Here is a 90,291-nt window from a genome sequence, read left to right as displayed (position 1 = left end):
AGCTGTAAATCCCCAACAGTAAACAAATATCGTACATCTCCGATAAAAATCTATGACCTACTTGGTAGTGGGGATACGATTTTTACAAATTTCATAACTTTAATAATATTGATTTTAGAAGGAGGTTGTTATTTCTGGCAAATAAACCATAACTAACTGATTTCAAACTATAATTACCAGTACAATATAAGCAAGCGTAAGGCAGAATACACTTTATCCATCATATAAAAAATCTATACATATCCCTTTTTAGACATTTATAAATCTATACTTTTAAAAATTATTGTATAGTTTTATAATTTGTAATAAGTAGTAAATCAAACAGAAATGAAATTCAGAATTTGTTTTATAATAATTATATACATTTCAACAATTAGCACAAGCTACATCCATGCTATACAAAAACAAGAAGACACTTATCGTTTATACAACAAAGCTAACAAGCTAATTTCTGAACAACCTGATTCGGCCTTAATCATGCTAAAATCTATTCTAGATAACGCTCAAGACATTGATGACTCGTTATTATTAAATACTTATTACCATTTAGGGAAACTATCTACACAACTACAAAATTTTTCAGAGGCGTTTGACTATTTTGAACAAGCCTTGCATACTTCGGAAGTTGTTAAAGATTTCATTATGAAGGCCCGTTGTGCTCAAGAATTAGGAAACTTATATACACAATTTGGTAAGGAGGCAATTTCTCACAATTTTCATATACTTTCATTAAATCTGAATAAGTTACTTTATAAAAACGCCATTGTAACATCTAATTCCGTGACTGGCTCTCATTATCACCTAGCCATGCATTACCGCAAGTTTAACAAACTGCAGCTCGCTCTAGCTCATTTAGATACATGCGAAATTATTGGAATTAAAGACAAGCATATAAAAATATACATGAATTACCACAGAGGTGAGCAGGCTTGTATTTATAATGATTTAGGCAGAACTGACTCTTCGAAGGTAATTCTGCACAGAATTAGTGAAGAAATTGAAGATAATTTGAATAACCCCCAAATACAAGATCACGTTAAGGGATATTTAAGTATGATATACTATTACCTTGGTAATGCTTATAAGATTGAGAACAATTATTTATCAGCTATAAAATTTTATACACAGTCGCTACAATTAAATCAAGAATATGGATTATATAACAATATACGTAGCGATGTGCTGGAAAACCTTGCTTATGCTGAGTTTAACGTAAATCGTTTCAGGCAATCCTATATTGATTTAAAACAATCTAAGGCCCTAAGTGACACTAGCTTTAACATAAGTAGTCTGCGTAACAATACCTTAATTGAAATTAAATCGAAATATAAAGATCAATTAGAACAACAAGAGCTAGAGCTACTTGCAAAAGATAAAGTGGTAGCAGAGCAAAGAAGGAGTTTATTACTCATTAGGTCTTTACTTCTTGGTCTCCTGTTAATCATCTTCATTAGCATGTTATTTTACCGGAATCATGTGCAACGCAGACGTTTTAAGCTTGAGAAAGCGGATATGCAACTTAAGCGAAAAGAAGCCAACGAAGCCTTGGAAATAAAAAACAAAGAACTCACAGCCTTTACCCTAAAATTAATTGATAAGGAAGAAACGATTGACGAACTCCTGAAAAGATTAAAAGAAGGAAAAACAGAAGCATCTTCGGTAGAATCCATCGAAAAAAGCATTAAGGCTTCTTCTACAGCCTTATGGGACGAATTTAATACTCGCTTTGTAGAAGTAAACTCAGGTTTTTATGAACGTCTTCAGCAGCAATATCCGGACTTGAGCAAAACAGAACGAAAACATTGCGCACTAATTAGATTAAACTTCTCAGGAAAAGAAATGGCGCATTTATTGGGCATTTCAGTTACCAGTGTTCACGTTTCCAGATATAGGCTACGAAAGCGTTTTGAATTAGAAAAAAGTCAGAATCTAACTAATTTTATTTCCATAATTTGATGCAAGTCCCCTGCAAACCTAAGGCAAGGTTGCATCAGCGATGCAAGTCCCCTGCAAACCTGCGACAGGGTTACATCAGGTACCATATAGCATTTCCTCCTTTATCCTATTTTTACCGATGTCATGGACAGTGCGCCTCCTATCGGTTTATCGTTAAAAATAGATAAACCCTCATTTTTCTCTTGTAAAGCAAGAATGTATAATAATGGTAAATAATGATCGGGGGTTGGTATAGATAACTCAAAAGCTTTACCAAGTCTGGTATAGTTAATTAACTCTTCATGGTTTCCATCTAAAATAAACTGATTCATTTTAAACATGGCTTCCTGGGCCCATTCATGCGCATAAGGCTCATTTATTTTCCTCCAATCCACCAATCTCAGGTTATGAACCAAATTACCACTTCCAACTACCAATACTCCTTTTTTTCTTAATAATGCCAGCTCCTTCCCTATTTCGTAATGCTGCTGTGGCGATTTGGAATAATCTAAACTTAATTGAATAACCGGAACATTGGCTTTGGGGTACATATGTTTGATAACAGACCAGGCCCCATGATCAAGCCCCCATTTATCATCCAATTGCACATTGGTATTGGTAATTAATGCTTGGGTTTCTTTAGCTAACTCAGGGTGCCCAGATGCGGGATATTGTATTTCGTATAATTCACGAGGGAAACCACTGAAATCGTGAATTGTTTTAGGGTTCTTCATAGCAGTTACCTGAGTGCCTCTGGTTTCCCAATGTGCCGAGATACATAAAATTGCCTTTGGCATTTCTATTTCTTTGGTAACTTTTCTAAAACCTTGAACGAACTCATTTTCTTCGATGGCATTCATTGGGCTACCATGGCCCAGAAATAGAACAGGCATTTTAGGTGTTAGTTCCAGACCGTTAATCAATTTATTTAAATCATTTAGTTTCATAGGTAACAATGTTGCAGGTGCTGCGGCCAAAATATTAGTTAAAAACTGTCTTCGTTTCATACCAAACAAATTAAGTACACCCCAAATGTATGCTATGACCTTGTTTAAAACACTTGACCTATGTTAAGAAATAAAGTGGGAATCTTATTTATTTGCTCTGCTTTCTAATCCTACTTAGGCTTTCTGGTGTTATACCGAGATAGGAGGCTATGTAAACCAATGGTACGCGCTTTAACAGTTCAGGAAGTTCTTTAAGCATTTGTTTATATCGATCTTCTGCGGTTTCCCACATGGTATCGTTCAATCGTTTTAAAGCTTTAAGGTAGGCTTTTTGAAAAAGAATACGGAAATACCTTTCTAAGGTAGGAACTTCGGTATATAATTGCTCAAGGCGATCTGCTGAAATACGAAGAAGCTGGGTGTCTTCAAGAGTCTCGATGTAGTATTTTGATGGTTGTTTTGAGAAGAAACTTTCCAAATCACTGATCCAGCTATTATCCATACGGATTTGATAGATATGTTCTACTCCTTTGTTATCGACATAATATGAACGTACACAACCCTTAACAATAAAGTATATGTAATCGCATTTTTCACCGGGAGCTAGTAGATTTCTTTTCTTTTTAAAAAACAACTCCTCAAACGAAGAAAGAATGATAGGCTCATCTGTTACAGATATTTCTGTCCATTTTTTTAGATAGTATAAAAGTTTGCTTTCCTCCTTCTTGGTCATAAATTTTCAGTTTGAGACTTCCAAAATAAATGGATAATACCAACAAACAAAAATTTATTCATTTACAAACTGCATCAGTCCAAAACTCTTAGGGTTGTGCACATTTTTATCATTACCCTTAAGCGGAAAAATAGTAGACGCGGTTACCCTCTGCCCTTCAACTTCATTCCTATCCTGACGAATGGCCATAAATGTCCAAATGGCTCCTTCTTCGACAGGCGTAACTGGACCCACCGTATAAAAGGCTTCTATCGGAATGGCCATCTCCATGGTCCATCCATTGTCAATATCCGAATTGTCATTGATGGTTCCGTCAATAGTTACCTCAACCTTATATTCAGGATTATAGGCCTTCACCACAAAATTCCCATCTTTATGCACATCGTTGATAAAAACAAAGTCGTTGGCTGTTTTATACAGGTTCAATTCAAAACCGAAATGCATATCTATTTTATCATTGGAAGGAATCAGAAATATTTCGGCACAGTCATCTACAAAGGTCCAACCGTCCCTGTCTTTCATACGGGCAGTGATATATTTGTCCTTACATTCATAAAACAGGTATATGTGATCATCGTCCCAAAGCATTTTTAAAGTTGTGTTTTGCTTGTCGCTGGGTTTCTGAATGTTTTTAAAATAGTTGAATGGGTGAGCTTGTGCTCTTTGCCAGGAAGATTCGTCGGCTCTACCATCAATGATTATTGGCGAAGTTGCTTTGAGGACTTTGATAGGATTCTTTTTATTGCCAGAAGGATTCTGGCAATAAGAGTAACATAGGTTGAAAACTAATATCAAACCTATCGTAGAATATCTTTGTAACTTTAAATTCATAATCTTCCAACTTTCGACACAAAGCTACTTAGTAAATTCATTACTTCAGTAATGCGTCGACTTTTTTTATACAGAAACCCGAGGTTTCAACTCCGGACTATTAATATTTAACCCCTTCGTGGTTTATTTCTTACTCTAACAACAACTCCTTTTTACCATAAAATATAGGGTCTTTAAATTTCTTCGCCTGCATTAAAAGCTCGGTCTGTAATTTCTTAACGACTTCTTTATATTCCGGATTTTTATAAAAGTTAACCTCCTCATTGGCATCTTTCTTTAAATCAATCAGCCATGGTTTTTCAGATGGCGATAAAACCAATTTATACCTATACGTTAATGCTGCTATCCAATTTTGCGACGAACTGGTCATATAAGTAACCCTATCATCTGTAATGACTTTCTTTTTAGAAGTAAAATCAACAGAAGCATCAATTCCATGTTGTTTTTTAAGTGCAGGCATTCCCATCATCCCTAAAATAGTAGGCGTAAAGTCCGCCGTTGTAAATGCCTTGTTAATTACTTTACCAGGCCTTATTTTACTAGGATAACGAAGTACAAACGGAACCTTGGCTGAAGCTTCGTAAGGGTTACCTTTATTGTGCTTTCGGTGTTCTCCCATTAAATCACCATGATCAGAAGTAAACAATACAATGGTATTATCTGTAAGCTTGTTTTTATCCAAAAAACCAAGAATACGACCTACATTATCGTCGATACATTTAACCATACCAAAATAACGCTGCATTTTACCCTGATCCAACTCTTTAGCTTCGTTCTTGTCGCCAATCGCCGCCCATTTAGGCATCTTATCCTTTGGTGTCTGCATAGTTTTAGGCTCTTTAAAAAACAAATCCTCATACATGGTATCGTATGGAGGTCGCACGGTATTTGGCGTATGTGGATCAGGTATGGAAATCATCATACAGAAAGGCTTGTCTTTGTCCCTCTCTAAAATCTCTAATGCTTTGCTAGCAAGATAATCGGTTGTAAAATTTTCCTTGGTAATTTTTTTAAGGTTTACAGATTGCCTTTGTGTTTGCGCGTCATACTTTCCATACAACACGGGTTTGCCATCTTTTTCATCCAATCCTTTCCAGTGTCCTCGATTGAACATATAACGATTATCTGTAAAACCAAATTTACGATCTGGTTCGAAACCGGGCTTGGCATCTCCATCTAAATGCCATTTTCCCAGGTACGAAGTTGAATAGCCTTCATTTCGCAAAACTTCTGCAAATGTTATTACATCATCATACAAGGGTATATCGTTACGGTACGAACGTGTGGCAATGGGGTATTTCCCTGACACAAAGGAAGCCCTGGAAGGGGTACAAACCGGCGAAGAAGAGTAGAAATTATTACAAACAGCCCCTTCGTGTGCAATACGGTCGATATGAGGTGTTTTTACCTCTACTCCTTTTCCCCAAACAAATGCCTGGTCTTCGTCTAACTGCTCACGGTAACAGCCCAGGGTTCTGAAGTTATGCTCATCGGTAAAGATGATAACAAGATTGGGTTTATCGTTTTGGCTTTCCACCTGTTGAGAAAACAAAAGGATTTCCAATAGCACAAAAGCAAATAATTTTAAGGTTTTCATTGCCAATTTAATTTTTACAACTTCCGACGCAAAGTCATTATAATAGTGTTTGAACTTATTGATGCATCGGTTTTATTAATCGATAATTTAAGGCAGTCCAAAAACTAAATTTAATGCTAAGGCTGTTAAGATCACAAAATTGGTTATTTTACGGTTCTACACTTTGTTCCATGTTACGGCCTGCTTTGATTACAGCTAACTGAGAACTGCCTGCCAAACACTACTTCAACCTCAGCGGCTCAACCTCACCTATACCGCCGATGGGTGCATCATGGGCTGTTTTATGCAAGTTAAATTGAGGAAGAATGTTTTGTAACTTCTTGTGCTCATTAATATGTTTTTCAGAAACAGCACTCCAATCGTTAATGACAGGAAAACTGATTAAATCATCCGGATATTTAGACACATCATAAATTTTACCTTTGCCATCTTTCATCACATTCTTTCCTCGTATAAGCTGCATTTCTTTATGATAAGAATATATCCACTTCCTGTGCTCTTTTTTGTTGGTAGTCAGGAACGGCATTAAACTTTCACCGTTTATCTCGTAGCTATCAGGTATTTTCACTCCCCCCAAATCTGCAATCGTCGGTAGAATATCTGCAATATTTGCAAGTACATCTTGCTCACCGCTTTTAGTCATGCTTAGGCATGGTGCATAAATAATCAGAGGTACATGAACCCCTTTTTGGCTTATAGGACTATTTTTTCCATAACCGCTTGTACCATTATCGGCACAAAAAATCAGAACCGTATTGTCTTCTACCCCTAATTCTTTGAATTTCTCAAGATATTGCCATATCTGGTAATCAATATAATTGATATGGGTATGTATACCTCCTTCGGTTACGGTACCATGTGTATTATACTTTCCATTGTCGCCAGTAATTTTAGGTTCTGTTCGGTAGTACTTACCATTTATCCATTCTATTTTAGGCGTTCCAGGCCACTTTTGACGGGTATTTTTATTGATATCTGGACTAAAGAAGTCCCAGCCATCGTGCCCCAAGTGGGTAGTATGGTATACAAAGAACGGTTTTCCCTCCTGATGCTTACGCTCCATAAAGTCAAAAACAAAATCCAACTCTATATCTGGTCCGTAAGTATGTAAACCATAAGAAGCTTTGGATTCTGGCGTATTGGGCCAAATTTCGAATTGAGATTTACTGCCCGGATGGTTCATTAGTTCTACATGAGGTTGCCAATACCAACCAAACTGTTGATAATAATCTACTTCAACACCCGTATCTGTATTGATTAAAATACTTTTGCCGTTCTTCTTTTTCTGCAAAATCTTAAAGTCGGAATAGGCATTATTTTCTTCGTGAACACCGGGTGTAAACACACCCTCATCAAACCCAAATTTATCAACACCACTCATTTGGGTTTTTCCTGCCCAAAGTGTTGCATAACCACCTGCTTTAGCTACAAAAGCATTGGTGTGTGGTGAGCCTTCATAAATAGGCCAGGCTTCTTTTTTACCATCTTCATTAATCCAGGTACCTTTATCTTTGTTGTTCCACCATTTATGTACATGGCCAAACCTACCTGTCATCATCATAGCGCGGCTAGGCATACATACGGTTGATGCCCATGCTGTTTTTATCCAAACTCCCTCATTGGCTATCTTGTCTAGAACAGGAGTTTTCGCCCTGTATATTGGATCAGATGTATCTCCCCCTTGTGGTGGTTTACTCCAAACCGATGAACCGTAGATCGGTATTTCGCGAGCACTAATATCATCGGCAAACACTACAACAATATTTGGCTTACCTGACTTTGATTTTTTCTTTTGTGAGTAAATTGAAAGACTCACACCTATCATCAATAACAATAAAATCGATCGAAACATCCCTTAGAAGTTTTATGAGTATTATTCTATCGGAAAAATAAGATGAAATTTATAATTGTTCCGTCCATTTTTATGCTTTTATACAGGGGTGTTTTGAGTACTTCTGTTGATTTAGTATGAAATAGATGGAATTAAAAACAGAATGATATTGAAGTATTGGATAACATATGGATTTTATTTCGAATCAGGATATGATTGATGTGATAATTAAAATTACTATACGCAAATCCGAAGACAATCAATCAGTCTTTTCGGTAGCATTAGCTTCCATATATGGTAGAACCAATTTTATTCGTGTAAATAAACGAATATTAATAATTCATCCAACCATATAAGATTATATATGGTTGGACGAAAATATCTGAAGCTATTCTTAATAAACTATTAAATACAACCTTTTAAACCTTGATCATTTAAAATAGCTTCTTGGGAAATATATTATTTAACAATAATTTTTTCGGTTATATTACCAACCTGTACAATGTAAAGTCCGGATAGAGGAGTTTGGTACTCAAAATGATTTTGAGCATAAGTTTTAACTAAAACGCCACTGGCATTATAAATATTAATTGGCACTACTTCTTCCGATTGGCTTTTGAAACAAATTTTTCCGTTACCAGCATAGAGTATATATTTCTTTTCATCCGCTTTTTTAATTATATCGGTTGTTAGTGATCGGGGAGTATCGTCATCGTTAACAATAATTTCATCTACTAAACCAAACTTATCTGTGTTATTAAGAATCTGACCTGAGGAATATCTGGAATCACCAATATCAGCACCAATTCTTATTTGTGTAACCTCCAAATCGGAACCCCCTGCAGTTAAAGGAACCACTAAATCCTGCCATTTACTTACATCAGTATAATCATTTGATCTTCTATGGGTCGCTCCATCCGTATTGTAACGAATTCCGAAATCAGGTTGCTCTGCATATAAAACCATGATGTGAATATATTTAGTTGTATTGGCGGGAACAGTAAAACCAATAGGCACATCCACCAATTCCCACCAGACTGTACTTGTTCTTCCGATTTGGAGACACTTATTAGAAGTATTCACACCCGTTTTATCAGGATTATCAATCCAGATAGCTGTAGCTCCAAAATTGGGAGTAACTGATGTTTCTGTTTCAAAATTAACTTCTTGTCCAATTACACTAGCTAAAGGAAGCATAAAGATTGCCAATACTAAACGTAAATTTTTCATATTCATAATATTTTTCAGTTAAAATGTTAATTATGTAGATAAACTTGTTTCTTTATCTAAAGAAATTAATTCGATTAAGAGTAACTAAAACACGATTAGCTTTTCAGTGTGGTTGCCAATTTGTACAATATATAATCCTGCTGCAGGAACCTCAAACTCCAAGTGAGCATCTTCAGCTGATTCAACCAAAACCCCCATGTTGTTATATACGTTTATTTGGGTGTGAAGACCATATAATATCTCCACATAAATTTTTCCATTGCTTGAATAAACTTCATAATCCTGATCTTTAATTCCCTTACCTACAGCAGTATCATAAGATCTTGGAATAGAATTTTCATTTAAGAAGATTTCATCTATCCATCCAAATGTACTTGCCTCAAGAACAAAACCTGCCGGATCATTTTCAAAACCGCAATCTCCCATTAAGCGTAGATTATTTACATCAATTCCGTTGGTACCTCCATTGAGTTCAAAAACCAGGTCCTGCCACTTTCCTAAATCTGTATATGTATTTAAGGGTCTAATATTTCCTTCGTTGCCGGCTTGGTTTAATCGTAAAATAAAATCAGGCTGTTTATCATACAAGACCATCATATGCAGGTAGCGTGTATCTCCGGCAGGTATCGAAAACGAAGTTTCAATGTCAACGAGTTCATACCAATTAGAAGATGTTCTTCCAATCTGCCCACAAGTTGAAGTACCGTTCAATGACCTATTATCGGGATTATCAACAATATTAAAGATGGCCCCATAATCTTCTGTAACCGATACTGGCGACTCAAAGTCAATTAAATTGATACTAGTTTCCTCCAGCGGAGAACCACTTAGCTCAATCTTAAAAATTTCATATTGTCCATTTTTATTAATTTCGAAACTTATTTCATTAGAAGATAATAGTGTTGCGCTTCCTGCTTCTGTTTTATATGGAGCTGCTTTATCTGTTGAGAAGTAATCTTCCGAACGTAACTTTTTTACCGATTTGATATGATCAATGGAAAAACCGCTGACTGTAACGATGACATCGGTTTTTTCGAAATCCTTGCCCATCACAAATAAAACAAGATTATTAGGATCCTGAAGTGCCCCGGTAATCGTTATTCGGTCAGAAACTGTACGAACAACATCACCCTTAAACGAGGCTGCCATTTCACCCAAAATCTGACCGCAAGGAAAAACCACAGACCCGTTCCAGTTTACAATACCTAATCCGGGAACGGAATTATTCACCGGAGGCCAATAGGCAGCTGCATCCACTCCTTCTCTTGCATAGATATGGATAATATCAGGGATAATATTTGCGGCTTCCATATATAGACGTCTCTCATTATAATCCCTGGAAGGCATCCATTCTGACAGATACACAAGCATATCTTTTTGTGAATTGAAATTTTTGGCGCAAGCTTCTATCCGTTCACCTAATTCGCTAATATTATGCGTGTCTGTTGTATAACCCGTATAGGTATGTAGAGCCACACCGTCAACTGCATTATAAGATACAATTTCTGAAAAGTGAGTCTTCATGGCAGTAAATTCCTCGGGAACCGTATAATCACCATTGACAAAAATTTTAAAACTACGAGTCGGAAATTGAGCATGAATATACCCTGTGATCTCCATAGCAATTTTTGAGTACTTCAACAGCTTATTTGCTCTGCTGCTACCTCCTGCAGCCTGTAACCACCACTCATTACCAATTTCAACATATTTTACTTTATCAGGATCAGCTCTTGTAATGGCATCTTTTGCGACTAATTTCAAATTATTAATCGCTGCATCCCATTGCGCTGAACCATATGTTTTTTCCATGGCTGTAACCGTGGGAACAACAATAGAGTAATTCTGTACTTCAGCTTTTAATGATGTAACTGAGGCTCCAGGTTCACTGGGTGTTTTATCCCAACCCGGCGTTGAATTAGAACTCCAGCTATAAAATTCAGACTCCCACCCTCCTGGAAAACGAAACACGCCATAATTGATACTTTCAAAGGAAGTTACAAAATCCGGGAAAGCTGTATTAGAAATCTGTCTCCAGTCATTGTTAATACCAAATAGATCTGAACTTATGGCGACTCTATCATTGGCGTACACTTTTAAGTTGGCAATAGCCTGACCGTTAGTATTTATCAAAATTGTAAAACAGATCAGCAATACTCCTGCAATCCTATGCTTTAAATTAACCATATGATGTATCCTATTTGTATTTATAATAAGGATTTTTTTTAGGCATTTTAGCTCCAACTTCCAATCGCCAATTTCTTAAATCCTGTAATAACTCATCTTTCAAGGCTGGTTGTTCCGGCGACAAATCACGAGATTCGGATATGTCTTTTCTTACATTATAAAGTTCTGCTTTGCCGGTTTCGAAAAGCTCAATTAACTTGTAATCCCCTTTCCTGATAGCTCCTGCTGGCGCATCTCCCTTTCCTCCATAATGCGGATAATGCCAATACAAGGCGTTGCGGTTAAGATTTTTACCTTCTAATAAAGGTAAAAGACTCACACCATCGATTTCTTCAGGATTGGGTATATCAAATCCACAAGCATCTAATAATGTTGGATAAACATCAACTGCATGAACAGGCTCTTTGCAAACACTACCTGGTTTGGTTTTACCTGGAATCTTAACGATGAATGGCTCTCTAATTCCACCCTCGTATAACCAGCCCTTACCGCCACGTAAAGGAGCATTACAAGTAGGAGATGTTTCTGCTGTTGACAAACCACCATTATCAGAAGTAAAAACAACAATGGTATTGTCATCCAGACCGGCACTTTTAAGATAATCCAAGACCCTTCCGATGTTTTCATCCATACTCTCAATTAGTGCTGCATATTCGGCATTATTTTGTACCAGGCGTTCCTTCCAGTGCCACTTTTTTTGTGGCCAGTCATGATACCATTGCACATCCTTTGTAAAGGTGTTCATGGTGTCTAACCCCATTTTTTTGGCTTTTTCATTGTAGTAAGGTATCTTCTCCGGTTTAGGATGGATTGGGGTATGTACCGTGTAAAAAGACAAATACAATAAGAAAGGATCTTTCCTATTATTTTCCATCCAATCAATACTCTCGTTAACCAATCTGTCTGTTAAAAATTCATTTTCCGGACCATCTTCTAAATGTGGGTTATTATAGGGCGTATAATATGAACGATTCCCTTTTCTATTTCCATTAGGCCCACCCTTTAACCAACCTGCTATATTTTTATCAAAACCCTGATATTGTGGGTAGAACAAAGAATCTTCAGCAAGATGCCATTTTCCGACAAAACACGTACTGTAATTTTTAGCTTTAAAAGCATCTCCAAAAGTAGTTTCTTCCAGTGGCAAATTATATACATTTTGAGGGCCTATCATGGCATAATCCGATAACTCTTCCGGTGTTTTCTCCGCTTGATATCCCATGATCCAATCTGTGATCCCTGAACGAGGGGTATATCGCCCGGTTAATAAACTAGCCCTACTCGGCGAACAAACACCGCAAGAGGCATAAGCATCGGTAAACATCATACCTTCGCTAGCAAGTCGATCAAGGTTTGGTGTTTCATAAAATTCACTTCCCTGAAAGCCGGTATCTCTCCAACCGAAGTCATCGGCCATGATGACAACAACGTTAGGCTTGCGTTGAACTTGCTTATTCTTAGTACAGCCTATAAATGTAGTAGTTGCTACAAGCAACAAAACCAAACTCCTGTATATCATATTTATATATTTAAATATTATTTGTTTTCATTTTCAGTGAAAAATCTAAAAATGGTGAATCTAAGAGGAACAACAAGTGTCAGCCAGATTTCTTTTACTTAAAAATTAAGTTTAAAAATTATGATTGATAGGGCACAAAAGAGCCATACGATCCCAATCACTAGATAATAGTTAGAAAGAAAAGTCTTTATGGTTTTCATTCCATTTATATTTTTAATTAGTTCAGTATGCTATTTGTTTGATTCAGTGTTCCAAGCAGGAGTCTTCTCTCCTTTTAAATGTTTTATAAAGAAATCGCGACGTTTACGTTCTCCGTAATTTCCTCCTAAGGTGTGGTTTACTCCCGGCAAAACAACTAGCTCAAAATTCTTGTTTGCTTTTATTAATGCGTCTGCCACTTGCATGGTAGATGCTGGGTCGACGTTATCGTCCACCTCACCCAGAATCAGCATTAAATTTCCCTGTAATTTATGTGCGTTAACCACGTTTGAACATTCTTCGTACTGTTTTTCAATGGGGTAGCCCATCCATTGTTCGTTCCACCATATTTTATCCATTCGGTTATCATGACAGCCGCAAGATGAAACCGCAACATCGTAAAACTCCGGGTGAAACAAAACGGCACCGGTTGAACTTTGTCCACCTGCCGAGCCTCCAAAAATCCCCACATGCTCAATGTCCATATACGGGTATTTTTCAGCTGCCGCCTGCATCCATTTGATCCTGTCGGGGAAACCGGCATCTTTTAAGTTTTTCCAACACACATCATGAAAAGCTTTAGAACGGTTCGATGTACCCATTCCATCAATTTGAACCAGGATAAAACCTAGTTCAGCCAAGCCTGCAAAGCGGCGATTAATTCCGAGAAATGATTTTGGAACAAATGAATTATGCGGTCCGGCATAAATATATTCTATCACCGGATATTTTTTTGCGGGGTCGAAATTAGAGGGGCGGTAGATCAGTCCCCAAATATCGGTTTCACCATCTCTCCCTTTGGCAGAAAAGACCTCTGGCATATTCCAATCGGTTTCTTTTAACGTAACAATATCCGTTTCTTCTAAAGTCCTAATGACTTTCCCATTCTGAGCATTACACAGTACTGTTTTTCCGGGTAAATCGGCTCGTGAATAATAGTCAACAAAGTATTTAAAATCGTGGGAGAAAGTAACTTCATGATTGGCGTTTTCTGTTGTTAATGCTTTTAAACCTTTCCCATCAAATCCAATTCGATAGTAATGTAAATGATACGGGTCTTCATTCTTATTTTTCCCGCTGGCACAAAAAATAATTTCACGTTTTTCTTCATCAACATGAACTACTTTGCGCACCACCCAATTACCTTGCGTAATTTTATTTTTCACTTTGCCGGAATTATCGTACAAATACAAATGGTTCCAGCCATCACGCTCCGACATCCAAATCATCTCTGCCCCGTCATTTATATCATACCGATATCTTTTTCCAGTATAGAAAAAAAATGTTTCAGGGTTTTCTTCTGCAAGTACGGATAGATTACCCGTATTCGCATTCACTTCAAGAACCGTATATTTTTGATGGCCACGTTGGTTGTACTCAACAGTAAACGCCCTGCTATCTTTTCGCCAGTCTGGGTCTGACACGCCATATTGATTCATGTAACTACTAATGTCTACAGGAATCCGGCTCATCGACTCAATACTAAATAAACAGGGTTGTTTAATGGGTAAAGCATCGCCGGGTTTAAAATACTCCACCTGCTTTAATTTGGGTTGTAACTGCCCTTTTGGAGAAGACTCCACAAACTTAATAAATCGTTTTTCCGACGGTCGGAATTTATTTAAAGCGATGCATTTTGAGTTGGGCGACCATCTTAAATATGAACTATAAAACTCACCTGGCGAACCATCAAAGGTTAACTGTGTAGCTTTCCCTGTACTATCTTTTACAAACAAATTATTCTCATGAATGTAAGCTGTATATTTTTTATCTGGTGAAAGAATTGGCTCCTGACCCAGTTCATCTCTGGCTATTGCCCAATGCTTTTTAGTTGCTGGTGTTTTTACTCTGTCTTTTTGAATTAATTGATTTTTACTGGTTAGATAAAGCCAATTATATCCCTGGCTTTTGAATAGAAAAGTATCCGCATTTGCTGAAACCTTCTCATCGGTTAAAGTCAGTTTCTTCCAATCTTGCTCTTTTTCCTGAATATCCGATAATTGTTTGAGCAATTCGTTCTGATCAAACACTTCCTGCTTTTTCTCGCTTTCTGCATCTACAAACCAATATTGATTCCCTTCTGCCGTATGGGTTTTATACCACATGTTCGAGGAATTGTTAATCGGATGAACACTCTTCACCTGGTTATAAATCAGTTTCGACATCTGGTTAACAAGAGAATCCGCCTCTGAGTATATTTTACCCGAATACTGTGCTGATGAATAAACCGATGCACCTAATAAGAGCACTATGAAAAATAATCTTAATTGCATAACAAGCATAATTAATTTCAAAATAAGATGGTACTTTCTTTTCCCTTCAAATTAAAAAGGAGTCAAACTAATAATTTCATCTGCCTGAACCTCCGTCTGCGGTTTAAAGTTATCACCGCTCATATATTTTTTTAAGCTGAACAATAGCTGACGAGCTTCAGGACGGGTTTCCAAATCCGATTGCAAATCAACACCAGTCATAATTAGCTTTCCAATGCCAACCTTTGCCTCAAATATTAATGCCAGATTTCGGTTGGTTACCCAATCGTCTATAATACGAACTATCGGATCTGGTTTATTAGCAAAATCTTCAAGCGAAATGGCATTTGAATGGCTCATGGCATCCCACCATTGCCAGTTGCTGTGGTATTCGCTGGGGAATTCAGAAAGTGCTGGATGGTCGGGATTACATAAAATACCCAGCGTATGTGGTTTCTGTCCGTTGGTCCATGCAGTATTCCAAAACATACTTGAAAAGCCAACAGCCACTTCCCCGCCCTTGCCTTCTTTTATACTGCCTTTTTTAACCGTCAAAAGCACTTTGCCTCCTTCTTCCAGAGTTTCCAATGCCGTTTTATTCAGGGTTGAAACCACCAGAATATCATTCCCAACTTCGGGTAATTTATCTGGATACACCCAAAAATCCCATGAATTAACAAAACCAGCTACGTCAACTTGCAATTGGAATTTTGAAGCCGATTCTACTTCAAAAGTTTCACTTATTGAACCCAATTTCTGGTTATGCCCCCAATGCAAATCCTGTTTATTAAACGCTCCCTTACGAACAAGCTGACCTTTCTCATCCACTACTTTCCATGTAGGAACTTCCGAAGTCATTTCATGTTCACCGTAATGAGCGACCTCAATATCCGCTTCTATTTTCTCGTCACTGGTAAAAATCATTTTTGTGAATCGTGCAAGGGGCACTGTTTCGTTACTAAACTGACGGAATTCTTCGGGAGAAATATATCCTTTCTCATCCCAAAATGGGTCGAGCACTCCAACCAAAGCCGTTCCCTGCCCAGGAAAATCATGTAAGTCGAGTAGTTGAAATCCGCCAAAGCCTTTGGTACGCAATGCCGCTTCAATATCCGCTTTATAACAAAGTGCTTGTAATTTACCTGATGCCTTTACAAAATCGTCGGCCAGATGCAGCATACCATGTGCCTCAAGGCTTTTCTGGAAGATTTCGAAGTTTGTAGCTTTAAGCACGCCATCGTATTTAGGAATCTCTTTAAAGTTGGGATAAACACACCATTGCCCAATCTCATGACTTACCATAGGAGCAGTTAACTCAGCTACAGTTTTCTCCCAATCGTAATCGCTTCGAGGCGCTTCTTTATTTATAATACTGTTCAGATTTTGATTCCATCCCTGTATGCGTGTTCCTCTATGCACATTATGAAAATCATTCTCGGGAATAATTGGCCATCCTGCACCCGTAGTATAAACCCGACGTGAATCTCTAGCCTTCCAATACTTCACAAATTCAGTTAAATAGGCTTTATGATTTTTGCCATGAGGTTCGTTTCCATAGGGCATGAGGCAAAACGAAGGATGATTACCATACGCTGCTACCATACGCTCACTCTCTTCGTATAACCATTGATCTACACCGTTGCCAGCCCCCAGATTCGTTGCCCAGGAAGAAGCTTCAACCTGGTAATAAAAACCCAATTTATCAGCTGCCCGGAAAGCGGCTTTGGGTGGACACCATGAATGAAAACGGATGTGATTTAAACCGTGCGCCTTACAAACATTTATAATTCGTTCCCAAGCTTCAACATCAGTCGAAGGGTAACCTGTTTTTGGAAAAATGGCACACTCCAATGTTCCCCTAAGAAATACCGGACGACCGTTAATCGAAAAGCCTCTATCTTGTGCGCGGAACTCACGCATACCAAAGTTCCCGGTCCATAAGTCGCTGTTATCACCCGACTGCAGCTCCACACGTAGTTCATACAAATTAGGATGAAATTCGTCCCATAGAAGAACCTCATCACCCAATGGTAAGTTGACTATAACAGAGGAAGAATCAGTCCCACTATCAAAAGCGACTTCTATACTTTTTACATCTTGTACCTTTTCATTATTGAAGACAGATGCAGCTATTTTTAATTGACCTGATTGCTTCTGCTGGCTGCTATTCTTAAGCTCAATTTCTAAACGTGCTGAATTTTTCGCTATATCCGGGAAAATTCTCACATTAGAAATAGCTATGACATCCTTTCTTATTAATTGAATATCGCCAACAATCCCATTCCAGTTACTTTGTGTATTGTCGCTAATGCTATGCGCATCTATTCCTACATTAATATCATTTACACGGTTATCTATGCAAATGGTAATGATATTTGAACCCACTTTCAGGAACTTACTTAAATCGTAGGTATGAGGAACACCCAAGGCATTCTTTAAACCTACATAGGCATTATTCACCCAAAGCTGGGTCTCCCAATGAGGTCGTTCTAAATACAACTCAATACTTTTGTCCTTCCAACCTTCAGGTAAGGTAATCTCTTTTTGATACCAGGCTCTGCCAACATAATGATAATCGGAAATTAACCAAAATGGGTATCTAAACTTATCATCGCTTAAATATGGCTTATAATTTTCATCGTCAAACCAGGACTTACCCGCTGGATATTCTTTCCATGTATTACCGGTAAATTTGGTATGGTAGCCTACAGGTAAGCCTTTTTGTTGTTCTGGCATTGAGCCTGGAAGTATAATTGAATCAGAAAATTCCCTGGCATACCATCTTTCTCTAATTCCTTGATCCAAACTATCAATTTGGAATTTCCATTGTCCGGATAAAATAATTTTATCTACCTCTTGGGTTGAGCAACTATACAATAATGACACACAACACACAAAAAAGCATAAACTAATGATATTTAAAAACTTATTCATAGTTATATAATATTTCTAAGGACCTATCAATAATTTCTGGTATCCTATATTTTAACGATTCTTTTAACAGCTTTTGTTTTATGCCCAAGCAATTCTATTAAATATCCGCCTGGTTGCATATTACGCGTAGTGATTCTTAACTTCTGATTTTCAGTTATTATGTCCTTGTTTATTAGGGTTCCATCAATCGAATAAATACGGTAGTGATTAAAATCTGCCCTATTATTCCATTCTACATTTATCTGATTCTGAAATGGATTTGGAAAAACCTTAATATCTACGTACACTAGATTATCCCTTATGCCTACGTTACGATATTGACCTTTTATATACAGCTCGGCAACATTGGTATAAGGAGTACTGTTGACATCAGACAACGCAACAAATTTAATGTACTTACAATTCACCGTCTGACCCAAATCAATAGTTTTCAAGGTGTTATCACCATTAAATTTACCCATTGATAAAGCCTCACCCCAATTATTAAAATCATTAGTTCCATAGAATTCATAGTCTATCACATTTCCATTGGTTTTTCCATCCTGGCGTGGTAGATACTTAAAACCGCTTATATCTGCTGTTTCACCTAAATCTATTTGTACCTCATGGGGATGTGTAGGCTGACTACCTGACCATTGTGTAAACCAAAAAGTATAAGGGTTGTTATCAAAAGCATCAACAGCCAGATGGGGATTTTCTTCATCCTGACTATCTGCACTAAGCAAGCTCCATGTATCTTGCTTAAGCAATGTAGGATCTATTTCTGTTTCACTCAATGATTTCCAAACACGAATATAGTCCACCTGTGTTTCGGTCAAATAACCAAGCGGTAAATCAATAAAATACTGATCGCCACTTAACCCAAAACTTGCCCCATTGGAAAGCCAAAGAAACTCGGGACTTTTCACTACCCATTTAGGATCTGAATATCTTACTTTAAAAACACCATCATAATAGATATCCATAAATTGTTCAGTCCAATGAAATCCCCAGGTATGAAATCCCGAATGTATGCCTGGTGTATCATATTTTTTGGTATTCGCTTTATGATCTGCTCCATATCCATCAATATGAACAACGGACTTTGTATAGTCCTCTGTCCAGGCTGTTTCAAAGATATCAATCTCAGCCCCATCATTGGCGGTTCCATCTACATTACCCATATTTGGACCTTGCAACCAAAAGGCCGTATGTGTACCCTTTGCAGCATCACCCACCTTTATTCGTGCTTCGAAATAGCCATATTGGGTTGAATACTTATTATGACTTTGTATTGATCCGTTGGTCATGGCATTGTTTCCGGTTTTATGAACCTTTAAAATCAAATTGCCGTTCAGAACAGAAACATTCTCAGGTTTCCATCTCCAATCATAAATTCCAATATTAGGTCGTGCATTTCTCGATTTGGTGCTGTTATCAATATTCCATTTAACCGTATTTACTTCTGTTCCATTAAATTCATCACTGAAATCCAGTTTCCATTCCTTACTAATTATATCGTTTGCTGGTTTTGCATTTTCAGGTGTTTCAGCATCGATAAACTGAGAATAAACATTGCCTACCAATAGCAACAATATTATAGTTGAAAAAGAAAATTTCATATACTTAATAAATAAGAGATTATTAGACAAAATATAATAGACTACGAACACAAGCTGTTCTGTCAAAGCGATACAGCTTGTGCAAGTTTCATCTATTTATTTTTTAATTACAGTTTTAGATATACTTCCCTTCTCTCCTGATAACCTTACAATATAAACGCCTGGTATTATATCTTGAACCCTAATGCTAACTTGATTCTGATATTCTGAGACATCGCCTTTTTTAATCATCCTTCCAGACATATCTAATAGTTCCCACTCAGAAAATAAATTGCTTATTTCATAACTAATATGTAATTCATTTATAAATGGATTTGGATAAATCTTTATATCCTCTTCATCAATCAAATCATAGATGCCCACATTAGAAAATTCTTTTGAGCCAATTGTTATGGTATCTGAATACGCTGAGTTTCCTATATCGTTAAAAGCATAAACCCTAAACCAATAAGTTTCATCCTTATTTGTATTTTGGAGATTATAAGTAGTCGCATCCTTACCTGAAGTATAAATAGGTGTGAATGCATTGTCTACAAATTGTTCAACGACAAACCCTTTTTCATCCTTAGACAAATCCATCCATACCAGCTCTATTTGCGTATCAGATAACCTTCCACCTTGAACAAACTGAGGAGCATTCGGTAACGTTGGTTCTAACCTTTTAGTAAGGATTGACAATTCTGCACAACTCGCAAAGTTAGTTCCATTAACACCCGATAAACCAACTAGTTTAATATACCTGGCATTTTTACTTCCCGAAAAATACACCTCTTTTAAATCTGAAGAACCTTCCCAGGTTCCGCTACCAGCCTTAGTCCACGTTGCATTATCATTAGAAATATAAAACTCATAATCTTTAATGCTTCCATTTGTTTTTCCATCCTGTCGTGGCATATAGCTAAAACCGATAAAGCTATGCGTTTCATTCATATCGATAACAATTTCATGAGGATAAGGAGGTTGTCCGCCAGACCATTGCGTAAACCAGAATGTTCCGGGATTATCATCAAAAGCATAAGTTGCTAATTGTGGATTTACATAATCTTCACTATCAACGCTTACTAACGTCCAAGTTTTTTTAGAAACAGTGCCTTCCGATATAGCCTTAATAACAACATAGTTAGAATAATAAGATTCATCATTTGAATGAAACGCTTTTACTCTATATTGATAACTTCCTTCTTCAAGAACATCAGGTTCGATATACGAAACGGTGTTGGCGCTTACACTGGCTACTTGCTGAAAAACACCATTTCTTGCTCGTTCAATAATAAAACCTTCTTCATTATCCGAATTATCTTCCCACTGAAGGCTAATTGTGCCTTCACTTCCTACTTCGGCAACTAAATTATCAGGGTATATAATATTCTGGAAATTCTCATCGATTTTAAAGGTTAATATACCACTCCCATAAGTTGCAAACTTAACTGCATTTTGTTTTGTTATAAACTCAACATCAGTATACTCTACGTAAGGAATTGATGCGTCATTCATCTCATACCACCTATCATCATCTACAGAGTAAACCCATATACCTCCAGAACCACATGCCGCATAAATAAATTTCTCATCAGCGGATAAATCAAAATCTCGTATCCTATATACATCCAAACCATTATTATGGTTGGTAAAGGTTTTACCGCCATCTTGACTAATCAAAAAAACTTTTCCAACACCGGCATAATAAACTACTTCTTCATTCATATTCGAGGCCCTTATAATATGCTGATTTCTATGGTAATTATATGATTGGTCATTTGCTTTAGGCACTGAACCCGAATAAGTAGTTTTCTCAAATGTTTGTCCGCCATCCAAGGAATACAGGAAAACGCCATTTTTAACAGAAACATACCATCGCTTTGTGTTAATGGGTGAGTATCCAAAGCCGGTAATTTCACTACCCGTTTCTTTTTCAAAATCGAAATAATGCTTTGTTTGAATAATCGATTGCTGCTCAGGGTTAAATGTTAATTTAGATAAATTATTTCCATAAGCTAAATATACAGCATCCTCATTTTTGTTAGGAGAAGGAATCATTGGTGCAGCCCACCAATTACCTGTCGGGTAATTAATTGAGATAAGACCCGAGTTTTCTGCCAAAAAATTTGATTTATGGTAAATCGTTCCAAAATACATCCAAGTCCAAACAGAAGCATCATTATTTGCTAATGTCACTCTTAATCCGTCAGTTGTTCGCACATCCTCTGTGACTGCCTCATTTGAAGAAGTCAAAAAGCCAACAGTTCCTCTATCCTGGGTGCTGGTGAACGAACTGTAATAATTTTGTCCATGATCTGCATCGTAACACATTTGGGCTGGCGCTCCATAGTTCAACGATACATAACTTGACCAAAGCTCAGGCGTATCGGATATATAACATCCGAAATCTTTACCTAAAAAGAAAAAACAACTATTATCTTTTCTCTTATAAAATTTCATATGGTGTACATCCCAACCTAAGCGGTGACCGAAATTACTAAAAGATGTACCATAATTTATTGATACATTAGCATCTAAGTATCCTCTTACTATTACATTGGGTTTATTTGGGTGTACATCTCTGGCATTTGTATCTCCACTTTCATTGCTTATATCTATCTGCTTATGTGTCCAGCTTGCTCCTTTATCTGTTGAATAGTAAATATTTGAATATTTTGTTGCAACGTAAAAATGGTAGTTCCCATTATAATAAGTCCCAAAAATCCTATCCAAACTAACAAAGGTATTTGATGATGTATTTATTAATGTAAAATCCTGAGCATCTACAGCATGCTCATAAATGCTGACTTTGGAATCGGCATAATTATACACGGCTAGAAACACTGATTCAGAATTATGGACTCTAAACATTTTTACATAATAGCTGCTGGGGTTAAATTTTGTTGAGAGTGGCAAGTATGTTGTTCCATCATCACTGGATACATAAACCTGTTGGTTATTTGAACTTGTTTTAACCAGTACAAATACTTTATTGCCGTTTTCTGTTTTTACAATGGCTCCTTCGTATGTGTTAGCAGTAAACTGCACGCCGCTTGCATTAATCCATTCCTTTCCTTCATTGTCGCTATATTGCATCCTGCTGGCAGCGCTGCGAATCATCCTGAAAGATTGATCTGCTTTATTTAAACCGTCAATATAAGAGGTACTGAAGTTTCCTGTGTGATTCATCACTTCCCAATCGGTTTTCGAATCATCTCCGGACTCTCTGTTAATTTTCCAAATATGTCCGGCATAGCTTATAGCATAAATAACATCATTGGCTTGGTCGTATACAGACCCTACTGTTCTAAATCCATATGGACTCCCATCGTATGTTAAAAACCTAAACTGCTCCCACGTCCCAGTGATTTGCCCATCCGCATAAGATGATGTGTTGGAAACACTCTTTAAGGCATTCTCCGCTTTTAATGATCTTTCCTGACGTCTTTTGTTTACGGCTTTTTCTTCGGCTGAAAGAGTAAGTTTAGGACGTTCTTCATGTTCTTTATCTGTTTTAAGTTCTGCTTGCTCTGTATAGCCTAATTTTTGAATTGGTCTTGATTTATGAAAAATCAATCCAACAATAACACCAACAGTCACTAACAAAAATATTACTACATTCTTTTTCATATTAAAGCGATTAATCATTTGTAACTGCACTACCCCACCAATCATTGTCAGGATTAAAATCCTTTGAGAGAAAATTCAACCTTTGTTTTTCCAGGTTAGGTAATAAGGTCTCCTCTCTATATTTTTTGCTCTCTTTGGCTTTATTCTCATTATAATTTGGATCCTTTTCAGGAAACTTTGCATTTACAGAATGTAAGTAGTTAAAAAGCTGTTCATGAAGTTCTTTCACCTGAAATGGATGTTGTACCGCCAGATCATTTTGTTCACCTAGGTCTGTCTTTAAGTTATATAATTCTTCTAATCCTGTTTCGTAATAATGTATCAATTTCCAGTGACCCAAACGAATTATAGAAACGGGATCTCCCCCTTGATTCCCATAGTGTGGATAATGCCATATCAAAGGCCTATCAGGAATTGTTTCTCCTTTTAAAAGAGGCAATAAACTTACTCCATCCGAATGCTCCTCGGGGCGTAAATTAACTTTCGCCAAATCCAAAATTGTAGGATATAAATCGACGGCAGAAACCGGACTATGGCAGGTCAATCCTCCATCAGTTAATCCCGGAACTTTAATAAAATAAGGTTCACGAATTCCACCTTCGTACTGGTAGCCTTTACCTCCACGAAGTGGTAGATTCGAGGTTGAAAAATTGTCACCCGAAGCAACTCCACCATTGTCGGCTGTGAAAATCACAATGGTATTTTCATCTAATCCAAGCTCTTTTAATGTGTTTAACACAAGTCCCACAGCATCGTCCATTGTTTCAATTAAACCAGCATATATAGGATTATCTTGTACATTTCGAATAGGTAAGCGTGCTTCCATTTCAAAGCCTGAATCAGCAATACCTTGTTCTTCAGCTTTATCTCTGTATTTTGACCATTTCTCGTGAGTCGTTTGAATGGGAGCATGTACTGCATAAAAAGACAGATAGGCCAAAAAGGACGTGTCCTTATGTGCTTTAATAAAATCTGCTGTTTCCTGAGCAAGTCGCATGGTTAAACTTTCTCCATCGGGACCACTAGGCAAGTTAGGGTTATTCCATGGCGCATAAAAGCCACCTTTAGGGCTTCCAACATCCCATCCTCCAATATTAATATCGAAGCCATGATCCTCAGGCCATGATCCTTTATCGCCAACATGCCATTTTCCTGCAAAAAACGTTTTATAACCAGCCTCTTTTAGTGCTTCCGGCAAAGTGATATATTCATTTGATAAACGATGATTGTATTCAGGAGGCATTAATTTTGTGTTATAACCAGCATCACTCCATGTTTTACCTGTAGCGGCACCAATCCAGTCGGTAATACCATGCCGAGCCGGAAATTTTCCTGATATTAAACTGGCTCGAGAGGGGCTACATACCTGACAAGCTGCATAGCCGTCAGTAAAAACCATACCTTCACCTGCTATCTGGTCAATATTCGGTGTTTCATAATAAGTACTTCCCATGCAGCTCAAATCATGATAACCCAGATCATCTGCAACTATAAAAAGCACATTGGGTTTAGTTTGAGGTCCATTTTTAGTACAGGAAAACAGTAAAATACTTAAGACACAAAATAGTATGCTGTTGAATCTATACATCTTCTTAAATTCTTATTTGTTAATAATATTTTCGATTTACTCTGCTTGCCAAAACACATAATTACCATGATCATCATTCATTTTCTCAAGCCAATGATCAAATTTAGCTTGTAGTTCTTTGGCTTTTTCAGACTCAATTTCTATCAGATTATTTCTTTCTCCGATATCCTCCTTTAAATTATACAATGCTAACTTTCCACTATTTGAACCTAACATAATCTGAGAAGTAATGGGGCGCCATTTCGGACAATAATCCTCTGCAAAAACAAGTTTCCAACCATTATCAATAATAGCCCATTGCTTATCAAACTTAAAGCACAATGGTTGCTTTGATATTAGTGTAGGTTCGTTCTTAACAACTGGTTGTAACAAGCTACCACCATCAAACGTTATAGATTTATCTGCTTTTATTCCTGCAGCTTCCAGACAGGTTGGTACAATATCCATAGTGGATACCCGATGATTATATAATTTCCCGGATGGTAACTCTTTTGGCCATGACATAATAAAAGGCACGCGAATTCCACCTTCGTGCATTGTGTATTTCGATCCGCTCAGCGGCAAGTTATTCGCACCAGTTAGTGGCTCTCCTCCATTATCCGAAACCAACATGATCAAAGTATTATCAAGTAAGTTATGTTCATTTAAACGATCTAACAGGCGACCAATATTATCATCCAGACAATTTAAGTTGGCCAGATAAAGTTTTCTTTTTCCTTCATCTGTTATTTCTCCCACTTTGGTATATTTATAATAGTAATCGTTATATGTTCCCATGGAGGGATCATAATTCGGTATTTTGGGAGCATCCCATTTTTCACGGTATTTCTCGGGTACCTGATGAATTAATTCATGTACTGCATTATAAGCTAAATCCAGAAAAAAAGTTTTATCCTTATTTTTATCAATAAATTGTAAGGCCTCATCTGTATAAAGGTTTGTGCTATAGGTGTCTTTAAATCCTACTTTAACTTTATCTCTAAATATTCTGCCAAGAGAAGCACTTTCTCCATACGGATCAGGTGTAGCTTTTTCAATATCTTCATCCAGCAAAAAGAAATCGTGGGCATGGGCACTAAATCCAATAAAGCTTTCATAACCATGGTTGTTAGGAAAATCCCTTGCTTCCGGATTGTGGTAATTTCTTCCAAAATCACTTTTCCCTACCTTTCCGGTTGTATAACCATTTTTCTTAAGTAATTCAGCAATAGTAAGAACGTTAACAGGTAGTCCTGGACCCCAGCTCATCTTTTCATCCCATCGTTCCTGGTATTTCCCTGTATAAATAGCTGCACGCGATGGGCTACAAACTGGTCCGGAAACATAACACTGATCAAACAGAACACCGTTTCGAGCTATTCGATCCATATTAGGTGTTTTACAATTGGCCGAAACATGTTTATATGCACTTAAATCAGCATACCCCTGATCATCGGTAACTATCAGAATAATATTGGGTTGCTTTTTATTTGAATCCGCTGATTTAACAGGATTAGTGCATTTCACAAATAAAAATATGGTTGCTATTAGTAAAATATATCGCATGCTGTATTTGAATTATAAATTTCTTAAAAAAGTGCTTTTGCCAATTCTATGAACACAACCTGATGCCCTAAACTATTAGGGTGATTATTCTGACTCATAAATAACTTCAAATCCACACCTTCCCTTTTCATTTTCTTAAACTGAGCATAAACATCTACTACGGGAATTTTATATTCTTCGCCCAACCTCTTAATCAAATTACTATATCCGGCAAGCTTTGTATTATCGTTAAGGATGTCTTCCTTTAAATCAGGGGTTGGTGTAAGCAGTACAAGTTTTATTTTTGATGATAAAGCTTTCTTAATCATAAACCGCCATGCTTTCTCTGTTCTTTCCAAACCAATGCCCCTATCGTTTAACGCATAATCAATAAAAAGCAAATCCGGCTTTAATGGCAATACATCTTTTTTAAATCGTTTAGCTCCTTGTTCTGACTGCTCTCCTCCAATGGAAGTAGTAATGCAATTAATTACTGCATTGGGATAGTTCTCTTTTAAATATTCAAGAAATAAATGTGGATAGGCAGAAAGCGTGTTCACCTTTGGCGTTCTGTAATAACCGGAAGGTACACTATGACCATGAAAAACAATATTAATGGTTCTGTTTTTGGGCCATACTAATACAAGCTGTTCTTTCAGTTCGGCTAAATAATCACTGTCCTTTTGTTGCTTGTCATTTTCCTGGGCATCTAAAGCTTTATGACTTCCTAAAAAAAGAATAACACCAAACACCAACCTTATACCCAAACCACGAAACACCAACACCTTATCTTTACTTATTTTATTTACCATTGCTTATTTTTTTATTTAATATTCTGAAGTCTTTAAACCCACGATACTCAGAAAATCCTTACATGCAGATTTAACACTATTATCCTGATTGGGAACCTTATAAACCGACTTAACTACCTCAATAAAGTCATCTTTATTATCCTGATACAATAGAAAATTTACTGCCATTAATGCGATATCCTTGTTTTTACTTTTACAGGATTCTGCTAATTTGATTTTTGCATCGGCATGGTCAAAGTTATGAGATGCTACCGCTGCAGCCGTTACGGCAACCGGTGGATATTCATCGTCAATCAGGCCAAGAATATCATCCTTATATGCTTTTATACATTTTGCAGACTGCGAGCGCATTCCTGTAATAGCCCAGTAGCGTACTATTTTATTCGAATTTTTCAATAATTTCTGCTGTCTCCTTGCCGCCTCATCCCCTCTACTTCCAGATAAAGAAGCCGCTTTATAAATTTTCTTTACTGAAAACCGTTTATTATCCATCCGGTATTCATAAGGGGTTTCGTTCTTAGATATGGATGCCATTTCATATTCTGGCAGAAAGAGCACATCGCGTGAGCCCAATATCCTTTTTTCCAACTGTTTCCTCATTGCTAACAGTATCTTTCTGTATTCCGGGTCGTCAACCAGATTGCGTGTCTCCCATATATCATTCTCTATGTCGTAGAGATATTCGGTAGGACGTTCCGAAAAAATCGATTTTTGCATCGCATTTAAATACCCTTTCCCGTAATCCTTCCTCATTTGTACGCTTATATCTCCAATTTCAAAATAATTGATATAGCGGAACTGTGGCATAAAAGGCATATAGTTTCTAGAATAGATAAACCTACCATCTGTTATGCTGCGCACAAGGTCTATTCCATTATCCACCCTATCGGTAGACAATTCAATATACTTTGCTGGATCAGCAACTTTATCCCCAATAAAAACACGCCCCTTCATATATTCCGGAACAATACCTCCAGTCAAATGAATTAATGTAGGTGCCAAATCTTTAAAATCAATCAGTTCATCGGTAACTACACCTCCTGTTCCCCAGGGGGAAAGATGTTTGTACATCTCAGGAAACCAGACTACAAATGGAACCCGATATCCCAGATTAATGCCATTGGCCTTACATCTGGGTATTCCTTCGCCATGATCAGCATAAAAGAAGATAATGGTACTATCCCTTAAATTATCTTGTTCAAGCCAACGTAATATTTCACCTATTCGCACATCGGTTAGTTTAATAGAATTATATACCCGTGCAAAATGCTTTCGCATTTCTGGTGTGTCATTATAAAATGGGGGCATTTTGAATTCATCCTCAGCAATCCTTTGCTCTGGAGAAAGCCTCTCCAATACATTTTTCTGATACCACTCATACGAATTTGTCATGGTCCTGGACTGATGAGAATCGGCAATATTAAACACTGAGAAAAAAGGCTGACCAGGTTGACGTTTCCACCAACCCGCCTTGCTGGAGCTTTCGTGCCAAGCCTCGTTTGTAAACTCATCGGCATTCGCGATGTTATAATCTGTTTTACTATTATTGCTTACATAGTAACCTTGTTGCTTAAGAAAATATGGAAATCCTTTAATGAAATCTGGGATAGGATAGGCACTTCGCTGGTGCCCGGTTCCCATCTCAAAAGTATGAACACCTGTGATGATTGTACTCCTGCTTGAAGAACAAACCGTTCCGGTAGAAAAGGCGTTCTCAAATCGCACACCTTTCAATGCCAGTTTATCTATCTCAGGGGTGCGTGCATCTTTATTACCGTAGCATCCAATAAATTGTGGTGATGTATCTTCAATAGTCACCCATAAGATATTGGGTCTGTTTTGCCCTAAAACATCCCCACAGCTTAGAAACAACAGGATCAACAAACAGTTTAATATGCCTTGAGTACCAGGTGTCATAAATTTATTATTCATCATAAATATCAGAAGCCTTGAATTGCTTTTTAGTTTTCTCATCCATAAAATCAAGATCTTCCATGTTTACCGAACCAGATGGATTAAAGTCCTGACTTACCATATATTTTAAAAGACTTGACCTTAGTTGACGGGCAACTGGTCGCTTTTCAAGTTCATTCATTAAATCAATAGATGAAAAGATCAGTTTTCCATTTCCAACCTTCGTTTCAAAAACATTCGTCAAATGATGATTGGTAACAAAATTATCAATAACACGCACAATAGGTGTAACATCCAAGCTATCTACAATTAAAGACTTAGATTGAATACATAAATCCCACCATTGCCATTCTGTATAACCTTTCGTTGGGAAATCATTAAATGCCTTATGGTTTTCATCCATTAGCAGACCCATGGTACTCGGTTGATTTGGAAAGTGAACTGGACTCCAAAATACTGGAACAAAACGTCCATTAACTCCTTTTATATTTTTATAATCAGGATTTAACAGTACCGTTTTACCTTTACTTAACTCTTTTTTCGCTTTTTCATAAGAGTTGGTAATGATCACTTTATCGGAGGATGTTTTCACTTTCTTTGGATAAAACCAAACATGCCATTTATTTTTATATTCGGTACCTTTTAAAGCGAGATTAAAGGTTAATTCTGCAGCCTTTTCAACATTCACATCTATTTCTATATTGCCCAAATTGATATTATTACCAATTTTCAAATCAACACCTTTAATAACTCCGGCTTTTACTTTTTCACCAACTTTATTCGTAAAAGACCATTCTAAATCCTGCCCTTTCATCTCTTTATAAAAGTTGGCAATTTCTAATGAAGCACTAAACTTCTCGCCATTTTCATAAACAGCCTTTTCAAACCGGATAAGAGGTACAACCTCTGAATTAAACTCTCTGAACTCTTCAGCACTTATTGCGCCTTTCGATTCCCAGAAAGCATTTAACAAACCAACTAATGCAGTTCCTTGCCCGGGAAAATCCTGCAACTGCAATAACTGAAAACCATCAAAAGCTGGCGTTTTTAAGGCTCTTTCAATCTCTTCCTTGTATAGCATAGCTGCAAGTTTCCCTGACGCATAAGTAAACTCATCAGACAAATCCATTAGTCCTTTTTTCTCCAGTTCGTTTCTTATTGCCATAAAGTTTAATGGCTGTAAAACACCAGTATACTTTTCAATCTCTGTCATATCAGGATATACCGAATATTGACCAATCTCATGAGAAATAATAGGAACGGGAACATGTTCACTGGTTGCACTATAATCCTCGTTGAAATGAGGTGGCTTTGCATTGAAAATTCCCTGACCACGCACCCAACCTTTATCCGTTTTTTGCGTCACAAAAAAGTCATCTTGTGGTTGAGCTACCAATCCTAACGGACGTTGAAATGAGTAACAGGTTGTCATATATAAATGACGGTTGTCTTTAGCCTTTAACTTGGCTACAGTTGAATTCAACAAATCCACATCTCCCTCCAATTCATTCCCTAAAGCCATTAACACAAAGGAAGGATGATTCCCATATTCATTTAATATTCTATTGCCTTCACTCACTAGAAAATCAGTAGTTTTTTGATCTTTACCAAACATCAAACTCCAATGAGGCAATTCGACCTGACAATAAAACCCGGCTTCATCAGCGGCTTCAAAAGCAGCTTTGGGAGGACACCACGAATGAAAACGCAAGTGGTTTAATCCATAAGCTTTTGCTTGAGCAATTAACTTTGCCCATTCAGCTTTTTCCATCGGAGGATGTCCGGTTAATGGAAATATGGCACATTCAAGATTTCCTCGAAGGAAAATACGTTGGTTGTTTAGCGTTAGTACTTTATTGTTCTTTTGAATTTCCCTATAACCAAACTGAACAGAAGTTGTATCGGTACCAGCAATTAAATTAAAGTTGTACAAATTGGGAGTAAACTCATCCCAAAGCTTCATTTTGTGAGGTTTCTGTATTATTATGGTATTTACTCCTTTACTGAATCCATTTGCAATCACCTCACCATCTGTTGAAGATATTTGGTAGTTTAATTCCAAATCTGTATTTGAAATTCCTTCAAATGTTACTTTAATTGTTCCCTCGGAAACATTTGAGTATACTTGAAGATTCTCTACTTTATTTGTTTTGTTGGCAGTTAGTTTGATATCACCAATTATGCCGTTCCATTTAATTTGCGTGTGGTTGGTATAGGCATGTGCCATGTCCTGATTTACCGGATCTGGATATTTGTTACCTTTAACATTTATGAATGGATATAAGTTTGAGTTATCTATCCTGATAGTCAAGGTATGTTTACCTGGAGTTAAAACCGAACTTAGGTCGTACCTGTGAGGCGCAATTAAACTTTCATTTTTCCCTATCAATACGCCATCAACAAATAGTTTAGATTCCCAAATAACACGTTCTAACTCTAATGTTAATTGCTTTCCGTTCCATTCACCAGGTATAAATATCTCTTTTTGATACCAGGCCGCCCCTATATACTGGTGCTTTCGCGTTAACGCACATAATATGTCGTTGTTCATTTCAGGCTTACGCGTGTTTTTTGTTCCTAATCCAGCATCATCCAAGGTGCCGGGCAACTGAATGGGAGTTCCATTCAGTTTATTTTTCGCCCATTCCTCAGATAAGCCAACATTTGCAGAATCTAAAACAACTGTCCATTCTCCTTCAAGATTTATTTCTTCAACCGAAGAAGATGTACAACTTGCCATAATTACGACTAAGAGTAATGCTATAATTCTCGATATTGACTTCATATTTTATTTTTTTAAATTATGGCAGACCTAAAGAGAAATCTGTTCCAATAGTTCTTTTGCCCCAACATGCATCGAATTCAATACCAAAACTTCCTTAAGTATATCCTTTGCATTTTTGGTATTTCCAAGTCCAACCTCAGCAAGTCCAATTAAATATTTTGCATCAATGGTATTTCTCTTCTGAATATCATCTTCAAATACCAGAAGTAATGGCAATGAAGTTGCGAAATAGTCAATTTCCGCTTCTTCTTTTAATTTGGCCTCAGCAAATGCTTTAATGTTTTTCAGTAAGGTTTCAGCCTCTTTCTTTTTTCCTAACTCCATTAATGAAAGTGCTTTGAAGTATGACAACTCGGAATATGCACTTACAGCCATGTTAATAAAATCACCTTCTTCAAGGGTACTTTTTGTGAAAAGTGCATTTGCATTTTTCTTCTTACCCATTGCTTTTAGTGCCATCGCTTTCCAATAATTGATATGTGCAACAGCTTGAAGTGGATGATATTTTTCTCCCAGGTTATCTGGTGTGTTCATCGATTTTTCAAAATACTGTAAGGCAGTTTTAGCATCACCTTTCTTCAATGCTTCCTGTCCTAATTTAAGGCAAGCTTCAGTAAATTGCTTTAAAACCTGACCTTCACCACCTTCCCATGGATGGAAGCTACGGTTCTCCATTAAATCCAGCGCTTTGCGATGTTGACCGTTAAAGTTGTATAATGCTGCCAACTCTACAGAAAAATCATCACGTGTTTTAATTTTCTCTAGCATAGGTTCTAAACTTGCTAAGCGCTCTTTTGGACTATCGTTTAATTTCTTTCTAAGTTGGTCGTATTCATAACGGATTCGCATATCCTCAGGCGAGAACCCAATAGCCTTTAAATAAGCCTCTCTTGCCTTTTCACCTTCACCACGTGCATTCCAATATGCAATTCCCAGACTACGGTATAACGTTCCGTATTTGCTATTGGCTGCTACAGCTATTTCCCATGATTTTATAGCATCCTCATGTCTTTTTAGGTTAAAGTAATAGTTACCTAAACCATATGCTGCAAGTGACTTAAGCTCTGCTTTCTCAATTGCCCACTCCAACACCAATTGCTCATTAAGCCTTGATGGGAAAAAGTAGTCGTACGAAGCATCCTTCGCTTTACTTAGTACTTTAGTACAATTTGATTCATCACCTGCTTTATCATATAACCAAGCCAGTACAAACTGTGTCATTACCGATTTACCCATAGGGTTTGGTACAACACATTTCGGGATTTCATTTTTATGATGAAGTTCGATTAAATCAATCGCTTCCTTATAAAAACCAGCTTCTGCATAATCAAATGCTATGTCGATAATTGTTTGTGCATCATTTCTTGACGATTGAATAAAATCATCGTAATTACCCGACAGGTTTGCTGCTTCAAATTTTGCCCACTGATCAAGAGCGTCAGTTTTGAAAAGCGCTTTTAAGGTTTCCTGAGCAAGCGCTTTTTTGTCTTGTCTTTTCTGAATAACCGCTTTTAAAATTATTGCTTTATTATTTTGTCTGTTGGTATTTAGCGACTCTTCAAGATGTTCCAATGCCGTATCATAATCGTTGTTCATACAATCAATTGTTGCCAACTGATAATATGATGCTGAACGCCATTCGAAATTCCAGGTAGCTTTATAGAATAAACCATAAGCTTCGCCATATTTACCTTGAAGCGCACAAGCCAGTCCACAAAAATGGTGTGCCTCTCCTGACGCAGGATTTGGATGATAAGTAGTCATTATTTCAATGGCTGCCTTAAGATTCTTTTCTGCCTCAGCAAATTTTCCACTTTTAAGCGCTAAACGTCCCAGTCCAATGTAAGACTTATAACTTTTAGGATCGCGCTTAATCGCTTCTTTCCAATATGTTTCCGGATAACGCGTTGGGTGACGATACAACTCAAGATGTTCTCCTATCAATTCAAGATCGTTAGCACTTTCAACTTTTTTAGGCTCTTCTGGTTCAAACGCCAATTTTCTGTTACGTTCTTTATTGATTTCACGATGATGGTAAGCTAATAACTCTTTACCATTCTCATCCTGAACGATTAATGAAACAGTATTTTTCTGTCCATCTTTAATCTTAATGGTATTATCTTGCCATGGCTCATTCGGAGTTACTGTTTTGTTTTCAAAAGCTCTCTCATTATCACCAATCTTCAAAATGAATTTTAGGTTCTCTAGTTTGCGACTACTTGCTACCCCTAAATCCAACTTATTGTTCTCTTGAATTTCAAGACGAATGGCCAAGTCTTTGTTGGCATTTTGTACGGGACCAAGTTTTTTAAATGACCACCAATATTGAGAGAATGTTTTTGTTTCGTACGGGAGCAAATAGGTAAAATCGGGTTGATTATCCGTATACACACCTGCCATAAGTTCAAAGTACGGTCCGCCTTCATCAGTCAATTCACGATCCCAGGCCCTTCCAAAGTCATGATTACCCCAAGTCCATTGCTTTTTTCCCGGAGCAATATGGCGGTTGGCCACATGAATAAATCCACCATCAGCTTTGAAATCATAACCTCCAAAAAAGTCGTATTTTGTATCGCAAACCATGTAACTGGTAGGTACAGGAATATTATCATAATTACGCAAATCGTTTTTGCCAGGTCTCTCATGATACGGTATTCCATAATAATCGTTTTCGGCATTTGGAAAACTACTTTGTGCACGAACAGCGTGGTCGGCCACATAATGTACATCAGGTGGAAAGAAGCTACGGTAATCTTTATGTACTTCAACCGCTACATTGGCCCACCACAAAAATGTTTGTGTTAAAGGCGTACGATTAAAAAGTCTTCCGCGTAGCTCAACAAGAGAGCTTCCCGGACGAATCCGGATGCCGTGCATACCTTTTAAACGGTACATTGGATCGTATTCCGACATCCATAATGTTTTTGCCCCATCCGCTTCCTCTTCAATGTAAACATCGCTCGGCAGATACGTGCCGGGACGGTGATGTTGTGGCCAGTTAAATTCTACACCGCCACTAATCCAAGGGCCTGCCAAACCAACTAAGGCCGGTTTAATTACCTTTTGTTGATAGAAAAAATTGTAATTATCATTGGTTTTATCTTGTGCCTCAAAAATTCTCCCACCTATTTCGGGTAACATTACCAAGCGCACAAATTCGTTTTCAAGGACTACCGATTCGTAGGTTTCATCCGTTTTTTCGTCATAAACCTTATCGATAAAAGGAACTGGATAAACCTTACCTGACGAGCCCTGGTAAACTCGTTTTTCAAAAAATACCGGGTTAATCTCTGGTTTCCCCAAACCGTATGTTGGTAGTGTAATCTTCTGTTTACGGGCATTTACGCTATTTTCACCTTTGCTGTTGTCGGCTATTGAGTCAGTCTGTACGATCGAATTACTCAAACTCCCCGAGTGCATTTCTTCCGTCATCTCCATATTATCCCGTTTCGAAAAACTACTCAACATCGTTATTGAAAAGACAACTAATGTGAAATTTCTAACACTTTCATAAATCCGTGTTTTCATGTTTATTTGTGTTTTCATGTTTCTTCTCTTCCTTATGTTTATTATTAATTCTGTTTTAATATCCGTTCATTGGCAATGACTAAAGTTGACACAGATCGTTTAGGCAGCAACAACTCTTTGTTCCTCACTTTCTTTTTATCCAGATTTCTTTCCTTATCTGTAATATAAATAGATGCATCCTTCCACTTAATTCCATCCAACTTAACCAGCCTATCTTCCTCTTTATGATTAATGAATACCAACACAACTTTTGCTTTTGAAGCATCCTTAAATGCAGAAACTTGTAAATCCGTTGCTTGATCCAGTAAACTTAAGTCACTCTCTAATTCCACATCAATACGTGTCATCCCTGGCCGAACAAAGCGTGAATAATTTCCGAATGCCCATAATAATTTGGTTTCGGAAATATTTCCATTGAACATCAATTGATGATTAAGCTTAGATGTATCACTTTCTACTCCATTCCCTAAACCATCATCAAGATGAATTAAACCATCTTTAAAGTTGAATTGAGACAATGCGGTCCACCACTCCCAGGATCTTGCATTGGCAATCGTCAAATCAGAATGAATCACGCGGGCCACATACAATGCGGTTGCCATTCCTGTATCGCGACCCCAACCTCCTTTTATTTCGGAATTCTTTTCGAGGATACAGAATTCTGTTTGATGATAATCGATTTTTGGGTTGATCTCTTTAATTCTGGCAGCCAATTTCTGACGATATAATATTTGCTGATCTAACGGCCAGGTTGTAAAGTAGGAATGTGAAGTAATGGCATACTCCAGGTTTTCAAAATCTCCGATGTATAAATCTGACGCTGGATTATAAAATGCGTTTATTTGATCGCCATTATTATTTTTACCTTTTTTCTGATACAAATAACCAACATCTCCAGCCTCACCTACAAGCAACTTTGTTTTTACACCTCTTGAGGCCATCTCCACGGATAGAACTTTTACATAATTAAAAAGCTCAGTATTGGTTGCTGGAGTACCTTCCTGATTGCTTTTGTCCCATGCCCATTGAGGCTCATTAAATGGACTTAAAAAATCAAAATGTATATTTTCCCTTTTTTCAAAATGTTCGATAACGTCAACCAGATACTTGGAATAAGCCTTATAGTATTCTGGTTTTAAATTAAATCCTAAATCACCCTTGGTAGCATGTGCTAATCCATTTTTGGTATAAAAAACCGGAGGTGAAATGGTGTAGGCTGTAAATACAGGGACTCCATTTTCTTTGGCTGCATTTAAAAACCATCGCTGTCCTTTGTACTTGGTCCAATCATAATGGCCATTGGCATCCAAGAAACATTCGGACCTGCGCCACACGTTACGTATATCTGACTGATCCCCTTGTTCAGCAGAACCCGCCCCCAAATAAAAACGCCAATTTGAAAGCCCTATACCTAAGGGGTTTCCATCCTTATCCATTTCAAGGCTAAAAAGTAATTCTGCAATCTTTTTCCGTGTTTCAATTGGCCAGTGTTCACCAACAAACTGACATCTCCAGGAATCCGATGCACCAAAGCATTTAATTTTCTGATGGGTTTTTTCAAAGTCTATCTCAACTTTCACCTCTGAATGGTTCTGGGAAAAAGATGGAAGTGCCCAAAAGATAATCAGTATGTATAGTATGTTTTTCATTTGCTTTGATTAATATTACTATTGCCAAAATTGCTTGATTTTGTTCATATTCAATGGCTCGAAACCATAACCTTTGTTGTACTAACATTAACGCCGTCTATACCTGCCAACAGGTAAACTCCTTGCACCAAATGAGAAGAACGAATAGTCATCTCTCTTAGTCCTTTACTAATGGGATTTACACTTAATAAATTTCCAGTTGTATTATATAGACGTATTTCCTTCAATGATGAATTCTCTTTGAACCTAACTATTATATCATTATTAATCTTATTATAATAAGCTTTAAACTCCGGGACTTTCAAAAACGAGTTTGCAGAGATATTAGATGAAATATCCGCTGTATAAGTAATTACTGAAAGAGCAGGAACAATCAGGTTATTGGATGAAAAATCAAATTCTTGTTTAGATAAATTAGCAAACTCATCTGTTAAATATAATTGAGCGTTTTGCAGCCTTTTATCTCCAACACCTTTCAATAAAATCTTTGATTCTATTGCTTCGTTGGTATAGTTGGCCCCAACTAGTACCAACTTTTTTTCATTGTCATCGGTATAAACTGAATAAATAATATCAGAGGTTTCTTCTGAGATTGTCAAATTATCAGAACGCGTATAGCTTACCCGCTTCATTCCAGGACGAATGAAATGAGAAAAGTTACCCAACGTGTAAAAAAGTTTATTGAGATGATAATCGCCATCAGAATTATCATTCTTGGTTAGTGCTTCAATTAGGGCAAACCTTGATTCACCCCCATGTTTTCCTTGACCGAATGTACTCCACCATTGCCAACCAGTTGTATTAGCAACATTTAAGTCGGCCATAAGAACTTTCGAAAGCGATAAAGCACATTCCATTTCTGTTAGCACGTATCCATCGGCATAGCCGTCTCTATAACCTCCACCTAACAGAGAATATTCAGTTTGCCATGCCATGGGAACGGGATCCAACTGAAGGCTTTGATCCAGAAAAGTCTTCCGTTCACTTTCTAAAGCAGATCCAAAATCTTTCCAGTAACTATGATAGGAAACTATATTAGAAAACGAAGGTGTTCCTACCAATGAGAGGGTGGAATTCTGATTCCAAAAATTGTCCAACTGGTTACTGGCATGACCTGTACCTCCTATATGATAACTGATTGAGCCAGCTTCTGAAATAAACAATTTTGTATCGATATTTTGCTTGGTAAACTCATTATCAATAGCAACTACAACATCATGTATTTCCTGATTGGTCCATGGGGTACCTTCTTGACTAACGTTTCCTCCGACTTCCGAAGGCGCCCAAGCATATTGAGGCTCATTTAATGGACTTATATAATCAATCTTAATTCCTTCATTTTTAAAATGTTTGGATACCTCTGCAAGAAAACGTGCAAAATCGTCGAAGTATTCTTGTTTTAATATGGTTGACATTGCTGCCCCGTATTCTCTAAAACCGAGATTATTATCAGTATAAAGGACCGGTGGACTATTTTGCCAGCCAATGATGTGATTTATATTATAATTGACCGCTGCTTGTTTTAAAAACCATTGCTGGCCAGCTTGTTTATTCCAGTTGTAATTTTTTCCGTCAGCATTGAGAAAACATTCGGTCCTTCTCCATTCCTGGGTGATCCGGCTTGCCTCTTCTTGTTCTGCAGTCCCGGCTCCTATATTAAAACGCCATGCAGACAGTCCTAATCCTTTAGGATTTCCATGCGCATCTTTTTCTGAACTAAATAGTAACTCTGCTAACTTCTCTTTTTTGGTTTCCGGCCAATATTTCCCTATTCTCTCAGCATTCCATCCATCAGAAGAACCAAAATTCTGAATAGTTTGTTTTTTATCGGTAATATCAATTTCTATTTGTATGGGATTACCTGCTGTTTCCCAACGTGTTTTATTATTTTCCGGTGCCGGTATTTGGGTTTCACGAGCTAAGGCCTGGATTTGATTGGCACTAAGAGATTTGTTGAATATTTTAATATCATCTAACCTTGCCGACATATAATAATTGTTCGAACGATTAGGATTACCACCCAAATACAATGAATTTGTTTGAACCGATTTTGGTGTAAACATGATATAACCTCGAGAAACTTCCTCACCGTCAACATATATGGTTGCCAATTTATCAGCAAATGTTATCGCCACATGCAACCAGGTATTTTTAACAATAGGTCGGGCGTTAAGTGCTTCATAATTACTATATTCTTTATTATCACTAATTACTGAGCTCATATTATTACCCCAACCGTTTTGAGGGGTGAAAAATAAATTGTTATTCGTATCCGGATCATGAAGTTCAAACAATTGATGCCAGGAACTGGCGTTGTTACTTTCCCAGTAAAAGAAAAAGGAAATACTACACGAATCTGAATCCAGAAGCTTTTTATTAAATACCGCATAACTCTTTGATTCAGCAGAAAACCGCAATACCGAACCTCTTTGAGAATCGTTGTATAAAGATGCCTGATTATAAAGATTAATAACAGAATTAACCATTTCGTCTACAGCAGAATCGTTATCAAAACTATAGCTTGCTATAGGCGTATAATAATCCTGAGCCACTATATTTCTCTCAATAAGAGATAGGTAGATAACCGTTATTAATATTTTTAATAATAAACGCATACTGAAAAGTCTAATAACCAGACGAAATAATTGATATGTATGGATTAAGGAGAAGATGTTGCAACAAACACCTTCTCCTCAATAGTATGATGGGAATGACTAATAAATGGTCATCTTTTTAGTATCAACAACACCGTTTTCAGTTGTAATCCGAACAATGTAGATGCCTCTATTCAAAGGAATAGACACGGAATTTCTACTTGTTTGTTGAGTATCAACCATCGATCCTGTTAGGCTAAAGACAGCATATTTAACAATAACATCCGAAGATTGGATATTTAAGGACTGGCCACCTTGCGAATAGATGATTTTAGGTTCACTTTCAGGAATAGCACGCTCTATTATTTCAGGAATGACTTCCTGGTTTTGAGGAATTGCTTCTTCGTAAACAGGGGTTATGGTTTTAAGTAAAACCTGAAACTCATCATATACTATCCACTGACCTGCCGGCACTCCATTATTATCCCCTTGACCTCTAATACCAAAACTTAAAGTACCATCGGAAACTGTTATTTCGATTTCACTTTTTGTTAAATCTTGTTCGCCGTTATTATACAAGGGCAAAGGCAAGTCAACGATATTAGCCCCACTTTCTGCAAACAAACCAATCGCACCTTCACTACTATTTCTATAAACGCAACTTATTTTATAAGTACCATTTGAGATATTGTTAATCGATTGGTAAACCATCATCTGATAGTCGGAACCTCTCCACCAGGTAATACTGCGAGAACCATCTATTCCCCGATTTTGAGCGTAGGCTGCTTCAGGAGTCGGAGAATCCACCAACCAATCCGTTAGATCTGCATTAAAGCCTGCATTTACAACAGGTATATTCGGCATCCTAACCACCTCTACATTATCAAATACAACCCAGTTACCTGCCGGTACAGCATTGTTCTCTCCAGCTCCATGAACACCAACAGTAAGTGTACCATCGGTAACCGTTACAACAGTCTTAAACTTCATTAGCTGATTGCCTGTTACAGGCACCATTGACTCAACACCTGCACTTTCACCAGAAACCACAAAGGCATTATCCACATTGGTTTTTGCCATTGCACTCACCGCATAGGTACCATTTTCCAATCCGGATAATGTTTTTGAAACTGAGATGGCATAATCGGCACCTCCATAACAGGTAATGCTTCTAGATCCATCAACACCCTTATTTTCTGGGTAAGCCCGACTTACGTCTCCTTCTACCGACCAATCCGTCAAATCGTTTTCAAAATCACCATTGGTAACTTTAGTTTGCGACGCCCATTTAACTTCAAAATCATCAAAAACAACCCAACTTCCTGCTGGCACCATATTATCAGATCCACTACCTTTTAAGCCAAACTCAAGCATTCCGTTGGTAACTTCAATTTCAACTGTTCTTTGGGTAAGAGTACCATCGTTTACTAATGGAAGTACCTGATAATTTGCATCACTTGCCGCAAACAACGAAAAATCATCCGTTGTCCTCACCGTTGCAAAACAACTTACTGTATAAGTACCATTAGGTATCCCACTAATGGATTGATATACACTCATTTGATATTCAGAACCTTTCCAACAAGTAATACTTCTTGAACCATCAACACCTTTATTTTCAGGGTATGCTGCACTTGGGGTCGGCGAATCAACAACCCAGTCGGCAAGGTCACTTTCAAAACCTGCGTTTAGCAATTCAACCAACGTATCTCCTGCTTCCAATGCTTTTTGGAAAGTTTTAATAGCCTCTTGCATAGCTGCAATACTTGCATCTAATTCTTCGGAAGTAACATCAACCGTATTTATTGCCACAATGGCTGCTTCAATGGCTGTACTTAAAATTTCTTTTGCTTCTTCAAACTCTTGTGTTCCCTCAAGTAGTTCAGTAGCAGTATTTATTTCAAGTATGGTATCCTCCATTTTTTCAAGATGCAGTATTGCAGCGTTATATGCATCAGCATTGCCCTGTGCGGAAATCAAAATAGCTTTTGCGCTACTAACAGCGTTAGCCACTCCGCTGCGTAACCTGCTATCAAGGCCAGTTAATGATGTACCGAATGTTTGTGCAGCTATAATGGCCTCCACCAATTCTTTTGCAGCTGCAATATCTAGTGTAATAACTTCAATATCTTCTGAACTTAAACTCCCCGCGTTAAATGCTTCATCCGCATTATTTACTAAAGCCGTGAATGAGGTTTTTACGTCACTATCTGCATCTGATGCATTAATAAAGGTCAAAGCATCAGTCAACATGGTATCAAACTCAACCACCCTGGTAAATTTGGCAATGGCTTCGTAGATCATATCCTGAGAGGCCAATATTTCCGATTCTGTGGCAAATACTCTTGCTTCCCGCCCTTTCTCAAGTGCATAGAAGAAATCGTAACGTGCTGTCTCCGGAGCATTGGGGTAGGTTTTATACAAGTTTTCACCGATTTCCAGAGAATTATCATATGCTGTTAATGGGTCAAATTCTACGAAGCGAAAGACATTATTGATCATATTTTGTGGAGTAACATCTGCACTTTTAACGTCACTAAACGAAACAAAACCTTCCGCCTTCAGATTTAATGCATCCGCACCCGGTGTATAGGCTATACCGTTAAGTCCATCTTCCTTTTCTATGGTTTCAAATTTATACCAACCATCGGCTACTTCTATAAAGCGGTACTGCATTTCAGGAGAATCAGCAGGATCCCGGTTAGCCCCTAAATAAGCATTCCAGTTCCACGACATCAAATGGTGAGCCTCAGTTAAATTTTCATCATGGTTAAATACGCTATAGTAACCCGGATACATTGCTGTTGCTTTAAAAGTCCATAATTGGCTTAAAGACCCGTCAAAGAAGTCTGCTAACTGAATTTTAGTTTGCCAGCTTGGGTGTGCTGCATTCTGATACAATATCTTTTCGTTGGTTTCGCCATCGTAAACTTGAATATAATACTTTGTACCATCAACTTTCGGCTCAAAAGCTTGCTGAGCCCAGCCCATTGTCATGGAGCAGGTTATTATTAATATGCTAACTAAATATTTCATGTGTCTAAATTTAATTTTTCAATGGCCACATGGAACTCGCCACCTTAGTCATACTCTTGTATAAGTAGTATTTCACATGGCTCGTTTCATGATTTTAGCTTTTAATGTTTATACACTTAACTCTTACCATCCCGGGTTTTGTTCCAAACCATTGTTTACATCCCTTTGTGGAATCGGGTATAAATTCATTCTTTCCTCAAAATAACGGTCTTCCAACTTTTGCTTTGAATAATTGAATGAACCATCAGTGTTCATTGTTACCTCCATTTTGTACAGAGCAGCACCTAATACATCTTTTGCAATACCCCAGCGTCTTAAATCCCAGGCACGTTGTCCTTCAAAAGCCAGTTCTAAAAATCTTTCTTCGCGAATACGCTCTCTTAATTCTTCTTTATTTATACCGGTTAGCGGCAATTCATCCAATCCACCATGTCGAACAATGGTTTGGTTAAGAATTGTTGTTGCAGTAAGGTACGAATCTCCTCGATCGGTTGGTCCCCACACTTCATTCACGGCCTCTGCCCAAATGAGCACAATATCAGCAAATCTAAATATAGGCCACTCTTTGTTTGAACCTTGCTGTTGCCTTAAATCCAAACCTGTATCTACAAACTTTTTCAGATAATATCCGGTTCTTGTTCCATATGGGCGATCCATACCATCCCTTCCACCTCTATATATGTCAACAGTTCGCGGTTCAACATTACGTTCATTCCAACCGCTGCCGTTGTATAGAATAGTTTGTGCTAAACGGTCATCTCTGTTTGCATACGGATTTGAAGGATCATACCCAGAACCTGGCTCATCTATGCTCATGCCATTTTTCATGCGATATGCATCCACCAGGTTTTGCGACGGGTTGGTTGCTCCCGAAAATTCAGGTGTCTTTCTTTCGCTGCCTATCGGATAATTTCTGATTTCAAAGTTACCTGAATTTGCATGACGATAACCAAGTATCACCTCTGGGCTTGTACCATCAAATACATCGTATGGTCCAAATGTAAATACCCTGTCAAATGCAATATCTTCGGCCGTTGCTGCAACTGCCTTCCAATATTCCATTTGTTCCGCAGAACCTTCTGTTATTGCTGTATTATACACCGGACTGGCAAGCAACAATTGTGTTTTACATTTCAACGCCTTTGCAGCAGTTCCATTGGGTCTCCCCTGATCAGCACCTTCATCGAGCAACGGAAGCAATTCATTATCGATAATATAGTCACATTCGCTTATGATATATTCTGCACAATTTTTAAAGGTAGACCTGCCTGCTTTGAAGGCATCGTTTCGCACATCCTCAAGGCTATCAACAGCCGCATCTCCAACCAGGACTACACCTCCATAATGTTTAATCAACTCGTAATAAAACAAAGCTCTTAAAAAACGCATTTCAACTTTGTAACCCTCAAGTTCTTTCATATATAATGATCTTTTACTTGGAGCGTAGCTCTCATAAGTAATGGGCTCAGTTCTTTCAAGAAAATGATTTATCTTATAAATGTTTTGATAATGTCTATTCCAGATATTATCAATAAAACCTGTAGTAGAATTCCAGTTACCTGTATTCATATTTTGCACGGCATGCCTTGGATTTGAATTTTCCGCTTCATCGGTGGCATTGGCATATAGTGCCCAACCAAACTCAAGATTATTATACCCTGTGGGCATATTACTAATAACGTTAGTAACATATCTGGTAACATACGAAGGATTATCCCATTGTAATTCATCACTAATACCTGTGTCTTCAAGCATTTCAAGGTCCTGACATGCGGAAAAAGTAAATGCTGCAAGAATTATTACTGATAATATTTTTATATGAATTTTCATCTCATTATATTTTAAGTTTTTGGTATTCAATGGAAACCGCCTATAATTATTCTTAGTTAGATAACATTCCGTGGCTGGTTTCATATCTTAATAATTTTTAACCGCTTGAAGTCTAAAAATCTATATTAACACCTAGCAAATAAGATTTCATAGGTGGATATCCTATAGAAGTATATTCGGGATCGGTATATTTCCACTTGCTCATTGTAAGAACATTAACCCCCCTTACAAAAAATCTTACTTTCTTCATGTTAAGGTCAGACAGTACATTTGTTCCTAGCGAATACCCCAGTTCAATGTTTCTAAGCTTAACGAAGTCCCCTTTTCTAACCCAATATGATGAACTTTGGTAATTGTTCATATTTGACAAGGTTAAAGCCGGGAATCCTTCTTCTTCAGCAATTTCGTTTACCGCATTACCATGGATAAAGGGCTCTGCTAATTCATTTCCGTTTAAATTAATATCGCGATTGAACTGCCCCTGCAACATGGCTTCTATATCGAAATTTTTATACGAAGCTCCTAGTCTAAGCCCAAGATCAATATTGGCCATGTAATCTCCAATAACGGTCATATCCCTTGAATCGATGATATCATCGTTATTCATATCTTTATATTTCAAGTCACCCACTCTTGGTGTACCGAAGGTTTGTGTTGGGGATGATTGTATATCGGCACCACTCTCATAATAACCGACAGTTTTATAACCGTAAATTGAAGTAGCTGAATTGCCCGTTTTATTCAGATGTGCCAAATCGCCTGTATTAAGGGACTCTCCCATCTCATCAACGGAATTATCATAATAAGAGAATACTAAATCTGCATACCATTTCAACACCTTGCTATTTTCGGTATATCCAATATTTACATCAACACCTGTATCAGTTAGTTCTCCTATATTTTCATAGGGTAGGGTAGCTCCTGATATTGATGGAATAGTATAATCTACATAAAGTACATTGGTCCTTTTGTTTTGATAATAATCTGCTTCCACAGATAATTTATTAAACATCTCCAACTCCAAACCAATGTTCATCTTATTGGATATTTCCCATTGAACATCTTCATTTGCTAGCACACCAGGCTGTGTTCCACCAAACCACGCCCAGTCTGTACCAAATGGGAAGCCGCCATTGTTGGTATAAAACTGAGCATAAGGGTATCTGCCATTTACAGCCCTGTTATATCCGGTAATACCATATGAAGCTTTTATTTTACCATAAGTAAAAAGGGCACTGTTTTCTGCAAAGTCTTCATTGGTAAACACCCATCCTGCCGATGCAGAAGGAAAAAATCCATATTGTTTCCCTTCAGCATATTGGTCAGATCCAAAGTAACTCGCGGCAAGTTCTAATAAGTACTTGTTGTCTTTTGAATAATTAATTCTACCGGCATAATTATTAGTCAAATAGGGCGATAAGTCGTTGTTGGTTCTATATTGCTGGTCGCCTTGGTAACGTAATAAAACATTTAGCTTGTTTCCATTCTTCTCAGGCATATCGTAGGCAATATCACCTGTATAAATAATAAACCTGTTACTTTCGGCATTACTCCATTTGCTAAAAGGATAGTTTTCTCTATACGATTCATAGGTATACTCATCACCTACTTGACCGGTTACCTGTCTTACTCTAAAATGTCTCCAGGTTCCATCTCCGTTTGTTGAACCATTATCAAGCGCATAACCTAAACCCACAGAAAGTCCTTCAGTAATCATTCCCAGGTCTTGTTGCAATTTAAAGCTCGCATTGAATATGCGACTCAATGAATTGCTATCTCCGGTATACTCCAACATTCCTAAAGGGTTGTTGTACGACAAGTATGAACCTCCATAACTGCCATCAGGGTTCACCGCATTAAATTCATTTGGAGGTAAAGTCAATATCGAACTCCAAAGCTTGGATGCATTATCTGCCGGATGTATATTCTTGTCAACACTTCCGGCCAAATCCAATGAGAACACCGTGTTATTTGTAACCTGCACATCAATGTTCGACCTTATATTTAAACGCATTAGACTAACATTAGCGTTCATTTCAGGATTTTCGGGTTTATATATACCATTGTTGTATAAACCACCAACGTTAAAAAAATACTTAATGTATTCTGATCCTCCTGTTAATCCGATATTTGCTCTTGTAATATTGGTAAAATCTTTAATTACCAAATCTTTCCAATTAACATTCGGATATAACGGTGAAGTGCCTGCAGCGGCTATATCAGCTGTCGAGTATTTAGCAGGTAAACCATCGTTTAATGCAGCCTGATTATACATAGTCATGTATTGGGTAGCATTCAATACTCCCATTGTGCTTTGGGGAGTTTGTATACCAGACTGAATACTAACACTAAGTTTACGTCTTTGAATCTCACCCCTTTTGGTAGTAATCAGTATAGCTCCATTAGCTCCTTTCATACCATATAGGGCCAGGGCTGAAGCATCTTTTAATACAGAAACAGATTCAATTTCTTCCGGGGCAATGTAAGTCATATCCCTCTCAAACCCATCTATCATTATTAATGGTGCATGACCAGCTCCTCTTATTCTTAATGTAGGAGAGTTGTTACCTGGCTCTCCACCGCCTTGCATAACAAATAACCCGGGAAGCTTACCCATCAATGCGTTACCGAAATTGGATACAGATCCTTTTTCGAGTTCTTCTCCAGAAACCGCAGATATTGAAGAAGACACATTATTTTTTTCCTGTTCCCCATAGGCAATACTTATTTTGCCGTTTGAAATTACCTCCTTATTATTTTGTATCGTGTCGGACTGTGACCACCCTTGAGTTGCAATGGCACAACAAACAACAAGGAATATATATGATCTAATATATTTTTTCATAATTATTAACGTATTAATTCCTGAATTAAATGGATTAGTAAGCCGGATTTTGGTATAGCCCAGGGGTAGTGTTTACCCATGTTTTTGCATGGAAGGGGTGAAAATAAAGTTTGTCATCCCAAGAATTGGTCCAATTTAAATATGTTCTTGAAACTACACCATTGTTAACTGCCTGCCCCACCATAGTCAATTGAAGATCTTCACCATTTTTCCATCTTCTTAAATCGAAATAACGTTGTCCTTCCAGGTAAAACTCCACTCTTCTTTCGTACTTAATAGCATTTTGGAATTGTTCCTCTGCAGCAGATCCCTTATAGTTCTCGGCAGCATAATCAGGCATGCCCGAGCGAGATCGAATTTGATTCAGATAATTTATAGCTTCGGCATCTGGCCCGTTATTAAATCTATTAAGTGCCTCGGCATATAACAAGTAAATATCTGCCAACCGAATAATAGGATGTATAGGCGTATAAGTTACCGATTCAGACTCTCCGATCGCTTCGTTAACAAATTTACGCACCATAAAACCAGATATAAAGTTAGCCCAATCACCATGTGTTCTATCCGGAACTGATTTATCAAGATCGAAATTTATTAGTTTGTCATTGTAGGACTCACCAAATGTAGAGCCATGATAGACAATATTCTGATGGAAACGGGGATCTCTGTTTTTAGCAAAATCCTGATCGCTGTAGCCCGCATCAATACCTGCTTGAGAAATAATAGGTTTGGTACCATCTCCACCTTCATAGCCTTCAATCGGAAATTTCCCATTACTCATTTGGTATGCATCTACGTGCTGAAATGTTGGCTGCATGGCCAAATCAGCTCTATTAGAGTAGGCAATTCCATAAGGATAGTTCATCATATTATGTGCATATGCCCAGTTTACAATAGATCCATTGGATAATCTTTGCCATAAAATATGTTCGTCTGTTTTATTAATGGCCAACTCATAAACATTCTTTTCTTCTCCCCCGCCAGTATACAACTGATGACCAGCAGCATGTGCTGCATCAATGGCCTCTTTACAGGCATCGGCAGCACGCTTCCAGCGTTGTTGGTCATAACTTCCATACCCCAATACTTCCGAATGCTCATAACCGGCAGCATATGATGGCGTAGGACCATTGTACAGGTCACTTGCCGCATAAACCAATACTTTTGCTTTTAGGGCTTTTGCTGCAACACTGGTAAATCTTCCTTCCCATCTATCCTCCCATTTCTCGGGCAGCATGGATGCTGCAATATCTAAACGAGAAACTATACTGTCCACCAGCTCATTAAATGGTGCCCTTGGAATAGGATCTTCTCCACCTACCAATACTCTGTTAATCCAGGGTAAACTACCCCATATTCTAAATCCTTTAAAATATTGATAGGCCAGGTTGGCATGTGCCTCACCCCGCATATAGTTTATGTATTTTTCGTCGTCTGCAGAAACCGGTGTTATATTTGCCGCTTTTTGCAAATACACATTCGCCATACGTACGGCAAAAAACAAGTGTGGTAATTTGTACAGTTGATTACTATTAGAGCTCATAGTTCCATCGACATATTGCCAGTGTCTTACCCAGGGTGCTTTAGGATAATAAAGATCCTCACCCATACATGACCAACTTAGCCATGCAGCGTCATCCCACCAGTTAACCGGAATATTATCAGGGCTAAAATAACGATCCTGATAAAGGGTCATTATAATCTGTTGTGCATTCGTTGATGTAGTAAATACTGTATCGATGGTGATATCACTACCAGCAGGTTTTTCTAAAAAGTCCTTTTCGCATGAGGCAAATAATGTTACCATTAATGCCAGAAAAGCAATGGACTTAAAACTATATATTATATATTTTTTCATGTCTAATTACTTATAAATTAAAATTGAACTTGAACTCCAAGATTTATAACTCTACTGCGCGGATATCTCAACACACCGTTTGTAGTTTCAGGATCTATATATTTAATATCACTAATGGTTAACAAATTATACCCATTGGCAAAAACTCTAACATTGTCCAGTCCTAGTTTTTCAATGAATTTATCCGTTTTATCAAAAGTATAAGCTATCTCAGTATTCTTTAACCTTATGTAACTTGCATTTCTCATCCAATATGAGCCCACATATTTCCAGTTATCATTAGAGGCCAGTAAACGAGGAAATTCAATTTTTTCGCCAGCCGCATATCGTTCCGGAGTATACCTGTTCATTACAAAATCCAGTGCCGTACCTTTGCTTAAAGTTGGTGAGTTATCCGTTCTTACATTAATTGCATAATCCGCACCTCCCTGAAACATAAATGAAAATGAAAGCTTTTTATGAGTAACACCAGCTCCAAACCCAAACATGGTTTCCGGGAATGTTGGAATATCCAGATATCCGGCATCATCGGTAGTAATTAAACCATCATTGTTACGGTCAATAAACTTAAGGTCTCCCGCTGACACATCACTACCGTCGTCAAATATTTTGTACGCCTGATAATCATTTTTACTTGCTCCCGGGTTCAGTTCGCTATAGGTTGCCCATAATTCATCTTTATACGTTTCCGCTTCTTCTACCGTTTTAAAGAAATCTTCTTGTTGATACCCCCATGCTTCACCAACACGTGTTCCTGTTTTTTGCCTATAGGGTAAATCTACCTCCGGCTCATCAATTTCAATAATTTTGTTTCTGGTATGTGTATAGTTGGCATTTGCCCAAATTCTTGTATTGCTATTTAGCTTTTTATTAAAACCTAATTCAATTTCATACCCTTCGTTATGAACCTGCCCCAGGTTTAACGCTAAAGCACCGGTTTGCTGATAAATAGGCACAACTTGTTGATCAATTAAAATGTCGGTACGGTCTTCTGTGAAATAATCAATATTAAGAGATATCAAATCCTGAACAAAAGACAGGTCTGCACCATAATTGATTTTTTTTGACTTTTCCCAGGTTACATTAGGATTACCTGTTCTTCCCGGTAAGGCATGCGCATAGTATTGCAAAGCGCCTAACTGACCAAATTGTGGCCCCCAGTAATTTGAGTTACCCATTGTATAGGTATCCGGTAGATATAAAAACCTATTCCCCCCCATTTTATCATTTCCAACAGTACCATAAGAGAATCTAAACTTACCATAGGTAAGAATATTTTCGCCTATCAGGTTTTTTAACCATGGTTCCTCGGTAAATGTCCATCCGGCTGAATAAGCAGGAAAAAAACCAAATCTTTTACCTTCAAGAAAATTTTCTGAACCATTATAACCAATATTAAACTCGGCCATATATCTGCTTTTGAAGTTATAGGTTGCCCTACCCGAAAAACCTAAATATGAACGAGGAATATCACTAAATTCGCTCAAATAATAAAAAGATTTATCAGCATTGAATAATCCCATTAAAGACACATTATGGATATCATTAATGCTTCTTTGGTAATTCAAGGTAAACTCGTAATATTCTTTTCTTCTTTTATCCTGAGATGTACTATTAGCCGGCAAAATATCTTCTTTCTCTCTGTAAAAACTTACTGTACCATCGCTGTTTAAAAAAGGCGAATAATAAGGGAGGTTTTTATCATTCTTCTCTCTTCGAATATAATTACTAAAGTAACTCACAAACGAGGCTGTAGCTTTAGCAGACAGCCCTTCTGTAATAAAATCGAGCTTTTGATCTATAATAAACGAATAGTCGCTGGTATTTTCCAACTCTAGATTATACCCCCGAAAATCACTGTTCAGCATTACATTATTCGCATTTTCCTGAAGCATCACCAGCTTGCCATCATGAACATAGCCGTCCCAAGGTGAAGAGTGCACCACTAAATTCCAATAAAAGCTTCGTGCAGGCTCATTTCCTCCTTGTCCTAATGAAATGTTTTGGTTAAAACTACCGCCAATATTAACTTTTGCAGTTGTTGTATTTGTTAATTTAATATCCAGGTTTGTGCGATAGTTATACCTTTGATAATTGGTTGATTTATCTAAATCAGGATTGATATTTTTAAACATTCCATCCTGATCGAAGTAACCTAACGAAGCAAAATATTTAAACTTGTCGCTACCTCCTCTAATGGTAAAATTATGTTGTTTTTGAAACGCGTAATCCTTAAGCATCAAATCGGCATAATTGGTACTTGGGTAAAAGAATGGATCACTCGGTTCCACAGGGTTACCATCAATTACTGCTTTATACCTATCCCGAACACTTTTGGGGTATGGTGCAATTGGATCTTCAGAATCCTCTGCAAATCCTGAATATTCGTTCAAAAGGCCTTGTTGCTGATAACTATTAACCAGTTTGATGCTCCTATCAGGAATCATCACAGCCATAGTTGTTTTGTACATTACCTTCGCCGGCCCTTCTTTTCCTCGTTTTGTAGTTACAAGAATAACCCCGTTAGCTCCCCTTACACCAAAAACGGCAGTTGAAGAGGCATCTTTCAGTATTGATAAGGTTTCAATCTCGTTGGGATCTAAAAAGTTAAGTTCACTTTGCTGACGCTCAACTCCATCAATTAAAACAAGGGGACTTGAACCTGCCCCCTCATCAAGGGTAGCAATACCCCTAATTTTAATGGTGGCTCCATCTTTACCTGGTCGTCCTCCGGATTGATTTGCAATTAATCCAGGCAATTTACCTGCCAAAGCCTGCGTTACACTACTTACTGGTTGCTTTGTAAGCTCTTCTGAACTTACCGAAGACAATGAGCCAGTTACAGTTTCTTTTTTCTGCGTACCATATCCCACCACCACAACTTCATCAAGTTTGGCGATATCCTCTTTTAATACTATATTAAGCTGTGACGTTTGCGGCGTCACCACAATTTCTTGCGTTGCAAAACCAATAAATGAAACTACAATGCTACTGTTAATTGAAGCTTTTAAAGAGAAATTACCATCTATATCGGTAATGGTGCCGATGCTCGTTCCTTTTATTACTATACTTACTCCAGGAATTGGAGCTCCTGTTTGGTCTACTATGGTTCCCTGAATTTTTACTTCCTCTTGTTGAATAAAGTTAGATTCTTCTTCAAACGAAATAGATGCAAATAGTGAAGCTGCGTCAAACAGAAGGAAAAACACCACCACAAACCATATGGAGCGGTGATTTCCAAACAACTTGCTAATTCTGATCTGATTAGTCATAAGCTTAATGTTTAATTATATATCATTTAAGTTTTGTAATCTATTAGCTAACGTTATCACGTTGACTAATTTTTTGCAGTTAATCTAATAGATTATGCAATTAATTATTGTTTACATTTTTTTAAAATTTTAATTAATTCAAACTTAAGAAGAAATAACAGCTCATAATATGGCTCAAATGTTCAACCCGACCTGCCATCCGCCATCATCCTGTATTCCAACGGGTTTACAAACCTAAAAAGCAATTAACCACTAAAGTTTGAGCAATTACCCACCTATAATCAAGGAGAAAAAAAAAAGCATTAACAATTTATCCCCTAACTTTGATTGTAGTTATTAACAAGCATTAATATTGTATGAACAAAAGTGCACACATCGTTATGATCTTGCTTTTTTCTTTGACGGTTAAATTATTGGCCCTCGAAGGAAATATAAATCATGTTAATATTGATTCGATTTATTTTGAGACGATCTCAGCAAAAGAAAACTTACCCAACAGTATCATTTATAATATAGAACAAGATTCACTTGGTTTTTTATGGCTTAGCTCAGATGACGGACTTTTTAGGTACGATGGCAAAAACTTCCGGATATTCAGAAACACTCCACGAAACCCCAATTCTCTGGTTTACAACTCATTTAACGATATGCATCTTGATCATTTCGGTAATCCATGGATTTTATATTCAAGTGGGCTAGACAAACTGGACTCAAAAACAGGTCTACTAAAACATTTCCAACAGGAACCTACTTCAAACGAAAACCTGTTTATGTACAATACCTATAAATTTACAATCACTCCCGAGAATAATATATTTATTTCATCACGCAACAATGGGCTATTTTATTTAAATCACAATGATTCAGTAATAAAGAATCTTCATCAAGAAAAACAAAAATTCCCAGCTATTAACGATGGACTTGAAGCTATTGCCTACAAGAACAATTGCCTTTTTGTAGGGAAACAACAAGACGGAATATTTCAAATCAGCTTAACCGAAGACAATTCTAAAATACTAAATGTTACAAAGATCGCAGACACTAAACATACTTTAATTTATACCATCTTTCCTGATAATAATAATAACATTTGGGTTGGAACAAAGCAGGGGATTATATACATTAATCTCTCGACCGGAGAAACGGTTCATTTTGAATCGCAATTAAGGAATAACCAATTTCTTCCGAGAAGTGAAGTATTATCTCTTCTTGTTGATGATAATAACAACTTATGGATAGGCACAAGGGAAGAAGGCTTAAGTATTGTTTCTATTGCAGATATTGAATCTAATGCGGATCAAGCAAAAAGCATCCGATACACACCTAATAATCAAAATGGTAGTCTTTCAAACCGATGTATTAACAAAATTTTTAAAGATAGTGATGGTAATATTTGGTTAGGAACATTTAGCGGAGGAGTACAGCTCGTCTCTAATTACAATAAGAAAATTCATTCTTTAGCGTATAATCCAGGTCATCCGGAAAGTATCTCACACCCCAAAGTATGGGGAATTACAGAAGATTATAATGGAAATATTTGGATAGGGACAGATGGAGGCGGAATTGATATTTGGAATCCTCGAAAGGGTATTTTTAAAAGATTATCCAAAAAAAACGGACTCAGCGACAATGCAATACTTTGTGCTTTAACAGATGCTAAAGGAGAGCTATGGTTTGGTACCTACAGGGGTGGTATCAATAGAATTAACCCAGATAACGGACGAATAAAAATCTATCAAAACATCCCCACTCCTTATCCCGGATCTTATACAGCAGATATCAGGATACTTTACCAAAGTCCGTCAGGAAAGATATGGGCTGGTACTAACCTTAACGGGCTAAGCTATTATGATTCTAAAACTGATTCGTTTATCAACATCCCGGAACTCGATTATATTGATGTAAGAGCAATACTCGAACCCACTAAGGGAGATTTATGGGTTGGTACTCATGCCAATGGACTTATATATTACAATTTAAATACCAAGACAAAAAAGTATTTTACTGTTAATACATCATTAAATAATAGTATACCCTCTAATAACATTAATTTCTTAGCGAAAGGAGATTCAGCTAAAATTTGGATTGGCACCGAATATGGTGGCTTGTCATGTTTGAACACACAAAACGGTAATTTTGAGAATTTCGATAGCCGGGATGGTTTAGCCAATAACACAGTACTTTCTATCCTGAAAGACCCAAAGGGATATTTATGGTTGAGTACCAATGTCGGGATTTCTCGTTTTGATCCATCTAATCATAGTTTTATTAATTACAATAAAGAAAATGGAGTACTTCCGGGTGAATTCCTGAATAGTTCATGTATCAATTCCAAGGTTGGCATTTTTTATTTCGGCAGTTCCAGCGGCCTTAACTTCCTAAACCCCCAACACATACAACCTTCAGAAAACAAGCCAAAAGTTGTTTTTACCAACTTAAAAATATTTAATGAACACGTTCTACCTGGAAATGGCATCATAGATAAGAATATTGAATTCAATCCGATCATTCATTTAAACCATAAACAATCGGTTTTCACCATAGAATTCCAAGCGATTCAATATCCTTTTGCCAATAAATGCAAATATAGTTTTAAACTGGAAGGTTATGATCAGGAATGGAATATGGCTGGAATAAATAATTCAGCCACATACCGACAACTTCCAGCCGGAACCTACTTTTTAAAAGTGAAAGCCTCTAATACTGATGGTATCTGGAGTGATGATATTGCATCCATTCAAATTGAAGTGATACCCCCATTCTGGCTAACCATATGGGCATATATCTTATATGCATTTACTCTGTTAGTCATAACCCTTTTGGTGTCACGATTTAGAACCAACCAGGTAAAAACCGTAAATCAACTTCATTATGAACAAAAAATCAGACAAGAGGAACAACGAATTCATCAAGAAAGGTTAGTGTTTTTTACAAACATTTCTCATGAGTTGCGCACGCCTCTGACTATGGTTGAATGTGCTGTAGAGGACTTAAAAACAGCCTTAAAAAATACAAGGAATAAAAAAGTAAGTGAACTCATAAAAACTGCCAGCTTTCATTCTACCAGGCTGCTTGAATTAGTTAATCAATTACTTGAATTTAGAAGGGTTGAAACTGGCACACCACAAATTTCGGTTGAATATTTAAATATTAATGAATGGCTATCGACTTATATTTCAAACTTTAAAGAAATGGCCAAAAGCAAATCAATAGATTTAAAGCTATCTATGTCGGTTAATAGTACAATGTTATATGTTGACCCTGATAAACTATCCATGATTATGAATAACCTTATTTCCAATGCATTTAAATATACACCTAAACATGGCATAATAAAAGTAAACACCGAAGATCGAAACGACGTTATTAATATTGAAGTAATAAATTCAGGAGCAGGAATTTCAAGAAAAGCCCTGCCTAATATTTTTGATCGCTATTTTAAAACAGAAAATAATTCCACTAGTACTGGAATTGGTCTTTCTCTAACAAAATCATTAGTAGAGCTGCACAGAGGTAAGATTAGCGTAAGTACAATTGCAGGAGAAGAATCTAAATTTACTTTAACTTTCTTAAAGGGAAACAATCATTTTGAACCTGGTCAACTTAAACCTATCGAATCCTCTGAAGAAATTGAATCAGACGTCTTAATTGATGAAAGAGAGATAACTCCGATTAGGAATGAAGACAATCAGGTCATGCTGATTATTGAAGACAATCATGATATCTCTTCCTTGCTAGCATCCAAGTTTTCATCCAAGTTTGAGGTGAAGATTGCTGAAAATGGTGAAAAAGGAATAGAAATAGCTCAGGAAGTTATTCCGGACATTATAATATCAGATATTATGATGCCTGGTATACAGGGAACCGAAGTATGCACAACACTAAAAACCAGTCCTACTACCAGTCACGTTCCAATCATTTTACTAACTGCCAAAGGCACTGTTGAGGATGAACTAATTGGGTTAACAACAGGAGCTGACGACTATATTTCCAAACCTTTTAATTTCAGAATTTTGGAAGCGAGAGTGATTGCATTGCTAAAAAACAGAATTAGTCTTTTGAACTATTTTAATGAAAACAAAACAGAAAATGTAGAGATTGAAATAAATGAGGCGCAACAACTAGAACATGAGTTCCTACAAAAAATAGAGCAATTGATTCTTAAAAAGTACTTAAATTCTGATTCTTCGGTATTTGAACTTGCAGAAGATTTGAACTTTAGTCGCTCTTCCCTATATCGGAAAATTAAAATGTTAACAGGTAAATCGATTAATGAATTTATTCGATCGGTAAAAATTAAAGAAGCAGCAAATTTACTTGCCAACAAAAACATTACTGTCTCTGAAGTCGCTTATCAAGTAGGGTTTAATGATCTCAGACATTTTAGGGAAAATTTTGTCAAGCAAGTTGGAGAGACTCCTTCTGCTTTCAAAAAGAAAACACGGTCAAGTTAAACTAATAGTAGGTAGTGCTAATAACTTGTCTCGGAAAGTCATAACCATTGTGCTATTATTTAAATAGTATTTTAGACTTTGATATTGAAAGCATGATTGGATGTACTAATCAAAGTCCCTGAAACAATCAATATATAAAAACCGGGTAAATTTCTTCCTTTACCCGGCTAAACCAATAAAGAACTGATGGATAGTTCTGCTAACAATTATATTAACTTTGTCTATTTTGTATACTTAATTTTGTATGTGCCTGAACCCAATATAACAATAGAGTTATTGACTAATTTAATTTTGTTTTCTTGTTGATATCTCAACCATTCCTCATCATTAACTTTTAATGACTTCAATTCCTCCGCCGCTAACACCAATTTTGCCTTGGTATTAAATGGCACTTCTAATTCCATTGAAAAAGATTCTTGAGTCATATGCCAACTATTAAATATATTTCCATATGGAGTTGGTACATTCACTGTGGTTTCTGTTATTTCCTTTTGAAAGACAGGATTAACGGTAAACTCCTTATAACCTGCAGTGTTATAATCAGTTTTTATTCCTCCTAATGATTCAAAGAAGTAAGCAGCAAACCCACTATGCATCGGATGGTTCAACGAATTGCTCAAGCCTTCCATATCCTCCCAGAAAAATTGACGTTCGGGCCAGGTGGTGAATCCGTAATTCATCACATACGTTTGACTTGGAAAAGTAGGTGTGGTTAATATTTTATGCGCCAACCCGGCCTTACCATATTTATTTAAAACCGTGTAAATATATCGGTTACCATGGATACCTGTGGCATGATGACCTCCTTTTACAGCAACAATATTATAAGCTAGTCCATCTACCACCGTTTCAACTTTCTCATCGGGAACCATTCCAAACTGTAACGCCATCACGGTTGCTGTCTGGCTTCCATACCATAGGTGTGGAGCCATAGGAATGGATTGTAAATACTCAGCATTAAAGGCTTTAAAAAGTGACTCCTGCTCCTCTTTCATTTTAGCCTCAAACGCTGCATCCTTGTTCATGGTAGCAAAAGCTTCCATGATACCAAGAATATCGTAAAAATAAGCATTAGCAGAGACAACCGGATGACACTCCATAGCCAATGGGTTTCTTTTTCTATCCCAACGTGGAGGACACCAGTCTCCCATACCATTATCAATAATACCTTTTTCATTTTTAAAGGTTAGATAATAGTTTGTCAGTTCTTTCATATCCTCGTAATACTCCTTTACTATGGATGAATCGCCGTAATACACGTAGTTGTACCAGGGCAAATATATCGCAGCGATACCCCAATCCAATTTAGCGATGGTAGAGGTTCGTTTTCCTGGTGCAATCATCGTAGGTACCCGGAACTTTTCACCTGACTTATTATTACCATCAACTATTTTTCTTTGCGTTCGGATATCTTCCATATACTTTTTATAGAAATTACCCAACTCGTAGTTATATAAGGCATATTCACAGAAAGCATGAGCATCGCCTAGCCAACCACATTTTTCGCGGTGCGGACAATCTTCCGGTATTCCATGCAAATTATCAACAATAGTCCATTTACTGATGGTATCCATTTTATTCAATAACGGATCCGAACACAAAAAACTTCCTTGCTGTTCAACATCCGTAGCCACTAAAACGGCTTTTATCATTTGGGCATCGGGCTTGGTTGACACACCGGTTATTTCGGCATAACGGAAACCGTGATACGAAAATTTAGGCTCCCAGCTTTCAAGTCCTTTACCCTTGCAGATGTATGTAAACAACTGTGGCATACCGTTGGCTCCCCCACCTGTAGAGCCGGGGTAAATATCTTCTCCTGATTGCGTTAGAGCTTCGGTCGGAGTAATGTTGATCACCTGCCCTTTTTTCTCTTTCACATTAATTTTAACCCAACCAGCAATGTTTTGTCCAAAATCCACAATCCAATTGCCTTTTACAGATTTGAATACTCTTTGAGGTTTTAACTCTTTTAATTTACGAATTGGCGGCATTTGATTGGCACTAACCTTGTTTAGTTTTGGAGAAATGGTTTTTACCTTCGTCCACTTTCTATCGTTAAAATCAAGGGTATTCCATCCGTTAATTTCAAAACGGGCATCGTAAGTATCACCTCCGTAAACATTGTCGAATACAATGGGGCCTGTGGAGTTTTTCCAGTGCTCGTCAGAATAAAACTCATCTTGGGAGTTATCTTCATAAGTAACCTTAATTATCAATCGGGCCGCAGGTGCACCATACGAAAGGTCATTTTCCGACTCAGGGTCTCTTTTCCATGAAATATTTTGCCCATAAAAACCATTCCCAAGAATGATACCGATGGAATTTTTACCCGTTTTAATTTGTTGGGTAACATCATAAGTCACATAATACGCTTGTTTGTCGTAATTTGAAGGGGCAGGATCCAATACATGATCGCCTGTTTTTTCTCCATTGATATACAACTCATAATAACCTAAACCACATATATAAGCACGTGCACTTTTAATTTCTTTTTCAGCATCAATTACATTTCTGAAATAGCCCACAGCTTGACTTGTTAGTTTTATGGGTTCTTTCATTCCTCCGGTTTTGTAATCACGGAAACGATATTCTGAGGAACGGGTGTCTTTACTTAAACTTATCCATTTTGCATTGCCCCAATTAGCATCTTCCATTAAACCAGTTTCAAAACTATTGGCTGCTGACCAATCTGATGCATTACCTTTTTCATCCCAAATTTTTACTTTCCACCAATATTTCTGTGTTGGCAATAATTTGTCTCCTCTGTATTTTACATGAGTAGATTGTGAGCTAATTACTTTACCCGAATTCCAGAGATCGGCATTCTCATCTTTCAACAATTCCATTTCAGAAGCCACCAATACCTGATAAGCCGTTTGTGAGCGATTAAAACCCTCCGCTTTAACCATCCATGACAAAAGTGGATGTTGCCCCTCAATGGCCATTGGATTAGTTTGTGAATTGCAGCTTAGTAATTTAAATTCTAATGGTTGCGCAAAAAAGGGTTTGGAGAGAAACAACAGAATTAAGGTTAACAACTGATTTTTAAACATCACGATTTGTTTTTATTTCTTACTATTTATAGTATAAAACAAAAAAGGAGCCATCTCAATAATAATTTCACCTTAAAAAGGAAAAATTAACATGCCCTTAAAGATGCTCCTTTTTATTATGGTAATTTTATTTTACTATTTCCCTCCTACTAATTTATACACCTCAGAACCTGCACTCAAGAAAGCACCTGTTCCATATACTTCTGTTTTATCAGCCCATGCTTTACCAGGTGCAGCACCAATAGGCTGAACGTATCCTAACATCCCATCTTCTGTGATATGACTTACCAATGATTTCCAGCCTTTGATTACGGCAGGCTCGTACTTCTCTTTATCAAGAATTCCGTTATTAATACCCCAGGCTAAACCGAATATATAAAAGGCAGATCCACTGGTCTCCGGTGTTGGATAATACTTATCGCCCAATAAACTCATAGCCCAGTGACCTTTTTCTGTTTGAATCTCAATTAATCGAGCAGACATTTTCTTAAATATTTTCAAGAAATACTTGTACTCTTTTGATGCAGGATCAAGCTCCTCCATAATGTTTACCAGTCCTCCAAGAACCCATCCGTTACCTCGTCCCCAGAAAATTTTCGTACCGTTATCAAGCTTACCCATGTAACTTTGATCGCGATAATACAAATTCTCTTTTTTATCAAATAAGAAATCGGTAGTTGCCTTGAACTCTTTCATCATAAAATCCAGGTACATTTTATCTCCTGTTTCTTTATATAGCTTTGCCCAAACTGGAGGAGACATAAATAACGCATCACACCAACTCCAACGGTCATGTTTATAATTTTTATTTCCTACCCAATGCAACGATGTTTTTGCCGGATGAAAATAAATATACCTTAGAGCCTCTTTGGTTGGAGCAATCATTTTCTTATCACCATACTTACGATATAACTCTATATACATTTGCCCTACGGTATGATCATCTGCATGGTACATACGCTTGTGCAATTTCCACTCGTTATCTTCAGCAATGCTTTTCATCCACTCCCAATAGGTGTCATCATCAGCCATGTCTGCCCATTTAACCATACCTACATATAAGGCTCCATTGGTCCATGCCAATGGGTGATGTGGCTCTTTTCTATTACTGTAGTTATCGCGAAAATGCTCGATTTGCCAATCAGCCACACGCCTCATGTCATTTTTGATTTCCTCAGGTTTAGGTTTCTGCCCATACGAACTAACGCTCAATACGCTTAATATTAACAATAAGGATAATGTTTTCATAACAGTTTAATTATTATATGTTTAAAAATTTATTATTACTTGTATAAATACAATAAGGCATCCTTCGTAAAAGGACTGTCCATTTTCTCTTTTTCTTTAATGAGCTGCGCCAATAACATGTACTGGTATACCATCTGCCCCATTGGTTCTTTGCTTTTGATCTACAAAATAAGGCTGAAAAGTATAAGAAGAATGAGAATCCCAAATAACATTTTTTGTTGGAAGAAACTGTTTCATCTCCTCTATCTTATTTTTATAATCCGGGTTAGATGCTAAATTCTCCCATTCATTAGGATCTGTTTTGTGGTCGTACAACTCCTGTCCGCCATCTTCGTATTGGATATATCTGAATCCGTTAGCCTTAACACCATGGTTATTCATACCAAAAGTACAAACTGCAAAGGCTTTATCATCCTCTCCTCTGTTCATCATAGCAGAAACCAAACTTCTGCCTTCATTTCTGTCGTAAGCAGGAAGGCCACATAATTCGATAAGCGTAGGGTAAATCGATAACATTTCGGCCGGGGTATCAATGACTTTACCTTTGGGAAGGTTAGGAGCCGCAAACATCAAGGGAGCTTTTGTAGCAGGCTCCCATAAGGCATGTTTGGCAAAAGTTCCTTTTTCTCCCAATCGATATCCATGGTCAGACCATAGTACAATAACGGTATTATCTGCCTTTCCACTTTTTTCAAGGGCATCCAACACTCTTCCCACCTCGTAATCCACAAAACTAACGCAAGCTAAATAAGCTTGAATAATCTTTTTCCACTCGCCTGTTTCTTTTGCCCATTCGGTAGATGGCATCATGGGCAAATCATTTATTTTCAATGCAACAGGGGGAACATCGTCCAAATCATCAGATTTATACGGAGCTACCTGTATTCCTTCAAGTGGATGCATATCAAACCACTTTTGTGGTACATACAATGGCACATGCGGGCGTAAGAATCCAACTCCTAAAAAGAATGGTTTGTCATACTCCCTGTAAATTCTTGCTATTGCCCAGTTAGCAGACTCGTGATCGGGCATTAATGAATCCACCTCGGGGAAAGCCCCCCAATCGGTACTTGTTCTACCATATTTTTTTCTATCCGAATTGCCTCTCCCATCCCAAACAAAACGTTTCTCCGGAAGCGGACCAAAACCTTTTACACGGCCACCTGACTCATCAAATACGCCATCTGGTGCATGGATGTGAAACAACTTACCAATACCCATGGTATGATAACCATTGTTTCTAAAATACTCTGAAAGAAAGACAATGTCCTTTGTCTCTGGCTTATCCTCTCTTCTGATCTTACCGTCAGGAATCATTCCATAAATCCCTGTGGTGGACGGTCGTAAACCCGACATTATTGAAGCCCGCGAAGGACCGCATAAAGGAGCCTGACAATGTGCATTGTTAAATAACACGCCCTTTGAGGCTATACGGTCCATGTTTGGAGTTTTGCTGTTAGAGTACCCACTCATACAACCCAACCAGGTATTTAAATCATCTACTGCAATAAACAATACATTGGGCTTCTGAAGCTCAGCATTACTTGCTTGCTGTTTGCTTTTTGTACCGCATGCCGATAGGATAAAAATACCCAAAAGCACAATGGCGTAATTTATTGTTTTCATACTTAAATTACTTTAAATTCCATTTCCTTACTTGATTTATAGCCAATCCGGTGCGCCTTTACTTTTAAGGTTGCACCTTTGGGCAATGCGATAGGCAATTGGTAAATTGTCCAGGAATTTGGAGCCTTAGCGTTCATTGGAATCACTTTATAACCAATGGATGCCCCGGTAGTGGCACAACTTATTTCAATTTTCCCATTCTTTTCGCTTATAACCGGATCTATTGTTACAGGCTGTACATCTCCGTCCCACAGTTGTTCAATAAGCTCCTTTTCCGGCAGGTTAGGTTGATCACCTATTTCCTGGATCCAACGGTCCATCTCCAATCTCAGTTCAACCAGTTTCTCTTTATACTCAGGAAGACCTGCAATATCATTTACTTCGTGGGGATCGGCCTCACAATCAAACAATTCTTCCATTGGTTTGCTCTTTCGGAACCAAAGGGCCCGGATACTATCAAGCTCTCCTGCATCTCTCAATCGCAATAATTCCTGCATGGTAGGGATTCTTTCGCGATATTTAACCGGCAAGTAATATCCCTGATTCGGACGATAATTGCGAATGTATTTAAATCGCTTATCCCTAACTGCACGAATTGCATCAGTTTCTGCATCAAATCGGTCGGCAGCACCATAAATATAATTTCTTTTTTTTGCTGAAGGATATCTCCCCATAAAGGCTTGCCCCTGCAAATATTCAGGAGGATTTACACCAGCTAAAGAAAGTAATGTGGGTGCAAAATCCACAAAGCTTATCAATTGATCATCAACATCTCCTGCCAATTGCTTTTGCGGGAAACGAATAATCATTGGCGTATTTAAACCCGAATCGTAAATCAAACGTTTTTGACGCGGATAAGGTCCACCATGATCTCCATAAAAAAAGATAATCGTGTTTTCCAATAGTCCGTCATCTTCCAATTGCTTAAGTACAGCACCCACCTGACGATCCATTTCGGCGATGTTGTTATATTCCTTCCAGATATCGCGACGCACCACATCATTGTCGGGCAGATAAGGTGGAATGTCAAATTTTGTTTCTTTCGATAAATGAACAGGTGTTTGCTCTTCTTTCATACGTCCATCTTCCCACTCATATCTTCGGTCGCCAGAATGATAATGTCTGGTTTCTATATGACGATACCCATATGGTTCAAACAATCCCGACTCGTGTGTTTCGGTAAAGTTAAATACGGCATAAAAAGGTTGTCCCTCTTTTCTGTTGCGCCAGTGTGCATATGGACTACATTCATCCCAGGCTGTAAGGGGATGTTTAAACTGATAGTCGGTTTTGTAGTTATTCGTACAATAGTAACCTTGCTTACGAAGCATTTCACTTAACATTTTAACATCGGCAGGAGGAATAGCCTCATAAGCTGGTAATCCGGTTTCTTCAGTATAGGAGTTAACGCGCATATGACTCCCTCCTATACTTGTAGGATACATACCTGTGGCAATGGCACAACGACTTGGAGCACATACTCCTGCCACTGAATAAAGATTTGGGTACCTTATCCCCTCTGAAGCCAGACGACTTAAGTTTGGTGTTTTAATTGTAGAATCGCCAAACGCAGGAATATACGCACTCATATCCTCTGTTACCAGCCAAAGTATATTGGGTTTTTCAGGTAACTGAACTCCGGAATAATCAAGAGATGACTCCTGATTTCTATTGTGATTGCCTTGACATGCCGCAATGGCTATACAAAGCAAGATTGATAATACATTCTTTCGCACTTTATTTTTATTTTATCTTGTTTACAATTTCTTATAAATCTCAATTGCATTTAATACCGGTTCTCCAACCACTTTTTTGAAATCAACAATAATCGGTTCTCCTACTTTAACACTGATTTCCGATTTAAACTTTACAGCTCTATATTCACCATACTGCCCTAATATATCCATCTTATCCAACACTGTTTTATCATTGATTTCCACGGAGAAAGTACGATTGGTAAATTTAGCAACATCGTCACTCTCATCGGTTAAATCATATGGTAAATGCTTAGCTTTTGTTCCTTCCAATTCTGCAAAATGTAGCTTTATTTCATAAACCCCGGCAGGCACATCAAAGCGGTATTGTTCTATTCCGATTAGCTGGGTTTGGTAAATAGGATCATTTGTAGTTCCAGCAATGACTTGTTTTGCACCATAGGGCTGTTGTTTCCTATTTCCCGGTCTTACGTATGGCACTCCTCCAAAATGTCCCCAGCTTCCTTCTTTATATTCTTTGTCAAACATCCATGCCTGATCAATATTATCATCATAAAAGAAACGCTTGTCTCCAACATTTATCGATATTCCCCTTGCAGGAAACTCTTTTAATGAAAGTGGAAGAACATTGATCCGAACCTCTGAAAAATCCTCAACATATTCTGATGACTGATTAATTGCTCTTAACTTATTTATACCATTAATAAAAGGCACATCAAATACAGCAATTGCATCTTCTACGTTTTTTATTCCTAAACTTTTACCATTGACTGTCAGCTCAATTTTATCCTGATTGGAAAATACTTGAACAGGCATGGTTGAAATTCGGGACCCTTCTCTATCCTCAACATTTGTTCGTTGATTCCAGCTTTTGGTAGCGATAGCAATAAATGGATCTTTTAACAACGAAGCCTGATAATAATAAAAAGCATCTTTAGGAGTACGGTCTAAACCAACTAATCCTTTATTGTTGATACTTTGAACTGCATCAACACGGCCTTCTGAATTAAAATCTGCATAATTCCATACATTTGCCCCTGCAATATATGGTTTACTCTTTATGGTATTTAGGTAATGTTTATGTTGTTCTGTACCATACTCATGGGTAAAATCAAAGCGTATTGGTTCTAAGGTATGGAGACGCGGGTCAATACCAGCACCATATTCTGTTATTATTATCGGTTGTTTAACACCTTGCCTAAACTCTTCTAAACGATTTTCGAGTAACTCATACCCTCCACCATACCAACCTAAATAAATATTAAAACCTATAATCTTCGGAATATCGGTTAAACCGGCATCTTTATATTTATCAACATTGTTATGATTAGGAATCATTGTATATCGATATGGATCTTCGGCACGAGTAAGATCCTCTATGCTCTGAGCCAGTTTATTTAAATAGCTGCAATATTTCTGATACCGTTCTTTATCATTTTTATACGGAGGGTGTAGAAGTACTTCGTTCATGTATGCCCAGATCAATAAACTTGGGTGATTGTAATTCTGACGTATCATCTCCAATTGGGCACTTAAACAGTTTTGGGCAAATTCTTCCGATTCTGTTACCGTATCAATGATCGGTGTTTCTGCCGAAGTAATGATTCCCAAACGATCACACAACTCCAGTATAATAGGATCTTGCGGATAATGTGCAATACGCAGAAAATTACTTCCCATAGCTTTCATACGTAATAAGTCCTCGGTATGGATGTGGTCAGGCACAGCATTGCCTATATCTTTAAAATCTTGATGACGGTTAGTTCCTATTAATTTTAAATGCTTACCATTTAAGAAAAATCCTTTTTCTGCATCAAACGAGAACCAATGGAACCCTAATGAATTGATGGATTCATCTATCTTTGCTTTGGTCTTGACATCATAAATCTCGCAAACCACTTTATATAAATTTGGTGCATCCGGAGTCCATAATTGCGGATTGGCTACCGGTTTCATTTGTAAGTCAAATTCATTCGACTTGCCTACCATCAGCTTTAGGGACTTAGATTCGGTATTTACCAACTCATTTTTAGGCCCGTATATTTTTGTAACCAACTTCACTTTTTGTGTTGATGTAGCATCGTTTTTAATCTTTACCTTAAGATTAACATCTCCGCTCTCGGCAGATACATTAGGGGTTGTGATGAATACGCCATTGGCTGCGTAATCCTCCACATTAAAGTGTACTTTTTCTGTTACTACCAGATTTACATCACGGTATACTCCACCAAAAAAGGTAAAATCGGCGTGCAATGGGGGCACATTGGGGTCTTCGCTATTGTCCGCTTTAACCACCACATTAAACGTGGCAAACTCTTTATCCTCATTAAACTCAACATATTTAGAAACCGGTACAACAAAACGTGTAAAACCACCTACATGGCGCTTTGCCAATTGTTTGTTTATGTAAACCTCTGCTACCATAGCAACACCCTCGAAAAACAAGAATACCTGTTTATCCTTATAAGCTGTTGGTATTCTAATTTCCTTGGTATACCATCCTGCACCACGGTAAAAACCTTCATTTTCATCCACCACATCTTTATCGTTCCAGGTATGTGGCAGATCAATTATTTCAGCTTTATCCTGAAGTAATAAAAATTCATTCACGTCAGTAATATTGTTGTCCTTGATGTAATGCCACGATTCGTTTACAGTGTATCGCAATTGCTGTCCACATAGCACGGTTAACATACTAAAAAAGAACGCACAGGTAACACTTAATTTAATTCCCATGATTTACTTATATACTATTCTATTTAAAAACTTACTTTAAGCTCAATACAAATACATCATTTATCAGGCTGAGCTTCTAACTCAAATCCTTTATCCGATATGCTCAATATACTTGTTTTTTCAAGATGCTATTTACAGTTAAACTTTTCATTTTAATGATACTTTAAACAAGTATGCACTTGCTATTACCGTTGTTTTCTGACTTGGAAAGATTACCTGAGCCTCGCATTTAACGGAAACTTTCACTTTGTCTTCATCGAACCCCCTCGTTTGAATGCGGGCATCAATAAGTTTTACTTGTGCAAACAAGCAAGTCCCACATATCAATATCTGAATGATTAATACGTATTTTTTCATAGTTCTTGTGCTACAAATAAGTCATGTCTTTCCATGCAAATTCTTTTATTATTGTCCATTATACTACTTCAATACTAATTTTCACCTCTTTTTTTCATTAACAAAATATGCCATAATAGGCAGCGCTTCAACCCCAGGCACCATCAGGCCTTGATACATTATCACCCCACTCCATTAGTGCTATGCCTGCATCCAGATATTTATGATCTTCAGTAACCTTGGCCATATACAAGAAAGGATAAACAGCGTCCATTAAACGCGTGTGCACATTGCTACACGAAGGACACTCTAACATCCCATGTACATTTGGGTAGGAAGGTTTAACTACTTGAATTTTTATCATTCCATCACACCAATCCATGAGTAATTCGAAGACTAACTTTTTATATTCGGCAGAATGTACAGTATTTTTATTGTGCAAACATGAACTAAGCACGGATGTTGATGAAAATGTTAAACTAATACCTGCCAAAGTTGATACCTGTAAAAAATCTCTTCGCTTCATATGATTAATATTTCCGCTATTTCTAATATACGGGTCCAATTCAAACAGGCATCCAACACTCCAGAAAAAGTCATGCTTCCTGCTGAATCCGGACCGACAATAAGGAAAAGGTTTATCTCATAATCGTTTCTTTTGGGAAATTATATTTCAAAAGACTATACCTACCAAAAGTACATTAGCAATACAAACTTTAATTTCAATAGAATACCAGATTAATGAACATATAATTCAAGTATGAACACATGCACCAAATTGAACTATTTGTTCAACTCTGCAATAATTAACCTAAAGATTAAAAGAATGGAAGTTAGTTTTGTTAAGAGGAAATAAAACAGTAATTACCTATTGTAATTGATGATTATATAAATCAGCTTTTTATGAACGATAATCAAAAATCTGTCTTACCTCATCCCAGTTATTCGGATTTACAAAAATACTGGCAGAAAGTTCAACTCTTTTTTGATTCAATGAAGGTTGGATGTAAATTGGCGTAGTTCCATCTTATCTTTATTTGATCTGCCTTAGCAATAACTTCGCGTAAAACTTCTTAATGCATCTTTTTATGCAGCGGTGACCTGTCCCCAGCCTACTATTAAATTAACAACTTTTCTTTTTCGTTGCAAACACAAACAATATCAAAACAACCAAACAATTCTACTATCATACAACACTTTACCCTAATGTTATATTTCTGGCGACCTATTTTCTGAAAAATATGAATAGGTCACATATCGGTCTCATTTTTCTGCTATTCTGATGCTTTTATATGACTTTTTACAAAACAAAAAAAAGCGCTTAAAACTCTCATTTTAAACGCTTTTTATTACAATTGACATATTGCGAAGTGACCCCTACGGGATTCGAACCCATATCGCTGGAACCGGAATCCAGTATTCTATCCGTTGAACTAAGGGGCCGAATATAGTTAATCATATATGATATGAAAACCATACGTATTCCAACAAAGTCGTGCAAATTTATAAAAAGTTTTCAATTATCAAGATAATACTGAAGTTATAGCATGCATTTAGATTTGACAGTGCAATTTTATTTTGTCTTTTACCAGGATGATATATTAGAGGTACATAATGAGCAATTAAAACAATATAAAAGAAGGTGTTGCCGACACGAGGCATAGCAACGATCGGGTCGGTTGAAGCAACTCAGTGAAACGCCATGTTTTCCAGTAGTTGAATTGCGCAACAGTGTTCTAATGCATATGGCGGGTTTATCATTCTATTGATGTAAGGTTGCGATAGGTTACATTCAAATATTTAAGTCCATCAATCCTTGATCCATTTCATTTTTTTTGCATTCCTCCCTAATATTCGTTAAATTTTAGCTAGCCCAAAATCTTCAGGATCATATATAGCGAATCACAACTGTATTCCTTTGTATATAAAACATTACTTAAAGCATTTTTGCCATGAAACAAATGGAAGATTATTTACCTATTGTAGGGGAAAAAGAGGTATATGAGATTTATCAATTGGCCTCCAGGCTATACGAGAAACACTTGTTACATGTTAATTCTACTTTTATTGGTGGCGGGGTGGCAGAAATCCTTAATAACCTTGTCCCCTTATCGAATGACATTGGATTGGATACAGGGTGGCGCGTTTTACATGGTAATCTTGAATTCTACAATATCACAAAAAAAATGCATAATGGCTTACAAGGTTCCATGGATATTTTGCACGAGGAGGACAAACGCAATTATTTAAATGTGAATTCAAACTTTGCCACATACACTCATTTTGACCATGACTGCATAGTTATCCATGACCCCCAACCACTTTCGTTAATCAAGTATATAAAAAAAAGTCAACCATGGATCTGGCGATGCCATATTGACATTACACATCCGAATCCTGAGTACTGGGAATTTATTAAACCATTTATTCTTCGTTATGATGTAATGATTGTTTCCGCCGAAAAATACAAAAAAAAGGATATCCCGGTAGAACAACGAATAATCCATCCGGCCATTGATCCGCTGGCACCTAAAAACATAGAATTATCCGAGCTACGCTGCAAAAAAATACTGAAAGATGCCGGCATACCTACTGACAAACCCATTATTTCACAGGTTTCAAGGATGGATAAATGGAAAGACCCCGAAGGTGTACTGAATATATTTGAATTAGTAAAAAAACGCATTGACTGTAGATTGCTATACATGTATAACTTGGCTACCGATGATCCGGAAGGTGTAGATATCTTTAACCGAATCAAACAATCGGTTAAAGACTTACCTTTTAAAGATGATATATTGTTCGTATTAGGAAACAATGACTACCTTGTAAATGCAGTTCAGAGGTACTCTGATGTTGTCATACAAAAATCCTTGCGGGAAGGTTTTTGTTTGTGTGTAACGGAAGCCATGTGGAAAGGTACTCCTGTTGTGGCATCAAACGTTGGCGGTATTCCCGTTCAAATAGACGATGGGGAAAATGGTTTTCTCTTTGATCCAAATGATTGCCAAGGCTTTGCGGATTGTATCATAGAGCTGATGCAAAACAAAAAACTCAGCGAAATGATTGGGAAAAGTGCCCGGGATAATATTAAACGTAAATTTTTATTACCTCGTTTGTTGAAAGACTATCTGATTCTGATGCACGATGTATTAAAATAATCCTGAAATTTCCATTTTACGGAATACTGTTGCTTTCTTTACTTAATTCCAGTCACTTAACAAGGTTACTGTTTCAATTGCAGTATTATTTGTGTAACGGTTATGTGTAAGCAAACAAGCATTATATTTTTTCGTTAGTGTCCGACAATAAAACGCTCCTAATAACCTAAAGCTCGTTTGTCTCAAGCCGACGGGCTTTTCATTATTAGTTCACCTCAGTTTTTTATATCTCAACGGTGGTTATGTTTTCAGCTACGCTACAATAGCCTTAGCTGCCAACGAAATACAAATTGCACTGCCATTTGCGGCGCCGCAGACATGAAAAAGCTAAAAATCAGTGCTCTTCGCTACAAGGAAGGAATCTGCCTACCGGCCAGGCAGGCTCACTGCGTTCAAACAGCTCTTACTTTTATTGATTTTTGCTCCGTTCGATAATACCTAAACAAGCATAATATTACACTCACTTATCGCAAAAAATCTTTCTTAACGCTTCGATTACTGATTTTTTAACGCTTTTGCATGAAGGTGGATTAATTACCCAGACAGCATGCTTACTCGTTTAAACCCAATATGCATTAGATAATCTATTACACATTGAAATTGTTTCAAAACAAGACACTCCGCTGCTTCACTTCAACTCACCATAACGATGAAAACCTAGTAAGATTGCACTTTCAATGTTCACGACGAAGTTCTAATGCATAATCCGGGTTAAATCTCTTGCTATTCTGATCAATACGATAGACGAAATAATACTTAGTAGGTCAGTAAGGATATTTTTTGTAAAAGATTTTTTCTAGCCAACAAGACTTTACCTCTTAATTGATTATTGCAGCTTAATTCCAATCTCAACTACTATTTTGTAAAAGATTTCTTAATTTCGCAATCTCGTTTATTGAGCTTATCAAAATTTGAAAAAGTACTAAATACATACAGGTATAAAATGGATTACAATTTTAAAGCCATTGAAGAAAAATGGCAGAAACAATGGGTAAGTGACAAGACCTACAAAGTGGAAATTGATAAAGACCGTCCTAAATTTTATGTTTTGGACATGTTTCCTTACCCTTCGGGAGCCGGATTACACGTTGGTCACCCGCTGGGTTATATTGCTTCTGACATTTACAGTCGTTTTAAAAGACTGAATGGTTTTAACGTGTTGCACCCTATGGGCTACGATGCCTATGGTTTGCCTGCCGAGCAATACGCCATACAAACCGGTCAGCACCCGGCTATCACTACGGAGAAAAACTTAAACCGATATCGTGAGCAGTTGGATAAAATTGGTTTTTGCTACGATTGGGACCGGGAAATTAAAACTTGCGATCCGGATTACTACCATTGGACGCAATGGGCGTTTATCCAAATGTTCAACAGTTATTACTGTAACCAGGCCAAAAAAGCAGCTCCAATATCAGAATTGATAGAAGCCTTTAATGCTGTTGGTACGGAAGGTTTGGATTTGGCGTGCACAGAAAAATTGGTATTCACGGCGGCTGAATGGAAATCTAAAACGGACAAAGAACAACAAGAAATATTGTTGAACTACCGATTGGCCTACTTAGCCGACACCATGGTTAATTGGTGTCCTGCTTTAGGTACGGTTTTGGCCAACGACGAAGTGAAGGAAGGAATCTCGGTACGAGGTGGCCACCAGGTTGAACAAAAGGTGATGCGCCAATGGCTGTTACGCGTATCCGCTTATTCCGAAAGGTTATTGGATGGATTAAACCATGTGGACTGGACAGACTCATTAAAAGAGATCCAACGTAATTGGATTGGCAAGAGCGAAGGTGCCGAAATGAAATTTAAGGTAAAAGATTCCGATGTAGAAATGGATATCTTTACCACACGGGCTGATACTGTATTTGGAGTTACATTTATGGTATTAGCCCCGGAAAGCGAATTAGTAGATCAGCTTACCACACCTGAGCAAAGAGCTGAAGTGGATGCTTACATATCAGAAACCCAAAAAAGAACCGAACGCGAACGCCAGGCTGAAGTTAAAAAGGTAACCGGGGTATTCTCGGGCTCCTACGCCATCAACCCATTATCGGGCGAAGAAATTCCTGTTTGGATTGGCGACTATGTATTGGCCGGATACGGCACAGGTGCAATAATGGCTGTCCCCGCGCACGATTCTCGCGACTTTGCTTTTGCTAAACACTTCAATCTGCCCATTTTACAGGTAGTTGTTCCTGAAGGAGAAGAAGCTACCGATCCAGCAACATGGGAAGATTCTATAGATTCCAAAGCCGGAACCATGGTTAATTCGGGTTTCTTAAATGAACTAAGTGTACCTGAAGCCATTGCAAAAACAAAAGAATACATCAGGGAACAACAAGTAGGTGATGTACAGACCAACTATCGACTGCGCGATGCTATTTTCAGTCGTCAACGCTATTGGGGCGAGCCATTCCCGGTTTATTATAAAGATGACATGCCACAAATGGTCAGTGAATCCGACTTGCCCCTGGAATTACCCGAAATAGATAAATTCCTGCCTACAGAAAAAGGCGAACCACCATTGGCACGTGCCAAAAACTGGGTTTATAAAAACACGTATCCGCTGGAAGTAAATACTATGCCCGGCTTTGCAGGATCATCGGCCTATTACCTGCGATACATGGATCCTAAAAATGACAAGGCATTAGTTGGTACAGAAGCCAACGAATATTGGCAAGATGTAGATTTATATATTGGGGGTACCGAGCATGCAACCGGACACTTAATTTACTCTCGTTTCTGGAACAAGTTTTTATACGACATGGGGCATGTTGTCAAAGATGAGCCCTATAAAAAATTGATTAACCAGGGAATGATTCAAGGCCGTTCGAACTTTGTTTATAGAATCAACGGAACCAACAAATTTGTCTCCCTTAATAAAAAAGGCGAATACAAAACAACTGCTATCCACGTTGATGTAAACATTGTTAGTAACGATGTGTTAGATATTGAGAAATTCAAAAGCTGGAATCCGGAATATAAAGATGCAGAATTTATATTGGAAGATGGAAAATACATTTGTGGTTGGGCAGTAGAAAAAATGTCAAAATCCATGTTTAACGTGGTTAACCCGGATGATATTATTGCAGAGTACGGAGCAGACACATTGCGCTTGTACGAAATGTTCCTGGGGCCGCTGGAACAAAGCAAGCCATGGGACACAAATGGTATAGACGGTGTTCACAAGTTCTTGCGTAAAACATGGCGCTTATTCTTTAATGCTGACCACAAGTTGGAAGTCTCCGATGAAAAAGCAACAAAAGATGAGCTCAAGGTTCTTCACAAAACCATTAAGAAGATTAGCGACGATATTGAGAAATTCTCGTTTAATACCTGCGTAAGTGCCTTTATGATTTGCGTTAACGAATTAGGTACCTTAAAGTGTAATAAACGTGAAATATTAGAACCACTGACCGTTTTACTTGCTCCCTTTGCACCGCACATGAGTGAAGAGTTATGGGAAAAACTAGGGAAAACAGAAACGGTATGCGATGCACAATGGCCGCTATTTGAACCGGCTCATTTGGTGGAGTCCACTTTCAGCTATCCCGTTTCGTTTAACGGCAAAATGCGCTTTAAACTTGACATGCCGGCAGATGCAGCCAATGATGTAATTGAGGATGCCGTCAAAAAGCACGAGAGCGCACAAAAATGGCTGGAAGGAAAAACAGTGAAAAAAATGATTATTGTTCCCAGGAAAATAATCAATGTGGTAGTAGGCTAATATTTTAAATCAAACTTGTATGAAAGGTCGGCTCATTCAGCCGGCCTTTCATCGTATTATGGGGTTGCCTTACGCCTGCAATATGCCTTAGAAAATTCCCGTTTTACAAAGTTGGCACGTATTACATTTTAAATTGTTCCAAACAAATTCTGCAACTTCTAAAATAGCTGAATACCGGAGAGTGTCATTACCAATGACCATGCCTATTGACAGATGATTGGTTTTCGAAAATCAAATCTAATAACTGAGAAAAATCATAATAAATTTGTTGAAAAACATGACAATAGTTTCATTTTCTTATAACAACCTTTACTTTACTTTGCCGAAAGTTTATTAAGCATTTAAACACAGACCAAAAGTCTGATAATTATCAAATTTTCAGCAATGTCACGACAAACAGTTATCAGGGAAGTGAAGTCATATTTCATGTTGACTTTTTCTCTTTGTATTGCATCTTTGGGATGGTCCGCTTTTATTATCCCTGCCGGGATTGTCGGAGGGGGAATCACCGGATTAGCCAGTACTTTCCATTTCTTATGGGGGTGGGATGTGGGATTGGTTTCTATCTCCATCAATACTATCCTTGTGCTTCTGGCCTTAAGGCTTCTCGGCTTTTCATTTGGAATTAAGAGCATATATTGCATTGTCTTGTTCGGCGTACTGCTTTCGGTTTTAACCCGTCATTTTAAGGCTCCGCTTACCGAAGACACCTTTATGGCAACGCTTATTGGCTCATCTCTTGCCGGAACCGGTGGTGGTTTAGTTTTCATTAATGGGGGGAGCACAGGCGGAACGGACATTATTGCCATGATTATTAATAAATACAAGAATATCAGCTTGGGCAGATTGTTGTTGCTGTGCGATGTATTTATCATTTTTACCGGATACTTTGTCTTTCATAATATTGAAATTGTGATGTACGGCTTTATCACCATGGCCATTTTTGGCTATGCAGTGGATATGGTTATTACAGGTAACAAACAAACCGTCCAGCTATTTATTATCAGTGAAAAATATAAGGAAATCTCAGAAAACATCATTTCAAGAACTGAAAAAGGATGTACCATATTGGATGGCGTAGGTGCGTATACTGGAGATCAAAAGAAAATATTGATGGTAATATCCAAGAAAAGAACTTCAACTATTTTATTTAGAATAATCAAAGAAATAGATTCGGATGCGTTTGTAACCATGGGTACTGTTTCCGGCGCATACGGAAGAGGGTTCGATCAGATAAGAGCGTAATTTAGTGCACATCAACAACTATCCTCTGTTTAACCTGATATAAAAATCAGTATTCATGACATTGACAAAAATAGTTAACCAAATAAAATCATATATCTTCCTAACCTTTGCGGTTTGCGTTTCGAGTCTTGGCTGGGCAGGTTTTCTTATTCCGTCTGATATTATTGGCGGAGGTGTTACGGGTTTATCAAGTACATTTTATTTTTTATGGGGCTGGGACATTGGTATAACGTCGCTTACTATTAATATCGTTTTAATTTTATTGGCACTAAAAAAATTGGGGCTTTCATATGGAGTTAAAACGGTTTATTGTATCGTGCTATTCTCCACAATGCTTTCGGTGCTGACCAAATATTTTACCGAACCTATAGTTAGCGACATATTTATGGCAACGCTAACAGGAGCTGCCCTGGGTGGCAGTGGCACAGCCCTTTTATTTATTAATGGGGGAAGTACCGGTGGAACTGAGATCATTGCGATGATTATCAATAAATATAAAAACTTCAGCCTGGGCCGTCTTTTACTTACATTTGATATTGTAATAATATCCACGAGCTACATTGTTTTCCAGGACATAGAAAAAATAATGTATGGTTTAATCTCCATGGCCATATTTAGTTACTGTATAGATTTGGTCATATCAGGCAATAAACAAACCGTACAAATATTTATCATTACGGATAAATATGAGGAAATGATGGATAAAATCATGACTGTTGGCAACAAAGGCGTTACCATGATTGATAGTATGGGTGGCTATACCCGTGAACACAGAAAAATACTAATGGTGATTTCAAAAAAACGCACCTCCTCTATATTATTTAAAATCATAAAAGACATAGACTCGGAGGCTTTTGTGACCATGGGCAATGTATCCAATGTTTTTGGAAAAGGATTTGACAGAATTAAAGGATAGAAAATTTAATTATCTATTTTTATTTTGAGTCTTTTTGCCATAAATCAACAATTTCCTTCTTGATTTATTCGTTTGATGTAATAACTTGCGCAATCAAACAACATAACACAATACAATTTCAAAATTTATCATGCGTATAACATTAAGAAACCAACCCGTCGTATCCATATTACTATTTATTGCAGTTGTACTTATGGCCAGCTGCACTCCCGATAAAAAGAAAGTAGAAAGCGAAACAACTGTTGATTCTCTTGCTCTGGTTGAAGCACCTAAACCGGCCCATTTAATGTTTGGCTTGCCTGTTGACTCCTTTGTAATAGAAAACAATAAAGTGAAAAGAAACGAGTTTTTGGCTTCCATCCTTCTTAGGTACGATATCCCCTATAAACAAATTGACTTATTGGCCCATAAAAGTAAAGACACCTTCGATGTCCGAAAAATAAAAGTCGGTAATCCGTATTATGTTTTTCTTGATCATGACACGCTACATACAGCACGGTATTTTGTGTATGAGATAGACAAGATTAACTATGTTGTATACAATCTAAACGATTCAATAACCATTACCAAAGGTCAGAAACCTGTAAGAAAAGTGCAAAGAACCGCAACCGGAATTATTACATCGTCTTTATGGAATGCCATGACAGAAAATAACGCTAGTCCGGTTTTGGCGCTTGAATTATCTGACATTTATGCCTGGACGGTTGACTTTTTTGGCATTGAGAAAGGGGATTATTTTAAAGTGATGTATACCGAGGATTATGTAGACTCTACATCCGTTGGAATCCGATCTATTGAAGCCGCCTTATTTATGCATCGAGGGGATAAGTTTTATGCATTTAATTTTCAGGAAGACAGCGCAACTTACAATTACTTTGACGAAAAGGGAAATAGCTTAAGAAAAGCCTTTTTAAAAAATCCTCTTAAATATTCGGCACGTATCAGCAGTCGTTTTTCGCACAGCAGATACCATCCCGTTTTAAAAATAAGACGCCCCCACCATGGCATTGATTATGCTGCCCCAAAAGGAACTCATGTGTATTCTATCGGTGATGGTAGGGTAATTGCCAAAGGGTACCAGGCCAAAGGTGGCGGAAATTATCTAAAAATAAAACACAACAGCGTTTATACTACTGTTTACATGCATTTAAACGGGTTTACCAAAGGCATTAGTAAAGGCGACAAAGTGAAACAGGGGGATCTAATCGGTTATGTAGGTTCAACCGGGTTATCCACCGGCCCACATCTTGACTTTAGAGTATTTAAGAATGGGAAACCTATCGATCCTTTAAAAGTAAAAGCTCCTCCCGTAGAACCCGTTAAAAAAGAAGACATGAAGAGGTTCAAACAATTCTACAAACCACTAAAACAATCGGTCGATAATTTATCTCTTCCGGTAGCACAGTGATCAAATATTACTGGTAAGCATATGCTTTAGGGAACTCCAAACTCTTTAAAAGTCTCATATTGAAAGCTAGCCTGATTAATACATATATTTTCGCAATAGAAAAATTTATGAGTAGATCAGGCCAGTCAATCGTATATAACAAATATTTGAGAACCCTGAATCAGGTTATGCTTAAATGGGTTCCGGTCGGTCATTCTATTTTGTAGACCTTCTAAACTCTATTAAATCTTTCAGATAAGGTTTATTTAAGAAGCTATCCTGGCCAATAGAGCAAAGCCTATCAAACATTCTTACATTTACTGTAAAAGCCAGTAAATTGTTTGGAAGGTATTTACGCATGGCCAAATCCGATGCTCCAACCAGCGCCTTGGGCTTTTCGTTATCCGGCACCAAAGTAAGCAATTGCATACACCCTGAGCCAAACGGGATGTCCACCGGATTGCCCTCTTCGGGGCCGGCATGATAATTGGCTGCAACAATAAGTGCGCTCAACTGATCCGGGTTAACAAAAAAGGTAACAGACTTTAAATAATCAACCATGGAGTTTTTAATAGGCCCAACATATAAACACTTGTGTTTTGACCTATATGCAGGAGTTACATCCAACCAATCATCCATCAATTCACCAGAACATTTTAAACCTTCCTCACCTACCAAAAAATCAACAAGTTCCTCCCGATCTCTGGTTTCTTTCCCGAACAACCAATAACCGCTTCCTTTACATCCAAAATTCATGGAAGTTAATTTCAATGTCTGTCCGCGCATCCATGCGTTAAAATAAGCAAAAATACAAGTTCTCCGGTGAGCAACCGGTTCAATTACCCTATCCATCATAGCGTCATGAGGCGCATCGTAAACTCCAATTAACGGTAGGTCGATATCCAGTTTATCGGTAATATAGGTGGAATCTAAAAGTGTAGACATTTTTTTTTGAATATAAAAATTAATACTGGTTATAAAAAACGCATATAGCTAATCATACATTGGTCAAAGGGTGGTAGTCAACTAAACAATGAGTGTTCGTCATCAGTATAAAAATCATACATTACGATCACTGTTACTGTTGACTTCCCACTGATGAATGTTGACTGAGCATCTCCGCTATAACTTTCGGGTAATGCTCATATTCCAGTTCGTGAACTTTGGCTTCCACATCTGTAGCTGTATCTGTTGGCAACACCCTGCATGTTACCTGCTTAATAATCTTTCCTTCGTCGTAATTACTATCAACATAATGAATTGTAATACCGGTCTCCGTTTCCTTATTATCCACAACCGCTTCATGTATGCGTTTGCCGTACATTCCTTTGCCACCAAATTTAGGCAATAAAGCCGGATGAATATTAATAATACGTCCTTTAAATGCCTCGACAAAATTTTCTGGAATTAACCACAGAAAACCTGCAAGCACGATAAGTTCGCATGCCTCCTCTTTTAAAACTTCGATAATTTTATCCGAATTATAAAACTCTTCACGCGAAAATAAGGTTAAGTTAACACCCAATTTTAGCGCCCGTTCGTTGACATAAGCTTTGCTGTTGTTCGTGAAAAAGTGAAAATCGCTTGAATTAAGCCTTCCTTTAAAATAATTTACAATGTTTTCTGCGTTACTTCCCGAACCCGAAGCGAATATAGCAACCTTACTCATTTCCTGTATTTTATAGGTTTATTACTGTAGATTTTATATGTCCCAAAAATAGAAAAAAAACCCCCCGGAATGATTTTATTGAAATATTATTTGGCTGATTATCCTGATTTTTTTTCCTTTGCAAAGTTATTTTAATCAATAAATTTTAAATATTAACTTAAAATTAAAAGCTATGTCTGACATTGCATCAAGAGTAAAAGCAATCATCGTAGACAAACTAGGAGTTGACGAAACCGAAGTTACAACTGAAGCAAGCTTCACAAATGATTTAGGAGCTGACTCTCTTGACACTGTTGAGTTGATCATGGAGTTTGAAAAGGAATTTAACATCGCAATTCCTGATGATCAAGCAGAAAACATTGGCACAGTTGGTGATGCCGTCTCTTATATAGAGGAAAACGCTAAGTAAGCTAAATTAAAAACGAAGTTTACACTTTAAACGAAGTTATGGAGTTAAAAAGAGTAGTAGTAACGGGATTAGGAGCCATCACTCCTTTGGGCAATTCCATTGAAGAACTATGGAAAAACCTGGTTGAAGGAGTAAGCGGTGCCGCACCCATTACTCGATTTGACGCCACCAATTTCAAGACAAAATTTGCTTGCGAAGTAAAAAATTACAACTCTAACGATTATTTCGATCGTAAAGAGGCAAGAAAACTTGATATGTTTGCTCAGTTTGCTTTAATAGCAGCTGAGCAGGCTGTTCAAGATTCCGGCATCAACGCTGAAAGCATCGACCATGATGAGGTAGGCGTAATTTGGGGTGCCGGTATTGGTGGAATTCAAACATTTACAAAAGAGGTTAAGGGCTTTGTGGAAGGCAATGGCACGCCACGTTTCAGCCCATTTTTTATACCCATGATGATCGGTGATATTGCCGCTGGTCAAATTTCAATGAAATATGGATTCAGGGGACCCAATTTCAACACGGTTTCAGCTTGTGCATCCTCTACCAATGCGATTGGCGATGCATACAACCTAATCCGTTTAGGCAAAGCAAAAGCCTTTGTAACCGGAGGTTCTGAAGCTGCTATCAGTGAAGCTGGCATGGGCGGCTTTAATGCGATGCAAGCATGTTCCACACGAAACGAAGATCCGGCTACCGCTTCTCGACCTTTCGACAAAGACCGCGATGGTTTTGTTATGGGAGAAGGTGGAGCATCTTTAATTCTTGAAGAATATGAACATGCCGTTGCCCGCGGTGCCAAAATATACTGCGAAGTAGTTGGTACCGGAATGACAGCCGATGCCCATCACCTCACAGCACCACATCCTGAAGGACTGGGTGCCAAAAATGTGATGAAAATGGCATTAAAGGATAACGATATGAAAGCCGAAGAAATCGACTATATCAATGTCCATGGCACTTCCACCCCCCGAGGTGACATCGCAGAAACATTAGCGATTAAAGAAGTGTTTGGTGCGCATGCGTACGAATTAAACATCAGCTCAACAAAATCAATGACTGGTCACCTGTTAGGTGCTGCTGGTGCGATTGAATCAATTGCTTGTATCCTTGCTATTAAGTACGGCATTGTTCCTCCTACCATCAACCACTTTACCGATGATCCGGAAATTGATCCTAAATTAAACATGACATATAACAAAGCTCAAAAAAGAGAGGTTAAAGCAGCGCTTTCAAATACCTTTGGTTTTGGAGGTCATAATGCATCTGTTATATTTAAAGCAATTTAATCGATTGTGTTAAAATCATTATTGAACATAATAAAGCTTTCTCCCGACCGGAGAAGGCTTTATTTGTTATTAAGGTCTGTAATCGGCTTCTGCCCCAATAACCTGGGGATTTATGAATTGTCCTTGGTTCATAAATCTGCCATGAAAAAGAAAAATAACGGTCAAGTTATTAACAATGAGCGCCTGGAGTTTTTAGGTGATGCAATGCTAGGCGCTATTGTTGCGCAAGAATTGTACAACAAATACCCCGATGTAAACGAAGGTTTCCTGACGAAAACCCGGTCAAAAATCGTAAACCGTGCTTTTTTAAACGAAACAGCCAATAAAATAGGCTTAAACAATATAATCACATCCCAATCCAAAATTTCTCTTGAAATAACGAATATCCCGGGAGATGCATTGGAAGCATTAATCGGAGCCATTTTTGTGGATTGCGGTTACCAGAAATGCCGCAAGTTTATCTTGAAAAAAATTCTGATCCCTTTTGTTAACCTGAACGAAATAGCCAGCAAAGACAATAATTTCAAATCCATGTTAATTGAGTGGGGGCAAAAACATAAAAAGGACGTGCAATTTATAACGGATGAAATACCGGGCACGTTGGATCACGCTCCGTTATTTGTATCATCGGTTGAAATAGAAAACATAGTATTTGGCCGTGGCGAGGGATCGTCAAAAAAAGAATCGCAGCAAAACGCGGCAATGGAAGCGCTACAAAATGTTTCTATTAGAAAAAACGATTTGCAATAATTGATCCAACCAACAACTTAACACACATTATTATTGTCATTTTAAAGTGCAAATAACTATATTGCGATAACTTTTCCGATCAACGTTCATGAGCGGAATACCCAATATTGTAAGCCTTTTAAATTAACAACGCAAACCTTTAAACAAAGGCCTACCAACAATGAAAGGACAGGAATGAATAAAAAATACATATATCTTTTATCATTTATCATAGCGGCAAGCCTTGGCGGTATCATCTATATCCAAACGCTTTGGATGAAAAATGACAGCAAAAGAAAAGAACAAGAGTTTGATAAGCTGGTGAATCAGGCAATGACCAAGGTTATTGAAAAGCTTGAACGCGAGGAAAACTCTGAGCTAGCCGCATTTATAAAGAAAGAATACAGAAAGAAAATACAAGCATCTAAAGCGCTACCCAAAAACCTGCAACGGGACCCAAAGTATTTCAATAACAATCCGGATAACGCTTTGAGTGAAGACGAAATATTGGAATTCTCGTTTAAGTTTCAAATGCAAGACAAATATATCAGCACTACCTTGCAGACCTTCAATGAAGATTCGTTAATATTTAGCCTGGATAACCGCTCACCAATATCGACCCGATCCAGTAAGTTTGGCCCTTTAACGAGTGCTTTGCTAAGTATTCAGGATGAACTCAAATCGAAAGTGGAAGACAAAGCGGAAATGATTCTGAATACTTTTTTCCCTAAAAGATCTATCTCGGAACGCATTGACCGGGAGAAGGTGGATGTGTTGTTGATGAAACAATTGGAAGACAGGGGAATCACCCTTCAATTTGAGTTTGCTATTTTCGACGGAAAAGGGAAAATGGCAATGGCCACAACAGGATTTAAGCCCAATGCATCCAAAACCATTTATCAGAAATACCTGTTCCCGAACGACCCACATCCTGAGGCGCATCATTTAAACCTCTATTTTTCCGAAAGACCTAATTTCATGATACAATCAATCGGGACTTTTATACCGTCCGCCGCGTTCACCCTGGTGATGATTTTTACATCCATCATCACTATCATGATTATTTTTAGGCAAAAGAGACTGGATGAAATCAAAAACGACTTCATCAACAACATGACGCACGAATTTAAAACCCCGATATCCACCATATCCTTAGCCTCCCAAATGCTGAAAGATCCGAGTGTTGCTAAAACGCCAAAAACCTTGCAGCATATTTCCGGGGTTATACAGGACGAGAGCAAGAGGTTAAGCTTTCAGGTAGAAAAGGTTCTTCAGATGGCCATCTTTGACAAGGGAAAATCGGGGCTGAAAATAAAAAAATTAGATATAAACCAATTAATTCACAATGTTTCTACTAACTTTAAGCTCAAAGTAGAAAATAAGAAAGGTAAAATAATTGAAAGCCTGGACGCGAAAAACAGCACGGTTTATGTGGACGAGGTACATTTTACCAATGTGATTTATAATTTATTTGACAACGCTTTTAAATACAGAAAAGGCATCCCTATATTGCAGGTTAAAACCTGGAACAAAAACAATGGGGTTATCATTTCCGTCAAAGACAATGGAATGGGGATCTCTAAAGAGAACCTTAGTCGCATCTTCGAAAAATTCTACCGGGTTCCTACAGGTAACGTGCATAACGTTAAGGGTTTCGGATTAGGTTTGGCATACGTAAAGAAGATTGTGGACGACCACGGAGGTAACATTGTTGCAGAAAGCGAATTAAATGTAGGAACAAAATTTGAAATCTTTTTACCGATAAAAAGCACAAAAGAATGGAAAAAGAATACAAACTTCTTTTAGCGGAAGATGATGAAAACCTGGGTATGCTATTGCGCGAATACCTGGAAGCTAAAGGATACGAAACAGATCTTTGTCCGGATGGAGAAGAAGCTTACAAAGCATTTACGGCAAACACGTACGACCTTTGTGTTTTGGATGTAATGATGCCTAAAAAAGATGGTTTTACACTGGCCAAGGACATCCGTTTAATCAATGCGGATATTCCAATTATCTTCCTAACGGCCAAGTCTATGAAAGAGGATGTTTTTCAAGGCTTTAAGATTGGTGCGGATGATTATATCACCAAACCTTTCAGTATGGAAGAACTTCTTTTTAGATTGGAAGCCATTATCAGAAGGACTAAAGGAACGAATGCGATACAAGATGTGTATCAATTGGGCAAATACAAGTTCGATACCCAAAAGCAGCAGCTTATTGATGGTGAAGAAATTGTTAAACTAACGACCAAAGAGTCTGAATTATTGAAGTTACTTTGCAACAACGCCAATAAGGTTTTAGAGCGAAATTTTGCGCTAAAAACCATTTGGGTAGACGATAACTACTTCAATGCCCGAAGCATGGATGTGTACATTACCAAGCTAAGGAAACATCTCAAAGAGGAAACCTCTGTTGAAATTATCAACGTTCACGGAAAAGGATACAAGCTTGTCATGTAATCCGACATCCTTGATAATTCACATCATTAGCTGATGAACGAAAAGGTATAAACAAAAACGTCCGATACATGCTAGTATCGGACGTTTTTTGTGTTATCGGATTTTTTGATACCCCAAATAAAAACGGGAAAATAAGAAACAGGCGATTCGTATTTTTAACAATACACATTTAAGGCTCCTACAAACAATAGGTGCTACCAACAATAAAGTTAATTACGCGGTAATTTCATCTTATTTATATTCGTGGTTTCGAACTTAATCTAGCTTCAAAACGGCCAAGAAGGCTTTTTGTGGCACTTCAACGTTACCTACCTGTTTCATACGCTTCTTACCTTTTTTCTGCTTCTCCAACAGCTTACGCTTCCGACTGATATCACCTCCGTAACATTTCGCCGTAACATCTTTACGCACCGCTTTAACGGTTTCACGCGCTATTATTTTAGTCCCAATAGCGGCCTGGATAGCAATATCAAACTGCTGACGAGGAATCAATTCCTTTAGTTTTTCACACATCCTGCGTCCTAGCGTATAGGCATTATCGAAATGAATAAGGGTAGATAATGCATCAACACTTTCCCCATTCAATAAAATATCCAACTTTATCAGTTTGGCTGGCTTAAAACCTGTTGAATAATAATCGAATGAGGCATACCCTTTCGAAATACTTTTCAACTTGTCATAAAAGTCGAATACGATCTCTGCCAGGGGCATGTTATAATTTAGCTCAACCCTGTCAGAGGTCAAATAATCCTGTTTAACCAGCTCCCCTCTCTTGGCCAGACACAAGGTCATTATTTGACCGATAAACTCGGACTTGGTGATGATTTGAGCATGGATATACGGTTCATCGATTCTATCGACAACGGTTGGTTCCGGAAGTCCCGAAGGGTTATGCACCTCCATTTCTTCACCCTTTTTAGTATGGACAATATACGGAACGTTAGGTACGGTGGTAATCACGTTCATATCAAACTCCCTATCCAAACGCTCCTGGATGATTTCCATATGAAGCATTCCCAGGAAACCGCAACGGAAACCGAAGCCCAACGCTGCCGACGACTCCGGCTCAAACGTGAGTGAGGCATCATTCAACTGAAGTTTCTCCATGGAAGCACGCAAATCTTCATAGTCGTCACTATCAATAGGATAAACTCCCGCGAAAACCATTGGTTTTACCTCTTCAAATCCTTCGATACGACTTTCACAACCACCCTTTACATGTGTGATGGTATCCCCTACTTTTACTTCTTTGCTGGTTTTTATTCCGGATATAATATAACCGACATCCCCTGTCCCAAGTACTTTCCGCGGCTCCATATCCAAACGAAGCACTCCAATCTCATCTGCATTATATTGTTTACCTGTGGCCATAAACTTAACCAGGTCTCCTTTATGGATTTCTCCGTTCACCACTTTAAAGTAGGCAATAATTCCTCGAAAAGAATTAAATACCGAATCGAAAATCAAACACTGCAACGGATCCTTGGGCTCACCTAACGGTGGGGGAACTTTATCAACAATAGCTTGTAATATTTCATCCACTCCTTGCCCAGTTTTTCCGCTGGCTCTAATAATATCTTCCCGATCGCCTCCAATCAAATCAATAATCTGGTCTTCAACTTCATCGGGCATGGCGTTGGGCAAGTCCATTTTATTCATGACAGGAATAATGTGCAAGTCGTGCTCAATAGCCTGATATAAATTGGATATCGTTTGTGCCTGTATCCCCTGAGTTGAGTCTACGATTAAAAGGGCACCTTCGCAAGCCGCTATGGAACGTGATACCTCATAGGAAAAGTCGACATGTCCGGGAGTATCAATTAAATTAAGCACATATTTCTCACCGTTCAACTCATAATCCATTTGGATGGCATGACTCTTAATCGTGATTCCCCTCTCCCTTTCAATGTCCATATCGTCCAACACCTGTTCTTGTGCATCCCTCTCCGAAACGGTGGAGGTAAATTCCAACAGACGATCGGCCAAAGTACTCTTTCCGTGGTCGATATGAGCAATAATACAAAAGTTTCTTATATTCTTCATAATATGATATTCCCGTACTCGTAAATTTATCTTGCTAAACTAAAGGGCAATTGCCCTCCATATGAATTGGCAAAGATATTCAAATCATTCTAATTTAAATTCATTTTTGACTATCAATATCAGGGAATTCACCATTAAAAGGCAAATGTCACCCATAAGGGAAACGCGAGGCAATTAAATCTGTGGATAACTTGAAAACACATATTACAAAGCATTTTGTATATGCAATGTTTAAAGCAATAGACCTGCCATCAATAGCCCATATCCTAAATATACTATTATATGGTTAACAATAAGCTCTAAAAAATTACTTTTTACATCAAATAAAATTTTGTCGCCAGCAGATATATATATCTTTGCACAAAATCAATGGTTCATGAGCAAGATATTAGTAACAGGTTGTGCCGGATTTATCGGTTCGCATTTATCGGAAACACTTTTAAAAAATGGTTATCAAGTGGTAGGAATAGATAATTTTGACCCTTATTACAGTAGAAAATTAAAAGAAGATAATCTATCAGAGTTTTCCGCTCATCCCAACTTTACTTTTCACGAATTAAATTTGTGTAACGAAACGCTGGTTCGCGAAAAACTTGAAGAGAAATTTGATTGCATTGTACACCTTGCTGCCAAAGCGGGCGTGCGTCCATCTATTGAAAATCCGCAGAGTTATATCGATTACAATATTAGCGCCACTAGAATCCTGGTGGACTTAATGAAAGATACGGGCACAAAAAAAATGGTGTTTGCCAGTTCTTCTTCTGTTTATGGCAATATACCTGATACTCCCTGGAACGAGGATGCGGATGTATCTATGCCTATTTCGCCCTATGCCTTTTCGAAAAAATCATGTGAACTTTTAAACCATACCTACCACCACCTGTACGGTTTAGATTTTATTAATGTAAGATTTTTTACCGTTTTTGGCCCCCGCCAACGCCCCGATTTGGCCATCAACAAATTCACCCGCTTGTTATACGAGGGTAAATCCATACCGATGTATGGAGATGGGTCAACAGCCAGAGATTACACTTTTGTACATGATATCGTTTCAGGAATTATTAAATCTATAGAGTATATTAAAAACAATGATGGTGTATTTGAGAATATGAACCTTGGGAATAATTCGCCGATCAAACTGATGGAGCTGATTAATACCCTTGCAGAAGTCACGGGGCAAAACCTTATCATTGAACAACTACCCATGCAACCAGGCGATGTAGATATTACTTACGCAGATATCAGCAAAGCCCAAAAGATGATTGGTTACGAACCAAAAACTTCGTTAAAGGAAGGGTTAAAGGCTTTTGTACATTGGCACATGGCCACTAAGTAGGCATTCAGGAGTTCAGCGTAAGCAGTCTACAGCATACAATATGGCTGTAGACTGAAAACGGCAGACTTATAAATTAACCGACGAGCTCCTGAACCAGGTCTGAAGCTTCCTTAAGGGTAATAGCCGAGTACACTTTCAATCCTGACTCATCTATTATTTTTTTACCGCCTTCCGCATTGGTACCTTGTAATCGCACGATTATGGGAACATTGATTTCGCCTATCTTTTTATAAGCCTCAACTACGCCATTGGCTACCCTGTCACAGCGAACTATCCCGCCAAAAATATTGATGAGTATAGCAGTTACATTGGGATCGGACAAGATGATTTTCAGACCTGCCTCAACGGTTTGTGCATTGGCGCCACCCCCTACATCTAAAAAGTTGGCCGGATCCCCTCCAGATAGTTTAATAATATCCATGGTGGCCATGGCCAGACCCGCGCCGTTTACCATACAACCCACATTGCCATCCAGCTTCACAAAATTCAGGCTATGCTTGGAGGCTTCTATTTCAGCGGGATCCTCTTCGCTTAAATCACGCATTTCGGCAATATCGGCATGCCTGTACAACGCGTTATCGTCGATATTTAATTTGGCGTCGATGGCCATAATTAAATCATCGGATGTTTTTAATACCGGATTTATTTCCACCAACGAAGCATCAGCGCCTTCATACGCTTTATACAAAGCGGGCACAAATTGGGTCATTTCTTTAAATGCCTTTCCTGATAAGCCCAGGTTAAAAGCTATTCTTCTTGCCTGAAATGGCAACACACCGGTAGCTGGATCAATTTCTTCCTTATAAATTAGATGCGGGGTCTCCTCTGCCACTTTCTCAATATCCATTCCTCCTTCGGTAGAATACATGATAATGTTCCTGCCTGTGTTTCTATTGAGTAACACGCTCATATAATATTCCTGAGGTTCAGATTCACCGGGATAAAACACGTTTTGCGCAATCAATACCTTATTAACTCTCTTACCTTCCGGACCGGTTTGATGTGTAACCAACTGCATGCCTAAAATCTGCTTAGTCAGAGCTTTAACCTCATCCAAAGATTTGGCCACTTTAACACCTCCACCCTTTCCTCTACCCCCGGCATGAATCTGAGCCTTTACAACCCATATGTCCGTCCCTGTTTTTTGGGTTAATCTCTTGGCTGCCTTAACAGCGCCATCCGGATTATCTGCAACGATTCCTTCAGAAACGCGAACGCCGTATCTTTTTAGGATCTCCTGACCTTGATATTCGTGTATATTCATGGTAGATTTAATTTTAAAAGGTTATATACCTAATTTTAAGACTAGTGTAATGTACAATTTTGGATGCAGAAATAAAACGTTCAAAATGTTTATTTTTGTACGATAAATAATTATTTCATGAGAAAACTGCGAAACAAAGAACTAAACAGACTAAGCGTAGAAGAGTTCAAAGAAACCGAAAAAACTCCCGTTATCGCCATATTGGATAACGTGAGAAGCCTGAATAACGTTGGCTCCGTTTTTAGAACTTCGGATGCTTTATGCCTGGAAGAAATATACTTGTGCGGAATTACACCAACTCCACCTCATAATGACATACATAAAACTGCCTTGGGGGCCGAAGATTCCATGAACTGGAGCTACCACGAAGACACAAATAAGTCAGTTGTTGACTTACAAGCTGAAGGCTATAAAGTATATTGTGTTGAACAAGCCCGTGGAAGCACCTCATTACTTGACTTTAAGCCACAAATAAACGAGAAGATAGCACTCGTATTTGGAAATGAAGTAAAAGGTGTTCAGCAAGCTGTAATTGACAGTTCCGATGGCTGTATCGAGATACCTCAATTTGGCACCAAACATTCATTGAATATTAGTGTAAGTGCAGGTATCGTGCTTTGGGAAGCGGCCAAGTGGATCAGGGGTTTGGTATAATCCACTTAACGCATATCGGAATTTCAGAAATATTGAATGGTCGTAATGGTTAAACCCGGATTATATATTGGAGGTTCGTCATGAGCATTGCAAGTACAATAAAACAACGCATTACAGAAACGAGGCATAACTTGTCCCGATTACTTTCCATAGCCGTTAACTTTAGCCATTAAAAATTAAATTAATTATTTCT

49 protein-coding genes, 1 tRNA gene and 1 pseudogene are annotated in these 90,291 nt (G+C 37.7%); 14 read left to right on the top strand and 37 right to left on the bottom strand.

Annotated elements, in window-relative coordinates; genetic code table 11:
* Positions 1–327: 327 nt before the first annotated feature.
* A complete protein-coding gene (locus tag ACRD64_RS18240; protein ID WP_430934897.1) occupies positions 328–1,956 on the top strand; it encodes a tetratricopeptide repeat protein in 1,629 nt (542 codons plus the stop codon).
* A 101-nt stretch (positions 1,957–2,057) separates the two neighbouring features.
* Here ACRD64_RS18240 and ygiD read toward each other — a convergent pair whose 3' ends face one another.
* The 25 genes from ygiD to ACRD64_RS18115 form a co-directional block, all read right to left on the bottom strand.
* Positions 2,058–2,942 carry a 4,5-DOPA dioxygenase extradiol gene (gene ygiD, locus ACRD64_RS18235; protein WP_430934896.1) on the bottom strand — a complete coding sequence of 295 codons (885 nt, stop codon included), beginning with the start codon at positions 2,940–2,942 and terminating at the stop codon, positions 2,058–2,060.
* An 88-nt stretch (positions 2,943–3,030) separates the two neighbouring features.
* Positions 3,031–3,615 (bottom strand): Crp/Fnr family transcriptional regulator, encoded by a 585-nt coding sequence (locus ACRD64_RS18230; protein ID WP_430934895.1) that lies wholly within the window; start codon positions 3,613–3,615, stop codon positions 3,031–3,033.
* 54 nt (positions 3,616–3,669) lie between these two features.
* On the bottom strand, positions 3,670–4,446 hold the full coding sequence (locus tag ACRD64_RS18225) for a carbohydrate-binding family 9-like protein (protein ID WP_430934894.1): 777 nt from the start codon (positions 4,444–4,446) through the stop codon (positions 3,670–3,672).
* Between the two features lie 130 nt (positions 4,447–4,576).
* Positions 4,577–6,043, bottom strand: coding sequence for a sulfatase family protein (locus ACRD64_RS18220; RefSeq protein WP_430934893.1), 1,467 nt, complete (start codon positions 6,041–6,043; stop codon positions 4,577–4,579).
* A 220-nt stretch (positions 6,044–6,263) separates the two neighbouring features.
* Positions 6,264–7,895, bottom strand: coding sequence for a sulfatase-like hydrolase/transferase (locus tag ACRD64_RS18215; RefSeq protein ID WP_430934892.1), 1,632 nt, complete (start codon positions 7,893–7,895; stop codon positions 6,264–6,266).
* A gap of 438 nt (positions 7,896–8,333) precedes the next feature.
* Positions 8,334–9,104 carry a T9SS type A sorting domain-containing protein gene (locus tag ACRD64_RS18210; protein WP_430934891.1) on the bottom strand — a complete coding sequence of 257 codons (771 nt, stop codon included), beginning with the start codon at positions 9,102–9,104 and terminating at the stop codon, positions 8,334–8,336.
* A gap of 84 nt (positions 9,105–9,188) precedes the next feature.
* Positions 9,189–11,288 (bottom strand): hypothetical protein, encoded by a 2,100-nt coding sequence (locus tag ACRD64_RS18205; protein WP_430934890.1) that lies wholly within the window; start codon positions 11,286–11,288, stop codon positions 9,189–9,191.
* Positions 11,289–11,298: 10 nt separating this feature from the next.
* Complete coding sequence (locus tag ACRD64_RS18200) at positions 11,299–12,807, bottom strand: sulfatase (protein ID WP_430934889.1); 1,509 nt, start codon at positions 12,805–12,807, stop codon at positions 11,299–11,301.
* A 230-nt stretch (positions 12,808–13,037) separates the two neighbouring features.
* The gene (locus ACRD64_RS18195) at positions 13,038–15,278 is read right to left on the bottom strand and encodes a DPP IV N-terminal domain-containing protein (RefSeq protein WP_430934888.1); all 2,241 of its coding nucleotides are present in this window, start codon (positions 15,276–15,278) and stop codon (positions 13,038–13,040) included.
* Between the two features lie 51 nt (positions 15,279–15,329).
* Positions 15,330–18,191 carry a sugar-binding domain-containing protein gene (locus ACRD64_RS18190; RefSeq protein WP_430934887.1) on the bottom strand — a complete coding sequence of 954 codons (2,862 nt, stop codon included), beginning with the start codon at positions 18,189–18,191 and terminating at the stop codon, positions 15,330–15,332.
* A 44-nt stretch (positions 18,192–18,235) separates the two neighbouring features.
* Entirely contained in the window at positions 18,236–19,843 is a 1,608-nt protein-coding gene (locus ACRD64_RS18185) for a discoidin domain-containing protein (protein ID WP_430934898.1), read from the bottom strand.
* A 45-nt stretch (positions 19,844–19,888) separates the two neighbouring features.
* On the bottom strand, positions 19,889–23,401 hold the full coding sequence (locus ACRD64_RS18180) for a discoidin domain-containing protein (protein WP_430934886.1): 3,513 nt from the start codon (positions 23,399–23,401) through the stop codon (positions 19,889–19,891).
* A gap of 10 nt (positions 23,402–23,411) precedes the next feature.
* A complete protein-coding gene (locus ACRD64_RS18175) occupies positions 23,412–24,902 on the bottom strand; it encodes a sulfatase (protein WP_430934885.1) in 1,491 nt (496 codons plus the stop codon).
* Between the two features lie 123 nt (positions 24,903–25,025).
* On the bottom strand, positions 25,026–26,534 hold the full coding sequence (locus tag ACRD64_RS18170; protein ID WP_430934884.1) for a sulfatase family protein: 1,509 nt from the start codon (positions 26,532–26,534) through the stop codon (positions 25,026–25,028).
* Positions 26,535–26,557: 23 nt separating this feature from the next.
* Positions 26,558–27,325: an SGNH/GDSL hydrolase family protein gene (locus ACRD64_RS18165; RefSeq protein ID WP_430934883.1), complete on the bottom strand. Its 768-nt coding sequence runs from the start codon at positions 27,323–27,325 to the stop codon at positions 26,558–26,560.
* 15 nt (positions 27,326–27,340) lie between these two features.
* Positions 27,341–29,260 carry a sulfatase family protein gene (locus tag ACRD64_RS18160; protein WP_430934882.1) on the bottom strand — a complete coding sequence of 640 codons (1,920 nt, stop codon included), beginning with the start codon at positions 29,258–29,260 and terminating at the stop codon, positions 27,341–27,343.
* A complete protein-coding gene (locus ACRD64_RS18155; protein ID WP_430934881.1) occupies positions 29,250–32,024 on the bottom strand; it encodes a sugar-binding domain-containing protein in 2,775 nt (924 codons plus the stop codon). Before ACRD64_RS18155 ends, ACRD64_RS18160 begins: the two co-directional genes overlap by 11 nt.
* A 27-nt stretch (positions 32,025–32,051) precedes the next feature.
* Positions 32,052–35,552, bottom strand: a complete 3,501-nt coding sequence (locus ACRD64_RS18150; RefSeq protein ID WP_430934880.1) for a DUF5107 domain-containing protein — start codon at positions 35,550–35,552, stop codon at positions 32,052–32,054.
* Positions 35,553–35,596: 44 nt separating this feature from the next.
* On the bottom strand, positions 35,597–37,201 hold the full coding sequence (locus ACRD64_RS18145; RefSeq protein ID WP_430934879.1) for a glycoside hydrolase: 1,605 nt from the start codon (positions 37,199–37,201) through the stop codon (positions 35,597–35,599).
* 50 nt (positions 37,202–37,251) lie between these two features.
* Complete coding sequence (locus ACRD64_RS18140) at positions 37,252–39,816, bottom strand: glycoside hydrolase (RefSeq protein ID WP_430934878.1); 2,565 nt, start codon at positions 39,814–39,816, stop codon at positions 37,252–37,254.
* 99 nt (positions 39,817–39,915) lie between these two features.
* Positions 39,916–42,831: a T9SS type A sorting domain-containing protein gene (locus tag ACRD64_RS18135; protein WP_430934877.1), complete on the bottom strand. Its 2,916-nt coding sequence runs from the start codon at positions 42,829–42,831 to the stop codon at positions 39,916–39,918.
* A 123-nt stretch (positions 42,832–42,954) separates the two neighbouring features.
* Positions 42,955–44,661: a RagB/SusD family nutrient uptake outer membrane protein gene (locus ACRD64_RS18130; protein WP_430934876.1), complete on the bottom strand. Its 1,707-nt coding sequence runs from the start codon at positions 44,659–44,661 to the stop codon at positions 42,955–42,957.
* 112 nt (positions 44,662–44,773) lie between these two features.
* Positions 44,774–47,506, bottom strand: coding sequence for a SusC/RagA family TonB-linked outer membrane protein (locus tag ACRD64_RS18125; protein WP_430934875.1), 2,733 nt, complete (start codon positions 47,504–47,506; stop codon positions 44,774–44,776).
* 34 nt (positions 47,507–47,540) lie between these two features.
* Entirely contained in the window at positions 47,541–49,364 is a 1,824-nt protein-coding gene (locus tag ACRD64_RS18120; RefSeq protein ID WP_430934874.1) for a RagB/SusD family nutrient uptake outer membrane protein, read from the bottom strand.
* Between the two features lie 17 nt (positions 49,365–49,381).
* A complete protein-coding gene (locus tag ACRD64_RS18115) occupies positions 49,382–52,636 on the bottom strand; it encodes a SusC/RagA family TonB-linked outer membrane protein (protein WP_430934873.1) in 3,255 nt (1,084 codons plus the stop codon).
* Positions 52,637–52,992: 356 nt separating this feature from the next.
* Here ACRD64_RS18115 and ACRD64_RS18110 point away from each other — a divergent pair, with 356 nt between their 5' ends.
* Entirely contained in the window at positions 52,993–57,090 is a 4,098-nt protein-coding gene (locus ACRD64_RS18110) for a hybrid sensor histidine kinase/response regulator transcription factor (RefSeq protein ID WP_430934872.1), read from the top strand.
* Positions 57,091–57,311: 221 nt separating this feature from the next.
* Here the strand turns inward: ACRD64_RS18110 and ACRD64_RS18105 are convergent, their stop codons facing one another.
* The 8 genes and pseudogenes from ACRD64_RS18105 to ACRD64_RS18070 all read right to left on the bottom strand — a co-directional run bounded on the left by ACRD64_RS18105 (position 57,312) and on the right by ACRD64_RS18070 (position 69,250).
* Positions 57,312–60,146, bottom strand: a complete 2,835-nt coding sequence (locus ACRD64_RS18105) for a family 78 glycoside hydrolase catalytic domain (protein ID WP_430934871.1) — start codon at positions 60,144–60,146, stop codon at positions 57,312–57,314.
* Between the two features lie 135 nt (positions 60,147–60,281).
* Positions 60,282–61,394, bottom strand: coding sequence for a glycoside hydrolase family 88/105 protein (locus ACRD64_RS18100; RefSeq protein WP_430934870.1), 1,113 nt, complete (start codon positions 61,392–61,394; stop codon positions 60,282–60,284).
* A 96-nt stretch (positions 61,395–61,490) separates the two neighbouring features.
* The gene (locus tag ACRD64_RS18095; RefSeq protein WP_430934869.1) at positions 61,491–63,020 is read right to left on the bottom strand and encodes a sulfatase; all 1,530 of its coding nucleotides are present in this window, start codon (positions 63,018–63,020) and stop codon (positions 61,491–61,493) included.
* A 2-nt stretch (positions 63,021–63,022) separates the two neighbouring features.
* Positions 63,023–64,756 (bottom strand): sulfatase family protein, encoded by a 1,734-nt coding sequence (locus tag ACRD64_RS18090; RefSeq protein ID WP_430934868.1) that lies wholly within the window; start codon positions 64,754–64,756, stop codon positions 63,023–63,025.
* A 21-nt stretch (positions 64,757–64,777) separates the two neighbouring features.
* On the bottom strand, positions 64,778–67,471 hold the full coding sequence (locus ACRD64_RS18085) for a glycoside hydrolase family 2 TIM barrel-domain containing protein (RefSeq protein WP_430934867.1): 2,694 nt from the start codon (positions 67,469–67,471) through the stop codon (positions 64,778–64,780).
* A 484-nt stretch (positions 67,472–67,955) separates the two neighbouring features.
* Positions 67,956–68,333 carry a hypothetical protein gene (locus ACRD64_RS18080; RefSeq protein WP_430934866.1) on the bottom strand — a complete coding sequence of 126 codons (378 nt, stop codon included), beginning with the start codon at positions 68,331–68,333 and terminating at the stop codon, positions 67,956–67,958.
* 375 nt (positions 68,334–68,708) lie between these two features.
* Positions 68,709–68,822: pseudogene (locus tag ACRD64_RS18075) on the bottom strand (hypothetical protein); the annotation flags it as partial.
* 356 nt (positions 68,823–69,178) lie between these two features.
* Positions 69,179–69,250 (bottom strand) — tRNA-Arg (locus ACRD64_RS18070).
* A 509-nt stretch (positions 69,251–69,759) separates the two neighbouring features.
* Between ACRD64_RS18070 and ACRD64_RS18065 the strand changes: the two genes are divergently transcribed.
* The 5 genes from ACRD64_RS18065 (at position 69,760) to ACRD64_RS18045 (ending at position 78,267) form a co-directional block, all read left to right on the top strand.
* Positions 69,760–70,968 carry a glycosyltransferase gene (locus ACRD64_RS18065; RefSeq protein ID WP_430934865.1) on the top strand — a complete coding sequence of 403 codons (1,209 nt, stop codon included), beginning with the start codon at positions 69,760–69,762 and terminating at the stop codon, positions 70,966–70,968.
* Between the two features lie 943 nt (positions 70,969–71,911).
* Positions 71,912–74,698, top strand: a complete 2,787-nt coding sequence (leuS, locus tag ACRD64_RS18060) for a leucine--tRNA ligase (protein ID WP_430934864.1) — start codon at positions 71,912–71,914, stop codon at positions 74,696–74,698.
* 384 nt (positions 74,699–75,082) lie between these two features.
* Complete coding sequence (locus ACRD64_RS18055; RefSeq protein ID WP_430934863.1) at positions 75,083–75,943, top strand: YitT family protein; 861 nt, start codon at positions 75,083–75,085, stop codon at positions 75,941–75,943.
* A 55-nt stretch (positions 75,944–75,998) separates the two neighbouring features.
* On the top strand, positions 75,999–76,859 hold the full coding sequence (locus ACRD64_RS18050; RefSeq protein ID WP_430934862.1) for a YitT family protein: 861 nt from the start codon (positions 75,999–76,001) through the stop codon (positions 76,857–76,859).
* Between the two features lie 130 nt (positions 76,860–76,989).
* Positions 76,990–78,267, top strand: a complete 1,278-nt coding sequence (locus ACRD64_RS18045) for a peptidoglycan DD-metalloendopeptidase family protein (protein WP_430934861.1) — start codon at positions 76,990–76,992, stop codon at positions 78,265–78,267.
* A gap of 195 nt (positions 78,268–78,462) precedes the next feature.
* Here the strand turns inward: ACRD64_RS18045 and ACRD64_RS18040 are convergent, their stop codons facing one another.
* Together ACRD64_RS18040 and ACRD64_RS18035 are read right to left on the bottom strand one after the other, a co-directional pair.
* Positions 78,463–79,191, bottom strand: coding sequence for a DUF169 domain-containing protein (locus ACRD64_RS18040; protein WP_430934860.1), 729 nt, complete (start codon positions 79,189–79,191; stop codon positions 78,463–78,465).
* Positions 79,192–79,324: 133 nt separating this feature from the next.
* Entirely contained in the window at positions 79,325–79,915 is a 591-nt protein-coding gene (locus tag ACRD64_RS18035; RefSeq protein WP_430934859.1) for a phosphoribosylglycinamide formyltransferase, read from the bottom strand.
* Positions 79,916–80,087: 172 nt separating this feature from the next.
* On the opposite strand from ACRD64_RS18035, the gene ACRD64_RS18030 reads away from it, so the two are divergent.
* The 5 genes from ACRD64_RS18030 to ACRD64_RS18010 all read left to right on the top strand — a co-directional run bounded on the left by ACRD64_RS18030 (position 80,088) and on the right by ACRD64_RS18010 (position 84,801).
* A complete protein-coding gene (locus tag ACRD64_RS18030; protein WP_027470525.1) occupies positions 80,088–80,324 on the top strand; it encodes an acyl carrier protein in 237 nt (78 codons plus the stop codon).
* A gap of 38 nt (positions 80,325–80,362) precedes the next feature.
* Positions 80,363–81,610, top strand: a complete 1,248-nt coding sequence (fabF, locus tag ACRD64_RS18025; RefSeq protein ID WP_430934858.1) for a beta-ketoacyl-ACP synthase II — start codon at positions 80,363–80,365, stop codon at positions 81,608–81,610.
* 6 nt (positions 81,611–81,616) lie between these two features.
* Positions 81,617–82,360, top strand: a complete 744-nt coding sequence (gene rnc, locus ACRD64_RS18020; protein WP_430934857.1) for a ribonuclease III — start codon at positions 81,617–81,619, stop codon at positions 82,358–82,360.
* A gap of 174 nt (positions 82,361–82,534) precedes the next feature.
* A complete protein-coding gene (locus ACRD64_RS18015; RefSeq protein WP_430934856.1) occupies positions 82,535–84,145 on the top strand; it encodes a sensor histidine kinase in 1,611 nt (536 codons plus the stop codon).
* Complete coding sequence (locus ACRD64_RS18010) at positions 84,118–84,801, top strand: response regulator transcription factor (protein WP_430934855.1); 684 nt, start codon at positions 84,118–84,120, stop codon at positions 84,799–84,801. The genes ACRD64_RS18015 and ACRD64_RS18010 overlap by 28 nt, the downstream gene beginning before the upstream one ends.
* Before the next feature lie 255 nt (positions 84,802–85,056).
* On the opposite strand, the gene lepA is transcribed toward ACRD64_RS18010, so the two are convergent.
* Positions 85,057–86,844 (bottom strand): translation elongation factor 4, encoded by a 1,788-nt coding sequence (gene lepA, locus ACRD64_RS18005; protein ID WP_430934854.1) that lies wholly within the window; start codon positions 86,842–86,844, stop codon positions 85,057–85,059.
* 376 nt (positions 86,845–87,220) lie between these two features.
* Between lepA and ACRD64_RS18000 the strand changes: the two genes are divergently transcribed.
* Positions 87,221–88,180 (top strand): GDP-mannose 4,6-dehydratase, encoded by a 960-nt coding sequence (locus ACRD64_RS18000; protein WP_430934853.1) that lies wholly within the window; start codon positions 87,221–87,223, stop codon positions 88,178–88,180.
* Positions 88,181–88,253: 73 nt separating this feature from the next.
* Here ACRD64_RS18000 and sucC read toward each other — a convergent pair whose 3' ends face one another.
* Complete coding sequence (sucC, locus tag ACRD64_RS17995; protein WP_430934852.1) at positions 88,254–89,444, bottom strand: ADP-forming succinate--CoA ligase subunit beta; 1,191 nt, start codon at positions 89,442–89,444, stop codon at positions 88,254–88,256.
* Between the two features lie 117 nt (positions 89,445–89,561).
* Between sucC and ACRD64_RS17990 the strand changes: the two genes are divergently transcribed.
* Positions 89,562–90,098, top strand: coding sequence for an RNA methyltransferase (locus tag ACRD64_RS17990; RefSeq protein ID WP_430934851.1), 537 nt, complete (start codon positions 89,562–89,564; stop codon positions 90,096–90,098).
* Positions 90,099–90,291: the final 193 nt, after the last annotated feature.

The organism is Saccharicrinis sp. 156, from assembly GCF_050589685.1.
In the GTDB taxonomy this organism is placed as follows: Bacteria; Bacteroidota; Bacteroidia; order Bacteroidales; family Marinilabiliaceae; genus Saccharicrinis.
Note: the sequence above shows the minus strand (reverse complement) of the source record. Positions and strands in the feature narration are given on the sequence as shown.

What these genes read in the sequence shown, in the direction of transcription:
- ACRD64_RS18230 (WP_430934895.1), bottom strand. Translation starts at nt 3,615, where the DNA reads ATGACCAAGAAGGAGGAAAGCAAACTTTTATACTATCTAAAAAAATGG.
- ACRD64_RS18160 (WP_430934882.1), bottom strand. Translation starts at nt 29,260, where the DNA reads ATGATGAATAATAAATTTATGACACCTGGTACTCAAGGCATATTAAAC.
- ACRD64_RS18010 (WP_430934855.1), top strand. Translation starts at nt 84,118, where the DNA reads ATGGAAAAAGAATACAAACTTCTTTTAGCGGAAGATGATGAAAACCTG.
- sucC (WP_430934852.1), bottom strand. Translation starts at nt 89,444, where the DNA reads ATGAATATACACGAATATCAAGGTCAGGAGATCCTAAAAAGATACGGC.
- ACRD64_RS18130 (WP_430934876.1), bottom strand. Translation starts at nt 44,661, where the DNA reads ATGAAAATTCATATAAAAATATTATCAGTAATAATTCTTGCAGCATTT.
- ACRD64_RS18115 (WP_430934873.1), bottom strand. Translation starts at nt 52,636, where the DNA reads ATGACTAATCAGATCAGAATTAGCAAGTTGTTTGGAAATCACCGCTCC.
- ACRD64_RS18050 (WP_430934862.1), top strand. Translation starts at nt 75,999, where the DNA reads ATGACATTGACAAAAATAGTTAACCAAATAAAATCATATATCTTCCTA.
- ACRD64_RS18055 (WP_430934863.1), top strand. Translation starts at nt 75,083, where the DNA reads ATGTCACGACAAACAGTTATCAGGGAAGTGAAGTCATATTTCATGTTG.
- ACRD64_RS18030 (WP_027470525.1), top strand. Translation starts at nt 80,088, where the DNA reads ATGTCTGACATTGCATCAAGAGTAAAAGCAATCATCGTAGACAAACTA.
- ACRD64_RS18080 (WP_430934866.1), bottom strand. Translation starts at nt 68,333, where the DNA reads ATGAAGCGAAGAGATTTTTTACAGGTATCAACTTTGGCAGGTATTAGT.
- ACRD64_RS18225 (WP_430934894.1), bottom strand. Translation starts at nt 4,446, where the DNA reads ATGAATTTAAAGTTACAAAGATATTCTACGATAGGTTTGATATTAGTT.
- ACRD64_RS18015 (WP_430934856.1), top strand. Translation starts at nt 82,535, where the DNA reads ATGAATAAAAAATACATATATCTTTTATCATTTATCATAGCGGCAAGC.
- ACRD64_RS17990 (WP_430934851.1), top strand. Translation starts at nt 89,562, where the DNA reads ATGAGAAAACTGCGAAACAAAGAACTAAACAGACTAAGCGTAGAAGAG.
- ACRD64_RS18100 (WP_430934870.1), bottom strand. Translation starts at nt 61,394, where the DNA reads ATGAAAACATTATCCTTATTGTTAATATTAAGCGTATTGAGCGTTAGT.
- ACRD64_RS18065 (WP_430934865.1), top strand. Translation starts at nt 69,760, where the DNA reads ATGAAACAAATGGAAGATTATTTACCTATTGTAGGGGAAAAAGAGGTA.
- lepA (WP_430934854.1), bottom strand. Translation starts at nt 86,844, where the DNA reads ATGAAGAATATAAGAAACTTTTGTATTATTGCTCATATCGACCACGGA.
- ACRD64_RS18040 (WP_430934860.1), bottom strand. Translation starts at nt 79,191, where the DNA reads ATGTCTACACTTTTAGATTCCACCTATATTACCGATAAACTGGATATC.
- ygiD (WP_430934896.1), bottom strand. Translation starts at nt 2,942, where the DNA reads ATGAAACGAAGACAGTTTTTAACTAATATTTTGGCCGCAGCACCTGCA.
- ACRD64_RS18215 (WP_430934892.1), bottom strand. Translation starts at nt 7,895, where the DNA reads ATGTTTCGATCGATTTTATTGTTATTGATGATAGGTGTGAGTCTTTCA.
- ACRD64_RS18190 (WP_430934887.1), bottom strand. Translation starts at nt 18,191, where the DNA reads ATGAATAAGTTTTTAAATATCATTAGTTTATGCTTTTTTGTGTGTTGT.
- ACRD64_RS18180 (WP_430934886.1), bottom strand. Translation starts at nt 23,401, where the DNA reads ATGAAAAAGAATGTAGTAATATTTTTGTTAGTGACTGTTGGTGTTATT.
- ACRD64_RS18155 (WP_430934881.1), bottom strand. Translation starts at nt 32,024, where the DNA reads ATGAAGTCAATATCGAGAATTATAGCATTACTCTTAGTCGTAATTATG.
- ACRD64_RS18095 (WP_430934869.1), bottom strand. Translation starts at nt 63,020, where the DNA reads ATGAAAACAATAAATTACGCCATTGTGCTTTTGGGTATTTTTATCCTA.
- fabF (WP_430934858.1), top strand. Translation starts at nt 80,363, where the DNA reads ATGGAGTTAAAAAGAGTAGTAGTAACGGGATTAGGAGCCATCACTCCT.
- ACRD64_RS18195 (WP_430934888.1), bottom strand. Translation starts at nt 15,278, where the DNA reads ATGCAATTAAGATTATTTTTCATAGTGCTCTTATTAGGTGCATCGGTT.
- ACRD64_RS18105 (WP_430934871.1), bottom strand. Translation starts at nt 60,146, where the DNA reads ATGTTTAAAAATCAGTTGTTAACCTTAATTCTGTTGTTTCTCTCCAAA.
- ACRD64_RS18205 (WP_430934890.1), bottom strand. Translation starts at nt 11,288, where the DNA reads ATGGTTAATTTAAAGCATAGGATTGCAGGAGTATTGCTGATCTGTTTT.
- ACRD64_RS18125 (WP_430934875.1), bottom strand. Translation starts at nt 47,506, where the DNA reads ATGAAAAAATATATTAGATCATATATATTCCTTGTTGTTTGTTGTGCC.
- ACRD64_RS18170 (WP_430934884.1), bottom strand. Translation starts at nt 26,534, where the DNA reads ATGCGATATATTTTACTAATAGCAACCATATTTTTATTTGTGAAATGC.
- ACRD64_RS18220 (WP_430934893.1), bottom strand. Translation starts at nt 6,043, where the DNA reads ATGAAAACCTTAAAATTATTTGCTTTTGTGCTATTGGAAATCCTTTTG.
- ACRD64_RS18165 (WP_430934883.1), bottom strand. Translation starts at nt 27,325, where the DNA reads ATGGTAAATAAAATAAGTAAAGATAAGGTGTTGGTGTTTCGTGGTTTG.
- ACRD64_RS18110 (WP_430934872.1), top strand. Translation starts at nt 52,993, where the DNA reads ATGAACAAAAGTGCACACATCGTTATGATCTTGCTTTTTTCTTTGACG.
- ACRD64_RS18145 (WP_430934879.1), bottom strand. Translation starts at nt 37,201, where the DNA reads ATGAAAAACATACTATACATACTGATTATCTTTTGGGCACTTCCATCT.
- ACRD64_RS18150 (WP_430934880.1), bottom strand. Translation starts at nt 35,552, where the DNA reads ATGAAAACACGGATTTATGAAAGTGTTAGAAATTTCACATTAGTTGTC.
- ACRD64_RS18120 (WP_430934874.1), bottom strand. Translation starts at nt 49,364, where the DNA reads ATGAAAAAATATATAATATATAGTTTTAAGTCCATTGCTTTTCTGGCA.
- ACRD64_RS18135 (WP_430934877.1), bottom strand. Translation starts at nt 42,831, where the DNA reads ATGAAATATTTAGTTAGCATATTAATAATAACCTGCTCCATGACAATG.
- ACRD64_RS18140 (WP_430934878.1), bottom strand. Translation starts at nt 39,816, where the DNA reads ATGCGTTTATTATTAAAAATATTAATAACGGTTATCTACCTATCTCTT.
- ACRD64_RS18240 (WP_430934897.1), top strand. Translation starts at nt 328, where the DNA reads ATGAAATTCAGAATTTGTTTTATAATAATTATATACATTTCAACAATT.
- ACRD64_RS18210 (WP_430934891.1), bottom strand. Translation starts at nt 9,104, where the DNA reads ATGAAAAATTTACGTTTAGTATTGGCAATCTTTATGCTTCCTTTAGCT.
- ACRD64_RS18200 (WP_430934889.1), bottom strand. Translation starts at nt 12,807, where the DNA reads ATGATATACAGGAGTTTGGTTTTGTTGCTTGTAGCAACTACTACATTT.
- ACRD64_RS18000 (WP_430934853.1), top strand. Translation starts at nt 87,221, where the DNA reads ATGAGCAAGATATTAGTAACAGGTTGTGCCGGATTTATCGGTTCGCAT.
- ACRD64_RS18035 (WP_430934859.1), bottom strand. Translation starts at nt 79,915, where the DNA reads ATGAGTAAGGTTGCTATATTCGCTTCGGGTTCGGGAAGTAACGCAGAA.
- leuS (WP_430934864.1), top strand. Translation starts at nt 71,912, where the DNA reads ATGGATTACAATTTTAAAGCCATTGAAGAAAAATGGCAGAAACAATGG.
- ACRD64_RS18085 (WP_430934867.1), bottom strand. Translation starts at nt 67,471, where the DNA reads ATGGGAATTAAATTAAGTGTTACCTGTGCGTTCTTTTTTAGTATGTTA.
- ACRD64_RS18045 (WP_430934861.1), top strand. Translation starts at nt 76,990, where the DNA reads ATGCGTATAACATTAAGAAACCAACCCGTCGTATCCATATTACTATTT.